The organism is Brachybacterium equifaecis, from assembly GCF_023509525.1.
Taxonomy (GTDB): domain Bacteria; phylum Actinomycetota; class Actinomycetes; order Actinomycetales; family Dermabacteraceae; genus Brachybacterium; species Brachybacterium equifaecis.
Window position 1 is genome coordinate 1 of the sequence record NZ_JAKNCJ010000004.1, and the last position, 114,365, is coordinate 114,365.

Below are 114,365 nucleotides of genomic sequence, written 5' to 3' on the forward strand. Positions count from 1 at the left end.
CGACCTGCTCAGGCGTGTGCCGCTTCCTCGTGTTCGTCATGATGAGACCAGTCTTCCTGCCCGCAGCAGCGAGCATCAAGACGACTCACACAACGACTGGACCTACATCACGGGGTCAGCCCACCCTCGGCATCGCGGATGTGTCAGTGCGCCCGGACCCTCAATGCGTGCCCCCACTCCGCACGTGGACCGGGCGCCTGTGCAAGCAGTGGACGTTCGCCGGACCCTTCGTCGGCGCGGGTGGACTTCATGGCACTTTCGATGCGCTCGAAAGCTGGGCCGCCTCCCGCGCGCAGGGAGCTGCGGGGCGAAGACCTTTCGGGTGGATGGATGACCGGGACTGGTACTGGCACAATGGCGGAACCCTGGACCATGGTGCTTTTGTCGCGATCTCCCACGATGGGCTTCGCGTCATGACAGTGCACACGCTGGGGCATAACCCTGAAAGAGCTGACGCGATCGCCGCGCGCCTCCAGGGAAACTGATGCCGGCGCGGCGAGGGCTGTGCAGTCCCTCCAGTTCGAGTCGGAGCGCTTTTCCGACGCGCTGCGAATTCTTGATCAGCGGGCAGTCGATGCACTCGACTGCCGCCGCAGCGACCTTCTCGGGGAAGCGGATGAGCGAGCGCTTCGCCGACGGGGTCCACGCGATGCCGTAGGGGTGAGCCCTCATGGCCGGAGCGCCGCCAGGATGTCGTCCTTGCTCAGCACCTCAGCGCGGCCTGCCCGCTGCTCGTCGAGACTCTTCCGGATCTCGCCGACGAGAGCGGGCCGGCTGACGATCTCCAGAGTCTCCTCGAGGGAGGCGAGATCGTCCGTGCTGAGGACGACGGCAGCGGGCTTGTCGTGCCGGGTGATGACCACGCGGCAGTGCTCGCGCTCCACCTGATCCACGACCTCGAGAGGCGGCTCCTCAGGTCGCGCAGGGCCATAGGGGAATCGATGTTCATGGCCATAAAGGCAACCACATCGGTGCTCTGGGAGGAATGGCGTCCCGGCTCTGGAAGACTCGGCGCATGACAGCTGACGCGCCTCTCGACGAGTCGGGCATCCTCGCTCGGATCACTCCCGCCCTGCCCCAGGGAAGGGACGTCGAGCTCGGGCCGGGAGATGACGCCGCCGTGGTACGGCTGGTCTCCCCCCGGCTCGTGATCACCACCGACACCCTCACGGAGGGCCATGACTTCCTGCTCGCGCGCACGACGCCGGAGCAGATCGGGGCGAAGGCGGCCGTGCAGAACCTCGCCGATGTCGCGGCGATGGGCGCGCGCCCCCAGGCCGTGGTCAGCGCCGTCTCGGCGCCCCGCGGCACGGACCCGTCGGTCCTCAAGGGCATCGCACGCGGTCTCGCGCAGCGATGCGCCCGGTACGGGGCGAGCGTCGTCGGCGGGGATCTCGGTGCGGCTGACGCCCTCTCGATCACCATCACTGCCGTCGGCGCGCTTCCCGAAGGGCAGGAGCCGAGCGTCCGCAGCGGCGCGCGCCCGGGGGACGTCCTCGCCGTCGGCAGCGATCAGCTCGGCCGCTCCGCCGCCGGTCTCGCGCTGATCCTCAAAGGGGATCCCACGCGCCTCGAGGCGGACGAGGAGGCTCGTGCACTGATGACCTGGCAGAACAGCCCCGACCCGGACCTCACTCTCGGCTGGACCGCTGCCATCGGCGAAGCTGCGCCCGCGCCTGGATCGGGGGAAGCGGAAGGCGCCGCCCCGGCCACCGCGATGATGGACCTCTCCGACGGGCTCGTGCGCGACGGGGGCCGCATCGCGCGGGCGAGCGGAGTCGTACTGGATGTCGATCCCACCGCGCTCGAGGGTGACGTGGAAGCGCTCCTGTCCGCGGCGGCGCTGCTGGGCGCAGGGAGCGAGGCGGCCTGGGAATGGGTGCTGCACTGCGCGGAGGAGCACGCGATGCTTGCGACTTTCCCCGGGCCGGGCGTCCCCTCCGGCTTCCGGGCGATCGGGAGCGTGCGCGCCCGGCGCGACGGGGAGGAGCCGGCGATCATGCTCGGCGGCCGGCCGGTCGCCGGAGAGGGCTTCGACCACTTCGGCTGAGCGCCGCTCGCGCCGCCCAACCTGCAGCAGCAGGAGCGGCGGGCCGACGGTCTCAGACGAGCGACTCCGCTCCCATCACCACCGTGCGCTCGGGCGGGAGGTGGAGGACCTGGGTGCGGTTCGCCGACAGCTTCTCCAGCGCGCGGAACAGGCGCTTCTGCCACCCGGGCATGAAGCGGTCTGATCCGCCCGCTTCGAGACGGAAGACGGAGAGGAAGTAGACGGCCTCGGCGGGGTCGATCTCGAGCTCCGGGGTGCGCCCGGCGGCCAGGCGCAGCGCTGCGGGGATGTCCTGCGAGTCGTTGAAGCCGACCCGGTAGCTGACGTGCACGATGCCGTCATCCGGATCGCCGAGATCCGAGACCTCCACGCGGGCGTCGTGGCGCACGTGCGGGACCCCCATGTGCGCGATCGTGATGATCACGATGCTCTCGTGGACCACGTGGTTGAAGCGGAGGTTCGAGCCGAGAGCGAGCGGCACCGTGGCGGGATCGCCGTGGGGATAGACCGCGACTCCCGGGACTCTCTGCACGCAGCCGGCCCCGACGCTGCGCACGAACTCGTCGATCGGCCCCTCCATCTCGCGCCGCCGCCCGAAGACGATCCGGGCGCCCTTGCGCCAGGTGAGCATCACCAGGAGCACCACGAGGGCGATGACGATCGGCAGCCAGCCGCCTGAGGCGATCTTCACGACGTTCGCGCCGAACAGGGCGAGCTCCAGCCCGCCGGCGACGACCGCGAGCGCAGCGACCTTCCACCAGGCCCAGTGCCACACGCGCAGCGCGAGCAGCAGGAACAGGGAGAGCTCGAGCAGGAGCGTGCCGGTGACGGAGAGCCCGTAGGCGGAGGCCAGCGACTCCGAGGAGCGGAAGGCGATCACCAGCACGAGCACTCCGGCGAACAGGATGCCGTTGATGAGCGGCAGGTAGATCTGGCCTCCGTGCTCCTTGGAGGTCTGGCGCACCTTCAGGCGCGGCAGCAGCTTCAGGCGCGTGGCCTGGCGCGAGACGGAGAACGCGCCGGAGATGACTGCCTGGGAGGCGATGACTGTGGCCATCGCGGCGAGGGCGATGAGCGGGATGCGCGCCCACGCCGGTGCCATGTGGAAGAACGGGTTGTCGATCGCGGCGGGGTTCGCGAGGATCATCGCTCCCTGGCCGAAGTAGTTCAGCAGCAGGGAGGGCAGGATCAGGCACAGCCAGGCGAGCGCGATCGGCCGGCGCCCGAAGTGGCCCATATCGGCGTAGAGCGCCTCGGCACCGGTGATCGCGAGGACCACCGCGCCCATCGCGATGTAGGCGACCATGGGGCGGTCCATGGCGAAGGCGATCGCATAGCTGGGGGAGACGGCGCGCAGGATCGAGGGGTTCGCGATCACCTGGGGAAGGCCCATCACGGCGAGGACGAGGAACCAGACCACCATGATCGGGCCGAAGGCGGCACCGATCGCGCCCGTGCCCCAGCGCTGGACGAGGAAGAGCGCGCTCAGCACGACGACCGCCGCGGGGACCACCCAGGTATGGAGAGCGGGATTGACGACCTCGAGGCCCTCGAAGGCGCTCAGGACCGAGATCGCGGGGGTGATGAGCGAATCGCCGTAGAACAGCGCCGCGCCGATCATCGCCAGCAGGAGCGCCGCGGAGGCCTGGGCCGAGCGCATCCCGAGCTTGCGCTGGATCAGGTTCGCGAGCGAGAGGATGCCGCCCTCGCCCTGGTTGTCGGCGCGCAGGATGATGCCGACGTACGTGACCGTCACGATCACGATCAGGCACCACAGGACCATCGAGATGACGCCGAGGACGTCCTGCTCGGTGGGCGCGACGGCGTTGTGGTGGACGCTGAACACCGTCTGCAGGGAGTAGAGGGGGCTCGTGCCGATGTCGCCGAAGACGACGCCGGTCGCGCCGAGCATGAGGGCGAGGACGGGCTCGCGCCGACGGGGTCGGCCGTCGGGGCCGAGGACCTTCGCCCGGCGGGGGCGCAGACCGCGGAGCGCGCGCCCGGTGTGCGACGGAGCGGCGGGGGCGTCGTCAGCTCCAGGTGCCGGAGCCGGGCCCGGGGGCGCTGCGGTCCCGTGCGGATCTGCTGCGGGGGAGGAGGGGGCTCCCAGCTCGCTCGGAGCCGGGGTGTGCGCGGGTTCATCTGCCACGAGCGCACATCCTGCCACCGCTGGACCGCGTCGCACTCTGCGAGGGTCCCCGGTGGACTGATCCGTGCGTCACAGCGGATGATCCGGGATCTCTCCGAGGCGCGGATCTGTATGACTGTGCGCGGCACCCTTGGGCGTGCGATAGTTTCTGGGTAACCGATTGCGGGGGAACCTCTTGGGATCACTCGCCTATGGAATCCGAGGTGCTGCCATGTCCGTCCGCCACGCCCTGCTCGCGCTGCTCAGCGCGGGCCCCGCGACCACCTACCAGCTGCGCAAGGACTTCGATCTCGCGACGGGCGCGGTGTGGCCGCTGAACATCGGCCAGGCCTCTGCGACTCTGGCGCGACTGGAGCGCGACGGGATGATCCGGCGCGAGGACAACCCGGGCGCGTCGGCCGACGGCGGCACCGCGACCGCGGGCGACTGGCATCTGAGCGCTGCAGGCCGCGAGGAGCTCGCCGCCTGGTGGGGGAGCGCGGTCCCGCGCTCAGAGCCCGAGCGGCACGAGCTCGTCATGAAGCTCGCCCTCGCGGTGACCGTCCCGGGCGTGGATGTCCCCTCCCTGCTGCAGACGCAGCGCTCGGCGAGCCTCTCGGCGCTGCACGAGGTCACCCGCGCCCGGCGATCGGTGCCGCCGGAGGATCTCGCGGCAGCGCTGGTCCTGGACCACCACATTTTCGCGATCGAGGCGGAGATCCGGTGGATCGACGACGTGGAGGGCACTCTCGCCCGCGCAGGCCGCCCCGCCGCGAGCCGGGCCGCCTCGGAAGTGTCGCCGACCGCTGCTCGCGCAGGAGCGCAGCGATGAGCGCGGCCCTCCTGGAGCTGCGCCAGGTCACGCGCACCCACGGCGAGGGCGCTCGGCAGGTCATCGCCCTGGACAGCGTGGACCTCGAGGTCCGGCCCGGCGAGTTCCTCGCCGTCATGGGCGCCTCCGGGTCGGGCAAGTCCACGCTCCTGCACCTCGCCGGCGGTCTCGCCCTGCCGACGCGGGGTGATGTGCTCGTCGAGGGTCGGTCTCTCCCAGCGCTTTCCGTCGCCGACCGCGCGGCCATGCGGCGGCGGACCGTCGGCTACGTCTTCCAGGACTTCAACCTCCTGCCCTCGCTCACGGCCGCCGAGAACGTCGCCTTCCCCCGCGAGCTCGACGGCGCCTCGGTACGGGACGCGCGCGCCGAGGCGATGGAGGCGCTCGCGAGCGTCGGGATCGCGGACCTCGCGGACCGGCGCCCTCACGAGATGTCCGGCGGGCAAGCGCAGCGGGTGGCGATCGCGCGCGCGGTCGTCGGCCCCCGCCGCCTCCTGCTCGCCGACGAGGCGACCGGCGCCCTGGACTCCCGCACAGGTCAGGACGTCGTCGCCCTGCTGCGGGAGCGCGCTGACGCGGGCGTCGCCGTCGTGCTGGTGACCCACGAGCCGCGCTTCGCCGCCTGGGCGGATCGCACCGTGCACCTGCGCGACGGGCGTCTGGTGGGCGTCTCCGCCCCCGGGAGCGTCGAGGCCCTCCTCCCAGCCGTGGGAGGAGGGCGATGAGCACGGAAGCCGTCACGGCACCGCTCGGCACGCCCGCGGTGCCTCGCCCCCTGCGCGGGGCTCTGCGGCCGATGCTGCGCCTGGCGCTGCGCGATGCTCGCGTGAACCTTCTCCGCACGCTGCTGGCCGTTGCGATCATCGCCGCGCCCGTCGCGGGCGCCCTGCTCGGCATGGCGTTCCTGGCGTCCGGCAGCACGAGTGTCGAACGAGCGCTCGTCTCGATACCGGAAGGCGCTGAGGCCCGCATCACCGCGACCGCCGCCGGCGATGCCGGAGAGTCCGCACCCCTTCAGCAGCTCCCGGAGGGGACGCTGTGGAACGATGACGCCGAGGTGACCCCCGCTGCACCAGAGCAGCTGATGCCGCTTCTCCCCAGAAGCGCGGTGCTCCATGAGCACTGGAACTCGCCCGAGCTCATCGCGACAACCGCGATCGACCTCGCTCCGGGCCAGGAGGCCCAGGCGAGCGCCGACCTCTCCGTGCAGGGACTGGATGCCTCGCAGCTCTCCGTCCTCCAGCTCCAGGAGGGCGATGCGGCGACTCTCGATCTGCTCACCCCGCCGCTGACCGCCGGGCGCGTGCCTGCCGCGCCGCAGGAGATCCTCCTCAGCCGCACGGCGTCGGCGCAGACCGGTGCGGGCATCGGGGAGAGTGTGCAGCTGATCGCCCCGCCCGACACCGGATGGATGTCGAACGACGGCCGCGTCCAGGCGGTCGTCGAGGACTCCGCGCGCGGCTACGTCGTCGTCGGCATCACGGAGGATCCGGACGAGCGGGCCGGCACGGGGTCGACGGCGGCGGCCTGGGCGCTGCCCGAGTGGCTCGCGCCGCGCATCGCCGCCGATCAGGCGGGCGTGGATCGCCACTTCCTCGTCACCGGAGAGGAGCCGGTCACCTGGGAGCAGGTGAAGGCCATGAACGCCCTCGGGGTGGTCACCGTTTCGCGCGGGGCTCTGGATCCCTACCCGTCCCGAGCCGACCTGTATCCGGAGAGCATCGATCTGGAGAGGCTCGTGATGACGGCGATCCTCGGCATACTCGCCGTGCTCCTGTCCGGCGGAGCGCTCATCCTGCTCATCACGCCTGCGTTCACCATGGGAGCTCAGCGGCTGCGGCGCTCGATCGGCGCGGCTGCCGCGCAGGGCGCCGATCCGCGCGCGCTCGGCGCCCTGTTCGTCCTCCAGGGAGCGGTGCTCGGCATCATCGGCGCGGGGATCGGCATTCTCACCGGCGTCGTGCTGCGGATGCTGCTGGCGCCCTGGCACCTCTCCCTGACCGGCACGGAGCTCGGTGCGATCCCTTGGTGGGCGCCGCTGCTCCTCCTGGCGGCCGCCGCTCTCCTCGGAGCGACGGCGACCGCTCCCGCGGCGATCAGCGCCGCGCGCTCGGACCCCGTCGATGCCATTGCAGGGCGTCCGGCGCGCGCCGAGAGCACACAGCACACGTGGCTGAGGGACGCGATCCTGCTGGTCCCAGCCTGTCTGCGGATAGTCAGCCTGCTGGTGGTGCGGCTGCCAGGGCGCGCGCTCGCCGTACCCCGAGCCGCCACGCGGGATGCAGCCCGCTCGCGTGCCAGGACCGCCCCCGCAGCCGCCGGCATCTTTGCGAGCACCCTCTTGCTCACTGTCCTGGCCATCCACCTCGGCACGATCGACACGAGCACTCGTGACGAGGTACCAGCCCCGGTGGCTCCCGGCGGCGCCGTGATGAGCATCCGCACGCCGATCTCGGATACCGCCGACCAGGCGATCATCGCCTCTGTCGTGGCTCACCTCGAGGACGAGGCGATCGCCACCGGCAGTGCGCCGGTGTACAGCGCGGCCTGGGAGGGATTCATGCTCGAGGCCCTGCCTCAGCCGGGCATGACCTGCGATCTGAATGAAGCCCCGAACTTCAGGGCGGCGCTGGAACCGGGTGCTCCGTTCTACTGCGAGCCGTTCCCCCACGGCTTCAGGCCCGGAGTCGGGTTCCCCAGCTGGATCGGCAACCAGATCTACGTGATCACGCCGGAGGCCATGCGCGCGACCGGGCTGCCCGGAGCGGACGAGGCCGCCGCGGTGCTCTCGCGCGGCGGGGCAGTCGTCAACGACGCCACGCGTCTGCAGACCGACGGGACCGTCGACCTCCAGCTCTCGGACTGGGAGAACGACGGCGCCGCCGACCACCGCCTGCCTCCGCGCCCGGGATACTTCCTGCGCGGCTTCGACGGATACGTGACGATCACCCCCGAGACCGCCGCGGAGCTCGGCATCCAGACGCTCTACATCGGCGAGATCCTCACCCTCCCGGCGCCGCTGACCGCCGCCTCCGAGGAGGAGCTGCGCGACGCCGCTGCCGCGGTGACCCCGCTCGCATCGCCCGGCACCTGGCCGGTGTCGACGATCTTCGGCGGGCCGGGGCCGGGATTCGCGATCCCCTTCGCGCTTGTGACCGCGCTCGGGATGCTGACCGCCGTGCTGACGGTGCTGCTCGGACGCCAGGAGGCGCGTCGCGAGATGGAGACGATGGCCGCGGTCGGAGCCAGTCCGGGCCGGTTGCGCACGTGGGGGCTCGCTCAGCAAGCGGTCATCCTCCTCTCTGGCTCCGTTCCCGGTCTGATCCTCGGCGGCGCCGCGGGCTGGGGCTTGATGCTCCTGCTGCGGGCTTCGGGAGACGCCGGGCCGATCCTCGCGATCACGCCGCTATGGAGCGCGCTCGCTCTATGCCTGGGGATCCTCGCCCTGACCGCACTGGCCGCGTCGCTGCTGCTCGTGCGCCCCGCGGGGCGCGGTCAGAACGCGCCGAGGTCCCGGGACTAGGCTCGGACCAGCACACCGACTCACGAGGAGGCCCCCATGCCGATCACCGTCAAGGCACTGCAGAAGACCGCTCCGGACCAGCCGTTCCGCGTCGTCGAAATCGAGCGCCGCGACCCGCGCGAGAACGACGTCGTCATCGACATCAAGGCCGCGGGCATCTGCCACAGCGACATCCACACCATCCGCAATGAATGGGGCGAGGCGCACTTCCCCCTGACCGTCGGCCACGAGATCGCGGGCATCGTCGAGGCCGTCGGCGAGAACGTCACGAAGTTCTCCGTCGGCGACCGCGTGGGCGTGGGCTGCATGGTGAACTCCTGCGGCCAGTGCGAGCAGTGCGAGGCCGGCCAGGAGCAGGACTGCCTGAAGGGCAACGTCGGCACCTACAACTCCAAGGACGTCGACGGCACGATCACCCAGGGCGGCTACGCCCAGAAGGTCGTGGTCGATGCGGACTTCGTCCTCACGATCCCCGACTCCATCGACTTCGACGTCGCCGCCCCGCTGCTGTGCGCGGGCATCACCACCTACTCGCCGCTCGCCCGCTGGGACAGCGGCGAGGGCAAGAAGGTGGCCGTTCTCGGCCTCGGCGGCCTCGGCCACATGGGCGTGCAGATCGCGAAGGCCCAGGGGGCCGACGTCACGGTCCTCTCCCGCTCGACCCGCAAGGCCGACGAGGCCGCGAAGCTCGGCGCCGACCGCCTCCTCGCGACCGAGGACGACGGCTTCTTCTCCGAGCACCGCGGCGAATTCGACCTGATCCTCAACACCATCAGCGCCGACATCCCCGTCGACAAGTACCTCTCGCTCCTGAAGCCGCACGGGGTGATGGCCGTCGTCGGCCTCCCGCCCGAGGCGCAGCCCCTGCACTTCGGCGCGCTCATCGGCGGCGGCAAGGTGCTGACCGGCTCGAACATCGGCGGCATCGCCGAGACCCAGGAGATGCTCGACTTCTGCGCCGAGCACGGCATCGCCGCGGTCATCGAGACCATCGGAGTGGACGAGGTCGACGAGGCCTACGAGCGCGTGGTCGACGGGAAGGTCCACTTCCGCGTGGTGATCGACACCGCGACTTTCGAGGACGCCGAGGTGCAGGCCTGAGCAGGACCGCCGCACCCGGCGCGGAGCAGATCAGCGCGCTCGCCGCGGAGCACCCCGAGTGGTTCTCCGCGGCGGGCGCGCCGCTCGTCGCCGCCCGCACGGCTCCCGAGGCGACCCTGCTGGGAGCCGGGGAGTCCTACCGCGCCTGGCTGGTGCGCCGCGGCGCAGGCGGTGAGGCGGGGGAGATCGTGGTGCGCGTGCCCCATAAGAGCCTCGTGGAGATCCCGCTCCCGCCCGCCGAGGAGCTCGCACTGCTGGATCGGGTGCCGGCGGGCCTCGGCGCGCAGCCGATCACCGCGCTCGACGGGCCGCCCGGAAGCGCCATCCCGGCGATCATCACCACACGCGTGCCCGGACGGCAGCTGCCTGCTCGCGAGTGGGAAGGGCGGCCCGATCTGCTCGAGGCGCTCGCCCGGCAGCTCGCGCGGCTCCACCACGGGGGCGTGTGCACGGGCCTCGCCGCTCCGACGAGCATCGACCCCCTGGGCGAGGCTGAAGCGGCGATGGACTGGTGGCAGGAGAACGAGCCCGCCTCCGCCTCCGCCGGGCAGCACCTCTGGCCCGCGGTGCGCGCGCATCAGGAAGCCGCACGCCCCGCCTTCGCCCAGATCGACGTGCGCTTCCTCCACGGCGACCCCGTCGCGGCGAACATCCTCGTGGATGCAGACGGCATTCCTCGCTTCGTGGACTGGGAGTGGGCGCAGCTCGGAGACGTCGCGCGCGACCTCGCGTTCATCGGGGGCGCGCTCCGGCTCGAGCCCTGGTACGCGCGTCTCAGCGCGGGCGAGTTCCGCGACCAGGCGCTCGCCTACGTAGCCGAGCGCGAGGCGCTCGATCCTGGCGTCGCACAGCACCCGGCGCTCCAGATCGATGCGCTGCTCGCCCGGCGCGCGGCGTTCCTGATCCACGAAGCGTTCTTCACCGGGCTGCATCTGCACCGGGTGGGGGAGCAGGGGGACAGCGGCGCCGCTCAGCGCCACCTCGCGATCATGGCGCAGCTGGAGCAGGCGTTGGCCTGAGCCGGCGGGCGATGCGGTCTCTCAGGCCTCCCCGTCCTCCCCATCCTCCAGCAGGATCGCCTGCCAGCTGAACGCGATGGCGCCCTGGACGTGGCGCGGGGAATCATCGAGGAATGCCACGGCGCTGCGCTGCACCGCCGCTCCGAGGATCTCCTCGATCCGGGTGTGGGCGCGGGAGAAGGCCTCGCGGTCCGGCTTCGCGGCGCCGAGCTCCGCGGAGTTCAGCAGGAAGCGGCCGTCCGGTCCGAGCGGTGCCAGCAGGCCCAGCGCGTCGAGCTCCTCGCGCACGCGATCGGTGCCGTTGGTGAAGACGAACACGCGCTTGTCCTCGTAGCGGGCATCCTCCAGGATGTCCTCCACCTCGGGGTCCACCTGCGCGGGAGTCCCTGACCAGTGCGCGACCGCGGCGCGCGCCGAATCCGGATCGCTCCCCCTGGCGATGAGATCGGCGACGGCGCGCTCGCGCCACTGCGCGTGGCTCGCGCGGCCGCGCACGACCTCCTGCAGGAAGGGGCTCCCGAGCACCGCCCGGTACGCGGTCCCGCGCTCTGCGCCGAGGTGCGCATCGAGGTCTCGCCACAGCTGCGGGTCGAAGCGCCGCAGCACGCCGTCCAGATCGCTCACCACCACGTCGATCGCGGGGCTGAGGGCGAGATCGCGGAAGGCACGGAGAGAGGAGCGCATCCTCCCAGCGTAGAGGCACGCTGGAGCAGGGTCCGGATGCATAGGAGCCAGGGAAGCATGCGGGAGCAGGGCCTGGATGCACGAGAGCCCCCGCCATGGGGCGGGGGCTCTCGTGAGAATGCTGGTGGTCGGGCCGAAGCCCGAGCGCGGCGCGAGATCAGGCGCTGAGCTTCTCCACCTTGCCGGCCTTGAGGCACGAGGTGCAGACGTTCACTCGCGTGGGGGTGCCCTTGATCACCGTGCGCACGGACTGGATGTTCGGGTTCCAGCGGCGCGAGGTGCGGCGGTGCGAGTGAGACACGCTCTTGCCGAAGCTCGGGCTCTTGGCGCAGATTTCACACGTGGAAGCCACAGTCGTCTCCTGAAGATCGAATCGTTTCGGGTGCCCCGCCCGCGAGCACGAGACGCTCTGCCGAGGCTCGGCAGGGAATCCGCGTGCCGGGTAGACCACCGCGCCAAGACCATCGATCTCGAGCGTGCGGCCGCGCAAGGCAACCCCAGAACCATACCTCACGTGCCATTCTTCCCCAAGGAGGGTGGGCGCGCGGACCCTGTGGACTCAGACACAGCATCCGGAGGATGGCACCATGTGCACATGCCCTCTCTGGCCTCCGTGCTCACGCCCGCTGAGCTGAAGGGCGTGCGCGCTCTCGGTGCGGAGGACCTCGAAGGCCTCCTGCGCATCGTCCCGAACCGCTACGTCATCCCCGGTGCGCTCCGCGCGCTCCAGGATGTGCACGAGGGCGAGGACGTCAGCGCTGTGGTGCACGTGGTGAGCGCCCGCGACCGCCGGATGCGCTCCCGCGCCGGGTCGATCCTCGAGGTCACCGTGACCGACGGCACCGACCGGCTCGTGCTCACGTTCTTCCTCCAGCGCGACCACCTCGTCCAGTGGCATCGCTCCCGGCTGCGGCCGGGAGAGCGGATCGTCGTGTTCGGCACCGTGAAGCACGCCCCCGGTCCCGCGAGAGCTGAGCGGGGCGAGCTCCCGCAGATCGCCCACCCCCGCTACGAGATCGTGGGGGAGGACGACGCCCTCCTGCGCGAGGCCATGCGGCCGATCCCCGTCTACCCTCTGCGCCGCTCCACGAAGCAGTCGACCATGCGCTCCGCCCTCGCCTCCGCGCTCCCGCATGCGAGCGAAGCGGTCTCGGCGATCCCGGCCGCTGTGCTCGCCGCGCAGGGGCTCCCCGCGCTGGAGCAGGCGCTGCACCTGATCCATGCCCCGCGCACGGCGGATGACATCCCCGCGGGGCTCTCCCACCTCGTCTTCGAAGAGGCCTTCGTGCTGCAGGCGATCTTCGCCCAGCGGCGCGCGCTCGATGCCCGCACCCCGGCCCCCGCGCTCGAGGGCGCCGGACCCCTGCAGCCGATGCTCGAGGAGCGCCTTCCCTTCACCCTCACCGGGGCGCAGCGCACCGTGCGGGAGGCGATCCTCGAGCGCATCGGCCGCGATCACCCCGCGAACCTGCTCCTGCAGGGGGACGTCGGCTCCGGCAAGACGATCGTCGCGCTGCTCGCGATGATCCGCGCAGTGGACTCCGGCCATCAGGCGGCGCTGCTCGCCCCCACGGAGGTCCTCGCCGAGCAGCACTTCCGCACCATCACCGCGCTCATGGGCGACCTCTCCCGCGCCGGCCGACTCGACGGCCACCCGCAGGCCACGGCCGTGCGCCTGCTCACGGGCTCCCAGCGCACAGCGCAGCGGCGCGAGACCCTGCTGGACGTCACGAGCGGGACGGCCGGGATCGTCGTCGGCACGCACGCCCTGCTCAGCGATCCGGTGGAGTTCGCAGCCCTCGGCCTCGTGGTCATCGACGAGCAGCACCGGTTCGGAGTCGACCACCGCCGCCGACTGCGCTCGAAGGGCCCTGCCGGCGGCAGCCCGCACGTGATCGTGATGTCCGCGACGCCGATCCCGCGCACCGCGGCCCTCGCCACGCTCGGCGACCTCGACATCCTCACTCTGGACGAGTCGCCGTCGGGCCGCACCCCGATCACCTCGTTCGCGGTGCCGGAGGAGAACCAGGCCTGGGAGCAGCGCATGTGGTCGCGAGTGGGGGAGGAGATCGCCGAGGGCCGCCAGGCCTTCGTCGTGTGCGCACGCATCGAGGAGAGCGAGGAGGCACCGCCCAGCACCCTCGAACTGGACGGCCTCAGCCCCCCGGAGACTGCCGGTGCTGGGGACGCGGCAGGGGAGATCGCCCCGCGCGGGGTCGAGGAGACCGCCCGGCGCCTCGCCGCCCGCCCCGAGCTCGCCGGCGCCCGCATCGGCGTCCTGCACGGGAGAATGAGCAGCGAGGACAAGCAGCAGGTCATGGGGGAGATGGTCGAGGGCCGCCTCGACCTCCTGGTCGCCACCACCGTGATCGAAGTGGGCGTCGACGTCCCGAACGCGACCGCGATGGTGGTGCTGGACGCCGAGCGCTTCGGCGTCTCGCAGCTGCATCAGCTGCGAGGGCGCGTCGGCCGCGGCGAGCACCCGGGCATCGCCTTCTTCGCGACCCGTGCTCCGCGCGGTTCCGCCGTGCTCCCGCACCTCCAGGAGATCGCAGGCACGACCGACGGCTTCGCCCTCGCCGAGCTCGACCTGCGACGCCGCGGCTCGGGCGACCTCGTGGGCGAGGTGCAGTCCGGACTCGGCCGCACGCTGCGCTTCCTCGACGTGCTGCGCGACGCCGAGGCGATCGCGCGCGCACGGGAGGCCGCCTTCGCCGTGGTCGCCGCAGACCCAGAGCTGGAGCGCGAGCCCGCGCTGCGCGAGGCCATCGCGCACCGGCTGCGCGACGCCGACCCCCGAGTGGAGAGGAGCTGAGATGCCCCGCATCATCGCGGGCACCCTGGGAGGGCGCCCCATCCCCGGCCCGCCCGGAAAGGGCACGCGGCCGACGTCCGACCGCGTGCGCGAGGCGCTGTTCTCGCGGCTCGAGGGCTGGGACGCGATCGCCGGCGCCCACGTGCTCGACCTGTTCGCCGGCACCGGCGCCCTCGCCTTCGAGTCGCTCTCGCGCGGTGCGGCCTCAGCCGTGCTGGTCGAGGCGCACCAGGCGACGGCCCGACAGCTGCGCGCGACCGCCGCAAGCCTCGGCCTCGACGAGCGCTGCGAGATCCGCGCGGCGCGCGCCGAGCAGGTCGCGCAGCAGCTCGCCGGGGGGAGCGCCGGCACGTCGGCGCCCTCCGCGGAGCCCTCGCGGGCCCCGACGCACGTGAAGCCCTTCTCCCTCGTGTTCCTCGACCCGCCCTACGACCTGCCGACCGAGGCGCTCGAGTCGATGCTGGTGCAGCTGCGCCCGGTGCTCGCCGACGACGCGCTGGTCGTCATCGAGCGCTCGAGTCGCAGCCGCGCGATCGACTGGCCTGACGGATGGCAGGACGACGGCACGAAGACCTACGGCGAGACCGTGCTGCAGTACGGCGGCCCCGCTACCCTCGCCCCATGAGCACCCTCGTCCTGCCCGGCTCCTTCGATCCCTTCACGCTGGGGCACCTCGACCTCGCCCGCCGCGCCTGCGCGCTGACGGACTCCCTCGTGATCGCTGTCAGCCACAATCCCTCGAAGAAAGGTCTGCTCGACTCCGCGCAGCGCCGCGCAGTGATCGACGAGGTCCTGCGCGATGAGGGCCTCGCGGACCGGGCGCGCACCGCCCTCCTGCCCGCCGGACTGCTCGTGGACTTCTGCCGGGAGCAGGGCGCGAGCGCCGTGGTGCGCGGTCTGCGCTCCCAGCTCGATCTCGCCTACGAGGAGCCCATGGCGCGGATGAACAGCCACCTGGCGGGCGTGGACACCGTCTTCCTGCTGACGGATTCCCGGTTCAGCCACATCTCCTCGAGCCTCGTGCGGGAGGTCGCCGCCCTCGGCGGGGACGTGGCCGACATGCTCCCCCACCCCGCCCAGCGGGCGCTGCGCGAGGCCCTGGCCACCTCCTGAGCGCCGGGAGCGGCAGGGCCTCGTATCCTGGAGCCGTGAAGAACAACGCCCCCGCCCCCGGACCGGATGACCTCGGACTGCGCTTCGACGTCGTCGACCTGATCGGCCGCGTCGGCAGCCACCGCCACGTCGAGCAGAGCGTCGTCGTCGGCGAGCAGCGTATCGGTAACCTCGCGATGACCGTCCCCGCCGGGGAGAGCATCGAGGTGGAAGCCGAGCTCGAGTCCGTGGTGGAGGGCATCTACGCCGGCGGCACGGTGCGCGCACACCTCACCGGCGAGTGCTCCCGCTGCCTGGACCCGGTCGAGCAGGACGTGATCGCCCGGATCGACGAGCTGTTCAGCTACCCCGAGAAGGTGAAGAAGGACGAGGAGGACGACGTCGTCATGCTCAGCGGCGACGAGGTCGACCTCGGGGTCCTCGCGCATGACGCCCTCGCGCTGGAGGCCGAGGACCGCCCCCTGTGCTCGCCGGACTGCATGGGCCTGTGCCCGCAGTGCGGCAAGCACCTCGAGGAGGATCCCGACCACTCGCACGACCTGATCGACACCCGGTGGGCCGCGCTGACCGCACTGCTGGGCGAGGACGCGACGGATGAGCAGACCGGAACCGACGCGGCGAGCACCGGCGAGCAGGCCGAGCGAGACTGATGGCGCGCGCCCGTTCCGTCCCCCCGGCCGCTGATCCCTCCGAGCTCCTCGCGATCCTGCCGCTGTTCCCCGAGCACGCGGACGCGCTGCGCGATTCGGGACTGCTCGATCTGGCGCTCACCCACCGGTCCTTCTCCTACGAGAACGGGGCGGTGCCCCACAACGAGCGCCTCGAGTTCCTGGGGGATGCGGTTCTCCAGCTCGCCATCACCGAGGAGCTGTACACGATCCACGCAGGCCTCACCGAGGGCGACCTCGCGCGCCGCCGCGCTGCCACGGTCAACACGCGCGCTCTCGCGCTGATCGGCCGGAGGATCGAGCTGGGCCGCTTCGTGAAGCTGGGCCGCGGGGAGACCCTCTCCGGCGGCCGGGAGAAGGCATCGATCCTCGCCGACACCATGGAGGCGCTCATCGGCGCGGTGCATCTCGCCTGCGGGCAGGACGTCTCGCGCCGCTACGTGCTGGATCTGATGCGGCCGCTGCTGGACTCCGACGAGGTGCTCGAGGCCGGCTACGACTTCAAGACGCGGCTGCAGGAGATCGCCGCCGAGACCGGCGCCGTCCCCGTGTACGTCCTCACCGGCACCGGCCCCGAGCATGCGAAGACGTACACCGCGACCGTGACCATCGAAGGCGTCGTCAGCGCGAGCGGCGAAGGGGCCTCGAAGAAGGACGCTGAGCTTGCCGCCGCCCAGCATGCGGTGCGCAGCCTCCTTCCCGCTCGCAACGAGACCCTCCTCCCGCGAGGTTGAGCCGTGCCCGAGCTGCCTGAGGTCGAGGTGGTGCGGCGCGGTCTCGCGCCGCGCACCGTCGGGCGCACCATCGAGCGCGCCGAGATCCTCGAGCCGAGGTCCCTGCGGCGCCAGATCGGCGGTCCGGCCGCGTTCCTCGCAGGCATCGAGGGGGCGCGCGTGGCCGCAGTAGAGCGCCGGGGCAAGTTCCTGTGGTGGCGGCTCGAGGACCCGGATGGCGCGGAGGCCGACGAGGCGCTGATGACGCACCTCGGGATGAGCGGGCAGCTGCGGGTGCGCGACGCGGGCGTCGCTGCGTCAGCGCCGGTCGACCGCGGCGAGGGCCCGGCGAGCGACCCGCTGCGCCACCGCCGCCTCACCCTCCACCTCGATGACGGCGCGCGCGTGGACTTCGTGGACCAGCGCATCTTCGGCGGGCTCTGGCTGAGCCCGCTTGTGCCTGATCAGGCCGAGGGCGCCGCGTCTGGCGCCCGGATCCCTGCTGCCGTGGGAGCGATCGCCCTCGACCTGCTCGATCCTCGATTCGACGTCGCGGCCGCCGCGCGCGCCCTGCGCTCCCGCCGCGCGCCCATCAAGTCTCTGCTGCTGCAGCAGGGGATCGTCAGCGGGATCGGCAACATCTATGCCGACGAGGGCCTCTGGGAGGCGCGCATCCGCTACGACACCCCCGGTTCCGCGCTCACCCAGCGCCGCGCCGTGGCCCTCCTGCAGGCGACTGCTGAGGTGATGCGCCGGGCGCTGGAGGTCGGCGGGACCAGCTTCGATGCCCTCTACGTGAACGTCGACGGGCGCAGCGGCTACTTCGCGCGGTCGCTCGCGGTGTACGGACGCGAGGGCCATCCGTGCAGGCGGTGCGGTACCGTGATCAGGCGATCCGTGCTCCAGCAGCGGTCCTGTTTCCACTGCCCGCGATGCCAGCGGCCCGCGACCATGAGACGTCCCTGAGCTGATGAAGGACCCATCGTGAACGAAGCCCCTCTCCGCGTGATGCTTGTCGACGATCATGAGGTCGTCCGCCGCGGGATCTCCGCCGTGATCGCAGCGACCCCCGGTCTCTCGATCGCCGGCGAGGCCTCGAGCGTCGCCGAGGCGAAGCGCCGGATCCCCGCCGTGCGGCCCGACGTGCTCGTGGTCGATCTGCAGCTGCCCGACGGCACCGGGATCGACGTCATGCGCGCGGCCCGGGAGACCGATCCCGAGCAGCGGATGCTCGTGCTCACCAGCTTCGATGACGATCCCGCGCTGCGCGAGTCGCGCGCGGTCGGTGCCCAGGGCCTGATGCTGAAGTCCGCGCGCTCCCAGGACATCGTCGACGCGATCATGAAGATCCAGGCCGGCCAGAGCGTGTGGCCGGCCGATCGCCAGGAGGAGGAGCCGGATCTCTCCCAGAGCGACCAGCGGATCGTGGAGCTCATCGGGGACGGCCACTCCAACCGCGAGATCGCCGAGGCCCTCGGCCTCGCGGAGAAGACCGTGAAGAACCGCGTCACGATCATCCTGCACGCGCTCGGCCTGCAGCGCCGCACGCAGGTCGCCGCCATGGAGGCGGCACGCCGGCGCGCAGGCTGGAAGCCCTGAGCGGGCTCAGTCGGTCGGGGGGAGCGTCACCCGCCAGGAGATCATCGTCCCGGGCTCGAGGCTGATCGCATCCACCCAGCCCTGGTGGCGGCGCGCGCGGCTGGACATGTTCGCCAGTCCGCTGCGTCGCGTGATGCTCGGATCGATGCCGCGACCGTTGTCGGAGACGGCCACCTGCACCACGCGGTCCACGCCTTCGGAGAACACGGCGACAGCCACGGCGACCGCGGTGGCGTGCGCGTGACGGGCGGCGTTCGCGAGGGACTCGCGCACCACGGCGACGACGTCCTCCGCGATCTCGTCGGGGATCTCCGCATCCATCGCCGCCGGATCGGGCGGCAGGCGCAGAGCGGGGACGAAGCCGAGCCCGGCGGTGGCGAGCCCCGCTTCGTGCCGCAGGCGCTCGCTGAGCGTGGCCGCGGACCGATCGCGGCGGAGGGACTGCACGACCTGCCGGATCTGGGCGACAGCGCGCTCGACGCCCTGGACTGAGGACTCCACCGAACGCCGGATGCCGGCATCCGTGGCGGTGCTGCCCGGCATCTGGAGCGCCGCCGTCAGCGCCTCGAGCTCCATGCCGACGGCGAAGAGCTCCTGGATCGCCAGATCGTGGAGGTCGCGCGCGATGCGGGTGCGCTCGTCCTGGAGCTCCCGCTCCCCATCGCTCTCGCCCTCGCGCAGGACGAGGGCGATCAGCACGGCGAGCGCCTCGAGCCGCGCGCGGTCCTCGGCGTAATGGGGGTGCTCGGCGGCCGGGATCACCTGCCCCGGCTCCTGCGCGATGAGCGCGATGAGCGCCCCGTGGAAGCCCTCGCCCACCTGGATCGGCTCGCAGATCGCGGCGAAGGCCGTTCCCTCGAGCTCGATCGCGCTGATCGCGTCGATCGCATGCGGATCCTGGTGCGCGAGGGCGGCAGCCAGGGGGGATGCGGCAGGGAGGGCGATGCCCAGGAGCGCCGCCGCGTGCTCGCCGCGCACGAGCTCGAGGATCCAGCCGCCCTCGGCGCCGGGCAGCACGATCGCGACGGTCTGCGCGTGCGCGAGGGAGAGGGCGCCCTCGATCAGGAGCTCGAGCAGGTCGTCGACCTCCCCGTCGGCGAGGACGGCGGTGGCGAGGTCGAGGTAGGTGGTGCGGCAGGGGGCCGGGGTGCCGAGGGCGCGCAGGGGGCTCATGCGGTCTCCATCCTCCAGTCGGGTCGGGCGGAGGGAAGGATCCGCAGCACGGGAGTGCCCGCGAGGATCGCCTCCTCGCGGTGGGTGACGATCACGGCGCTCGCGCCGACGGGCAGCACCGATCCGTCCTCGGGGTCGAGCAGCCGCCGCAGGAGGTCATCGCCGTGCGCCGCGCCGAGATGCTCCGTGGGCTCGTCGAGCACGGTGATCGGGGCGCGCCGGGCGATCGCGCGCGCGAGCAGCAGGCGGCGCCGCTCCCCGCCGGACACGGTGGTCCCGTCGGCCCCGAGGCGCGTCTCCAGGCCCTGGGGGAGGGCCCTCACCCAGGAGTCCAGGCCCGCCGCGCTGAGCGCCGCGCGCATCTCCTCCTCGCTCAGATCTCCGCGCACGACGCGGAGGTTCTCGGCGAGCGTGGTCGCGAAGACGTGGGCGTCCTCGGCGAACAGCACCACGCGCGCGCGGATCTCCGCCTCCGGCAGATCCTCGATCCGATCCCCGTCGAGGGAGACCGATCCGGAGAGCGGGTCGAGGAGGCCGGCGAGGGTGAGCAGGAGGGTCGACTTCCCCGCTCCCGAGGGGCCGACGACGGCGAGCCGCGCGCCGGGGGCGAGGTCGAGGTCGAGATCGGTGACGCGGGGCCGGTGCGCATCCCATCCCGCGCTGAGGCCGTGCACGGCGAGGGCAGGGACGGCTGTCGGGGCGGCGGATGGCTGCGCGTGCGGCGCCGCGGGCGCAGGTGCATCCGCTGACGTGAAGGGCGCAGGGGAATTCGGGGCGGGCTCGCCGATCGCATCGGCCAGTCGGGCGGCCGCTGCGCGGGAGCGGGCGAGCTGGGAAGCCGCGGCCGGCAGCGCCGTCGCGGCCTCGAAGGAGCTCAGGGGCAGGAGCAGCAGGATGCCGATCACTCCGGCGCTCGCACCACCCGCGGTCCACGCGGCGCCGGCGGCGAGCACGGAGCCCAGCACAGCCAGGATCATCGCGAGCGGCACCGCGGCGGCGGCGATCGCGGAGGGGAGAGCGGCGCGGTCGATCGCGGCGTCGTGCGCGCGCTGATCGCTCTCCAGCTGTGCGAGGCGGGAGTCGAGGGCGCCCTGGATCCGCAGCGCGGTCGCGTCATCGAGGATCTCCAGCGCGTCGGCGCTCACCAGCGATCGAGTGCGGATCACGGCGTGCTCGGTGAGCACGGCAGCGCGGTGCGCGGCGAGCGGGGCCAGCAGCCCGGCCAGGAGCAGGGCCAGGACCATCGCCGCAGCTGCGCCGAGACTGAGCGGCGCGATCGTGAGCACGACCGCGGCGCCCATCACGATCGCGACGAGAACGGGGACGACGGCGCGGATCACCACATCTCCCATCTCCTGGGCGTCATCGCCGAGACGGGTGAGGAGGTCGCCGCGGCGGAGCCGGCTGAGGGCATCGCCTCGCCGCGCTGCCAGCGCCGTGAACAGGTTCGTGCGCAGCGACACCACACCGCGCAGGGCGACGTCATGGGTGAGCATGCGATCCAGCCAGCGGAACACTCCGCGGCTCACGCCGAGCGCGCGCACGGAGACCACCGCGACCGTCAGATCCAGCACCGGGGGCCTGGTCCATGAGGTCGTGATCAGCCAGCCGGAGACGGCCGCGAGGGCGAACGCCGCCGCGAGCGTGGCAGCGGCCGTCAGCGCCGCAGCGAGCAGCCGGCCCCTCGGGATCTCGAGCAGCGGCCAGATCCGGCCCAGCGCCGATGCGGATCCGGGCGCTCCAGAGCGCGGCGCTCCCGCCGCAGGGGCGCTCCGCTGCGTCGGCGCGCCGGAGAGGGTGCTCCTGCTCATCGGTCCTCCTCCTGATCGCTGACGCCGGGGCGCAGCTCGATGATCGCGTCGGCCGCCTCCAGCAGCCGGGAGCGGTGCGCGATGAGCACGACGGTGCGGCCCTGCGCCCGGAGGGAGCGCAGGAGCGCGAGGACGCGGTCCTCGCTCGCGCCGTCCAGATGGGCGGTCGGCTCGTCGAGGATCACCACGGGAGCGGGATCCAGGAGCGCGCGGGTGAGCGCGAGGCGCTGGCGCTCACCGAGCGAGAGCCCGGTGCCGGCGCGGCCGAGGTCCGCATCCCAGCCCCGCTGGGCGATCACCTGGTCGAGCCCGGTGACCGCCGCCGCGCTCTCGAGCGCCTCGAGCCCGGTCCCGTCCGGGGCGGCGGAGGTGAGGACCTCGCGCAGCGTTCCGGGCGGGAGCACGGGCCGCTGGGGGAGGTAGGAGATCTGCTCCCAGAAGCTCGCGCGCTCGAGGTCGCTCACATCGATGGCGGGAGCGCCGCCGGCGGGGGCGAGGGCGGCGCGTCCGCGGGTCGGCGCGAGGACGCCGAGCAGCACCTGCACCGCGGTCGTCTTCCCGGCCCCGCTCGCGCCGGCGAGCGCGGTGATGCGGCCGGGTAGGATCTCGGCGTCGGTCTCGTGGGGCGCCCAGCCGTCGCGAGAGAGCACGCTGACGCCCTGCAGGAGGAGCGTCGCGCCTTCGAGCGGGGGGCACGGGATGCGGCCGTCGGAATCGGCCGGCTCCTCGAGGATCTCGAAGGCGGCGGTCGTCGCCGCGAGCCCGTCGGCCGACGCATGGAACTGCGCTCCGACCTGCCGCAGCGGCAGGTACACCTCCGGCACGAGGACGAGCACGGCGATCGCCGGGGCGAGCTCCATGTGCCCGTAGACCAGTCGCATGCCGATGCTCACCGCCACGAGCGCGACGCACAGCGTTCCCAGCAGCTCGAGGACCATCGAGGAGAGGAACGCGTACCGCAGGGTGCCCATGGTGGAGGCGCGGTGGCGCTCCCCGAGGCTGCGGATCATGCCCTCGGGGCCCTTCTCGCGCCCCAGCGCGCGCAGGGTCGGGAGGCCCTCCACGAGATCCAGCATCTGCGACCACAGCGTGCGCGTGTCGGCGAGGAGGCGTTCGGAGCGGCCGACGGTCAGGCGGCCGATGAGGATCATGAAGATCGGCACCAGGGGGAGCGTGATCGCCGCGATGATCGCGCTGGGGAGGTCGAGCGCGGCGATCGTGAGCAGGCACAGCGGGGTCACGGTCGCGGTCAGCAGGAGCTGGGGGACGTAGCCGACGAGGTAGGGGCGGAGCTTCTCGATGCCGGTGGTCGCGAGCGCGGTGAGGTCCGCTCCGCGCCCGGCGGCCGCGCGCGGACCGAGGCGGGCGGCATGGGAGACGAGACGGCTGCGCAGGTCGGCGATGGCGTCGGTCGCTGCACGGTGGGCTGTGCGCTGCTCGAGGAGCACGGCGAGCGCGCGGACGGCGAGAGCGCCTGCCAGCAGGGCGAGCGCCCCGGGGTGCGCGGTCGGCAGCGCCCCTGAGGTCAGGAGGTCGGCGCCGATCCGAGCGAGCACGAGCGCCGTGACGATGATGGCGGCCGCCTGCACGAGGCCGAGAGCGGTGGTGCGCAGGATGTGGCGACGGGCGGCGCCGACCTCGCGCACGAGCCGCGCATCCAGGGGGCCCTGCCGGCGGCGCCCTGGCGCAGAGGCGCCCGGCACCTCCTGGCCAGCAGGAGGGACCGGGCGCACAGGAGCGATGGTCATGCGGGCGGGTTCCCCCTCAGTCCTGCTCGAACGCGCGGCGGTAGCCTCCGCGCGCCTTCTCCAGGAGCTCCGCGCCGGGCGCGGGAGAGTCGCCCCCGGTGACGCGGTGGCGGAACACCCAGTACGCCCAGATCTGGTAGGCGATGACGATCGGCAGCAGGACGACGCCGGCGATCGTCATCACCAGCAGCGTGTGCTCGCTGGAGGACGCGTTCGCGACGGTGAGGGAGTTCGCCGCGTCGGTGCTCGAGGGCAGGACGTAGGGGAACAGGCCCAGGAACAGGTGCACGGCCGCCGCGCCGATGCCGACGGTCGTCGCGACGAACGCGGCGCCCTCGCGGCCCATCCGGTTCAGCGGCACGACCGCGACCAGTGCGACCGCGGCGATCAGCAGCGGCAGCCAGGCCAGCCAGGTGTGCGAGTGAGCGAGCTGGTTCCAGATCAGGTACACCGCGCCGAGCACGATCGTCGGCCAGGCGAGCCAGGTGATCTGGCGGTTCGCATCCGCGCGCAGGGCGCCCGTGGTGCGGATCGCGAGGTAGGCGGTGCCGTGCAGCCAGAACAGCAGCACGAACACGATCCCGCCGAGCAGCGCGAAGGGGTTCAGCAGGCCGAGCAGCGAGGTGGTCACCCAGCTGTTCTCATCGATGCCGACCCCGGCGACGATGTTCGAGAAGGCCACGCCCCACAGCAGCGCCGGCAGGAACCCGGTGATGATGTGCACGGCGTCCCAGCTGTTCTCCCACCGTGCATCGCTGCGCTTGGAACGCCACTTGAAGGCGCACACGCGCAGGATGAGCGCGACGAGGATCAGCAGGAGGGCCAGGTAGAAGCCGGAGAACAGCGTCGCGTACCACTCGGGGAAGGCGGCGAACATGGCGCCGCCGCCTACGAGCAGCCACACCTCGTTGCCGTCCCACACGGGGCCGATGGTCTTCAGCATCGTGCCGCGGCGCTCGCGCGAGCCCTTGCCGAGGGAGGCGAGGTTCATCTGCACGCCGAAGTCGAAGCCCTCGAGCACGAAGTAGCCGAGGAACAGCACGGCGATGAGGATGAACCAGATGGTCTGCAGGGCAGTGGGGTCGATGGGTCCCATGGTGCGTCTCTCCTCAGTACCCGAAGCTCAGGACGGGCGTGTCGATCTCGTCGGTCTGCTGGTCGCGCTTCGGCGCGGGGATGCCCTTCAGGGCGGCCTTGCGCATGAGCTCGAACCAGACGACGGCGAGGGCGCCGTAGACGAGGGTGAAGACGACCAGCGAGGTCACGACCATCCACGACGGGTGGCTCGAGACTCCCTGCATGGTCATGAGGCGGATCGTCGGATCGTCGGGATTGGGGTAAACGACCCAGGGCTGGCGCCCCATCTCGGTGAAGACCCAGCCCGCGGAGTTCGCGAGGAAGGGCATCGGCATCGCGAGCAGCGCGAACCACTTGAACGCGCCGGAGCCCGTGGTGCGGGCGCTCTCGCCCTTGCCGCGCGTCACCCACAGCGCCCAGAACGCGAGGATCGCGCTGAAGACGGCCAGGCCGATCATGAGGCGGAACGACCAGTAGGTGACGAACAGGTTCGGGCGGTAGTCGGCCTCGTGCTCGACGCCGTGGATGTCGGTGACGGTCTCGCCGAACTGCTCCTTGTACTGCGCGTTCACGTCGTCGACGCCCTGCAGGGTCGCGTCGAAGGTGTGGGTGGCGAGGAAGGAGGTGAGGTTCGGCAGCTCGATGAGGTGGGTGACGCTGCTGCAGTCCTGGGAGAACGCGTCGGGCCCGCCGACGGTGAGGATCGAGAACGGCGCTCCGGCCTGCGTCTCGCAGAGCGCTTCGGCCGATGCCATCTTCATGGGCTGCTGGCGGAACAAGATCTGCGCCTGGAAGTCGCCGGAGATCACGAGCACGATGCCGGCCACGAACATGCCGATCGTGCCGAAGCGGACCGCCGGGCGGAAGACGCGCTGGGCGAGGTGGGCGTGATCGGCGGCCTCGCGGCTGCCGGCCTCGGCGGCGCGGGCCCTGTTGTGGTGGTTCACCATGTGCCAGGCGGCGATGCCCGTGACGAAGGCGGCCGCGACCAGCCACGCGCCCGCGATGACGTGGGGGAAGGCGGCGAGGGTGGTGACGTTGGTGAGGACCGAGAGGATCGAGCCCTTCTCCGGGTCGAGCTCCGCGCGGCCGGTCGCCTCGTTGAGCGTCGCGCCGACGGGGTGCTGCATGAACGAGTTGGCGGCGATGATGAAGTAGCCCGAGGCCATGGTGCCGATCGCCACGCACCAGATGGTCAGCAGGTGGATCTTCGCCGGCAGCCTGTCCCAGCCGAAGATCCACAGGCCCAGGAACACAGACTCGAGGAAGAACGCGACCAGGCCTTCGAGCGCGAGCGGGGCGCCGAAGATGTCGCCCACGTAGCGCGAGTACTCCGACCAGTTCATCCCGAACTGGAACTCCTGCACGATGCCCGTGGCGATGCCGATGCCGAAGTTGATGATGAGCATCGACCCGAAGAACCTCGTCAGCCGGATCCAGGCGTCGCGCGCGATCTCGTCCTTCGCGCGCATGGCGACCGTCTGCATGATCGCGACCAGCAGGCTGAGCCCGATCGTGAGCGGGACGAAAATGAAGTGGTAGACGGTCGTGATGCCGAACTGCCACCGGGCGAGGTCAAGGGCTTCCAACGGGGGCCTCCTGGGAGGAAGGGATGCTGCGCCGCCTGCGGACGGCATGCTGCCCACCACCGTAGGTGTCGGGCCGCCCGGCCCGCGGGACGATGGTCCCCTTCTCGGCCCGTGTCGCACCCCCAGCGCGCTCCCCGCCTCCCGGTGAGCGCTGTGCCATACTTCTGGCAGCGCTCCTGCGCCCCGTACCGGGCGGAGGAACCTCTCGGCCCCGACACGCCCGAGCACCGATACCGCGCCCGCCGCGATCGAGCTGCTCTGCGGCGCCCGGCATCGCAGCGCTCCTCCTGGGAGCTGCGCGAGAGAGGGCGAATGACTTCCGTCCCCAGGGACGATGACACGAGAGGGCCCGGGGTGCGACGGGTCCGATAAGGAGCAGCCGATGGCTGAGAACAGCAGCACCCACCCGCAGTCCTCCACTGGCTCAGAGGGCTTCGCTCCCGCCTCCGCGGGCCGCGCGAAGCGGCCCCGCCGCCGGGCGGGCGCCCCCGCCGGTGCGCCTGCGCCCCTCGAGCAGGCGTCTGCATCGCAGAGCGTCGCGGCAGGCGGGCAGTCCACCTGTGAGAGCCCCGTCGCGGAGCACAGCGCCGCTCCCCGCACCGTCGTGCCCGAGCAGTCCGCGCAGCCCGCCGCCGCGGCGGAGCGCCCCGCCAAGAAGGCGCCGCGGCGCCGCGCGGGCGCACCCGCGGGCCCGCCCGCTGCCGTGACGGAGGAGCCCGCCGCCGCCGCGGTCGAGAGCGCCGAGCCGGTCGACGAGATCGTGGAGGCTGTCGGCACCGCGGAGCCCGACGAGGCGGTGGAGACTGTCGAGGCCGTGGAGACAGCCGAAGCCGATGGGCCCGGCGAAGCCGACGAGGCCGACGTGCCCGGCGAAGCCGACGAGGCCGACGAGGACGAGGATCAGCCCGCCGCGGATTCCGGTATCGCCGGGGACCTCCGCGCGCTGGCGACCCGTCGCGGAGATCGCGGCGGCCGTGCGCCCCGCGCCGAGGAGTCCGCGCGTCGCGAGCAGGCGCAGTTCGACTTCGCCTCCCTCATCTTCCAGGCGCCCGGCGCCGCTCCTGCTGCTGTCTCGCAGGACGAGGACGAGGACGAGGTCGCACAGCAGTCCGGCGCCGCGCAGGACGACGAGGCGCCGACCGCTCGCCGCTCCCGCCGCCGCGCCTCCTCAGGCCGCGGCCGCGGCGCCGGCGCCGAGGGCGCAAGGGACTCCGAGGAGCAGGGCGACGAGGTCCTCGCCCGCGACCCGCGCTTCCGCCAGTCCGGCGGCCCCGCGGCCCCGGCCCGCCGAGAGCCCGTGGCGGAGGAGCCCGTCGTCGAGGAGCCCGCAGCGCGCGGCGCCGGCGATGAGCAGTCCGAAGAGGATGATGCCGATTCGAACGCGCGGCGGCGTCGCCGTCGCGGCGGCCGGGGCCGTCGCGGCCGCGGCCGTGGCGAGGACGAGGAGAACACCAGCGGGGAGACCAGCAACGAGGAGACCGGCGCCGAGGGCGAGCGCCCGCGCTCCGAGCGCGGTGCCGACGACTCCGAGGCCTCCGTCGAGGAGCCGAGCGAGGGCGTGGAGCCCGACGAGTCCGAGGAGCGCGAGGAGCGGGGCAGCCGCCGCTCGCGCAGCCGCGGGCGCTCCCGCTCCCGCGGCCGCTCCGGCCAGGATGACGAGGGCGCGGGCGAGGCGGCGGATGCCGACTCCGATGCCGAGTCCCGCAGCGGGGAGAGCGAGGAGGAGGACGAGGAGCTGAGCAGCGGCTCGAGCTCGCGCCGCCGTCGCCGCCGCCGTCGCAGCGGCACGTCCTCGACCGACGCGTCGCCGGATGATCCGCCGAACACGGTCGTGCGCGTGCGCGAGGGCCGGGACGAGGTCAAGGGCGTCAAGGGCTCCACCCGCCTCGAGGCGAAGAAGCAGCGCCGCCGCGAAGGCCGCGACGCCGGCCGCCGCCGCACCGTGATCACCGAGGCCGAGTTCCTCGCGCGCCGCGAGGCCGTCAAGCGCTCGATGATCGTGCGCGAGCGCCCCGGGCGCACCCAGATCGCCGTGCTCGAGGACGACATCCTCGTGGAGCACTACGTCGCGCAGAAGACGCAGACCTCCATGGCCGGGAACGTGTACCTCGGCAAGGTCCAGAACGTGCTGCCCTCGATGGAGGCGGCGTTCGTGGACATCGGCAAGGGCCGCAACGCCGTGCTGTACGCGGGCGAGGTCAACTGGGATGCGGCGGGCCTGGAGGGCCAGCCGCGTCGGATCGAGCTCGCGCTCAAGAGCGGCGACCCCGTGCTCGTGCAGGTCACCAAGGATCCGATCGGGCACAAGGGAGCCCGGCTGACCAGCCAGATCTCCCTCCCGGGCCGATACGTCGTGCTCGTGCCCGGCGGATCGATGACCGGCATCTCCCGCAAGCTCCCCGAGGGCGAGCGCGCGCGCCTGAAGAAGATCATGAAGCAGGTCATCCCCGAGGGCGCGGGCGTCATCGTGCGCACCGCCGCGGAGGGCGCGAGCGAGGAGGAGCTGACGCGCGACGTCGAGCGCCTGCGCGCGCAGTGGGAGAAGATCCAGAAGGCGCAGAAGGGCAAGTCGGCCCCGGCCGCACTGTCCCAGGAGCCCGATATCGCGATCAAGGTCGTGCGCGACGTGTTCAACGAGGACTTCACCTCGTTGATCGTCGAGGGCGAGAACACCTACAACGAGGTGCACGAGTACATCGCCTCGGTCGCACCGGACCTGCTGGAGCGCCTCACCCGTCACGTGGGGGAGAAGGACTCCTTCGCCAAGCACCGCGTGGACGAGCAGCTGATGAAGGCGATGGACCGCAAGGTCTACCTGCCCTCCGGCGGCTCTCTGGTCATCGACCGCACCGAGGCCATGACGGTGATCGACGTCAACACCGGCAAGTTCACCGGCTCCGGCGGCTCCCTCGAGGAGACGGTCACCCGCAACAACCTCGAGGCCGCCGAGGAGATCGTCAACCAGCTGCGGCTGCGCGACATCGGCGGCATCATCGTGGTCGACTTCATCGACATGGTGCTCGAGGCCAACCGCGATCTCGTGCTGCGCCGCATGATCGAGTGCCTGGGCCGCGACCGCACCAAGCACCAGGTCGCCGAGGTGACCTCGCTCGGGCTCGTGCAGATGACTCGCAAGCGCGTGGGCGCGGGGCTCGTGGAGACCTTCTCGACGACCTGCGAGCACTGCAACGGGCGCGGCCTCGTGCTCGACTTCGACGAGCACGGCGAGGTGCAGCCCCATGCCGAGCAGCAGCACGCGCACGAGGAGGAGCCCTCCAAGGGCTCCCGCCGCCGCGGCGGGCGCACGAAGTCGGGCCGCTCCGGCGGCGCGGCATCCGTCGAGGACGCGCCGGAGGAGAGCGGCTCCGTGAGCGGCGACATCCACCGCCTCGAGGAGGACGAGAGCTCCCGGGCGCTCGCCCGCGCGACCATCGCCTCGATCGCGGCGGCCGCCGGCGCCAAGGGCGCTCCCGAGGTCACGGTCGACGGCGAGGTCGTCACGGTGCCCGAGGCCGAGTCGCCTGCCGAGGACGCATCCGACCCGGCGTGATGCGTTCCACAGCCGATATCCTGCATTTCCGCTGGTCGCGGGCCCGTTGATCCTTGACCTGCGGGGGTGCGGATCGTAAGCTGATCCCTGGCGCATTGAGCGCCGCAGTCTTTCCTGTCTGCTCGTCCGGAGCAGTCGCCGCCCCAGGGCAGCGCCTTCGGAGCGGCGAGGCCCCCAGGGTCGTCGGCCGAGCGCAGGCAGTCCCGATCAACAAGATGGAGCAGTGACGTGGTGTACGCAATCGTCCGCGCAGGCGGTCGTCAGGAGAAGGTGTCGGTCGGTGACACCATCGTGATCAACCGTGTTGCAGGCAGCGCGGGCGACAGCGTCGACTTCACCCCCGTTCTTCTCGTCGACGGTGACACGATCACCTCGGAGAAGTCCGACCTCGACAAGGTGAAGGTCTCCGCGGAGAAGATCGAGGACCTCCGCGGTCCGAAGATCCGCATCCTCAAGTACAAGAACAAGACCGGCTACAAGAAGCGTCAGGGCCACCGCCAGGAGCTCACGCGTCTGAAGATCACGGGCATCGCCTGAGCGGCGCCCTCACCGGCTGAACGAGAGAAGGCAGCGACATGGCACATAAGAAGGGCGCAAGCTCCTCCAAGAACGGCCGCGACTCGAACGCGCAGCGCCTCGGCGTGAAGCGCTTCGGCGGTCAGGAAGTCGGCGCGGGCGAGATCATCATCCGCCAGCGCGGCACCCGCATCCACCCCGGCGCCGGCGTCGGCCGCGGCAACGACGACACGCTGTTCGCGCTCGTCCCGGGCACCGTAGAGTTCGGTCGCAAGCGCGACCGCCGCGTGGTGAACATCGTCGCCAGCGCCTGAGCGCTGCGGCGCCCCGGCGCCGACGATCCTCGTGAAGGGGCGGAGCTTCAGCTCCGCCCCTTCACGCATCCCCGGTCCGCTGCGACCGGCGCAGCAGCATCACCCCGAAAGCCCAGGAGGCACCCATGGCCACGTTCGTCGATCGCGTCGTCCTGCACGTCGCAGGCGGTGACGGCGGCAACGGCGCCGCATCCATCCGCCGCGAGAAGTTCAAGCCGCTCGCCGGCCCCGACGGGGCCGACGGCGGCCGCGGCGGCGATGTGATCCTGGAGGTCGATCCTTCGACCACCACGCTCCTGAGCTATCACCACAAGCCGCACCAGAGCGCCTCCTCGGGCGATTTCGGCAAGGGCGACTACCGCCACGGCGCGATCGGCGAAGACCTCGTGCTCCCCGTGCCCGAGGGCACGGTCGTCTCCGACAAGGACGGCAACGTGCTGGTCGACATGGTCGGCGCGGGCACCCGCTTCGTCGCCGCCCGCGGCGGCCAGGGCGGCCTCGGCAACATGTCCCTCGCCTCCCCGAAGCGCAAGGCCCCCGGCTTCGCCCTGCTGGGCGAGCCGGGCGAGGAGCGCACGCTCGTCCTCGAGCTCAAGTCCGTGGCCGACGTGGCGCTCGTCGGCTACCCCAGCGCCGGGAAGAGCTCGCTGATCGCAGCGATGAGCGCCGCGCGGCCCAAGATCGCCGACTACCCCTTCACCACGCTCGTGCCGAATCTCGGCGTCGTGCAGGCGGGCGACTACCGGTACACGATCGCGGACGTCCCCGGCCTGATCCCCGGGGCCTCCGAGGGCAAGGGCCTGGGCCTGGACTTCCTGCGCCACATCGAGCGCTGCCACGTGATCGTCCACGTTCTCGATGCGGCGGCGATGGAGTCCGACCGCGACCCCGTCGGCGATCTCGCCACGATCGAGGCGGAGCTGGCCGCATACGCCGCCCGGCTCGATGAGGAGGCCGACGGCCGCACCCCGCTCATGGAGCGGCCCACCGTGATCGTCCTGAACAAGACCGATCTGCCCGACGGCGATGACATGGCCGGGATCGTGCGCGAGCAGCTCGCCGAGCGCGGCCTGCCGATCTTCGAGGTCAGCGCGGTCTCCCACAAGGGCCTGCGCGAGCTGTCCTTCCAGCTCGGCGCTCTCGTGGAGGAGGCGCGGGCCGCGATCCCCGCGCCGGTGGCCAAGCCCGTCGTCCTCACCCCGCGCAGCCGCGACGCGGCCGAGTTCCAGATCGTGCCCGAGCAGTTCGACGGCGCGACCGCCTACCGCATCATCGGCGACAAGCCCGAGCGCTGGGTGCGCCAGACGAACTTCACCAACGACGAGGCCGTCGGCTATCTCGCCGACCGCCTCGCGGCCATCGGCATCGAGGAGAGGCTCTACAAGTCCGGGGCCGTCGCCGGCAGCACCGTGCTGATCGGGCCCGGGGAGGATGCGGTCGTCTTCGACTGGGAGCCGACGATGCTGGGCGGCGCCGAGCACCTCGGCCCCCGCGGCACCGACATGCGCCTGGAGGGCACCGAGCGCGCGACGCGCGAGGAGAAGCGCGAGGAGCAGCGCAAGAAGACCGCCGAGCGCCTCGGCCGCATGGCCGCGATGGACGAGGAGCGCCGCGCAGGCCACTGGGCCGATCCCTCCGTCGTGCAGGATCCGGCGCCGCTGGAGGGCGGCGCGGACTCCGCCTCGGACCGCTGATCCCGTGCGCCCTGCTGCGGAGGAGCCGCGCCAGCCTGCGCGGGTGACCTCGAGGGAGCAGATCGCCGGCGCACGCCGCGTGGTGGTGAAGATCGGCTCCTCGAGCCTGACCGACGCGCAGGGCCGCCTCGATGCGGCCGCGGTGCGGGCGATCGCCGATCAGGCCGCTGCCCTCGGCTCCCGCGGCGCCGAGGTCGTGATCGTCTCCTCCGGCGCGATCGCCGCCGCGATCGGCCCGCTGGGCCTTCCGGAGCGGCCCGCCGACGTCGCCACGCAGCAGGCTGCGGCGGCCGTCGGGCAGAGCCTGCTGGCGGGTGCGTGGTCCGAGGCGTTCGCGGCGCACGGCACCATCACCGGCCAGGTGCTGCTCACGGAGTCCGACGTGATCCGCTCGGAGACGTACCTCAACGTGCGCACCGCCCTCGAGGCGATGATCGCTCTCGGCGTCATGCCGATCATCAACGAGAACGACACCACCGCCACGCACGAGATCCGCTTCGGGGACAACGACCGCCTGGCCGCACTGGTCGCGCAGCTCGTCGGCGCGGACCTCCTCGTCCTCCTGACCGACGTGGACGCCCTGTACACCGCTCCTCCGTCGGAGCCGGGGGCCCGGCGCATCGGCGTGGTCGAGGATCCGGATGCGCTCGAGGGCGTCAGTGTGGGATCGGTCGGGTCCAAGGTGGGCACCGGCGGCATGGTCACCAAGCTCGCCGCCGCCCAGCACGCCGCGACAACCGGCACCGCGACGATCCTCACGGCCGCTTCGCGCTTCGCCGAGGCCGCCTCCGGCGACGACGTCGGCACGTTCTTCCCCGCCCACCACGGCCGCCGCCGCTCGCGGCTCGTGTGGCTGCGCTTCGCGACGCGAGGCGCCGGCACGCTGGTCGTCGATGAGGGCGCGGCGGAGGCCCTGCGCATCCGTCGGCGCTCCCTGCTCCCCGTGGGCCTCGTGCGTGTGGAGGGCTCCTTCGGAGCGGGGGTGCCGGTGGACGTCGCGGGGCCCGACGGCGCCGTGATTGCGCGCGGGCTCGTCGCCTACGGGAGCGATGACCTGCGGCGCATGGCCGGACTGCCGACGGGCGTGCTGCGCACGGAGCTCGGGGAGCGGTTCGGCCGCCCCGCGATCCACCGCGACGAGCTCGTGCTGCTGCCCGCGGTCTGAGGGGCGTCCCTCAGGCTGCGGCAGCCGCGCCGCCCACCAGCCGCGCGAAGACGTCGAGGTCCACGTTCCCGCCCGAGAGGATCACCCCCACCCGGCGGCCGCTCCACGCGCCCGGTTCGGCGCGGAGGCCGGCGAGGCCCAGGGCGCCGGTGGGCTCGACCACGGTCTTCAGCCGGGTCGCCAGGAGCGCCATCGCCTCGGCGAGCTGCGCATCGCTCACCGTGCGGATCCCGGCGCAGTGCTCCTGGATCAACGGGAAGGGGATCGCGCCGACCTGACGGGTCTGCGCGCCGTCCGCGATCGTGCGCGGCACGTCGATGAGCACGCGGGTGCCGGTGGCCAGCGAGCGCTGGACGTCATCCCCCGCTTCTGGCTCCACCCCGAGCACGGCGCAGCCCGGGGCGAGCTCTGCTGCGGCGAGCAGGCTGCCGCCGAGGAGGCCGCCCCCGCCGCAGGGCACGAACAGGGCATCGAGCTGCCCGGCCTCCTCGAAGAGCTCGAGAGCAGCAGTGCCCTGGCCCGCGACGATGTCGGGGTGGTCGAAGGGCGGGATCAGCGTGCCCCCGTGCTCGCTCGCGAGCGCAGCGGCGATCTCCTCGCGGCTCTCGGTGTACCTGTCGTACAGCACGACCTGTGCGCCGTATCCGGCGGTCGCCTCCCTCTTGGCGCGCGGGGCGTCGGCCGGCATCACGATGATCGCGGTGCGGCCCTGCTCCCTCGCAGCGAGCGCGACGGCCTGGGCATGGTTGCCCGCGGAGTAGGCGACCACAGGCGTCCCCGCAGGGAGCCGCGACAGCGCCCAGTACGCGCCGCGCAGCTTGAACGCGCCGGTGCGCTGGAGGTTCTCGGCCTTCAGATGCACCTCGCAGCCGAGCATCTCGTCGAGCTGCCGCGAGCGCATGACGGGGGTGCGGTGGGCGACGCCGTCGAGGGCGCGGGCGGCGGCACGGACGTCGGCCGGCGTCACGGTCGTTCGAGCGCTCATGAGGCTCCTCGGATCGGGTGGGGGAGGGCGGCAGCAGCGGGAGGCAGGGCGCGGCTCTCGCGGCGCATCCCAATCCTAGGAGCGGACAGGCTCCGCCGGTCGCTCGCCCGCTAGCCTTCTGGCATGGATCGCCCCCGCGCAACGACCTCTCCCGCTCCCGACCTCGAGGCGCCCGACGCCCCCGCGCCCACGCCCACGAGCGTCGAAGCGGCGGTGCTCGCAGCGGCGCGCGCCGCGAAGGAAGCGCAGCCCGCGATCGCGACGATGCACCGCGGAGCGAAGGACGCGGTCCTGCTCGCGATGGCGGACTCCCTGGTGGAGCGCACCGAGGAGATCCTCGAGGCGAACGCCCGCGATCTCGCCGCTGCCGACGCCGCCGGAATGGATCCCGGCCTGCGCGATCGCCTCGCCCTGACCGCGGCGCGAGTGGCTGCCATCGCCCAGCAGTTGCGCGCGGCCGCCGCCCTGCCCGATCCGGTGGGGGAGGTCGTGCGCGGATCGATCCTCGCCAACGGGCTCGAGCTGCGCCAGGTGCGGGTGGCCCTCGGCGTGGTGGGCATGGTCTACGAGGCCCGCCCGAACGTGACCGTCGATGCCGCCGGGCTCTGCCTGAAGGCCGGCAGCGCGGTGGTGCTGCGCGGCGGATCCGCCGCCCTGCACTCCAACACCGCGCTGATCGCGGTGCTGAGGGATGTGCTGGTGGCGAGCGATCTTCCGGCCGATCTCATCGTCGGCATCGATGAGCACGGGCGCGAGGGCGTCGACGTGCTGATGCGCGCCCGCGGGCTCATCGACGTGCTGATCCCGCGCGGAGGCGCCGGGCTGATCCAGGCCGTCGTGCGCGGCTCCCAGGTGCCGGTGATCGAGACCGGCACCGGCAACACGCACGTGCTCATCGACGAGACCGCCGATCTGGAGCTCGCCGCGCAGATCGTCGAGAACGCGAAGACGCAGCGCATCGGCGTGTGCAACTCCCTCGAGACCCTCCTCGTGCACCGGGGCATCGCCGAGCGCGCCCTCCCGGTGATCGCCGCCGTGCTCGCCCCGCATGGGGTCACCCTGCACGCGGATGACGCTGCGCGCGCGATCCTCGAGACCGCCGGCTCCGAGGGCCAGGGCCTGCGCGTCGTCCCCGCGACCGCGGCCGACTGGGACACCGAGTACCTCGCGCTCGACCTCGCAGTGCGCGTGGTGCCTGACCTCGACGCCGCGATCGCTCACATCCGCGCGCACTCCAGCGGCCACACCGAGTCGATCCTCACCGCCGACCGCAGCGCCGAGCGGCGCTTCCTCGCCGAGGTCGACTCGGCGGTGGTGATGGCGAACGCCTCCACCCGCTTCTCCGACGGCGGGGAGTTCGGCTTCGGCGCGGAGATCGGCATCAGCACCCAGAAGCTCCACGCCCGCGGGCCGATGGGGCTGATCGAGCTCACCTCCACGAAGTGGCTGGTGATCGGGGACGGGCAGATCCGCCCCTGAGTGCGCCCTGCCGTGAAGCACGGCCCGGCTGTGGGATGATGGAGGGGTCTACGTCATCGAAAGGTGAACCCATGCTCGAGCATGTCCTGATCCTCGCCGAGGGTGCTGCGCACTCCGAAGGCGTCCCCCCGTGGCTCGTCGGCCTGGCGATGTTCGCCGGCCTCATGCTGCTGCTGCTGATCACCTACCTGTTCAGCGGGATGAACCAGCGCGGCCGCGAGCGCGATCTGTCGACCGGCCATGCCGCCGCCGGGCATCGCACGGCGACTGCGACCGGTCACGGCGTGCGCACCCACGCGCCCGGCTCGCACGACGCCGCGCACTGACCTGATGGAGGGGCAGCGCCGCCGACTGGGCGTGATGGGCGGAACGTTCGATCCGATCCACCACGGCCACCTCGTCGCCGCGAGCGAGGTCCAGAGCGTGTTCGGTCTGGACGAGGTGATCTTCGTGCCGACGGGCCGCCCCTGGCAGAAGGAGGGGCGGGAGATCTCCGACCCCGAGCACCGCTATCTGATGACGGTCATCGCGACCGCCGCGAACCCGGTGTTCACCGTATCCCGCGTGGATATCGACCGCCCCGGTGCGACGTACACGATCGACACCCTGCGCGATCTCACGGCTCAGCACCCCGATGCGGATCTGTTCTTCATCACCGGCGCCGACGCCCTGCAGTCCATCCTCACCTGGAAGGACAACCAGGAGATCTTCGAGCTCGCGCACTTCGTCGGCGTGACGCGGCCCGAGCACGTGCTCGAGACCGAGGGGCTGCCCGGGGATCGCGTCACCCTGATCGAAGTGCCCGCCATGTCCATCAGCTCCACGGACTGCCGAGTGCGGGTCGCCGCCGGTCAGCCGGTCTGGTACCTCGTGCCCGACGGAGTCGTGCAGTACATCAACAAGTACGCCCTCTACACAGGAGGTGACGGCGATGTCTGAGAAGACCGCCCCTGAGGACAGCACGACGCCCGAGGATGCGGATCTCGCAGCCCGCGGGATCGAGAGCGCGCGCGACGAGAGCGACACCGCCGAGCTGCCCGCTGTCCTCGACGACGACTCCTCGCAGGAGAGCGTGAGCCCGGAGGCGGAGACGCCCGCGGCCCTCGACGCGCCCGCGATCCGCTCCTTCGACCGGACTCTCGGCACTGCCCCGGCTGCGGCGGCGCCCGCCCCGCGTCGCCACGGCCGCCGCGCCCGCCGCCTCGCCGAGCCGGACTCCGCCCAGGGCGCTGCCGCGCCCGCCGCGCTGAACCCTGCCGACAGCGCCCAGCCGCTCGTCTTCGGCTCCCACCCCCCGCTCACCGGATCGGACGCCGCGGACAGCTCCACGCCGGACGCGGCGAAGGACGCCACCGCGGATGCGGCGACCGTCGCCGCTGCACCCGACACGGCACCCTCGGCGCAGGCGGATGCGACCGCCGCGGGCGCTCCCGCTGTCGATGCACCTGCTGTCGAGGATCCCGCGGCCGACGCCCCCGCTGCCGACGGTGAGCGCGCTGACGGTTCCGCCGAGGGCATCGCTGACGAGAGCGCTGCCGGTACCGATGCGGCGGAGACCGGCTCCGAGAGCGACTCCTCCGCTGCGGATGATCCGCAGACCGCATCGCCCACGACCGCAGAGCCGGCCGTCCCGTCCGCAGACGCTGCCGCATCTGCCAGCGGCGCAGAGGGCGCACCGGCAGTGCGAGGCGCTCTTGCACCGCCGACCGCCGATGCTCCGCTGCCGAAGGTGCGCCGCTTCGGCAAGCGGGCCCGGGTCATCGAGATCGATCCTGAGGCCGATGCAGCGCTCGGCGCCGCGGGCCAGGCGGGCGAGATCCCGCGCGATGCGGCCGCCGGCCCGTCGGACGCCCAGGGAGCTGCGCAGAGCACCGATGCTGCGGTGCTGGCGGCCGAGGGCGCGGCGAGGAGCGCCCGTGCCCCCGAGGCCGGAGTCGATCGCGACTCCGATGGCGTGGAGCTCGGTGAGATGGGCGTTGTGGACGCCCCGAATCCGCGTCCCGCACCCCGCTTCGACGGGCGCGTCCTGAACCGACCCGAGCAGACCCGCGGCCGCCCGCTCGTGTGGATCGTCTGGGCAGTGATCGCTCTCGCGGTCATCGCTCTCGTGGTCCTGCTCCTCACCGGTCAGCTGGGAGGTAGCGCGAACGCTGCCTCCGCAGCTGCCGGGCCGGTGGGGGAGATCCTCTCCTCCATCGCTGAACCCACTTCGCTCCAGACCTCGGAGGTCACCCTCGCGTGAGCATTCCTGACGACATCCTCGCCCTCGCCCGCACTGCCGCCCAGGCGGCGTCCGACAAGCTCGCCGGCGAGGTGATCGGCCTCGATGTCTCGGAGCTGGTCGTGATCACCGACGTGTTCCTGGTGTGCTCGGGCAGCTCCGAGCGCCAGGTCTCGGCGATCGTGGACGGCATCGAGGAGCAGCTCCTCAAGGAGCACCGCCGCAAGCCCCTGCGCCGCGAGGGCCAGATGGACGCCCGCTGGGTGCTCCTGGACTACGGCGACATCGTGATCCACGTGCAGCACGCGGAGGATCGCGCGTTCTATGCGCTCGAGCGCCTGTGGCGCGAGGCGCCCGTGCTCGACCTGCAGATCGATGAGGGCGGCCCCGCTGCCCCGGCCGGATCGGACAGCAGCTCGGCGGCATGAGCGCCGCTCCCTCTTCGCGGCTGATCCTGGTGCGCCACGGCCAGACCGACTACAACGCCGAAGGCCGCCTCCAGGGGCAGGTCGACATCCCCCTGAACACGACCGGTCGCGTGCAGGCCGAGGGCGTTGCGCGCGCCCTGCGGAACGAGCCGATCGACGTGATCGTGTCCTCGCCGCTGGTGCGTGCGCTCGACACAGCGCAGGAGATCTCGCGATCGCTCGGCGGCCTGGAGGTCGTGGTCGACGACGCAGTCATCGAGCAGGGCTTCGGCCAGTGGGAGGGCCTCATCGGCTCCGAGATCGAGTCGCAGTGGCCTGATCTCTACCGCGACTGGCGCACCTCGAAAGCTGTGCCGGGGATCGGCATGGAGGAGCGCGCGGTCGTGGGGGAGCGGTTCGCCGGCGCCGCCCGGCGACTGCTCGCCCAGCACGCGGGTCGCACTGTTCTCGTGGTCTCCCACGGCGCTGCGATCCGCTCGGGCATCACCGCGCTGATCGGTCAGAATCCGGCCGCGTTCTTCGGCATCGGCGGCCTCGGCAACTGCCACCGCAGCGTGCTCGAACCCCTGCGCTCGGACCCGCAGGGGCAGGCTATGAGGCTGCTGTCACACAACGTCCCACCCGATTTCGCATGAGCCGGGGCGGGCTGTAAGATTGTCGAGTCGCTGCAGCGCAGGCAGGTCTTCGGACCGAGGCTGAGCAGCAGGGACTCCCTTCGGGGCTATGGCGCAGTTGGTAGCGCGCTTCCATGGCATGGAAGAGGTCAGGGGTTCGATTCCCCTTAGCTCCACCCAATGTGTCTTACGGGAACACGCGACATCGAAAGATGTGGTGTGTTCCCGTAAGTCGTTTCTGCCCTCGTGCTCATGCTTCGCGTCGTCATCGTCGGCGTTGGTGCTTTCGCGGATGATGGTGGCGAACGGTTCGGCGAGCCTGGGGCGTAGTTGTTCGTCGTCGGTGATGTCGAGGCGGGTGTAGAAGGCCTGGTTCGCGAGCCGCCGGTCCGCGTCGCCGGAGCGGGCGTACGCGTGGTGCGCGTCGGTGAGCAGCCGCAGCGAGTCATGCAGGAACGCCCGCCCTCCGGTGTGGTGCTCGTCGTGCTCGGTGAGTTTCTGGTTCACGTCGGCGAGGCCTGCGCGGATGCGCTCTTGGTGCCGTTTCAGGGTGGGGAGGTCGATGGCGTCGGCGAAGTGCGCGGCGAGCAGCTTGTCGCTCTCCGACTCCAACTTCGCTCGGTTTGCCATGAGGTCGGCGATCTCTTGGTCGCGGCCTGCCATGCGCTTGTCGAACGCCGCATCCACCTTCGCAGCGAGGTCGCGGTAGGTCTGGTCGCTGATCGTGATCGAGGCGTAGGAGTCCGCCACGATGCGCTCGGCGACTGCGACCGGCACCGCACGCCTCGTGCAGGTCGTCTTCTTGGCGGCACGACCGGAGCAGACGAAGTAGGCGTAGGTCGTGCCGCGCGGGTTGGTGGCGAAGTCGAGCAGCATCCTCGACCCGCAGCTGCCGCAGTGCAGGAGTCCTTTCAGGTGGTGCGCGTGCTGGACGTGCCGCGTCTGCTTCGCCGTCCGCGCTTTCAGGAGCGACTGCACCTGGTCGAACAGAGCTGGTTCCACGATGGGGTCGTGCGCGCCGGGATACAGGGCGCCCTTGTAGCGGATCACCCCGGCGTAGTAGGGGTTCGTGAGGAGCTTGTAGAGCGTGTTCTTCCCCAACGGCCTCGACGGGCGCTTCGGCGTCGGCACCGTCACCAAGCCCCGTGCGGTGAGGTCGCGCAGCAGGCCGGTCACAGAGGTCTCGCCCTCGGCGTAGTGCTCGAACGCCCACCGGATCAACGGGGCACGCTCGGCATCGACCTCGACCGTGCGAATCTCCCGGCCCGCGTCGGTGCGGCGCACGTTCAAGTATCCGATGGGGGCGCGCATCGGGGTACCGCCCTGGGCGACTTTCTGCGTGAGTCCTTTGGTGACTTCGGTGGCGAGGTTCCGGGAGTAGAACTCGGCGATGGAGGACATGATGCCGTGTACGAGCATCCCCGAGGGTGTCTGGTCGATGGACTCGGTGGCCGAGACGAGGGTGACTCCGGCGTTGATGAGGGCTTCGTGGATGGCCACGTCGTCGGCGCGGTTGCGGGCGAGCCGGTCGAGCTTGTGCACGATGCGGAATGTGACGCGGGTCGCGGCGATGAACGCCAGCATCTCTTGCAGCCCGTCACGATCCGCCGAACGTGCTGATTCGCCCGCGTCGACGAATTCGCGCACGATCCTCGCGCCCAGCTCGTCGGCTTTGCGCTGGTTGGCTTCGCGTTGGGCGGGGATCGAGAAGCCTTCGTCGGTGCCGCCACGTTCGGCTTGCTCCCGCGTCGAGACCCGCAGGTAGGAGACCGCGAGGAGCACCGGCTTGTCGCCCGCGTGATCGTCGCTGACGCCTGCCGAGGTGAGGGTGAGGGTGGGAGCGGTGGTGGTGTTCATGCGGTGCTCCTTCGTTGGTGCGCGGGTTCTTCCTCTACTCTGCCTCGCACATCTGACATGCGGCTCAGATTCTCCGGAGCCGGGAGGCCGTACGGGTCGGGCCGGCCGTCTCGGTGCGCGTCGTGGCGGGCCTGAGTGATGTTCAGCACCCACTCCACGAGCTTGCGCATGTCCGGCTCCGCCCGCCGCACCGCCCGCAACCGCAACTGCCCCGAATCGACCCCCGTTCCGAGCGCACCCCTGCCCCGCGCCGCGCGTCGCGGCGACTCGTCGGGTGTGTGTCGAGGTCGGTCACTCATCTCTAACTCGCGTCATGGCAGATACGTGAGTTTAGGGTAGCACACATATGGCGTAGCGGCCATTGCGTGAGGTCATGTAGGCTGGGTGGCATGGTCGAGGAGTTGGAGAGCGTGCCGTTGCTGGTGCCGGAGGACTTGCCTGCGGGCTGGCAGATGCCCGAGCCCTCGCCCTTCGACCCCGACCATGACAGCTCCGAGATTGACGCGGCGCTCAGGTATGAGCGGTGGGTCGATCCCGCGCCGGGGCTGGATCGGAAGTTGAATTCCAGCCACAACAACAACGATTCCGGACGCTGGTTCCTCATCCAGCACACCGAGTCGAGCGCCCGTGTGCTGTTGCGGTTGCAACGGCAGTACCTGTTGGATGAGGAGCCCAAGGGTGAGGTGCGGATCACCGGGATCGTGTATCTGCCCGAGTGGGCGGGTGATCCCGTGGCGAGTCCGATGCTGCGCAACCTCCCCACGTCGCGGATCGAGGCGGCGATCAATCGCCGCCAGTTCGCCGTCACCGGGGCCACCCGCTTCGAGGGCGGCACCATGACCATGCCGTCGGGTCGTGTCCTGCGCTCGGCGGACGTGATGCAGCCGCTCGGGAATCCGAAGCGCACCCCGGACTTCTACGAGGTCGTCGCCCTCCAGCACACCCGCCTCGTGGACGACGGCGAACCGAACCCGACCGCGCGGATGGCGGAGATCAGCCGCGTGCCGCTGTCGACGGCGCAGGGCTGGGTCGCCCGCGCCCGCCGCAAAGGACTCCTCCCGCCCGGACGCCGAGGACGCGCCGGATAGCCGGACGAGACGCACAGCATGACTCTTGACTCCGTGAGGGATACGACGGCGGCAGACCGCGTGCTGCTCGCGCGGGCTACGCTCGACAACTTGAACTGGAACGGCCCGCGCTTCACCATGCCCGAGGTCGAGGGCACCCCGCAGTTTCGCCACTACTACGACGGCTGGCCGAGCGGCGAAGACTTCGGCCTCGTTGCCGAGGACGCCGAGAGCGTGGCCATCGCGGTGGTCTGGCTGCGCTACTTCACCGCAGAAGACCCCGGCTACGGGTTCGTCGCGGAGACCATTCCGGAGCTGAGCATCTGGGTCAGCGCCGAGCATCGAGGCCAAGGTGTCGGTGGACTGCTCCTGCGTCGAGCCACCAAGGTGGCCCGATCCCGCGGCGTCACCGCGATCAGCCTCTCGGTCGAGGACGGCAACCCCGCCGCAAAGCTCTACGCCCGGCACGGCTTCCGCCCCGCCCCGAACGGCGCGCCGGGCTGCCTACTCATGGAACTGTGACCCGCGCCGCCGTCACCCGGCTGCTGTCAGAGGTGGGCGAGTAGAATAGAGACTCAGACCGAGAGGAGCGGGCTATGAGCAACACGATGCTGACTGCCGATGCTCCGGTGGCGCGAACGCGACCGGACTTCACGCACGTCTCGGACGTCATGCTCTACGACATCGCCCGGCACACCGCCTCGCTGCTGATCGCGGAACTGATCGCCCGCGCCGACGCCGCCACCGACGAGTCCGACCAGGAGCAGTGGGAGGCGAGACTGCGGCTGGTCGATGAACAGGTCTCGGCACTGAACCCGGATGATCGTGCGGGCCTGATCGCGCAGAACGAGGCCTGGGACGACGAGAGCCACGCCCTGCGCGACCGCGCATAGTCGATCGCTCGCGTATGGATGATCAGGTCGAGCATCCCGTCGGCTCCGACGAATGGCTGACCCGCGTCTTTCAGGCGCGGGCGCGACAGCGGCTATTCGGCTCCCATTCGCCGCATCCTGACGGACCGGTGCTGGTACTGTTGGGCGGGCAGCCCGCGGCGGGCAAGACCCAGGCGCAGCGGACAATCCTGGCCGAGCACCCCGACGACGATCTGGTCGAGGTCACCGGCGACGACCTGCGCGTGTTCCACCCCGACTACCGCAACCTCTCACGCGACGCGCCGTTCCTGATGCCGAACACGACCGCCCCGGTCTCGGGAGGACTGGTCAGGCTCGCGGTCGAGCACGCCCACGCGCATCGGTACTCGCTGCTGCTGGAGGGCACCTTCCGCGACCCGGCGATGGTGACGGGCACCGCGGGCCGGTTCGCCGATGCCGGGTACCGGGTCGAGGTCGCCGCCGTCGCCACCCCCGCGGTCGTGTCGCGCCTGTCGGCGGAGATGCGCTCCCTCGCGGGCGGACTCCCCGCGGTAGGCCGGTGGACACCGCCCAGTGCGCACGAATCCGCGTTGGAGCACTCGCCAGGCGTGCTGGCCGCGCTCGAAACCCTCCCGCACGTCGCCCGAGTACAAGTGTTCTCCCGCGAACGACTCCTCTACGCCAACACCCGCACCAGCACCGGGGCGTGGCAGCGCCCGGCGGAAGCCGCCAGGGTGCTGCATACCGAGCAGCACCGCGCACTCGGGGAGGTGGAGGCGGTCGGCTGGCTGCGCGACTACGCCGCCGTGTTCGCCCAGGCCGCGGCCCGGCCCGGCTACCTCGGCCCCGAGACCGCCCCGACCTACCTGCGCCTGCAAGCCAACGCCGAGGGCATGATCCGCTCCCTGATGTTCACGCCCGGCGCGCCAGCGGGCGAGCTGCAACGCCAACAGCGGGAACGGCACGCCCACCTGCGCCGGGTACTCCCGCCCGACCTGATCCCGACACGACGAACAGCCCGACCGGCGCCGTTCTCCGAGCCCCCGGCGCATGCCCCGGACCGGGAACCCCCGACACGCGGACTCTGACACCCGACGCAAGACCACCGGCACCGACCGCCCCTGCGAAGACCGCCGCCGCGTCCCTCCGCCTCGACGCCAGCATCACCGCCCGCACCTCTGCCCGGACACGCCCCACACCCCTCTGTCTGCCCTCGGCCTCTCCTCACGTTCTCGCCCCTTTCTCAGCGAATAAATTGAATGAACGTATCCTAAGTGCCGTAGTTGCTGATACGCTAGTTGAGCGAAGCGACGGATTGAAGGTGGTCGAGATGCATGGCGGCGTGATCCCGTTCCGGGGCACCGGGGCCGATGCGCTGCGCTATGTCGAGTCCGACCGTTCACGCGCTGACGACTACTACCTGGGCGCGGAGACGACCGTTTCGCAGTTCGCGGCGCTGGACGGGGCGGGCGCGGTGACTGCTGAGCTGGCCCTTGACCCTGTGGCGTATGCGGGGTGGGTGGACTGGACGAACCCGCTCACGGGCGAGTCGATGGGCAAGCCGCGCCGGGCGGGGTTGGATCGGCAGGCCTCGCCCCGGTTCATGGAGATGGTCATCAACACGCCCAAGTCGCTGTCGATCGCCGCTGCGCTGCACCCGGAGGTCTCCGAAGCCCTCGACGCGGCCCAGCAGGACGCGCTCTCGGAGATTCGGCGCTGGCTCGCCCAGCACTCCGTGACCCGCGTGGGGTCGCTGGGGGCGCAGGAGGTCGTACCCATGGAGCAGATGCACGTCGTCGGGATCACGCACCGCACGAGTCGGGCGGGTGATCCGCACCGGCACATTCACATGCAGATCGGCACCCGCGTGTTCGCGGCGGGGAAGTGGCGTGGTCTGTTCACCGCTGCGCTGTTCCGGCAGCAAGGCGCGATCCGTGCCCTCGGTACTGCCGTGATTGCTGCCAGCCCGGAGCTTGCCGATGTGCTCGACCGGCACGGCCTGACCCTCGACCCCGCAACCGGCGAAGTCACCGAATTGCAGCCCTACAACGGCGTGATGAGCAAGCGTGGCGTACAGGTGCGCCGGAACCTCGACCGCCTCGAAGCCGCATGGAACGAAGCGCACCCCGGCGAGAGCATCGGGCCAGTCGTCGCCTCGCGCCTGCGAGCCGAGGCGTGGGCGTATGAGCGGCCCGCGAAGAAGCCCACCACTCTGGGCGACGAAGCCGCATGGGTGACAGAGCTACGCGAGGCCGGATACGCCCCCGACACCTGGCAGCGGCCCGAGCCTATCGCCTCGGTGTCGCTCGATGATCTGTCCGTGCAGGAGGTTGCATCGCGCACGCTGGATCGTTGCGCCGCTGCCGAGTCCGCATGGTCGGCCCACACTGTGACCGAGCACGCGACCCGGATCATGACCGAGCACGGCGTGCAAGCGACACCCGCCGAGATACGCGACTTCATCACGGCCGCGTCGCGGTTGGCGTTGGAGGACTGCTTCACGATCCTGCCACCAGACGCACCGGCGCTTGAGCATGTGGCGCATCTGACGAGTGTGCGCGTCATGCAGGCCGAAACCGAGCTCCGCGACCTCATCGCCGCACGAGTACCCGAGACTGAGCCGGCGGTGCCGAATGTGCAGGGGGTGGCGCAGGCCGCCTGCCTCGACGCGGGCCAGGCCGGGGCCGCCGCAGCCCTTGCCTCCACCGACCCGCTGGTAATCGTGGAGGGTGCAGCGGGCAGCGGGAAGACGACGATGCTGGGTGTTGCTATCGAGGCCGCGGCCGATCAGGGCAGGGCGTCGCGGGTGGTGACGCCGACGAAGAAAGCCGCTGATGTTGCGCAACAAGAACTCGGCACCCCCACCGCGAGCGTTGCGGCACTCGTCCACGCCCACGGCTGGCGCTGGAACCGCGACGGCGTATGGACGCGCCTCGCACCCGGCGACACCGACTCCGAGACCGGGCGCCCCTATGCCGGAGTGCCGAAAGCCTCGCAGCTCGCACCAGGTGAGCGGGTGATCGTGGACGAGGCGGGGATGCTTGACCAAGACACCGCGCTCGCCCTGTTCGCCGTCGCTGCCGAGCACGGCGCGACCCTCGCGCTCGTCGGCGACCGGGCGCAACTCCCCGCAGTCGGCAGGGGCGGGGGGCTCGACATGGCCGCAACGATCCGGGGCCGCACCATCGACATGGCAGAAGTCCACCGCTTCACCGACCCCGCCTACGCGGAACTATCGGTGCGGTTGCGCGACCGGGCCGATCCCGGCGCGATCTTCGATCAGCTCACGGCACTCGGACTGATCCGGCTGCACACCGATGCCGATGGTCTGCGCGAGCACATTGCCCAGCGCAGGGAGGAGGGGGAGACGGTCACAGTCGCCACCAACGACGAGGCCGCCCGCCTGAACGAGCGCATCCGCGACCACCGCACCCACACCGCAGCCGTAGACGATCAGGTGACCGCCACGGGATCGGATGGGCTTCCCATCGGGCGCGGTGACCTGATCCAAACGCGGAAGAACGACACCGGCCTGGGTGTGGCGAACCGGCAACTGTGGATCGTGCAACACGTTGCAGACGATGGGGCGATATGGGCGGTTGAGGCACGCAACGACCGGAAGCGCGAGCACACCGTCCACCTGCCTGCCGCCTACGTCATCGAGCACGCTCACCTTGCCTATGCCTCGACCGCTTACGGGGTGCAGGGCGTCACCGCCAAGGGGTCGCACACGATCCTCAGCGACGCGATGAGCGGCGCCGCCGTGTACGTCGGTATGACCCGAGGCAAGCAGGAGAGCCAGTTACACGTCATCGCCGAGAATACGGCCGATGCGCGGCAGCAGTTCATCGACGCCGTAGAGCGCGACCGCGCCGATCGAGGCCTGGCCGACGCCACCCAGCGCGCAGCAGAAGCGGTGCGGGGTCTGGTCGACGATGGCCCCGTCAAGCTCGTCAGCACCGAGATAGCTGCCCGCACCCAGCAGGCCGAACGAGCGGAACGACGAGCGGCACTGTGGCGGCGGGCCGCCGATGCGCTCACCGACCTGGACGCGCAGCAGCGCGACGAACGCGACCACGCACGCCAGGCCAGGGACACCGCAACCCAGCAGCTCGAACGGGTGCGCGCCGAAGTCGCCGCCCCGCTCACCAAGCAGGCATCGGCGGCGTTGGCCGAATGGCAGGAGGCCGACACCGCACAGCAGATCGCGCGCGATTGTCTGGGCACGGTCGGCAGGTTCGGCAAGCGCCGCGCCACCAGAGAACACCGCACCGCGCAGACCCTTGCCCGCCACGCCGAGCAGCGGCTGACAAGGGCGTGGGGTGAGCCGCCCCGCTGGAACGAGGACAGCGCATCGTGGGTCGAGCGCGTCACCCGACCCCGGATCGACACCGATCCCCGCGTGACTGAAGCCGCCGGGCAGCAGGAGACAGCGGCGAAAGCCGTGCGCAAGACGTTGGAACCGGACGACCTGCCGCGCTTGCGCATCTACGCCCGCATCATCGGCACCGACACAGTGGTGAAGAACCGCGCCGCGTACCTCGACGCCCGACCCCGCACCAACGCTGAGAACCAGGCCCGCACCGCGCAGCAGGCCCGCGCCGAAATCGAGGCACTACGCGCCCTCACCCTCGCTGAGGCCGTCGCGCGGATCAAGCAGATCCGCGCCAACGAGCAAGCACAGCGTGAGGCCGCCGACTTTGCTCTGAAAGAGCGCCGACGACAGGTCGATGTCCACCGTCACACACTTGACAGTGGCCCGCGCTCTGACGGCCCGTCCCTGGGCTGGTGACCGCACCTACAGCCAGGCAGTGGGCCCGGCCGTCGGCGGCACACGTCTACTCGGCGTGGGTGGATACGGGGCAAAGCCATGAGGGGACTGTCCAACCTTATGGCGATAGTCGAATCTCAAACGCTTCGATGGCGGCGCGCGCCTCCTGCGCGTCGGTGCCCTCAGCAATAGCCGCCAGGGCAGCTCTCCAGGCGGCGGCGAGCACTCGCCCGAGCACAGGAGAGTCAGTGGCCGAGCCGAGCACTTCAGCGAGGCGATCGCCGTCTGATCCGGCCGGAGGCGCTCCCAGAATGCGTAGGAATCGCTCGCCGACGGCGAAGTCGAACCCGACCAGGAGCGCCGCCCGCACGGCGGTCGCGTGATCCGCCCCGCTGGCCGCGGCAGCGCCTTCCATTCGATCCAGCAATCGGCGCTCTACATCGGCTCGGACGAACTCGTACAGCCCGAGCTTGCTGCCGAAGTGGTGATAGAGCGCGCCAGTAGTCACCTCGGCCGCTGCCGACAGTTCGCCGACTGTGACCTCATCAAAGGCGCGTGCTCCGAAGGCAGTCACCGCCGCGAGGACGAGTCGGCCCTTCGGGGACGACGACACCGGAACCCACTCGCGCATGGCACCATAATACTGTTACGCTATAAAGAAATCTTGTTATGACACCGAAAGGCCCGCCATGAAACTCGAGTTCCTGTTCATCCCGACCTCGGACCTCAACGCCTCGCTTGCGCTCTACCGCGACGGACTCGGTTTCACCGAGCTATGGCGCGAGGGTGACGCCACCGTCGCGCTGACCCTGCCCGGGAGTGAGGTGCAGGTTATGCTCGACGCGAACGACCCCCAGGCGCCCGCTGGCCCGATCTTCGTAGTCGAGAGCGTCACCGACTTCCACGCGAAGCGGCCTGAGGCGCTGAGCGTGATCGAGGAGCCCGCGGACATCCCAGGTGGTGCAATGGCTACCTATCAGGAGCCGGGCGGTGCCGTTCTCTACATCCTCGACCAGTCCACGGACGCCGAAGCAGGCTGAGCGACACCGTCCACCTCTGCCGCTGCGAACGCGAGTGGTGTTGTGTACGAGTTAGGGTCCACCAAAGGCTCGCGCAGGTCCATGGGTGCCGCATCCTGATCCTGTGCGCGAGGGGTCGAGGTGTACGGCTGGACTCCCTCCTTGTCGGCTGGCGCGATCACCGCGTCTTTGCCCACACCGTGCCCCGGTGAACCTCGAACCGCCGCGCCAACGCGTTCACGCTGACACCTTGCGCGCGGGCTGTTCGCATAGCGTCCACTTCCTTGTCGCTGAGGCGTGTTCGAGGTCGTTTACTTGGTTCCGCCGCCGCCGCGATCAGCGGGTCGTCCGGCTCTCCGGTAGGGTCGGCATCCCCACGGATGCCTTGATTCCACGCGGAGACCAGCCTCTCAACCCGTGGTCGTCTGTTCCCGCAGCGTTCCATTGCGTCCACCAGTAGGACCGAGAGGCCCTCTGATCGACGGACATGTTGATCAGAGGGCCTCTTCCCATGTCGGAGCGATCGGTCTCCCGGGTGAGCGTGGACAAAGCCCGATTCCAGTGGGGACGGGGGTTCCGTGTCCCGTGGGCCCGCCTGGGGCGCCCCTCACCTCCCGTAGTGGTAACGGCAGCTGGCGATGCGGGTCTCGCCGTCGACGATCCTGTAGACCAGGCGATGCTCGTCGGTGATGCGCCGGGACCAGTAGCCCGACAAGCCGTGCTTGAGAGCTTCAGGCTTTCCGATGCCCTCGTTGCCGTTCCTCGAAATGTCCTGGATGAGCAGGTTGATCCGCGTGAGAGTACGGCGGTCTTCCGCCTGCCACCACAGATAGTCCGACCAGGCACTCTCGTCCCAGATCAGGAGCACGGTTCAGCTCTCGATGAGCTCGTGCGAGGTGCCGCCCCGGTTCTCCAGCCGTTCGATCGAATCCAGGAGGCGGCGAGCGTTGGCCGGCGAGCGCATGAGGTACGCGGCCTCGCGCAGGGACTCGTATTCCGCCAGGGACACGATGACGACGGGCTCGTGACCTGCACGCGTGATGATGGCTTCTTCACGGTTGTCGACCACGTCATCGAGCACCTGGGCGTAGTTCGCGCGGGACTCGGTGTAGCTGAGCGTCTTCATGGGGCACCTCCTGTACGGAAAAATGTACGTGCAAGGAAGCGGGCCGTCAACAGCCGCGCTGCAGTACGCTCGATGCAGGTGCGTGACCGCCTGGTGTCTGACGCTGCGCGGGTGCCGGCCAGCGCCTACAGGAACGGCCGCAGCGGCACCAGCGCCTGCTCGGTGAGGCGGGCGATCGGGTGGCGTTCGCGCCATCTCGGGGACTGCAGGGTCTCGCAGTGCTCAGAGTCCGCGGCGAAGACCTTCTCCATCTCGGCGGCGAAGTCGCGGTCGATGATCTCCACGTTCGTCTCGTAGTTGAAGGAGAGCGAGAGGCGGTCGATGTTGGCGGTGCCGATGGTCGACCAGATCCCGTCGATCGTGGCGGTCTTCGCGTGGATCATCGCCGCTTCGTACAGCAGGATCGTCACACCCGCATCGAGCAGCTGGCCGTAGGAGCCTCGCGCCGCGAAATCGGCCACGATGTGGTTGGACTTCTTCGGGATCATCACCCGCACGTCCACGCCGCGCTGCGCGGCGTCGACCAGGGCGTGGAGGACCTGCTGGTCGGGGATGAAGTACGGGGTGTTGAGGTAGATGTGATCCTGGGCGCGCTCGATCGCCTCGAGGTAGGTCTGGCGGATCGGGTAGACGAGCTGCAGCGGCAGGTTCGCCGAGACCCGCATCGCGGGATCCCATTCGTCCGGCGGGATCCAGGCGACCTCGGCCTGGGAGTCCTTCGCGACCTCGTTCCACACGCGTCGCATGGAGTTGCGCAGCCCCCACACCACCGGGCCCTCGGCGCGAAGATGCGTGTCGCGCCACTGTCGGGAGTAGAGGGAGCCGATGTTGTAGCCGCCCACGAAGCCCGTCTCGTCGTCGACGATGAGGATCTTGGAGTGGTTGAAGCCGGTGTGGCGCAGGATGCCCTGCCAATAGGGCCGGGCGAAGCCGGGCAGGCGTCGCACGTGCACCTTCGGGGAGATGGTCCGGTAGAACTTCCGGTCCACCACGAGATTCCCGAAGCCGTCGTAGAGCACGTGCACGTCGACTCCGCGCTCCGCGGCACGGTTGAAGGCGTCCACGAAGCGCGCCCCCATCTCGTCGCCCTTCCAGATGAAGGTCTCCATCAGCACGGTGTGCTCGGCACCGTCGATCGCGGCGAGCATGTCCGCGTAGACGTCCGATCCCGAGGTGTAGATCGTCAGCCGCGAGTCGCGCACCGACGCCTCGAAGGTGCCGGGCCGCGGCGCCTCGCGCTCCTTGCGGTCGTTCTTCTTCACCGCGTCCAGCGTCATCAGCGCGGCCGCCGCCGTGATCGGCGGCACCGCGAACGTCGCGGTGCCGAGCAGCGCGAGTCGGCGCAGCGGGCGGGGTCCGAGGAGGGCAGATGCGGCACGCAGGAGAGGCATCATCCCAGCCTAGGCCCGCTTCCTCCGAGGACCCCCGGAGCGCCGATCGGATCGCGAAGTGCTGCCCCGAGGTCCGGGCAGTGCGCAGATCGGGCGTTCCGTGCACGGTCGATGGAAGAATGGGGCCACGTGCCGATGGCACCCCGCGAGCAGTCATCCCCCGGAACCCGGGCCTGCGAGAGCACCCGAGGAGGGGATGCACCCATGGATCCGACCGCCGTCGCCGGTTTCGCGGTGATCGCCTTCGCCCTCATCGCCGTGCCCGGCCCGGACTGGGCCTTCGTGCTCGCGGCGGGCGCCCGCGACCACGTCGTCTGGCCCGCAGTGGGCGGACTGATGGTCGGGTACCTCGTGCTCACCGCCGTGGTCGCCGTGGGGATCGGGCCGCTGATCGCCGCCATCCCTCTCGCCATGACGCTGCTGACGGTGGGCGGCGCCCTCTACCTGCTGCACATCGGCGTGCGGACCCTGCGCTCCAGCTCCCACGCCGCCGACGCCGTCCGCCCGGCGGGGCCGCTCGCCGCCTCGGCCGCCGGGTACATGCGGCGCGGTGCGATGGTGAGCGGGCTGAACCCCAAGTCCATGCTGCTGTTCCTCGCGATCCTCCCTCAGTTCGCCCACCCGGGGCAGTCGCTGCCCCTGCCGGCGCAGCTCGCCGTGCTCGGCTGCGTATATGTGGTGCTGACAGGACTGTTCTGCGTGCCCCTCGGCTTCGCCTCGCACCAGGTGCTCGGCGCGCGGCCCACCGTCGCTCGCGTGACCACCATCGTCTCCGGTATCGCGATGGTGCTCGCGGGGATCGCGCTGCTCGCGGAGCGGATCATCCAGCTCGCAGGTGCGCGCTGATGGGGGAGCGCCGTCCGATGCGCGAGGCCGACGTCGTCGTGATCGGGGGAGGGCAGGCCGGGATCTCCGCCGCCCACCAGCTCCAGCGCGTCCCCGAGCTGCGCGCGATCCTGCTGGACGCCGCGGAAGGACCGGGCGGCGCCTGGAGGCATCGCTGGGACAGCCTCACGATGGCGACGGTCAACCGGATCGCCGACCTGCCCGGCATGCCCCTGGAGCGCATCGATCCGCGCACGCCCTCGCGCACCGCCGTCCCGGACTACTTCGGCCGCTTCGAGCAGTCGCATGGCATCGCGTTCGAGCGGCCCGTGCGCGTCGTCCGGGTGCGCAGCGAGCATCCCGAGGCCGGCACGGACTCCGCGCTGCTGCTCGACTCCGTCGATCCGCGTGACGGCGCGCCGCTGCCCGCGATCCGCACCCGCGCGCTCATCAACGCCACCGGCACCTGGGACCGCCCGTTCGTCCCCTCCGTTCCGGGGCGCGAGAGCTTCACCGGGCGCCAGCTGCGCACCGTCGACTACACGCGCGCCGAGGACTTCGCGGGCGCGCGCATCGCGATCGTCGGCGGGGGGATCAGCGCCGCCGGCTTCCTCGCGGAGCTCTCCGCGGTGGCGACCACCTTCTGGTACACGCGCCGCGAGCCGGTCTTCCGCGAGGGCGGATTCGGGGAGGTGGAGGGGCGTGAGGCAGTCGCGATGGTCGAGGAGCGCGTCGCCGCCGGGCTGGCGCCGCTCAGCGTCGTCTCGGTGACGGGGCTCGTGTGGACCCCCGCGCTGCGCGCCGCGGCAGAGCGCGGGGTTCTCGAGCGCCGACCGATGTTCCGCCGCGTGACGCCCGAGGGCGTCATCGAGCACGACGGCACCGCCCGGCGGCTCGATGCGATCCTCTGGGCGACCGGCTTCCGCGCCTCCCTCGGTCACCTCGCTCCGCTGCATCTGCGCTCCGCAGGCGGAGGGATCCGCATGGACGGCACGAAGGTCGCCGGGGATCCGCGCATCCACCTGATCGGCTATGGACCGAGCTCCTCGACCGTCGGCGCGCGCCAGGCCGGGCGCGAGGCCGTGCGGCGGCTGCGGAGGCGCCAGGCGATGGGATGATCTGCTGGTGCTCCCTGCATCCGCTCCCGCCGCGAGCCCTGCCCGCGACCAGAACCTCGCCTCAGCCCGGATCCTCGCGGTGGACTGGGCTCGCGCCCTCGCCTATGTGCTCATGATCATCGCCCACACCGCTCCGAGCGATGGGCCCGCCCGCCTCTTCATGATCAGCGAATTCGTCACGGCCCCGCTGTTCGCCCTGCTCGCCTCCGGCGCCGCACTGCTCGCCATGGCAGGACTTCTCATCGCCCCGAACCTGCTCGGTCTCTTCCCGGTCCACGCCTACGACGGCACCCCCGCCGAGCAGATCGGCGGCATCCTCGGCGCCGCGGGATTCCTGCTGCTGTGCCGGTCTCTGGAGCGTTCGGCCTTCGGGCGCGCGCTGCCTCCCGCCCTGGCCCGCGCCGCTGCCGTGCCAGGTCAGATGACCCTCAGCCTCTACGTCCTCCAGATCGCAGTCCTCCACGTCTTCCAGACCCGCAACCCCCTTGAGCGGGACGACTCGTGGGGGATGCTCGCCCTGCTCCTCGTGCTCGGCATCGGGGGCGCGCTCGCCTGGCGGGCCGCGCTGCAGCGGGCTGCGATCCGATGGCCGGCAGCAGCGCGCTGGCAGCGCGGACCCCTGGAGGGCGCGATCCGCCTGCTCGAGGATGCGATCGCACCGCTGCCCGCCCGCCCCACCGGGCTCCGCCCCGGAGCGAGTCCGGAGATCTCCTCTCCGTGACGATTCCCGGGTCCCTCACGGTCGCACCGGCATAGGGTCGGGGGCATGACGACCTCTGATGCTCCCCGTCCGAAGGCTCCGCGGCCCCAGGTGGTGCTGGAGGTGATCGAGAAGCAGCGCATCACCCCCACGATGCTCCGCGTGATCCTCGGCGGCGAGCAGTTCGAGAAGCTGAACCGCAACGACTTCACCGATAAGTACGTGAAGCTCCTGCTGCCGGACCCCGCGAGCGACCTCGTCCCTCCCTACGATCTCGAGCAGCTGCGCGCGGAGGATCCCGCCGCGCTGCCCGCCAAACGCACCTACACGGTGCGCCGCTGGATGGAGGCGAAGCAGCAGATCGCACTGGACTTCGTGCTCCACGGCCAGGGCGGGGCCGACGGCATCGCCGCGGCCTGGGCCGATTCCGCGGTTCCGGGCGATGCGGTCGCCCTGCACGGCGCGGGCGGCGGATACGCGCCGGATCCGGACGCCGGATTCCACCTCCTCCTCGGCGACCAGTCGGCGCTGCCCGCGATCTCCGCAGCGCTCGAGGCGATGGCAGAGGGCGCCGCGGGACTCGCCCTCATCCAGCTCGAGCACTCGGAGGACCGCCAGGTGCTCGCGCACCCCGATGGCGTCGAGGTGCGCTGGCTCATCGGCGAGCCCGAGGACCTCCATGCCGCGCTCCTGGACCTCGAGCTGCCGGGCGGCGACGTGCAGGTCTTCGCCCATGGCGAGCGGGGCGTCATCAAGGACATCCGCCGGAACCTCGTGCGCGAGCGCGGGATCCCCAAGGACCGCATCTCGATCTCCGCCTACTGGGCGCGGGGCCGCATCGAGGACCAGTTCCAGGCCGAGAAGCGCGAACCCATCGGCCGCATCGACGAGGACTGAGCGCCGCGATGAGCATCGATCCCGCCGCCCTCTCCCCGGACCTCGTCCTCGGCGAGGACGGTCTCGCGCGCCCGATCTGGGCGAGCCGCCACGACGACCTGCGCGAGTACTACGACTCCGAGTGGGGTGTGCCCGTGCGCACCGAGCAGGGCGTCTTCGAGCGCCTCGCCCTGGAGGGATTCCAGTCCGGTCTCTCCTGGGCGACGATCCTGCGCCGCCGCGAGGGATTCCGCGCCGCTTTCGCGGGCTTCGATCCTGCGCGCGTCGCGGCGTTCACCCCTGCCGACGTGGATCGCCTGCTCGAGGATGCGCGAATCATCCGCCATCGCGGCAAGATCGAGGCGACGATCGGCAATGCCCGGGCGACGCTCGCGCTGCGCGAGAAAGAAGGGCTCGGGAGGGGCGGGGACCTGCCGCAGGGCTCGACCCTCGCCGACCTGGTGTGGAGCTACCGGCCGCAGCGCACGCCCCGGCCCGCTTCCTTCGCCGAGGTGCCCACGACCTCGGAGCTCTCTGCCGCTCTCGCCAAGGAGCTCAAGCGGCACGGGTTCCGCTTCGTCGGCCCGACGACGATGTTCGCGCTGATGGAGGCGATCGGCGTGATCGACACGCATCTGCTGGGGTCGCACCGCCGGTGCAGCTCGGGGCTGTGGCGCGAGGACGGCACCTGGGCGTAGAGCCTCCAGACACCTGAGTGGAGGGCCTCCAGCAGGGAGGGGCGTGAGCGGCCGCCACAGGCCGTCACATTTCTGAGCTCCCGGGAGCCGCGCAGTTCACAGTGGAATCGGCCGCCGACCGGAAGGTTCCCCCCATGTCCACTGCTTCGATCCACGCCGGCTGGGACGCCCAGGATCCGCACGGGTCCGTCGTCCCGCCGATCTACTCCACCAGCGCATACGCGCACTCGAGCCACGCCTCGCTCAGAGCGCTGTTCGCGCGGCGCAGCGAGGGCTTCGCCTACTCGCGATCGGGCAACCCCACCACCCAGGTGCTCGAAGCGCGCAGCACCGCGCTCGAGGGCGGCATCGGCGCGATCGCCGTGGCGAGCGGACAGGCCGCCATGACCATCGCCCTGTGCGCGCTGCTGGCGCCCGGCACCCACGTGGTGGCCTCCGAGCGGATCTACGGCGGCACCACCGAGCTGCTGGGCGACACCCTGGAGGACATGGGCGTCGCCGCCACCGCAGTGGATCCCTGGGACCTGCAGGCCTGGGAGGCGGCGATCAGGCCCCAGACGCGCGTCTTCCTGCTCGAATCGATCGCGAACCCCGGAGCGCAGCTCGCAGACCTCCCGGCGATCGCCGCGATCGCCCACGCGCACGACATCGCCGTGGTCGTCGACTCGACCCTCGCGAGCCCGGCCCTGTACCGCCCGGGCGACCACGGGGCCGACATCGTCGTGCACTCCGCGACGAAGTACCTCGCCGGCCACGGCACTACGATCGCCGGACTCATCGTCGATGCGGGATCCTTCGATCCGCGGCGATGTCCGCAGCGGTGGGAGCGCCTCACCACCGAGAACCGCCGCTTCGCCACGACCTTCGCCGACGACTACGCCCGCGGCTGCTCGGGACTGCTCGCCTACGCCCGTGCGAAATACATGACGGACTTCGGCGCGACGCTGCCCGCCGCGAGCGCCCACGCCGTGCTCGTCGGCATCGAGACCCTCGAGCTGCGCATGGAGCGCATCAGCGCCGTCACCGCTCAGCTCGCGCAGCACCTCCACGGACAGGACGGCGTGGCCAGCGTCCAGCACCCTTCGATCCCGGGGCGGCCCGACGCGGAGATCGCTCGCCGCGACTTCCCGCGGGGAACGGCCGGAGTGTTCTCGATCGACCTGGACGGGGGAGAGCCGGCCGTCGAGGCATTCTGCGACGCGCTGGAGCTGTTCACGATCGCGGTCAACATCGGGGACGTGCGCTCGCTCGTCTGCCACCCGGCGAGCACCACCCACTCGCATCTCACGCCCGCTCAGCGCGAGGCCTGCGGAGTCCTCGAGGGAACGGTGCGGCTCAGCATCGGACTGGAGGACGAGGAGGACCTGCGGGCAGATCTGGAGCGCGCGCTCGCTGCCGCACAGCGGGTCAGGGCTGCAGATCCGGCAGCTGCCTGATCCCGAAGACGTCCCGCAGGGCCCGGCGCGCAGCGAGCAGACCGCCCATGCCGTGGACTCCCGGTCCCGGCGGGGCAGCGGCAGAGCACAGGTACGCGGCGCCCCCACGGGCATCCGCGCCGAGGAGCCGGTAGGGATCCGGGGCGGCCGTGGGCCGCGCGACCATGCGCAGAAGGCTCGTGCTGCCCATCGAGATGTCCCCGCCGAGCAGCGCGCGGTCATGATCGGCCATGCGGGACGCGCTGATGCCCCGAGCGGCGACCACGGTGTCGCGGAAGCCGGGCGCGAAGCGCTCGATCTGGGCGGTGACCATCTCGACCGGGTCGCGCGGGTCTCTGAGGGGCACATGCGCGTAGGCCCAGATCGGCCGCAGACCCCCGTGGATGCGCGAAGGATCCACCGCACCGGGGTCGCTCACGAGCGTGACCGGTCGCCGCGGCATGCGCCCCGAGGCCGCCTCCGCCTCGGCCGCAGCCATCTCCTCGCGCGTGCCGCCCAGGTGCACGGTGCCCGCGCGCCCTACCCGCGGATCGCGCCACGGCACCGGGGCGCTCGTCACGAAGTCGACCTTCGCCGCCGCGCCCAGCGCGGGCGGGAACGTGCGCAGGGCCCGCTCGCGCCCCTGCGGGAGGCGGTGGACGAGGACGTCGGCCGCGGTGCGCGCGGAGGTGTCGAAGAGGGTGAGAGCCGCGGGAGGGAGATCGCGCCACGTGCGCACGGGAGCCCCGGTGCGAATCGCTCCGCCGTGCGCGCGGAGGTCGGCGATGAGCGCGTCGGCGATCGCCTGCGAGCCGCCGACCGGGATCGGCCAGCCTCCCGCGTGGCCGAGCGCCGCCAGGAGCATCGAGACGCCGCCCGCAGAGAGCGAGGGCAGCGGGGCGAAGACATGCGCGGCCACGCCCGTCAGCAGCGCCCGCGCGTGCGGCGTGCGCAGCGCCGCGCCCCACGCGGGGGTGCCCTGCAGAAGAGCGCCGACGCCGAGGCCCCCGATCCCGGGCCAGGCCGCAGGGGAGAGCGCGCTGCGGGGGAGGGAGCGCTTGTCGCCGAGGGCGAGGTCGGCGAGGACGTCGGCCCGCTCAGCGAGCGGTCCGAGCAGTCGCGACCACGAGGGCCCGTCGGCCCCGAGCTCCGCGGCGGTGCGCTCGAGGTCGCGCCAGGCGATCGCGGCAGGCATCCCGTCGAGCGGCTGCGCGTAGGAGGCCTCGGGCACGCGCATCTCGACGCCGCGAGCGGCGAGGTCGAAGGCGCGGAAGAAGGGGCTCGCGAGCGCCATCGGATGCACCGCCGAGCAGATGTCATGCACGATGCCGGGGGCGAGGCCGAGGTCGAGGGTGCGGGCGCCCCCGCCCGCCGTCTCCTCCGCTTCGAGCACCTCCACGGCGAGGCCCGCGCGGGCCAGCACCACGGCGGCCGCGAGGCCGTTCGCGCCCGAACCGATGACGATCGCATCGGGACCGGATCCGGACGGCCTCGCGGCGCTCATCGACGCCTCAGTCGGCGTCGGCGGTGATGCCGAGGCGATCGAGCTCGTCCTGGATGATCGTCGGATCGAGCTTCGCGAAGATGGGGGAGGGCTTCTGGACGCTCTGGCCGACGCCCACCGGGCGGTGCGCCCACGGTAGGGTGTCCGCGTAGTCGCCCGTGATGATCGGGTAGCCGGGGCCGCCGTCGAGATCCTCGACCTCTTCGATGCGCGGCAGGGGTGCGATCTCGCGGGTGCCGCCGAGCGCCTTCTCCACCTCGTTCGCGGAGAACGGCAGGAAGGGAGCGAGCATCGTGTTGAGGTCGGTGACCGCCTGCGCGAGCACGTGCAGCACGGTGAGCAGGCGAGGCCGCTGCTCCTCGGCCTTCATCTTGAACGGCTCGGTCTCGGAGACGTAGCGGTTCGCCTCGCCCACGAGCTTCATGATCTCGGCGATCGCGGCGCGCTGGCGGTGGGCGGCCAGGTGCGCGCCGACGGTCTCGAACCCGTTCTCGATCTCCGACAGCAGAGCCCGGTCGATCTCCTCGAGCTCTCCCGCCGCCGGGATCTCGCCGACGCTCTTCGCGATCATCGCGGCGGTGCGGTTGACGAGGTTGCCCCAGCCGGCGACGAGCTCGTTGTTCGTGCGCGCGACGAACTCGGACCACGTGAAGTCGGCGTCCTGGCTCTCGGGCCCGGCGGCGCTGATGAAGTAGCGCAGCGCATCGGGCTGGTAGCGCTCGATCACGTCGCGCACATAGATCACCACGCCCTTGGACGAGGAGAACTTCTTGCCCTCCATCGTGAGGAACTCGCTGGAGACCACCGCGGTGGGCAGCGACAGCTCGCCGAGGGCCCCGGGCTCTCCGCCCTTGTCGCCCTTCCCGTTCTGGGCGAGCATCTCCGCGGGCCAGATCTGGGCGTGGAAGACGATGTTGTCCTTGCCCATGAAGTAGTACGAGAGCGCCTCGGGATCGTTCCACCACTTGCGCCACAGCTCGGGATCGCCCTGGCGGCGTGCCCACTCGATCGTCGCCGAGAGGTAGCCGATGACGGCGTCGAACCACACGTACAGGCGCTTGGTCGGCTGATCCTCCCAGCCCGGCACCGGGATGCCCCAGTCGATGTCGCGGGTCATCGCGCGCGGGCGGATGTCCTTGAGGATGTTCTGGCTGAAGCGGATCACGTTGGGGCGCCACTGCCCGGTCGCCTCCCGGCCGTCGAGCCAGCGGCCGAGCTCGGCCGCGAGCGCCGGCAGGTCCAGGAACCAGTGCGTGGTCTCGATGAAGTCAGGGGTCTCGCCGTTGATCCGCGAGACGGGGTCGATCAGATCCGTGGGGTCGAGCTGGTTGCCGCAGTTGTCGCACTGGTCGCCGCGCGCACCGCCCGCGCCGCAGATCGGGCACGTGCCCTCGATGTAGCGGTCGGGCAGCGTGCGGCCGGTGGACGGCGAGATCGCGCCGGAGGTGACCTGCTCGATCATGTAGCCGTTGTCGCGCACCGTCTCGAACATCTGCTGGACCACGGCGTAGTGGTTGCGCGTGGTGGTGCGCGTGAACAGGTCGTAGCTCAGACCCATCGCCACGAGGTCCTCGACGATGATGCGATTGTTGCGATCGGCGAGCTCGCGGGCGGTGATCCCCTCGGCGTCGGCAGCCACGAGGATGGGCGTGCCGTGCTCGTCCGTGCCGGAGACCATCACCACGTCGTGGCCGGCCATGCGCATGTACCGGGCGAACACATCGCCGGGGACGAAAGCGGCGACGTGGCCGATGTGCCGGGGCCCGTTCGCGTAGGGCCAGGCGAGAGAGGTCAGGACTGTGCTCATGGTGGACAAGTCTACGGGCGTCCGGGGAGCCCACGCCCCCGCCGTCGCCCGCAGTCGGTTGCCCGCAGTCGCCCGGACCGGCCGCGCCGCCGCACCCTCCCGCACTAGGGTGGTCCCATGACCGCAGACGGACTGACAGCCGCCCAGCAGAAGATGCGCGAGGAGGGGGTCGCCCAGACCGCCATCGACGTCTTCTCCGACTTCTACACCCAGCTCGAGCAGGGCGTCACGGGGACTATCCCCGAGGACACGATCTCCCCGTACCTCGATCCGCCCTCGCTGGCCGACGTCACCGTCGACCCGCAGGTCGCGAAGGACGCCTTCGACAAGCTCGTCGTCATCGACCTGAACGGCGGGCTCGGCACCTCGATGGGCCTGGACCGCGCGAAGTCGCTCCTGACCGTGCGCGACGGCAAGAGCTTCCTGCAGATCCTCGCCGAGCAGGTCCTCGCCGCCCGGAAGGCCACCGGCGCGCGACTGCCGCTCGTGCTGATGAACTCGTTCCGCACCCGCGAGGACACCCTCGCCGTGCTCGAGCAGTACCCCGACCTGGCGGTCGACGGCCTGCCGCTGGACTTCCTGCAGAACAAGGAGCCCAAGCTCCGCGCCGACGACCTCTCGCCCGTCACCTGGGACGCGGATCCGAGCCTGGAGTGGTGCCCGCCCGGTCACGGCGACATCTACACGGCGCTGCTCACCTCGGGACTGCTCCAGCAGCTGCTCGACGCCGGTTTCCGCTACGCCTCGGTCTCGAACTCCGACAACCTCGGCACCGTCCCGGATCCCCAGCTCGCCGGCTGGTTCGCCGCCTCCGGCGCGCCCTACGCGGCGGAGCTGTGCCGGCGCACGGCCGCCGATCGCAAGGGCGGCCACCTCGCCGTGCGGAAGTCCGACGGCCGCCTCATCCTGCGCGACACCGCGCAGACGCCCGCGGAGGAGATGGACTTCTTCACCGATGAGCACCGCCACCCGTTCTTCCACACGAACAACCTCTGGTGGGACCTCGAGAAGCTCGCCGAGATCCTCGAGCGGCGCGGCGGCGTGATGGGCCTGCCCCTGATCCGCAACGAGAAGACCGTCGATCCGGCCGACAAGACCAGCACCCCCGTGCTCCAGATCGAGTCCGCGATGGGCGCGGCCATCGAGATCTTCGAGGGCGCGACCGCGATCGTGGTCGACCGCTCGCGCTTCCTGCCGGTGAAGGCCACGAGCGACCTGCTGCTCATCCGCTCGGATGCCTACGCGCTCGACGAGCGCATGGCGCTCGTCAAGCAGGTGGAGAACGCGCCCCTGGTGACCCTGGACGCGGACCACTACAAGCTGGTGGACGACTTCGAGGAGCGGTTCGCGAAGGGTGCTCCCTCGCTGAAGGACGCAGCGTCCTTCACCGTGGAGGGCGACCACCGCTTCGGTGCGGGCGTCATCGCACGCGGCGAGGCCGTCGTCACCGCGCAGGACCCCGCCGAGATCCCTGCCGGGACCGTCATCGAGGGCTGACGCTGCCAGCAGCGAGGGGGGCGGAGCCGAAGCTCCGCCCCCCTCGCCATGCCCCCCGGGGGCGGAGGATCAGGCCTCCCCGCGGGCGATCCCGCGCCCGCCGTTCACATCGAGGGCGTGGGGCAGGGCGTTGCCGTAGCGGTGGTTCGTGACGGTGACGGCCTGCTCGCGCAGGAAGCTCAGCAGCTCGACGCGGCCGCTCGCCACCACGCTCTCGCGCAGCAGCGCGATCTCCACCCGCTTCGAGACGGCCTCCAGCAGCGCGGGGTCGGCCTCGCCCAGCAGTCTCACCCGGGTGATCGTCAGATCCGGGATGCGCTGCGCGAACTGCGCCGCGGTCTCGGTGCGCACGGGCGCGCCTCCCGCGCCGTCCTCGGCCGGCGCAGTCGCCTCTGCGACGAGCTCCGCGAGAGCGGGATCGGCCACGGACACCTCGATCCTCGCGCCGACGGTCTGCGCGGCGTGCAGGACCCGCCGCAGCTCCACGGGCGAAGCGCCCTCCGCCGCGCGGATCAGCGTCGGCACCGGGAGGTGGCGCAGCAGGTTGATCTCGCCGTGCAGGTCCTGGCGGTCCCGGGCCGCGAAGACCCCGTTCCAGTGCTCCCGGTCCGAGTGGCGGGCCGCGGCCAGCCAGGCGTCCTCGTCGGCCCCGCGCAGCTGCGCCAGGTGCGGGGTGTCGGAGGGATCCATGAGATGCACGAGGTAGTTCGGGCCGCCGGCCTTCGCCGTCTGGCCGATCGCCGAGCGCTTCCACCCGCCGAAGGCCTGACGCTCCACGATCGCCCCGGTGATCCCGCGGTTCACGTAGAGATTGCCGGCTTCGACGTGCTGGATCCACCAGGCGATCTCGGCCGGATCCAGGGAGTGCAGGCCCGCCGTGAGACCGAAGTCGGTGCCGTTCTGCATGCGCAGGGCGTCCTCGAGGGTGTCGGCCTGCATGATGCCGAGGATCGGCCCGAAGTACTCGGTGCGGTGGAACTCGCTGCCCTCGGCCACGCCCTCGCGCACGCCCGGGCTCCACAGGCGGCCCGTCCCGTCGAGCTGCTGAGGGCGTGCCAGCCACGCCTCGCCCTCGCCGAGCCGGGTGAGGCCGTCGCGCAGCTTGCCGCTGGGCTCCTCGATGACCGGGCCCACCTGGGCCGTGGGATCCTCGGGCCAGCCGACGTGCAGGCTGAGGACGGCGTCTGCGAGCTGCGAGGCGAAGCGCCGCGAGCGGGAGACGGAGCCGACGGTGATGACGAGGCTCGCAGCGGAGCACTTCTGCCCCGCGTGGCCGAAGGCGCTCGCGGCGACATCCTTCGCCGCGAGATCGAGATCGGCGTGCGGGGTCACGATGATCGCGTTCTTCCCGGAGGTCTCCGCCTTGATGCGCAGATCCGGTCGCCACGAGGCGAAGAGCGCCGCGGTGTCGTACGCGCCGGTGAGGATCAGCTGGTCCACGCGCGGGTCTGTGATCAGAGCCCGGCCGACCTCGTCCTCCGGCACGTCGATGACCTGCATGAGCCCCTCGGGCACTCCCGCCTCGGCGAGCAGCGCACCGATCATGGCCCCGCAGCGCCGGGCCTGGGGTGCGGGCTTCATGATGACGGCGCTGCCGGTCACCAGGGGTGCGAGCACGCCGCCGGTCGGGATCGCGATGGGGAAGTTCCACGGGGGAGTGACGAGGGTCAGGGAGCGAGGTGTGAGCTGCACATCCGGGATCTGCGCCAGGCGCTCGGCCTGCTCGGCGTAGTAGAGGGCGAAGTCGATCGCTTCGCTGACCTCGGGATCGCCCTGCTCGAGCGTCTTGCCGGTCTCGGAGGCCATGACCTCCAGCAGCTCGGCGCGGTGCGCGGCATAGACCTGCGCGACGCGGCGCAGCACCTCGGCGCGCGCGGTCGGAGTGCGCCCTGCCCACTCGCTCTGCGCTGCCAGGGCGCGCTCGATCGCGGATTCGACGCCCTCGCGTGTGCTCACACGCATCTGCTCGGCCTCCGCCTCGCCGATGCGGGATCCGCGCAGGCGGTGCGTGATCCGCTCGGCCCAGGCCTGGTTCGCCGTCGTCGACATGTCCGTGTCAGGGGTGTTGCGGAACGATCCGGGGACGGCCGGAAGGGCGGGGCTGCCGAGCTCGGGCAGGTCGCCCCGAGCCTCGGCTGCGCGGTCCTGGGTGCGCTGGGTGGGCTCGGACTCCTCGCGCAGTGCGCGCTCCAGGGAGCGGCGGAACCGCTCCTGCTCGCGCTCGAACAGCTGCGCGCTGCGGTCCAGCTCGAACACGGCCGACATGAAGTTCTCGCTGGAGGCGTTCTCCTCGAGGCGCCGGATGAGATAGGAGACCGCGACGTCGAACTCCTTGGGGGAGACGACCGGGACGTACAGGCGCATCGAGCCGACGCTCTCGCGCACGACCTCCTGCTGTCCCGGGGCCATGCCGGCGAGCATCTCGAACTCGACCTCGCCCGTCGTCCCCGAGATCCCGCGCTCCTGCATCACGAGGTGCGCGAAGGCCACGTCGAAGAGGTTGTGGCCCGCGATGCCGAGGTGCACCGCGCGGAGGTGCTCGGGATGCAGGGAGTCGAGCAGCACGCGCTTGTACTGGGCATCCGCCTCCTCCTTCGTGCGGAAGGGCGCCTGCTCGAGGCCGTGCACGGAGGCGTCCACGCGCTCGAGAGCGAGGTTCGCACCCTTGACCACGCGCACCTTGATGGGCGCTCCGCCGCGCTGCACGCGGTCGGTCGCGAAGGCGCGCAGGCGGTGCATGGCGCGCATGGCGTCGGGGAGGTAGGCCTGGAGGACGATGCCGGCGCGGAGCCCCATCAGCTCCGGGCGGTCCAGCAGGCGCTCGAACACGTCGAGGGTCAGCTCGAGGTCCCGGAACTCCTCCATGTCCATGTTGAGGAACGTGGGCGTGCTCTGGCGGGCGGCGCTGAGGTACAGGGGCAGCAGCGTCTCGACGACGTGCTCGACGGTCTCCTCCTTCCCCCACATCGAGAGGTGGTCGACGATCGAGGAGACCTTGATCGAGACGTAGTCGACGTCGGGGCGGGCGACCATGTCCTGCACGCCCTGGAGGCGCCTGCCTGCCTCCCGGGCCCCGAGCACCGCTTCGCCCAGCAGGTTGATGTTCAGGTCGGTGCCTGCCGCGCGCATGCGGGCCACGGAGCGGGCGAAGTGCGGGTCGCGCGAGTCGAGGATGAGATGGGAGACCATCCGGCGCATGACGGCCTGGGCGGTGGGGACGACGGCCTGCGGGAGCAGGGGCGCCGCTGCTCCGCCGAAGCCGATCACCCGGCGCAGCGGCGCGGGGAGGAACGCGGGCGGATCCTGGGCGAGGCGACGCAGCTCCTTCGCAGCGGCGGCCGGATCCTCGGGGCGGATGACGCGGTCCACGAAGGCGACCGTGAAGTCCAGGCCCTTGGGGTCCTTCAGCAGGTCGGCGAGCAGGGATGCCGCACGGGGAGCGGGGCGCTGCGCCGCCTCGCGCACCCATTCGCGAACCTGAGCGGAGACCTGCTCGGCGGTCACGGAGGTCGAGAGGGGCCGCTCCTGACCGGCGGAGGGGGCGGCTGCGGGGTGCTGCGGGGTGGCGGGCACGGTGGGCTCCTGGGGTGCTCGATGCTGCGGCGGGACGCCGACGAGGGGTGGCGCGAGCGGCGGGGAGGGCGACGGCGGCGTCGCAGGGCCCGGCCCGGGGCTCGCCGCTCCACGGTCCCACATCCCTCCAGGGCCTGGAAATCCGGGGCTGTCCGAGTGTCCGGGCGGGCGGAGCGATCAGACCGCGTCCAGGGGACTCCCAAGTTCTCACGCGGATCGCGTGCCAGGATGCCCCCATCCCGCAGCACTCCACGCTGCCCCCGATCCGATGTGTATGAGAGAGGTCAACCGCCATGAAGAAGGTCATTTTCCTGCTCGGCGCGACGCTGGGCTTCTTCCTCGGCTCCCGCATGGGCCGCGGCCCCTACGAGCAGCTCGAGGCGAAGGCCCGTGAGCTCGCGGACGATCCGAAGGTGCAGGAGACGGCGAAGCAGGCGCAGCAGACCGCCGCGAAGCTCGCCCAGGACGCCGCCGAGACCGTGAAGGACAAGGCCCCTGAGGTCGCCGACAAGGCCAAGGCCGTGGCGGCGGACGCCGCCGCCGCTGCCAAGGACGCGGCAGGCGCGGCCAAGGACAAGGTCGCCGGCGCCTCTGACGCAGCCTCCGCGAAGGCCGACGAGGCCTCCGAGAAGGTCGCCGATGCCGCCGACTCCGCGAAGGCGAAGGCGAAGGACGCGGCCGACTCCGCGAAGGCCAAGGCGAAGGACGCGGCCGACGAGAAGGGCACCGCCCCTGCGGCCGACACCGACTCCCGCGCCGCCACCCACCTGGGTGAGGACGAGGACGCCGATCGCTCCGCGAAGGACGCGAAGACGGGCGGGCGCCACGCCTCCTCGGATCGCGCGGGCTCCGACCACGCAGGCGACGCAGAGGTCAGCGACGGGAAGCCGCTGAGCTCCTGACGCCGGCTCGATCACGAAGAGCCCCGGCCTCCTGTCCCGCTCGCCAGCGGGACAGGAGGCCGGGGCTCTTCGCACGCAGGCGAGGCCGGACCCTAGGATCCGCCTCGCAGCCCATCCGGGGACTCAGCCGAGGACGCGCACCCCGGCCTTCTCCTGCTCCCGCAGGAAGCAGGCGGCGCACAGCGATTCGTACAGGACCTCCGCGCCGTCCTCGATGGCGACCTGGTCGCCGTGGAAGACGGGTGCGCCGTCCACCGTGCGGCAGTTGAACTCCGCCTGCGATCCGCAGCGGCACATCGTCGGCAGCTTCTCGAAGTTGTCCGCGAGCTCGAACAGCCGGCGGCTGCCGGGGAACTCGTGGGTGAGGAAATCCGTGCGCAGGCCGTAGCAGATCACGGAGATGCCGTCGACCTTCGCGACGAGCAGGAGCTGATCGATCTGGGCGGGCTCCAGGAACTGGGACTCGTCCACCAGGATGCAGGCCACGCGCGCCGGGGCCGCGGCCTCGACCGCCTGGAGGATCCGTCGGCGCAGATCCTCCCCGGGGGCGACCATGACATCCACGCGGCGGCGGGCGCCGCCGCGGGCGACCACCCAGTCCTCGCCCTTGGTGTCGATCGACGGCTTCACGGTCAGCGTCGCGAGCCCCCGCTCCGCGTAGTTGAACGCGGTCTTGATGAGGGTGTCGGACTTCCCCGAGTTCATCGCCCCGTACTTGAAATGCAGCTTGGCCATCGTGCCTCTCCGTGGATCGCTCCGGGGAAGTCTACGGTCGCCCCGCGCTGCGGCCAGGTTTCCAGCAGGAGCCCGGCGGATACTGGCGCGGTCCGATCCGTCCCCGTCCGAGAGGTCGTCAGCCCGCCATGAGCACAGAGAGCACCCCCAGCCCCGCCCGCCGCGCCGGCGCCGCGCAGCGCGTGCCGCTCACCCGCGCGAACCAGGCCAAGCGCACCGGGCGCCTGAGCCTGTCCGAGCGGCTCAGCGCGGGCGATCCCCTCAGCGAGCAGGCCCCCGCGCGGCGCATCCCCGTGGGCCTCTCCACCTCGTCGGTCTTCCCCCTCGGGGTCGAGGACTGCTTCCGCCTGGCCTCCCACATCGGCTACGACGGCGTGGAGGTGATGGTCTCGGTCGACACCTCGAGCCGCGATCCGAAGCTGCTGAGCGACTTCGCGCGCGAGTACGGGCAGCCGATCCTGTCGCTGCACGCCCCCACGCTCTTCTTCCTCCAGTTCGTGTGGGGGAGGGACCCGTGGACCAAGCTCGAGCGCACCGTGCAGATGGCGATCGACGTCGGCTGCCCGACGGTCGTGGCCCACCCGCCGTTCCGCTGGCAGGGCGCCTATGCCCGCGAGTTCGTCGAGGGCGTGGCGGCGCTCGAGGCGCAGTACGGCGTGGCGATCGCGGTGGAGAACATGTACCCGTGGCGCCTCGGCGTGCGCGAGGCGATGATCTATCTGCCCGATCACGATCCGACCGACGAGGAATACGCGCACGTCACCGTGGATCTGTCGCACGCGGCGACCGCGGGCGACGATGCGCTCGCGATGATCGATCGTCTCGGCGATCGCCTGGCCCACCTCCACCTGGCCGACGGGCGCGGGCGCTCCACCAAGGACGAGCATCTGCCGCCGGGAGAGGGGAGCCAGCCCTGCGCCGAGGCGCTCCGGCGCCTGGCGAACCGCGGCTGGACCGGCTCCGTGCTGCTGGAGATCTCCACTCGGGGCGGCGGTCGCGGGCGCCCCACCTACCGGGAGGATGTGCTGCGCCAGAGCCTCCTCTTCGCGCGTCATAACCTCGGCCATCACCTCGATGAGGATCTCCTGCGCAGCGGCACCGGAGCGGTGCCTGCCTCGGAGCTCGACGCCGAGGTCGACTCCGACGCGCTCTGAGCGGATCCGACGGCTCGACGAGCCCGCCCGCGCGGACCGGGCCCGTGGTGCGCGCCACGGGCCGAGCGTCCCCCCAGGCGAGGGGTGGGACAATGAGGGATCGCGCCCCCGCCCGCGCCGGGGCGCGCATCATCGCCGCGGCCCGCTGAGGCAGGCGGACCAGGCGGGAGAGACCACGACTTGCGAGGTTCAGCAGTTTGAACGAGAACACATCCATCGTCCACGCGAACGCCGCGCTGCTCGCGGTGGAGGCGACCGAGGCGCAGGTGCCCGTCTCCTCCGACGAGATCGACGACATGCTCTCGCCGGCGCGCCGGCGGCTGCGCCTGCCCCAGGGCGTGCTGCAGCGCGTGGCGGGCGTCTACGAGCGGCGCTGGTGGCGCGACCCCGAGAACGGATGGCGCCAGGGCATCGTGCTCGCCGCCGAGCGCGCGATGGCGCGCGCCGGCATCACCCGTGACCAGGTGGGACTGCTGATCAACGCCTCGGTGAGCCGCCAGCACCTCGAGCCCGCGGTCTCGACCTCCGTGCACCACGCCCTCGGGCTGCCGCGCTCCTGCATGAACTTCGACATCACCAACGCATGCCTCGGATTCGTCAACGCGATGACCGTGGCCGCGGGCATGATCGACTCCGGCCAGGTGAAGTACGCGCTGATCGTCGGCGCGGAGGACATCGAGGAGGTGCAGCGGCGCACCATCGACCGCCTGAACTCGAAGGACGCCACGCGCGCCGACTTCAACAACCAGTTCGCCGCGCTCACCCTCGGCTCCGGCGCGGCCGCCGCGGTGCTCGGCCCGGCCGATCTCCACCCCTTGGGCCACCGCATCACGAACACCCAGGCGCGCGCCGGCACCGAGCACCACGAGCTGTGCATCGGCGACATGGACGACATGCGCACCGACAGCCAGGGACTCCTGGAGAACGGCATCTCGCTGATCCTGGACACCTGGCGGGGCGCGAACGCCGCCGGCCGCGACTACCGCAGCATCGAGCACGTGATCCCGCATCAGGTCTCGATGGTCTACACGCAGAACTTCTCGAAGATCACGGGCGTGGGCATGGAGCGCATCCCGGTGACCTTCCCCGACTGGGGGAACGTCGCCGCGGAGGCCGTGCCCATGACCCTCGCCAAGCACCAGGAAAACGTGAAGCCCGGGGAGCGCGTGCTCCTCATGGGCGTCGGCTCCGGACTCAACACCGCAATGATGGAGGTGCTCTGGTGAGCCCTGTGAAGAGCTACCGCGGCGCGGCCGCCCAGATCCCCGATCTGCCCGGGGTCGACCCGCGGCTCTCCCGCCTCGTCGAGGCGCGGGACCACACGGGGGAGACCCGCACCTGGCACCTGCTGGACTCCGGTCCGCTGCTGGCCGAGCGCGGGATCACCCCGCGCGGGACCCTGCTGGCCGTCCACGGCAACCCGACTTTCTCGTTCCTCTACCGATCTCTTGTGCGGGGCGACATCCCCTGGCGCGTGATCGCAGTCGATCAGCTCGAGATGGGCTGGTCCGAGCGCACGGGCGTCACCCGCCACCTGCAGGACCGGATCACGGATCTCTCCCTCCTCACCGATGCCCTGTCGCTGCGGGGCCCCGTGGTGACGGTCGGCCACGACTGGGGCGGCATCGTCTCGGTGGGCTGGGCGCTCGACAACCGCCATGACGTGATCGGCATGGTGCTGACGAACACCGGCATCCACCAGGAGCTCACCGAGTCCCTCCCGCGCGCGCTGCAGTTCGCGACGACGCCCGCCGTGCTGCCGCTGACGACGTCCCTCACGGACGCCTTCATCCGCACGACGCTCGCGATCTCCGATCCGGCGCCGCCCGCCGAGGTCCAGGCCGCGTACCTCGCGCCCTACCGCACGGTCGGCCGGCGCAAGGGAGTCGAGGCCTTCGTCGCCGACATCCCCGCGAACGCCGGCCATCCGAGCCGCAGCACCCTGGAGCGTCTCGCCGACGGCATCACCGGGCTCTCGGTGCCGACGCTGTTCGCCTGGGGCCCGAAGGACATCACCTTCTCGGACAGGTTCCTGCGAGACCTCATCGCGCGCGTCCCGCACGCCGACGTCCACCGCTTCGAGGGCGCCTCGCACCTGGTCTGGGAGGACGCCGACACCGCCGGTCTCGTCGCCGACTGGCTCGAGGACACCTTCGGCGAGGATCCGTCCTCCGCACCGCGGGCGACCGACGCGGCCGCCCCGCCGCAGGCGCGCCCCTCGGTCTCCTCCTTCGCGCAGCAGGCGCCGCAGATGCACCTCGCGCAGGCGATCCTCGATCGCGCTGCTGACCCCGCGACCCGTCGGCGCAGCGCCGTGGTCGAGATGGGCAAGGGCGCCGATGGCGCGCCGCGGGAGATCAGCTGGGAGCTGCTCGCCGCTCGGGTCGAGGACCTCGCCGCCGGCATGCTCGCCCACGGCATCATGCCCGGGGACCGGGTCAGCATCCTCGTCACCCCCGGCGCCGACCTCACCGCCGTGCTGTACGCGTGCCTGCGCATCGGCGCGGTCGCGGTGATCGCGGACGCCGGGCTCGGGGTCGACGGTCTCACGCGCGCCGTGATCGGCTCGCATGCCGACTGGATCATCGGCCTGGAGAAGGCGCTGCTCGCCGCGCGCGCCCTGGGCTGGCCCGGCACCCGCATCAGCGTCCAGCAGCTTCCGACCCTGGATCGCGCCGCCCTCGGGGTCGACACCTCGATCGCCGAGCTCGCCGCCCAGGGCCGCCAGATGCGCACCCTCGGCGCGCCGCTCGACGCCCCCTGGCCCGACCCGGACGCCGACGCCGCGGTGCTGTTCACCTCCGGCTCCACCGGCCCCGCGAAGGGCGCCGTGCTCACCCACCGCCAAATGGGTGCGATGTTCAGCGCGGTGGGGGAGACCCTCGAGCTGCAGGCCGATCGCGGTCTCGTCGCCGGGTTCGCGCCGTTCGCGCTGCTCGGCCCCGCTCTCGGCGCGCCCTCGGTCGTCCCCGATATGGACATCACGCGCCCCGGAGAGCTCACCGCCCGGGCGCTGGCCGACGCGGTCGACGCGCTGGGCTCGCCCGCCGTGTTCACCGCTCCCGCGGCGCTGCGCAACATCATCGACACCGCCGGAGACCTCGACGATCGCCAGCGCGCCGCGCTCGCGCGCGTTCCGAGCTTCTTCTCCGCCGGCGCGCCGATCCCGGCGCCGCTGCTGCGAGGGCTCGCCCCGGTGATGCCGTCGGCGCGCGCCCTCACCCCGTACGGGATGACCGAGTGCCTGGTCGTCGCCGCGATCGACCTCGAGGGCATCGAGGCCGCAGGGGAGGGCCCCGGGGTCTGCGTCGGCCGCCCCGTCGCGCGCACCGAAGTCGCCATCGCCGCGATGGACGCCGACGGCACCACGAGCGGGGACATCACCACCGAGCCGGGTGTCACGGGAGAGATCCTCGTGCGCGCCCCGCAGGTCCGGGACCGCTACCTCATGCTCTGGGCGACGACCCGCACCGCGAGCCGCTTCGAGGGCTGGCATGCCACGGGCGATGTCGGCCATCTCGATTCCGAGGGCCGCCTGTGGGTGGAGGGCCGCTCCGCGCACGTCCTCGCCACCGCGCAGGGCCTCCTCACTCCGGTGCAGGTCGAGAGCGCCGCGGAGTCCGTGCCGTCCGTGCGCCGCTCCGGCGCCGCGGCCGTCGGCCCGCGGGGGACGCAGCAGGTCGTCGTCTTCGTCGAGCTGACCGACACCTACCGCCCCGGCCCGGCAGGCACCCCGCGCGCAGCGGACGTGCCCCTGACGGAGGCTGTGCGGCGCGCCGTGCGCGACCAGACGGGAGCCGATGTCGCGGCGGTCTTCACCACCACCGCGCTGCCCACCGACATCCGCCACAACTCGAAGATCGACCGCGCTGCGCTGTCGGCCTGGGCGGAGGAGACCCTGCAGGGACGGAAGGCGCGCGCGCTGTGAGCACCGTCCTGGTCACCGGTGCCTCGGGCATGCTCGGCGGCGCCGTGGCGACTGCCCTGCGCGATCGCGGCGACGAGGTGCGCGCCTTCCAGCGCCGCCCGGCGGGCATCCCCGGGGTGCGCGATGTCACCGGCTCGCTCACCGATGCGGCGGACGTCAGGGGCGCCCTCGAGGGTGTGGACGCGGTGATCCACCTGGCCGCGAAGGTCGGGATCTCCGGCTCCGAGGCGGACTTCCGCGCGGTGAACATCGGCGGCACCACGCACCTGATCGACGCGATGCGCGCCGCTGGCGGCGGCCGCCTGGTGAACATCTCCTCGCCGTCGGTCGCGCACCTGGGCACCTCGATCGTCGGTCTCGATGCGACGCCTGCCGACCCGCAGCGCGCCCGGGGGCCCTACGCCCGCACCAAGGCCGCCGCCGAGCTCGTCGCCATGGCCGCCGATGGCCAGGACGGCATGCTCGTCACCTCGATCCGGCCGCACGTGGTCTGGGGCCCGGGGGACACCCAGCTCGTCGGGCGCATCGTCGACCGCGCCCGCAGCGGGCGGATGCCGCAGCTCGACGACGGCATGGCTCTCATCGACACGACCTACGTCGACAACGCCTCCGCCGCGATCGTGGCGGCGCTCGACGGCCTGGATCGCATCCACGGCCAGAGCTACGTCGTCACCAACGGGGAGCCCCGCACGGTGCGCGACGTGATCGGCGGGTTCTGCGACGCAGCGGGCGTCGCGCGGCCGTCGCTGCGCGTGCCCGGGGCCGTCGCCCGTCTCGCCGGCCGCGCGATCGAACGGATCTGGGAGGCGCGTCCGGGGGAGCACGAGCCGCCGATGACGGAGTTCCTCGCGGAGCAGCTCTCCACCGCGCACTGGTTCGATCAGCGCCGCACGCAGCGCGATCTGCAGTGGACGCCGACCGTCAGCATCGAAGAGGGCTTCGAGCGCCTCGCCCGCTGGTTCCGCGAGCACGAGGGCGGCGCCGGGCGATGAGTAAGGCCGACGAGGCGGCGCTGCGCGACGCGGATGACGCGGCGCTGCGCGAGGCGGATCAAGCGGCGCTGCGCGACGCGGATCAAGCGGCGCTGCGCGCCGAGGTCGACGCGGAGCTCGCGGCGGAGCGGGCCGCGAGGCGGCGCGCCCCCTCGGGGGTGACGGGCCTCGTGCTCCTGCTCGGAGGTGCCGTGGCGTGGATCGCCGCGCTCGCCCTCACGATCGACAAGCTCCACCTGCTCGCGAACCCCGGAGCGAAGCTCGGCTGCGATGTGAACCCGTTCATCTCCTGCGGCACCGTGATGATGACCTGGCAGGCGAGCGCCTTCGGCATCCCGAACATGGCGATCGGACTGGCCGGATTCGCCGTCATGGCGCAGGCCGGGGCGCTCCTGCTGGGAGGCGCCCGCCTGCCCCGATGGCACAGCTGGGCCGTGCTCGGCGGCCTCGGTTTCGCCTTCGCCTTCGTGCACTTCCTCGCGTACTCCGCGATCTTCGTGATCCGCGCGCTGTGCCCGTGGTGCATGGTCGTGTGGGCGATGACGGCGCCGATGTTCTTCGCGGCTCTCGCGCACGCGATCGAGACCGGGCTGCTCCCGATCAGGGGTGCTCTCGCCTCGGTGCTGCGGCGCTGGGTGCTGCTGAGCGTGCTCTGGTACCTGCTGGTCATCGCGGTCATCGCCGTCGCGTTCTGGGATCAGTGGCTCACGACCTTCGGACTCGCCTGAGCCCCTCTCCAGTCCTCCCCATCGAGCCTTTCTCCCCAGTGCCGCTCCCGGCGCTCTGAGCGGGAGGCCGCGCCTCTAGCGTCGCTGCCATGCGCAGCAGACACCGCACCCGCAACGCGTCCCCGGAGCCTGGGCGCCATCGGCGCTCCCTCCTGCAGGAAGAGCATGAGCGTGAGCGTGAGGGCGATCCTTCGGACTCGGTGGGGGATGACCTCCTGGCATGGAGCGGGCCCGAGGATCCGCTCGTCGAGCTGCGCAGCGCGCAGGAGGAGTTGCCGCGGCGGCGCTGGTGGCAGGACATCCCGCGGCCCGCCCCCGCGTCCCTCGTCGGCATCGCCGTGCTCGTGCTCATCGGGGTCGGCGCGGTGCATCTCTCCACCCAGGGCGCCGCCGTCCCGTCCACGGTCGCCGCCGGCACCTCGGCTCCGCTCATCGCCGACGGCCCGACCAGCGGAGCGCCCGGAGCGGGGATCGAGAGCGGTGCGAGCGGCTCGGCGGGCACGGGCGGCTCAGCGCCGGCGTCTGCCGGTCGCGACGCGGCAGGCAGCAGCGCCGGGGCGGCCGGGTCCGCCGCGACACCCGCTGCCGCGCCCTCCGCCCCAGCGGTCGTCTACGTCTCCGGAGCGGTGATCGCGCCCGACGTCGTGGAGCTGCCGGCGGGAGCGCGCGTGGCCGATGCCCTCGACGCGGTCGGAGGCCCCGCGGAGGATGCGGACCTCTCGCTCCTGAATCTCGCCCGGCTCGTGGTCGACGGGGAGCAGATCCATGTCCCGGCACAGGGCGAGGCTCCCCGCGATCCGGCTTCCGCAGGCAGCGCCGGATCCGCTCCTGGATCACCCGGGACCACTGGCAGTGCGACCGCGAGCGCGGCGGCGGGATCGGCTCCCGCGTCGGGGGGCCTGATCGACATCAACAGCGCGAGCGCCCAGGAGCTGCAGGAGCTGCCCGGTGTGGGGCCGGCGATCGCGGAGCGGATCGTCCGCCACCGGGAGACCAACGGCCCGTTCGCCTCGGTGGACGGGCTCGACGAGGTCTCCGGCATCGGCCCGGCGACCCTGGAGAAGATCCGGGAGAAGGCCACCGTGTGAGCACGAAGCCGCCCGTGGTGCGCAGGACCGACCTCCGCCTGCTCCCGGCAGCCGCGATGCTGTGGGCTGCTGCCGTCCTCGGCATCCACGCGGGAGCGGCCAGCGCCCTGACCGCCATCGCCGGGGTGCTCACCTGCGTGCTGGCCGCCGCGCTGCTCGCGAGATCCCAGGGCACCCGCGATGCGCTGCTCGCGCACCTCGGACTCCTCGTGCTCGGTGCGATGCTCCTGGTCCCTGCTCTTCATCGGGAGGACGCCACCCGGGAGGCGCTCACGGACGCTGTCGAGTCCGGCGCCCGCGTCGAGGTGCTCGCCCGCGCATCCGCTGATGCCCGCCCGCGCGAGGGTGGCGCCGCGTGGCAGGCCGGGGGTCACGCGGTGATGGTGCGTACCCAGCCGGGCCCCGCGCGGGTCGGCACCCGCACGCTCGACCTGCCGGCTGGCTCCCGGATGCTCGCCACGGGCGGGCCCGGGAGCGTTCTCGGCGCGGTGCGGGCCGGCGCGACCGTGCGCCTGCGGGGGACGGTCGCCGCCAGCGGCGGGCTGCTCATCCTGCGCGTGGACCGCGCGCAGCTCGTCGAGAACCCGGAGGGCCCCGCCGCGGAGCTGCGTGCCGCCTCTCGCACCCTCACCGCCGCGCTCCCGGCCGATGAGGCCGCGATGGCGCGCGGCATGACCACCGGCGACACGAACGGGATGAGCGAGCACACCCTCGAGATCATGCGCCAGGCGGGGATCTCCCACCTCGTGGCCGTCTCCGGCTCGAACCTGTGGCTCGTGCTGGGCGCCGTGATGGCACCGTGCCTCCTGCTCGGGGTCCGGCGCAGGTCCCGCATCGCGCTCGGGGCCCTCGCAGCCGGCGGGTACGTGGTGCTCGTCGGTCCGGAGCCCAGCGTGCTGCGGGCCGCGACGATGGCGGCGCCGATCCTGGCGGCGCGCTTCGTCGGAGTGAGGGCTTCGCCCCTCGCGGCGCTGTGCGCGGCCGCGGCGGTGTGGTCGGCCCTGGATCCCGCGACGAGCGCCTCGATCGGCTTCCTGCTGTCGGCACTGGCCACGGCCGCGATCCTCATCCTCGCTCCGCTGCTCGCCCAGGCGCTGCATGCGGCGAGCGGCGGGCGGATCCCCACTGCATGGTGGCTCGTGATCACCGTCCCGCTGGCCGCGCAGCTCGCCTGCGCCCCGGTCCTGGTGCTGCTCTCCCCGGAGGTCTCGCTCTGGTCGGTGCCGGTGAACATCCTGGTCGCCCCGATCGTCGGCCCGGCGACGGTGATCGGCATGCTGGCCCTGCTCCTCGGCCCGTTCTTCCCGGGGCTCGCGTCGGTGCTCTGGCAGCTGTGCGCGGGCGGGGCGCATCTGGTCATCGCGCTCGCCACGGCAGCGCAGGGCCTTCCGGGCGCGCATCTCGCGGTCCCGGAGGGCGCGGCCGGGTGCATGGCGATGATCGGCGTGCTGGTGGTCGTGCTCTGCTGCGCCCGCTGGCAGCATCTGGCCATCGTGCGATGGTCGCTCGCAGCGGCGCTGGTCGTGCTGCTCGCCCCGCCGCTGTTCGCTCGCGGGCCGACGGGAGCGGCAGCGCAGTGGCGGATCGCCGCGTGCGCCGTGGGCCAAGGGGACGCGGTGCTGCTGCGCGCGAGCACCACGATCCTCATCGACACCGGCCCCGATCCGGCGGCTCTGACCCAGTGCCTGGATCGACTGGGGGTGGAGCAGATCGATCTGCTCGTGCTCACCCATCCGCACGCCGATCACGTGGGCGGCCGGGACGCGCTCACCGGCGAGCGTGCTCCTCGTGCGCAGTGGATCTGTCCCCTGGAGACGGCCCCCGCCCAGAGCCTCCCCGCCCCCGCAGCGCAGCCCGTGTCCACCGGCGCGCGCTGGAGCGGAGGCGGTCTCTCCCTGGAGGTGCTCTGGCCGCCCTCGGCCGAGGCGGCCCGCAGCGCGGATGCGCGCGAGAGCGGGGGAGGGGAGGATGACGGCGCGAACGACTGCTCCCTCGTCATCGCCGCCGCGTGGGAGGACGGCACCACGTATGTCGGCCTCGGCGATCTCGAACCGGTCGCGCAGGGCGAGCTCGCCGCACTGCCGCTGCCCCGGGCGACGGTGCTGAAGGCCGCCCACCACGGCTCCAGGCGGCAGGATCCCGGGCTCTACGCGAGGCTGCAGCCGCGTCTCGTGCTCTTCACCGTCGGCGCCGACAACTCCTTCGGGCACCCTGCGCAGGAGACGGTGGATCTCGCCACCCGGCTCGGTGCGTCCAGCGCGCGCACCGACCGCGACGGAACGATCGTGCTGCCGGCGAGCGACGTGCTGAGCCCGAGATCTGTCGGACCGGGCCGATAGGATCGGCACTGCTCGCTCGCCGAGCCGCATCGAGGAGGGAGCACCATGACGGACGTCGCGTGGCACTCCGTGGACCCGGCACCCATCGTGCTCATCCACGGCAGCGAGGCGCTGGTCGCAGCCCGCGCGGTGGAGCGCCTGCGCGCTCTGGCGCGGCAGCAGGATCCCGATGTGAGCATCCACGAGATCACCGCCGAGAAGGCTGTTCCGGGTGCGCTGTCCCAGGTGGCGAGCCCGTCCTTGTTCGGGGAGGCGCGACTGGTGCTGGTGCCCGACCTGCAGTCGGCGCCGGAGAGCCTGATCGCAGAGATCTCGGACTACCTCCCGGCTCCGGAGGCCGGGGTATCCCTCGTCCTCGTGCACCGCGGGGGAGCTCGCGGCAAGAAGCTCCTGGATGCGCTGAAGAAGGCGGGCGTGCCGCGTGTCGCTGCGGATCCACTGAAGCGCCCCGCCGACAAGCAGACCTTCGTCACCGCGGAGTTCATCCGCGCCGGTCGTCGCATCCAGCCCGATGCCGCCGCCGCGCTCGTCGACGCGTTCGGCACCGACCTCTCCGAGCTCGCCGCCATCTCCCGCCAGCTGCTGGAGGATACGACCCCCGAGGAGGGCGAGGCGCCCGAGGCCGTTACGCTGGCCCAGGTGCGGGAGCTCACCGCCGGGCGCGTGGAGACCACCGCCTTCGCGGTCGCCGACGCCGCGATCGCGGGCCGCGAAGCCGGGGCGCTCGTGCTCCTGCAGCAGGCTCAGCTCGCCGGAGCCGATCCCGTTCCCCTGGTCGCCGCCATCGCCTCGAAGATGCGCAGCCTCGCGAAGGTCAGCGCGCCGGGCGCGTCGGCCCGCACTCTCGGGATGCCCGACTGGATGCTCCGGAACCTGTCCCGCGAGGCAAGAGGCTGGAACGACCGCGCCCTGGCCCGCGCGATCAACGCGGTCGCCCAGGCCGATCACGAGGTCAAGGGCGCCGGCCGCGATCCCCAGTGGGCCGTGCAGCGGATGATCACCGAGATCTGCCGGGCCCGCAACGGCCGCTGAGCCCGCAACGGACGCTGAGCCCCCGACGGCCGCTGAGAGCGCCGCGCCCGGCCTCGCAGGCGGTCCGTGCGCCGCTCAATGCAGCAGGATCCGCCCGACATGCAGCGAGCCCCGCACGGTGTTCCGTGCGGGGCTCGCTGGTGAAGCGGGGGGCGCTGCGATCAGGCTGCGACGCCTGCGACCAGCTTCGCCAGACCCGACTTGCGGTTGGCGGCCTGGTTCTTGTGGATGACGCCCTTGGAGACGGCCTTGTCGAGCTTGCGCGACGCCTCGGTGAGGGCGGTCTGCGCAGCTGCGGCGTCACCGGCAGCGGCGGCGGTGCGCACCTTGCGGGTGTACGTCTTCAGCTCGCTCTTGTACGCCTTGTTGCGCTGGCGCGCCTTCTCGTTGGTCTTGATGCGCTTGATCTGCGACTTGATGTTTGCCACGGGTGCTCTTCTCTAGATCTTGTGGTGGAACGTCCGCAACTGCTGAGGCACGGTTCAGGCGGGGACGGGCGGTGGGGATTCGCCTGGAGACGCCTGCGCCGGATCGCTGTCGCGGTCACGCACCCGATGACTCACCTCGACCGGCCCTGACACGGCGGGCGGTCGCGTGCACACACCGGGCGGTATGTCACACATACGGAAACAACCGTAGCAGAGGCGCGGCCCGCAGAGGGGATGACGGGGACGTGTCGTGGCTCCCACCTGCGGATGAAGGGGAGGTGGCGAGCCTCAGCGCACGGGCCAGCCGTGGAGCGCGCCCGCACGCCGCGCGACCTCGTCGAAGCGCCGCTGATCCAGCCGTGCGCCTTCGCGCCGCACCGATGCGGCGGGGATCCGCAGCAGGCGATCCGCGCGCACTTCGGAAGCACGGCCCTGGCTGTCCCAGCTGCCGGTTCCGATGTCGATCCAGGTGGCTCCGTGCGAGTCGGTGTGGGTTCCCGTGCCCCGGTCGCGGGAGGTGAGCATGAGGGCGACCACCACGTCGCCGGTGCCGTCGGACCCGCCGGTGCGCGCCGCCTCGAGAGCGAGCGCGAGCACCGGGCGGTCCTTGCCGCGGGTGATGTCCTCCTCGTACGGGACCCAGGCCCACACGATCTCCCCGGGATCGGCGTCGCCGTCGGCGTTCGGGGAGTAGCTGAGGTTCAGTGGCGGCATGCTCGGCCGGTCGCGAAGCGCGGCATGGTCCGACGGGAGGGGCGAGCGCGCCTCGCCCTGGTGTGCCGGGCGGTCATCGTCGCGGCGTGAGCTCTTCGGCCCCGTCTGCTCCTGGACGGCCTCGATCGCGCTGCGGCCGAGGTCGCGGGCGATCCGCCGTGCGGCAGGGGAGCGCAGGACGCCGCGCAGGAACGAGCTGAGCTGGGTGCCGAGGGACATGGGTCCTCCATGAGAAGAGCGGTGAGAACGATCCCAGTGGACCACGGTGCGGGCGGCCGCGGGGTCGCTCGAGGCGACAGGCGAACAGAGGGTGCACTCCGCGCGCCCGGCAGGCGCACCGGACCATGAGACCATGAGGGTTGCACATGGGCGCCCTGCGCCACCACCTGAGAGGACGGATGCCCGTGACCCCGAGGATCTCCCACGACGAGGCGAGCGATATCCAGCCCGCGTCGACTCCCTCGGAGCGCATCCGCAACTTCTGCATCATCGCGCACATCGACCACGGGAAGTCGACCCTGGCCGATCGCATGCTGCAGCTCACCGGCGTCGTCGACGAGCGGGCGATGCGCGCGCAGTACCTCGACCGCATGGACATCGAGCGCGAGCGCGGCATCACCGTGAAGAGCCAGGCCGTGCGCATGCCCTGGCAGGTCGACGGCGTGAACTACGCCTTGAACATGATCGACACCCCCGGCCACGTCGACTTCACCTACGAGGTCTCCCGCTCGCTCGCCGCCTGCGAGGGCGCGATCCTGCTGGTCGACGCCGCCCAGGGCATCGAGGCGCAGACGCTCGCGAACCTGTACCTGGCGATGGAGAACGACCTCACCATCATCCCGGTGCTCAACAAGATCGATCTGCCCGGCGCGGACCCCGAGAAGTACGCGGCCGAGATCGGCTCGCTGGTCGGCGTCGCCCCCGAGGACGTCCTGCGCGTCTCCGGCAAGACGGGAGTCGGCGTGCCGGAGCTGCTGGACCACGTGGTGCGCACACTCCCGGCGCCCGTCGGGAATGCCGACGGCCCCTGCCGCGCGATGATCTTCGACTCCGTCTACGACACCTACCGCGGCGTGGTCACCTACGTGCGCGTGTTCGACGGCGAGCTCAGCCCCCGCGAGCGCATCGAGATGATGTCGACCGGTGCGGTGCACGACCTGCTCGAGATCGGCGTGATCTCCCCGGAGCCGGTGCCGACGAAGGGCCTCGGCCCGGGTGAGGTCGGCTACCTGATCACCGGCGTGAAGGACGTGCGCCAGTCGAAGGTCGGCGACACCGTCACGTCCGCTCGCCGCGGCGCGACCGAGGCGCTGGCCGGCTACTCCGACCCGAAGCCCATGGTGTTCTCCGGCCTCTTCCCGATCGACGGCTCGGACTACCCGGCCCTGCGCGACGCGCTGGACAAGCTGAAGCTCAACGACGCGGCCCTGAACTACGAGCCGGAGACCTCCACGGCCCTCGGCTTCGGATTCCGCGTCGGCTTCCTCGGCCTGCTGCACCTGGAGATCATCCGCGAGCGCCTCGAGCGCGAGTTCGACCTCGACCTCATCGCGACCGCGCCGTCGGTGATCTACCACGTGACGATGGAGGACGGCACCGAGGTCGGCGTCTACAACCCCTCCGACTTCCCCGAGGGGAAGGTGCGGGAGATCCGCGAGCCCGTCACCCGCGCCACGATCCTCGCCCCGGCCGAGTACATCGGCGCGATCATGGAGCTGTGCCAGAGCAAGCGCGGTCAGCTCCAGGGCATGGACTACCTCTCCGAGGATCGCGTGGAGCTGCGCTACATCCTGCCGCTGGCGGAGATCGTCTTCGACTTCTTCGACCAGTTGAAGTCCCGCACCAAGGGCTACGCGTCCCTGGACTACGAGGTCGAGGGCGAGCAGGCCGCGGATCTGGTGAAGGTCGACATGCTGCTGCAGGGCGAGCCGGTCGACGCGTTCAGCGCAGTCGTCCACCGCGACCGCGCCTACGGCTACGGCGTCGAGATGGCCGGCAAGCTCAAGAACCTCATCCCGCGCCAGCAGTTCGAGGTGCCGATCCAGGCGGCTATCGGCGCCCGCATCATCGCCCGCGAGAACATCCGCGCCATGCGCAAGGACGTGCTGTCCAAGTGCTACGGCGGCGACATCTCCCGTAAGCGCAAGCTGCTGGAGAAGCAGAAGGAGGGCAAGAAGCGCATGAAGAACATCGGCTCGGTCGAGGTTCCGCAGGAGGCGTTCATCGCCGCGCTCTCCTCCGACGGCGCCGACGCGGGCAAGGACGCGAAGAAGAAGTGACCTCCCCGCGGGAGCTCTCGGTCTACATCCACGTCCCGTTCTGCGCGGTGCGCTGCGGATACTGCGACTTCAACACGTACACCGCCACGGAGCTCGGCGGCGGCGGATCCCAGGCTGAGTACCCCCAGAACGCTATGCGCGAGATGGATCTGACTCTCGCGGATGACCTCGCGGCCGGGTACGAGTACGACGCGGTCTCTACGGTGTTCTTCGGGGGCGGAACCCCGACGCTGCTTCCGGCCGATGATCTCGTGGCGATGCTCGCGCACCTGCGCTCGCTGATCCCGCTCACGCCGGATGCGGAGGTCACCTCTGAGGCGAACCCGGACTCGGTGACCCGAGAGTCCCTGCAGGCGATGCGGGAGGGCGGCATCACGCGCGTGTCCTTCGGCATGCAGTCCGCGGTCCGCTCCGTGCTCGCGACGCTCGATCGCACGCACAACCCCGAGCGCGTCCCGCAAGCCGTCGCATGGGCGCGGGAGGCGGGCCTCGACGTCAGCCTCGACCTCATCTACGGCACGCCGGGGGAGACCCTCGCCGACGTGGAGACCTCCGTGCGAGCGGCGCTCGCGTGCGGGGTCGACCACCTCTCGGCGTACTCCCTGATCATCGAGGGCAATACGGCGATGGCCCGGCGCCTGCGGCGGGGCGAGATCGAGGCCCCCGATCCGGACGACATGGCCGACAAGTACGAGCTGATCGATGATCTCACCAGCGCCGACGGGCTCTCCTGGTACGAGGTCTCGAACTTCGCGCGCACCCCCGCGCACCGCTCCCGCCACAACCTCGCGTACTGGCGCGGGAGCGACTGGTGGGGGATCGGCCCCGGGGCCCACCGCCATCGCGACGGCATGCGCTCCTGGAACGTGAAGCACCCCAGCCGCTACGCGGGGGTCCTCTCCACCGGCGCGCTGCCGGTGCAGGAGAGCGAGCAGCTGAGCGCCGAGGATCGCGCGCTCGAGCGGATCATGCTCGAGCTGCGGATCGTGGACGGACTGCCGGTCCAGGCGATTCCCGAGCAGGCGCGCGATCAGATCGCGGTGCATGCCGGTCGCGGGCACCTGGAGGCCGGCGCGGCCGCCGAGGGCCGGCTGGTGCTGACCCGGAACGGCCGCCTGCTCGCCGACGCCGTCATCCGCGACCTGACGGTCTGAGGCACTTCGCACGCCCGACGGGGCGCCGGGTCTCCCGGCGCCCCGTCGGGCGTGCTGCGCTGATCAGCGCGTCCGCGGATCAGCGGATGAAGCGGATGTTCAGCGGGTAGTTCCACCAGGTGCCCTGGTTGGCCCGCACCGCACCGATGATGGCGAAGACGAAGTGCAGGATCGCGGGGACCACGATCACCGGGAACGCGATGGAACCGAGCCCCAGGGTGACGATGGCGAAGATGGTGACCGCGATGGACAGGACGATCTCGGCGATCACGGTGGCGATGGCGGCGTTCAGCGACTCCGCCGCGTTGAAACGCACGAAGCGGCTGCGGTCCTTGTACATCAGGAAGATGATCAGCGGACCGACCCAGCCGAGGAAGCCGGCGCCGACGATGTAGCCGATGACCGCGGACAGGTGCGCGAGCATGCCCCAGAGCTTCTCGTCGCTGTCGCTGAGCGGGGTGCCGTTCAGCGGGCCCTCGTAGACGCCGTTCATGCCGGGAGGCGGGGTCTGCGCCCAGTTCGGTGCCCCGTAGCCCGCGGGAGCGGCGTGCGGGGCGCCGTAGGGGGCGCCGTTCGGATCCTGGGCGGGGGGAATCTGGCTCATCGGAGCTCCTCTCCTCGGCACTGCGCTGCGCGCGAGGGTGCCGGTGGTGTTCGTGGACTCCTCGAGCCTATCGACTCCTGCGGAACGGGCCCAGGGAGGCACCCCTGATCTTCGACCGGGGGAAAACCCGCAATCCGGGATGCGACACCGGGCAGCCGCGCCCGAAGGTCACTCGCCCTCGACGGTCACCCAGTCGATGAGCTCCTCGATGCGGCCCGAGAGGGTCGGCTCGACGTCGGCGTAGGAGCGGACGGTCGCGAGGATCCGCTGCCAGCCCTCGGCGATGTCGATCTGCGTGGCGTGCGGCCAGCCGAGGGCCTTCAGCGTCCCCACCTTGATGTCGGTGCCGCGCGGCACGTGCGGCCATGCCCTCAGCCCCACGCGCGCCGGGCGGACCGCCTGCCAGACGTCCACGTATGGATGCCCGAGGATCAGCACGTTCCCGCGCGCTCCGGGCATGCGCATGACCTGCTCGGCGATCCGCGACTCCTTCGATCCGGGCACCAGGTGGTCCACGAGCACGCCGATGCGGCGGCGCGGACCGGGCTGGAACGCCTGGACGCGCTCTGCGAGGTTGTCGGCGCCGTCGAGCATCTCGACGACCACGCCCTCGATCCGCAGGTCATGGCCCCAGACCTTCTGCACGAGCTCCGCATCGTGCTTGCCCTCGACCCAGATCCGCGAGGCGCGAGCGGTGCGGGCACGGGCCCCCTCGACGTACACGGAGCCCGAGGCGGAGCGCTGACGGGCAGGCGTGGCGGCGGCGGGCTTCGGCCGTGTGATCTCGACGGGCTGCCCGTCGATCAGGAAGCCGGGTCCGAGCGGGAAGGAGCGCCTGCGGCCGCGGCCGTCCTCGAGCTCCACGAGGAGCTCGCCGGCGATCTTCTCCAGGCGCATGATCGCTCCGGTGAATCCGGTCGCAGCGTCCTCGACCACGAGCCCCTTCGCGGCGGCGACGGGGCGTGAGGTCGGCGCGCGGCGGTGATGGGCTGGCGGGGCGGAGCTCAGCACGTCGGCGCTGTAGCGGTCGGGGAAGGATCCGGAAGGCACGATCGGCACGGTACACCGGTAGCGAACACGGCTTCGGGAGGCGAGCCCGGGCCGCGTAGCATTGGCACTCGGACCGGGGAAGTGCCAGCGCGCGCGGCGCGCACGCGCCCGTCGGCCCGAAGACCGCATCGCACGATCACAGGAGGTGGGAGCAGTGGAGGACCGCAAGCTGCAGATCCTCGGCGCGATCGTCGAGGACTACGTCGCCACCCGCGAGCCCGTCGGCTCCCGTTCGCTGCTGGAGCGCCACGACCTCGGCGTGTCGGCAGCGACCGTGCGCAGCGACATGTCGGCGCTCGAGGAGGAGGGGCTGATCCATCAGCCCCACACGTCAGCAGGCCGCGTCCCGACCGACAAGGGGTACCGCGCCTTCGTGGACCAGGTCGCCGCGATCAAGCCCCTCTCGGCGCCCGAGAAGCGCGCGATCCGCACGTTCCTCGGGGACGCCGGCGATGTCGATGAGCTGCTCGGGCGCACGGTGCGCCTGCTCGCGCAGCTCACCCAGCAGGTCGCGATGGCGCAGTACCCCGCCGCGCGGCAGGCCCGCGTGCGCCACATCGAGCTGGTGAAGGTCGCCGAGTCCCTGCTGCTGGTGGTGCTGATCACCGAGGCCGGGCAGGTCGACCAGCGCACGATCCCGCTGCTCGCCGGGCGCGAGGCGCCCTTCGGCACCGAGTTCTACGCGGATCTGCGCGACCAGGTGAACGCGGCCGCCGTCGGCCGGGAGGTCACCGACCTCGAGGTGCCCCTGCGCGAGCTCCAGTGGCTGCGACCTCTTCCCGAGCAGGGCGCGACCGCCGAGGTGGTCGAAGCGCTGCTCGCCCTCGCGTCCAGCCGCACCGACGAGCGCATCATCATGGCGGGCACCGCGAACCTCGCGCGCTCGGCCTCCGACTTCCCGCTGCGGATCGAGCCGATGCTCGACGTCCTCGAGGAGCAGCTGGTGCTCCTGCGCCTGCTCGGCGATCTCCACGCCGAGCCCGGCACGGTGCAGGTGCGCATCGGCCAGGAGATCCGCGACGGCGCCCTCGCGCAGGCTGCGGTCGTCGGCGCCGGATACCGTCAGGGCTCGCACCTGGCGATCCTCGGCCCCACCCGCATGGACTACGTCACCGGCATCTCCACCGTGCAGGCGCTCGCCCATTACGTCTCCCGCTTCCTGGGCTGAGCGCCGCCCCAGCGGCCGCTCGCCCCGCCCCGAAACCGCCCCAGAAGAAAGCATGCTGTGAACGAGGACTACTACGAACTGCTCGGCGTCTCCCGCGATGCCTCCGTCGAGGACATCAAGAAGGCGTACAAGAAGCTGGCGCGCTCCCTGCATCCCGATGTGAACCCCGATCCGGAGGCGCAGGAGAAGTTCAAGCACGTCTCCCAGGCGTACCAGACCCTCTCGAACCCCGATAAGCGCCGTCAGTACGACATGGGCGGCCGCACGGGCGGCGGATTCCCGGGCGGCTTCCCCGGCGGCGGCCAGGCGTTCGACTTCGGCGACATCTTCGAGATGTTCACCGGCGGCGGCATGCGCGGCCGTGCGCAGGGCCCCGTCCCGCGCCAGCGCCGCGGCGGGGACATCCTGCGGCGCACGCAGATCGACCTGCGCGACGTCGTCTTCGGCGCCGAGCGCGAGATCTCCTTCCGCACCGCGGCGCTGTGCGAGCGCTGCCACGGCGCCTGTGCCGAGCCCGGCACCTCGCCCGTGACCTGCACGCAGTGCTCCGGCTCGGGCCATGTGCAGCGCGTCCAGCAGAGCCTGCTCGGCCAGATGATGACGGTCGCCCCCTGCCCGGCCTGCGGCGGCCACGGCGACATCATCGAGACTCCCTGCACGGGCTGCTCCGGCCAGGGCCGCGTGCCCACCGAGCGCACCGTGACGGTGAAGATCCCCTCGGGCGTCGAGAACGGCACCCGCATCCAGCTGCGCGGCGAGGGCGAGGTCGGCCAGGCCGGCGGGCCCTCGGGCGATCTGTTCGTCGAGCTCTCCGTCGCCCCGCACCACGTGTTCGTGCGCGAGGGCGATGACCTCGTGACGCGCCTGGAGATCCCGATGACGGCTGCCGCACTCGGCGCGAGCATCCCGCTGGAGACCTTCGACGGGATGCAGTCCGTGGACATCCCCGCGGGCTCGCAGCCGGAGGACGAGATCGTCCTCGCAGGCCTCGGCGTCACTCCGCTGCGCCGAGAGCGCCGTGGAGCGATCCGCGTCGAGCTCGACGTAGAGGTGCCCACGAAGCTGTCCGATGAGGAGCGCGATCTGCTCGAGCAGCTCGCCCGGATCCGCGGCGAGGAGAAGCCTGCCGCGCAGCGCGCCCGCCGCGCGGGCAAGGGCGTGTTCGGCAAGCTCCGCGATCGCCTGCGGGATCTCTGAGCCGGCCATGCCCGAGACGCCGTCCTCTTTCCTCGTCCTCGACGACACTCTCGCCCGACTCGCTGCGGGCGACGCCTGCACCCTGGCGGGGGACGAGGGCCAACATGCGGCGAAGGTCGCCCGCATCGCCGCCGGCGAGACGATCCTGCTGACGGATGCCGAGGGCCGGCAGGCTCGCGCCCTCGTCACCGCCGCCCGCAAGGAGGCGCTGGATCTCGAGCTGCTCGAGGATCCCGGCGAGCCGATCGTGCGCGTGCCTCGCCTCGCGCTCGTGCAGGCGCTCGCGACCGGCGGGCGCGACGAGCAGGCCGTCGAGATGGCCACGGAGCTCGGGGTGGACCGCGTGACCCCGTGGATCGCCGACCGGTCCGTGTCCGTGTGGCGCGGCGAGAAGCGCGGGAAGGGCCGCGCGAAGTGGGAAGCGACCGCGCGCGCCGCCGTGAAGCAGTCCCGGCGCCCCGGGATCCCGCAGATCGACGCCCCGCTCGACTCGAAGGGCCTTGCGGCCGACGTCGCCGAGCGGGTCGCTGCGGGCGGCCTCGTCCTCGTGCTGCACGAGCAGGAGAGCGCGGGACTGCTGGCTCTGGCCGAGGAGCTGCGTGCTGCAGCGGCCAGCGGCGAGGTGCCCGAGATCTCCCTGATCGTCGGCCCCGAGGGCGGGATCAGCGAGAGCGAGCTCACGGCGCTGCGCGAAGCGGGCGCGCGAACAGTGCTGCTCGGCCCCGAGGTGCTGCGCAGCTCGACCGCCGGGCCCGCCGGGATCGCGGTGCTGAGCGCGCTGATCGGGCGCTGGGGGAGCTGAGAGCACAGCCCCGCGGCGCGGATCCAGCGCGAGAAGGGCTGTCTGCTGTACGGGTGGTTGATGGCGGCACGCGCATGCGGCAAGGCCGTCCAGATCAGCTATCGGGTTGCAGGATGCAGAACTCGTTGCCCTCGGGGTCCTGCAAGACGGCCCAACCGAGGTCGTGCCGACGGTCGTCGACGACGGTCGCGCCCAGGCGAAGAGCTCGGTCGACCTCTTCGTCCCGGGTGGTGTCCTCGGGGACGAGATCCATATGTGCGCGGTTCTTGACCTGCTTGGCGTCGGGCACCTTGTAGAACAGGACCGTGTATCCGTGGGGGCTGACGAGGTAACACTCGTCAGAACCAGGGTGATAGCTGGCTGCATCCGTGATCTCCCACTTCAGGAGGACGCGCCAGAATTCCGCGATGGTATGCGGGTCGAGGGCGTCCCAGGTGGTATGGGACAGGCGTAGTGACATGCGATCTTCTCCTTGGTGTGAGTCAGGCGGTGCCGGGAGCGGGTGTGGTCAGGGAGCGGATGGCTCGGGTGAGCATCGGCAGGATGGAGCAGGCCAGTAGCAGCGCACCGGCGGCGGCGGCGCTCCTGGTGCCCAACCATTCACCGAATAGGCCGGCCAAGATCCCACCTAGGGGAATCGAGCCATACATGACCTGGCTGTAGGCGCCGGCGGATCGGGTGAGCTGTTCGCGGGGGATCACGGCTTGGCGCAGGGTGAGTGAGTAGACGTTGGCGTTGCCCAGCCCGAAGCCGGAGACGAGCATCACGGCTGCGAGGACGGCGGCGAGTGCCCAGCCTTGCGCGGGCCACAGGACCGCGAGCAGGGGGATGCCGCATGACAGTGCGAGAGAAGCGATGAATGCCCTGCCGAGTCCTAGGCGGTCGGAAAGGCGCAGAGCAGTCATGGTGCCGATCAGCCCGCCCACGCCGCTGGCGCCGATGGCAAGTCCGTAGACCGTGGTGGAAAGGTGCTGCTCTTTGACGGCCCACAGGACGAGGTTGAGGGTGAAGACCTCGCTGGCGAGGTTGTAGAGAGCGGCATGCACGGTCAGTGGCCGCAGGTGCGGATTGTTGAACAGGACGCCGAGGCCGTCGAGGATTCGGGGCCTTTCCAACAGATCCGGAGAGGCGGCACGTGGGGTGCCCTCTTCGGGGGCGCCTCGGCGTGCGGGGCGGGCCACGGCGACACCGACCGCAGAGGCCAGGTAGCTGACAGCATCGACGGTGATGGCCACCGGTGCTCCCAGGGCACCGACGAGTAACCCCGCCAGCCCCGGTCCTGCGACCTCGGTGACGGTTCTACTGCCTTGGATGGCGCGGTTGGCTGCGGGCAGTTCCTTGTCCGAGACCAGATCGGGCACGTAGGAGAACCCCACGACTCCGAAGCACAAGGCGGCGGTCCCGCACAAGAAGGCGATCACCGCCAGGATCGGGACGGTGAGGGCCCCGGACCACCACGCAAGGGGAATGAGGGCTAGCAGCACGGCCTGGGCAATGTTGGCCGAGATCATGACAACCCGCTTCGGTCGCGGCTCGAGGAGATGGCCGGCGAGGAGGGAGAACAGCAGGTAAGGGGCCATCGCCGCGGTGGCGACGAGTCCGACGTCCGCGGGACTTCCCCCCAGCGCCAGAGCCGTCACCAAGGGCAGCGCCATGGAGGTGACCTGGCTGCCGGCACTGCTGATCGACTGGCCCGCCCAGTACCACCGGAACGAGGGGTGGAAGCGCAGGAGCCTGAGGCTCGGATCCATGACGATCTCTTCTCACGGGTGATTGGACGGGTGCTTGTGAGAGTCAACCCCATGCGGCCTTCACATGCAACACTTTGATCACTTGTGAGGAGGGGTTGATGGCGACGTTCAGTCACATCTCGGGAGACCGGATGCTCGACCTGATCAACACGGTCGAGTGGAGACTCGGAGGCACCGAGCGAGAGGAGGACCTCGCTTCCTACGGCCATGTGCTCACGTGGTGTCTGGAATCCGGTCTCATCGACGTGTCAGAGCAGAAGCTGCTGGTGGCCTTGGCTGAGAATGACTCTCGCACCGCATTCAGCGAGCTCGACAAGGTGATCGCGCTCCGTGAGAACGCCTACGGGGCCCTGTTCCACGGCGACAAGAGCGCCGCTGCCGCCCTTGCTGCCGCCTTCCGCGAGGCACTCGACGCTGCCACGCTCGCCCGAGGCGCGGGTGGCGCGAGCTGGTCGTGGACGGACCTGTCGGCAGCCTTGGACACGCCACGACATCGCATCGCGCGTGGCCTGATCGGCCTCCTCACGCGTGACGATCTCGACCGTCTGCACCAGTGCGAAGACGCCATCTGCGGCTGGGTCTACCTCGACACCTCTCCCCGTCGCAATCGACGCTGGTGTGTCACCCGCGACTGCGGCGACCGCAATCGCTCTCGCGCCTACTACGCACGCCAGCAAGCGCGGAAACAGGCATCTCCGCCGGCCGACATGTAACTCGCGCACCAAGTGTTTCGTGCGCGTCGGCCGCGCCGTCGATCAGCATGCCCGGTCAGTTCAGCCATCGTTGCTGCCGGGGAATGCTGCGCAGTCGGCAGCAGCGGAGGGCGGGTGTCATCGCACTGTGCTCGGGCCACGGGCAGACCCGCCGCATCCCGCGCCGCCGCCACGGCGAACACCAGGCCCTGGCCGATCGTGGCGCCTGCGCCCGGGTAGACGTGACCGAACACGTTCGCCGAAGTGTTGCCGGCGGCGTAGAGCCCGGCAATCGGCGAGCCGTCGGGGCGCAGCACGCGAGCGCGCTCGTCGGTGACGAGTCCGCCGCAGGTGCCGAGATCGCTGAGGACCACCTGCACCGCGAAGAGCCGCCCTGCGAGCGGCCGCAGATTCGGGTTCGGCGATTGTGTGGGGTCGCCGTAGTACCTGTCGTAGGCACTCGCGCCGCGACCGAAATCGTGGTCGGTGCCCATCCCCGCGAGATGGTTGAAGCGCGCGAGGCTCTCCTCAAAGGCGCCGGCACGCACTCCCATCGCCGCGGCGAGCTCCGCGGGCGTCTCGCCGAGCGCCGCGACCCCGCCCTCGATCCACGCCGCAGGCAGCGGGAGCCCCGGCATCACGGTGCCGCCGAGCAGGTAGTTGCGGCGATAGCGCTGGTCGAACACCAGCCACATCGTGCCGACGGGATCGCCGTCCGCGAACCGGCGCAGCACCTCTTGGCCGAAGCTCATGTAGTCCCGGGATTCGTTGATGAACCGCTTCCCGTGGCGATCGATCATGAAACTGCCTGGCAGGGAGCGCTCGGCGAGGAGGGGAAGCGGCGCTGCAGCGCCCGGCTGTGCGAGGGCCGGGAACCACCAGGACTCCTCCAGCAGCGCAGTTCCGGCGCCGACGGATTCGCCGATCCGGAGCCCGTCGCCCGTGCTCCCTGTCGCCCCGAGGCTCACGTCGGCCGTGAGCACCTCGGACTGCACCTGCCGCCGCAGCGCCAGGTCATGGTCGAACCCGCCGGCGGCGAGCAGCACCCCGCGCCGGGCGCGCACCTGCACCCGTCGGCCCTCGCGGATCACGACGGCGCCGACGACCCGGTCACCCTCGACCAGCAGCTCGCTCGCCTCGGAGTTCGTCCACACGGGGATCCCTGCAGCGCGCAGCCCCGCGAACAGGCCCCCGGCGATGGCCTGACCGCCCGCAGCGAGCTCCTTGCCGAGCGTCTTCCCTCCGACTCCTTGGATGACGCGCCGCAGTGCGCTCGGCAGGGATCGCGCCGGGGTGCGGGCGATGAGGTTCAGCCACTTGTAGTCGGCGCCGGTGACGGGCATCGGAACCGGGGCCTCCATCACGGCCTCACGCAGCAGCGGCCGATCCTCGCCGAGCGCGGCGAGATCGAAAGGCGCGCATTCGACCGTCCGGCCCTCAGCGGATCCTCCCGGCAGCTCCGGGTGGTAGTCCGAATAGCCCTTCGCCCAGAAGAACTCCATGAGGGTCGTGCGCTCCATGAGGGCGACCGTCTCCGGACCGAGAGCGAGGTAGGCCTCGAGGATGTCGTCGGGGATGCCGGCATCGGCCGTGAGAGTGCGCAGGTAGGCGAGAGCATCGGCGGCAGTGTCGCTCGCTCCCTCGCGCTCCAGCACCTCGTTCCCGGGGATCCAGAACGCCCCACCGGAGCGGGCGAGGGAGCCGCCGACGCGATCCGTCTTCTCGAGCACGAGGGCGGTGAGCCCTGCTTCGTGGGCAGCGAGGGCGCCGAGCATCCCGGTGCCGGAGCCGATCACGAGGAAGTCGACCTCGGTGTCGAAACCCTGCGCAGCTGCGCCCTGGCTGAGGGCCGGTGCGGGGGACGCGGGAGTCGTCGGGGTCATGAGCAGGCCTTTCTGCTGGAGTGCTCCCATGTTGCCCGCTGCTGCCGCCGCGCACTCCGAGAATGGTGGTTCTCCCGCCGGAGAGCCGCGGGCAGGCATATCCTCCAGCGAAAGCAGGCAGAACGCCGGCCGGAATCGAGGGCACCCCATGGAGATCGCACCACTCCCGCCCATTGGCGTCGATCGGGCCCGCGGCCGTCTCCGCGGCGCCGTGCGCACGGGATCGCTCGTGGCTGTCTGTGCTCTTCTCCTGGGTGGCTGTGCAGGTGAGCCCGCGAGCCTGCAGGGCCTCGACGAGCTGGGCGTGGGAGTCTGCATCCCGACTGATCGAGCTGGGGACTGGGTCGCAGGAGTCATCCCTCTGTCAGTGCCGGAAGGCGCGCGTGCGCTCACGATCACTGCGGTCGATGGCGATGAGGGGATGCCCCCGGGGGTCTCCGATGCGCGCAGTGAAGCTGAGGCGATGGGGGACGCCGTCATTGTGAAGGGTGAGACCTTCGAGCCAGGACCCGCAGGCTGGGCGCTCGAGTCGCTCATCGACGCTGAACCGGAGGGCTGGAAGGCGCGCGTCCAGGCTCCCGGCTACACCATCGAACCGGGAGAGACTGTCCACCTTGTCGTGCCGCACTCCATTCGGCCCGGGGGGCTCGAGCCCGGGGAGACCGAGGAAGACTCCCACGGAGCGGTGCAGACCTGGCACGGGATCGCTCTGACCTACCGGCAGGGTCTGTACCTCACGAAGACCACGAACGTCGATCTCTCGATCGCGCAGGCCGTCGGCGTGAACTGCAGTGCCGATCCGCTGAACCCCGGTGGCTTCGTCGCCGGAGATCTCCTGACTTCCGACGGCGGCTGAGCCGCGAGGCCCGTGCGCCAGGTGCTCAGCCCTGCGCGCCCTCCATCAGCTCGACATGGCGCTGCGCGACGGCGGTCTCGAGCGCACCGATCAGGTCGGTGAGCTCGAGCTCGACCTGCTCGCGGACGGAGACCGCGCCTTCGACGGTGAGATCCTCGCGGAAGTGCAGGCCGACGCTGCCGACGACGTTCGCGCCGACGCGCGCGAAGAGCCGCTCGAGCAGCTCGATGGAGCCCGCAGCGCCGCCCCAGCCGTAGCCCACCAGCACGATCGGCAGCCCCGACCACTCCTCGTAGAGGAAGTCGATCGCGTTCTTGAGGATCGCGGGGTACGCGCCGTTGTACTCGGGAGTCGCGATCACCACGGCGTCGAGGGCCGCGACGCGCTCGGCCCAGTCGATCGCGTGCTGCTCGGTGCGGGGGAGACCCTGCTTGGGGGAGGAGGCGCCGTCGAAGAAGGGGAGGCCCTGCGCGGCCAGATCGATCTCGTCGACCTCCCAGCTCTCGCCGACGTGCTCGCGCACCCAGCTCCCCACGTGCTCGCCGACGCGGTTGGGGCGGTTGCTGGAGACGATGATTCCGAGCTTCGGCATGAGGGGGGTCCTCCGGGGTAGTTGAGGTTTGGATGATCTGACGCTCCAGTATTGCGCCGACCGGAGCCGCGCGACCAGATCGCGAACCCGGGGTGTGGGGCTCCTCGCAGGCTCGGAGGGAGCACGGCCCGTAGAATCGGGGTCATGACCGAGACTTCGCTCGAGAACCCCGCCGTCGACCCCGACTGCATCTTCTGCCAGATCGTCGCAGGTCGGATCCCCGCCGAGATCGTCCACGAGAGCGACAAGCTGATCGCCTTCCGCGACACCTCTCCGAAGGCTCCCGTCCACGTCCTGGTCGTGCCCCGCCAGCACTACCGCGACGTGCGCGAGCTCGCCTTCGAGCCGCAGCTGATGTCGGAAGTCGTCCGCGCCGCCGAGGAGATCGCTCTCCAGGAGGCGAACGGTGACTTCCGCCTCGTGTTCAACACCGGTGCGAGCGCCGGTCAGTCCGTCTTCCACGTGCACGCGCACGTCCTTGCGGGCGAGGAGCTCGCAGAAGGAGCACTGTGACCCATTCCGTCACCCCCGCGCCCGGCACCCCCGCCGAGCCGATCGAGCGCCTCCTGGCGATCCCCGATCATCTGAACCCCGTGCAGGTCCTCGGCGAGAACGACGCCGCTCTCGCCGCGCTCGACGCAGCGGTGCCTGCCGTCGACGTCGTCATCCGCGGCCGCCAGGTCACCCTGCGCGGCATCGAGAGCGAGGTGCGCCGCGCCGAGCACATCGTGCGCACGCTGATCCAGGTCGCCGCGACCGGTCAGGGCGTCACGGCCGACGCCGTGCAGCGCGCCGTCGAGCTCTACGGGGACGAGCGCGCTCGCGGCGCGCAGATCGACCAGGTGCTCTCCCAGACGATCCTGTCGGCCCGCGGTCGCACCATCCGCCCGAAGACTCTCGGCCAGAAGCAGTATGTGGACGCCGTCCAGTCGCACACGATCACCTTCGGCATCGGTCCCGCCGGCACCGGCAAGACCTACCTCGCGGTCGCGATGGCGGTCCAGCAGCTGCTGAGCAAGCAGATCAACCGGATCATCCTCACCCGGCCCGCCGTGGAGGCGGGGGAGCGGCTCGGCTTCCTGCCGGGCACGCTGAACGAGAAGATCGATCCTTACCTGCGCCCGCTCTACGACGCGCTGCACGACATGCTCGACCCCGATTCGATACCGCGCCTCATGGGCGCCGGCACGATCGAGGTCGCCCCGCTCGCGTACATGCGCGGCCGCACCCTGAACGACGCCTTCATCATCCTCGACGAGGCGCAGAACACGACGCCCGAGCAGATGAAGATGTTCCTCACCCGCCTCGGCTTCAACTCCACCATGGTCATCACCGGCGACGTCACCCAGGTCGACCTGCCCGGCGGCCAGGCCAGCGGCCTGCGCGTGGTGGAGCAGGTGCTCGGCGACGTCGACGACATCTCCTTCTGCCACCTCGGCGCGCGCGACGTCGTGCGCCACCGTCTCGTCTCCGACATCGTCGAGGCCTACGGCAAGTGGGAGGTGGGCTCAGGCGGCCCGAACGCTGCGCGCGCTCCGCACGCGCGCACCGGCAACCGCGAGGCGCGCCGGGCCGGAGCGCCGCGCCAGTCGAAGACCGATCTGACCACCGAGGGGGATCCGCGATGAGCATCGAAGTGCGCAACGAGACCACGGCGAAGATCGACGAGCGGGAGTTCGTCGATCTCGCCCGCTACGTCTTCGACGCGATGCACCTGCATCCCGCGACCGAGCTGTCCGTGCTGTTCGTCGACGAGCCGGCCATGGAGCAGCTGCACATCCGCTGGATGGACGAGCCCGGACCCACCGACGTGCTGTCCTTCCCGATGGACGAGCTGATCCCCGGCACGCCGGAGCGCCCCGCGCCCGAGGGGCTGCTCGGCGACATCGTCATCTGCCCCACGATTGCGGCGCAGCAGGCGGCCACGGCAGGGCACAGCGCCGCCGAGGAGATGCTCCTGCTCGCCACCCACGGCATGCTCCACCTGATGGGCTACGACCACGCCGAGGAGGACGAGCGCACCGTCATGTTCGACCTCCAGCGCACGCTCCTGCTCACCTTCCTCGCCTCGCGCGGGCGTGAGGCGAAGTGACCCTCTTCCTCGTCCTCATCCCGCTGGCGGTCCTCGGTCTCGTCGTCGGCGCCCTGCTCTCCGCCGCCGACGCGGCGCTGCTGGGCACCTCGCGCGCCGCGCTCGAGCGCGCGCTCGAGGAGTCGCCCGAGCGCACCCGCCGCCGCGTCCTGCATCAGCACGACGACGCCCCGCATTCGCTGGCAGCGATCAGCCTGGGGCGCGTGATCGCCGAATCCGTGATGGTCGTCGCGATCACCGCGCTCGTCTTCGAGACGATGGAGGGCTGGGTCCTCCCCGGCCTGCTGGCCACCGCGATCTCCGTGATCGCCTCGTTCCTCGTCGTCTCCGTCTCCCCGCGCACCATCGGTCGCCGCCGGCCCGAGGCCACCTCGATCCGCCTCTCCGGGCTGATCACGATCATCCGGGGCCTCCTCGGTCCCCCCGCCCGGCTGATGATCCACATCGGCTCCGCATTCACCCCCGGCGGGAAGATCTCCGGAGGTCCCTACGCCACCGAGGCGGAGCTGCGGCAGTTCGTGGACCGCGCCATGGAGAACGAGGAGCTCCAGAACACCGAGCGCGACATGATCCAGGGCGTCTTCGACCTCGGCGACACCCACGTGCGCGAGATCATGCTGCCCCGCACCGACATCATCGCCCTCGAGGGCGACACCACCGCCGAGAAGGCGATGCGCCTGTTCGTGCGCTCGGGCTTCTCCCGCATCCCCGTGATCGGGGAGGGGATGGACGACGTCCTCGGCGTGCTGTACGTCAAGGACCTCATGCGCACGATCCACTCGCCGTGGGATCCGCGCCCCGACCGCCCCGTCACCGAGATCATGCGCCCGGCGATGTTCATCCCCGAGTTCCTCGGGGCCGATGAAGTCCTCCACCACATGCAGACGACCCGCGTGCACATCGCGATCGTCGTGGACGAGTACGGCGGAGTCTCCGGAATGGTCACCATCGAGGACGTCCTCGAGGAGATCGTGGGAGAGATCGCCGACGAGCACGACCGCCGCGAGGTCAGCATCGAGGACCTCGGCGACGGCGTCTTCCGCGTCCCCGCGCGCGAGACCATCTCCACCACCGGCGAGCTGTTCGGCCTGGACATCGAGGAGGAGGACGTCGACACTATCGGCGGCCTGCTCGCAAAGGCCATCGGCCGCATCCCGATCGTCGGCTCCGAGGGGGAGGCGCTCGGACTGCGCATCGTCGGCGACCGCACGGGCGGCCGCCGCAAGCAGCTCGCGAGCGTGCTCGTCGCCCGCGCCCCGCGCGAGAGCGAGGAGGAGCGCGAGGAGCGCGAGAGCACCCGCGAAGAGCGGCGTGAAGAGCGCCGGGAGGAGCGCGAGGAGCGCCGAGAGGCCGAGCGCGAGAGGCGCCGGGCCGACGCCCCCGGCAGCAGCGCCGACCCGCACCCCACCCCGCACACCGAGGAGAACCATGCCTGAGCAGGACCAGCACCACCGCACTGCCGAGCCCGCTCACCGCACTGAAGAGCCCGCTCTCCGAACTGCCGAGCCCGCTCACCGCTCGGGGTTCGTCGCGATCGTGGGCCGGCCGAACGTCGGCAAGTCCACCCTCACCAACGCACTCGTCGGCGAGAAGGTCGCGATCACCTCCTCGAAGCCGCAGACGACCCGCCGCGCGATCCGCGGCATCGTGACCCGGCCCGGAGCGCAGATCGTGCTGGTGGACACCCCCGGGGTGCACCGCCCGCGCACCCTGCTCGGAGAGCGCCTGAACGACCTCGTGCGAGAGACCCTCGCGGGTGTGGACGTCGTCGGCTTCTGCCTCCCCGCCGACCAGAAGATCGGACCGGGCGACCGGCACATCGCCGAGGATCTGCGCGAGCTGCGAAGCGGTCGCCGAGGGCCGAAGCTCATCGCGATCATCACCAAGTGCGACCTCGTGAAGCCCGATGCGATCGCCGAGCACCTGCTCAGCGTCAGCGAACTGCTGGAGTTCGACGAGATCATCCCGATCAGCGCGGTCGCCGGGCGCCAGGTCGACACGCTCGTGGACGTCATCGCCGGAGTCCTCCCCGCCGGGCCGGTCCTCTACCCGGAGGATCAGCTCACCGAGGAGGACGACGCCGACCGCATCGCCGAGCTCATCCGCGAGGCCGCGCTCGAGGGCGTGCGGGACGAGCTGCCCCACTCCATCGCCGTCGTGGTCGAGGAGATCGTCGAGGAGGACCTCGACGGCGACCCCTTCGTCACTCCCGAGCCCGGCACCGGACGCCTCGTGGTGCGCGCGAGCCTCTTCGTCGAGCGCGACAGCCAGAAGGGCATCATCATCGGCCGCGCGGGATCACGACTGAAGGAGGTCGGCTCCGAGGCGCGCAAGAGCATCAACCAGCTCCTCGGCCGGCGCGTCCACCTCGACCTGCGCGTGAAGATCGCCAAGGACTGGCAGCGCGACCCCAAGCAGCTCGGCCGCCTCGGGTTCTGAGGGGACGTGCGCCGCGACCCTCCGCGAGCGTGCGGAACCGCCCCATTCGCCGCCGCGGACGATGTGCTGTGGGGCACTGCTGCGGTGATACCGTGGCCGCATGCGTGGTCAGCTCCTCCTTCTTAGCCGCCGCGTCGAGGCCTGAACCGCCGGGTCCCCGACGCGGCGCTCGTTCCTGCCCCGGCGACCCCACCTGACCTGAAGGAATCGCAGTGACCACCACGCCCCAGAGCCCATCGGCCTCCCCGGCGCCCTCCGCAGTCGCCCCCCGCGCCGCCACCGCCGATCCCGCGCAGCCGGTCGTCGGCTCCAGCGGAGACGCTCCCCAGAAGCCCTCAGGGATGCCGGCGCACAAGTACCTCCCGTTCGAGGAGCAGATCCGCGTGGATCTGCCCGACCGCACCTGGCCCGATGCGCGCATCACCCGAGCGCCGCGCTGGTGCGCGGTCGACCTGCGCGACGGGAACCAGGCGCTCATCGACCCGATGAACTCCGAGCGCAAGCTGCGGATGTTCGAGCTGCTGGTGCGGATGGGCTACAAGGAGATCGAGGTCGGATTCCCCTCGGCCTCGCAGACCGACTTCGACTTCGTGCGCACCCTCATCGAAGAGGATCGCATTCCCGAAGATGTCTCCATCCAGGTGCTCACCCAGTCCCGCGAGCACCTCATCGAGCGCACCTACGAGGCGATCCGCGGCGCGAAGCGCGCCGTCGTGCACCTGTACAACTCGACCTCGATCGTGCAGCGCGACGTCGTCTTCCGCTCCGACGAGGACGGCGTGCTCGACATCGCGGTGCAGGGCGCGCTCCTGTGCAAGAAGTACGAGGAGACCATCGAGGGCACCGACATCACCTACGAGTACTCGCCCGAGTCCTACACGGGCACGGAGCTCGAGTACGCCGTGCGCGTGTGCAACGCGGTCGCCGAGATCTTCAAGCCGACGCCCGAGCACAAGATGATCGTGAACCTGCCCGCGACCGTCGAGATGGCGACCCCCAACGTGTACGCCGACTCGATCGAGTGGATGCACCGCCACCTCGAGCCGCGCGATTCGATCGTGCTGTCCCTGCACCCCCACAACGACCGGGGCACGGGCGTCGCCGCCGCGGAGCTCGGCTATCTGGCCGGGGCCGACCGCATCGAGGGCTGCCTGTTCGGCAACGGCGAGCGCACCGGCAACGTCGACTTGGTGACGCTGGGCCTGAACCTGTTCAGCCAGGGCATCGACCCGCAGATCGACTTCAGCGACATGGACGAGATCCGCCGCACTGTCGAGCACTGCAACCAGATGCGCGTGCCCGAGCGCTCCCCGTACGGCGGCGACCTCGTCTTCACGGCCTTCTCCGGCTCCCACCAGGACGCCATCAAGAAGGGCCTGGAGCGGATGGAGTCCGACGCCGCCGCGGCGGGGAAGGACGTCGACGACCTCGTCTGGCGCGTGCCGTACCTGCCGATCGATCCTCGCGACATCGGCCGCTCCTACGAGGCCGTGATCCGCGTGAACAGCCAGTCCGGCAAGGGCGGAATGGCCTATCTGCTGCGCACGGAGCACGGCCTGGATCTGCCGCGCCGCCTGCAGATCGAGTTCTCCGGAATCGTCCAGGGCCTCACCGACACCGGGGGCGGCGAGGTCTCGCCGGCGGCGCTGTGGGAGTGCTTCCAGGACGAGTACCTGCCCTCGGCCGACCGCGCGAAGGCCTGGGGCCGCTACGGCTTCCGCGGCGTGCACCAGGAGTCCGCGGGCGACGGCGCCGACAGGATCGCCGTCGAGCTGCGCGTGGGAGAGACCGAGCAGACGATCTCGGGCATCGGCAACGGTCCCCTCGACGCGTTCGTGCGGGCGCTGGAGTCCAAGGGCGTGCAGCTGCGCATCCTGGACTACGCCGAGCACGCGCTCACCGAGGGCGAGCACTCTCTGGCCGCCTCGTACGTGGAGTGCGAGATCGGCGACGCGATCTACTGGGGCGTCGGCATCGACGGCTCCACCACGCGCGCTGCCCTGCAGGCGATCGTCTCGGCCCTGAACCGGGCGGAGCGGGTGCGCAGCGCCGCCTGAGCGCAGCGTCCCGCCATGAGGGCCCCCGGTCGCGCAGCAGTGCACGCGGCCGGGGGCCCTCGGCGTGCCCGCGGCCCCGGCGGTACGATCCCGGCATGGCCTACGAGGTGAAGACCCATCCGACCGACGTCGATCCCGCGCAGTACTGCGCCGAGCTTCCCACCGCGCGCCGGCGCGAGGAGGGAGCGCGCCTGCTGGAGCTGTTCGGCGAGGTGACCGGGGAGAGCGCCGTGATGTGGGGCCCGAGCATGATCGGCTACGGCGCGATGGAGTACCGCCGGCGCGTCTCCGAGGGCACGTGGTTCCGCCTCGGGTTCAGCCCGCGCAAGGCCGCGCTCTCGCTCTACGGGCTGCAGGACTTCGACGGTGCGAGCGAGATGCTGGACCGTCTCGGCAAGCACCGGCGCGGGGCCGGCTGCGTGTACGTCAACGGGCTGAAGGACATCGACGAGTCGGTGCTGCGGGAGCTGCTCGAGGCGTCCTGGGCGAGCACCGAGGGCGGGGTCGTCGCCGAGGGCTGCTGAGCGCCCAGAGCGGGCGAGACCGCTCAGACCCGATCGGCCTCCCGCAGCGCATCCGTCTCGAGCACCTCGGCCACGTATTCCGCGGAGACGACGGCCGCACCGCCCGCTTCCGCGAATCGGTCCTCTGTGCGCCCCCGCTGCCGTCGGCGCTCGGCGAGGGTGGTGCCGATCGAGGCGGCGATGACGAATGCGACTGCTGCGAGGCCGAACGCGCTGATGGGCTGCGCGAGCAGGACGAGGCCGGCGAGCATCGCGATCGCAGGCTCGAGGCTCAGGAGGATGCTGAAGACGTGCCGCGGCAGCCGGCGCAGCGCCGAGAGCTCCAGGGTGTAGGGGATCACGGAGGCCAGCAGCGCCGTGCCGAGGGCCAGCAGCAGAAATCGGGGCTCCTCGAGCGCGCCGATGACGCCGTGCGCGCCGAGGGGCATGAGGAGCAGCGCGCCGATCGCCACGGACACCGCGAGGCCTCCCTGCCCCGGCACCTTCGTGCCCACGTGCGCGCTCGCGAGCACGTAGCAGGCCCAGAAGACGCCCGCGGCGAGGGCCCACATGACGCCGATCGGGTCGAGAGCGGAGAGGCCGAGCGAGCTCTCCACGCCGAAGAGGCTGACTCCCGCGAGCGCGAGAGCGACGCAGGCGAGGTCGGCGAGCCTGCGGGACAGGATCGCCGAGAGGACCAGCGGCCCCAGGAACTCGATCGCGACCGCGGTGCCCAGCGGGATCCGGGAGATCGAGGCGTAGAAGCTGCCGTTCATGGCCCCGAGGGAGAGACCGAAGAGCAGCACCGCGCTCCATTGCGATCGGTGCCAGCGGTGCACGGCAGGGCGCACGAGCAGCAGCAGGACGATTCCCGCGAGGCCGAGGCGCAGGGCGGTCACGCCCCAGGAGCCGAGGGCGGGGAAGAGCTGCGCGGCGAGGGCCGCGCCGAACTGGAGGGAGACGCACGAGCCGAGGATCATCGCCACGGCAGGCGTCATGGAGCCGGAGGAGGGGGAGAGGAGACGAGCCACCTGGACAGTCTGCGGTGCGGGCCGACGGAAGGACAGTCCATCATGTCGCGAGTCTGCGAAGATGATCGTGAAGCAGATGCGGATGATCCGACGGTGCGCGAGGACGCCGCGGAAAGGTCCGCAGATCGCCGCCTCGCATCACTCCTGGAAGGAGAGCGCCATGCTGAACCTGCAGCGCCTGCGCGTCCTGCATGAGCTCGAGCGGCTGGGGACTCTGACCGAGGTGGCGCGGGCGCTGAACTACTCGACGTCCGCCGTCTCCCAGCAGCTCGCGCAGCTCGAGAAGGAGGCCGACGTCGCCCTGGTGGAGAAGGTCGGCCGGCACGTGGTGCTCACCGACGCGGGAGTGCTGCTCGCCGGGCATGCGCGCACCCTGCTGGAGGCCGTGGAGCGGGCGCAGGCCGAGCTGGCCGCCGTGCGGCCCGCGCTCTCGGGCGTGCTTCGCGTCGCGTCCTTCCAGTCCGTGATGCTGCAGCTGGTGCCGCCGGCGCTCTCGATCCTCTACGAGCGCTTCCCCGACCTGCAGCTCGAGGTCGCGCAGCGGGAGGTGGAGCCGGCGTACGCGGGCCTGCTCGCCCACGAGTTCGACGTGATCCTGGGGGAGGAGTACCCAGGAATGGACGAGCCGATGCGGCCCGGGGAGCAGCGCGAAGAGCTGCTGCGCGATCCGCTGCTGCTGGCGGTCCCCGCCCTCGGCCCCTGGGCCGGAGCGGGCAGCATCACGGAACTGGCCGCAGCGAACTGGACCGCCGATCCGGAATGGGCGATGCCCGGCCGATGGCTGCGCGGCGCCGCCCGCGAGCGCGGCTTCGAGCCTCGCATCCGCTTCGAGACCATCGACCTGCTGCTGCAGGCGCACCTGGTCCGCTCCGGACACGCCGTCGGCATCCTTCCCCAGCTCATCGCGACCCAGCACCTCGCCGGAGCGCATCTGCACGCGCTGCCGGGAGCACCGGTGCGGCGGATCTACACCGCAGTGCGCTCCGGCGGCGCGGCGCATCCGGCGGTCGCAGCGTTCCGATCGGCGCTGACGGAGGCCGCGCAGGGGCTGCCTCCGCTGCCGCTCAGCCCTTCGCCGGGAAGCTCGTGAGCGCAGCCTCGGCGATCTTCGCGAGCTGACGGCGATCGGAGATCGCGCCGACCACAGCGCCGAGCCCGGGGATGGCCTTGCCGAACAGGCGTGTGGAGCGCAGAGCGAAGCGGCGCATGATCCGCGATCCGATCGCCTGCGCGATCTGCGAGCTCGAGCCGCGGCGCATGCGCGAGGCGACTCCGCGGGCGGCGACTCCGGCGATCGGACCGAGACCGAGGCTGCCGAGCACGTCCCCGGCCTCCTCGCCGGTGAGCGCTGCGAGCACGCGCACGCGCACCTCCTCGTCGTTCAGGTCATAGCCGCGCACGGCGGCGATCCCTCCGACGAGCCGGGTGGCCTGGACGTAGAACTCGAAGATGTTCGCCGGCAGCAGCACGGGCAGCGTGATAAACCCGCCGAGCCCCGTCGCGAAGCCCGCGACTCCCACGCCGCGGCGGTGCTGGCGGATGAGGCGCTTGATCGCCTTCTCGGGCCGTCCCTTGCCTGCGGCCTTCTGCGCGCGTCGCGCGACGTCCGCGGCGGAGGCGTAGCCGAAGCGCCCGTCCAGACCGATGTCGCGGAAGGACTCCACGAGGCTCTGCAGGGCGCCGCCGTCGGACTGCGCAGCTGCGCCGTCCCCGCGCCGGGCCTCCTTCATGGCGGCGCGGGTGCTGCGCCGGGCTCGCTTCTTCTCGGCGGGGCTGAACAGGTTCAGGATGCCCATGGCGGTTCCTCGTCTCGCGTGCTGTGGGGGTGGGGAGTCGTGGAATCAATCCACCATGCCGCCCTGGGAGCACGCGCAGAACCGGAGTGCGGCGAGTCGGTCCTCGAGCCGTGCGCCCGCCGGAGCGGAGGGTTCACCAGGTGCCGAGAGGGACCATCCCCACGATCTCGTGCAGGGGGCCACCGGAGCGCCCTTCGCCGAGGCGCGAGGCCACCAGCTCCACCTCGCGCGCGGTCCACTCGGGACCGCGGTACACCGAGAGCGCGTGCACGGCCTCCTGGAGGAGGATATGGGCGGGCGCGCTCTCGCGCGGCTGCCCCTTCTGCCGGGGCGCGCGCCGGGCCTGCGGCGCCCGGGCGGAGACGCGCGCGACCGTGAGATGCGCGCGCCGGCGCTCGCGGGGGCTCTCGCCGAGCCAGGGCTGGGCGAGCAGCCGCTCCATCCCGGCCGCGTCTCCGCCCGCCCCGATCCACAGGGTGCGGCCGGAGAACTCGCCGGCGCCCGCGAGATGCAGGGTGAGGGGGTCGAACCCAGCGGCGAGCTGCGCCATCTCGTCGAGGGCGTCCTCGAGGGCCCCGTCGGGGATATCCGGGTGGAATGCGAGCGTGAGGTGCTGCTGCTCCATGTCCGTGAAGCGCAGGGCGCGGCCCGCGCGTGCGCGCACGTCCTCCAGAGCCGAGTCCAGATGCTCGAGGATGTCCTGCGGGGGCCTGATCGCTGCGAAGAGCCTCATGCGAGGAGCCTGCCACAGCGCGCCGACATGCGGGCGGCGACGGGCGGCCCTCGGCCCGTTCGTCGGCCGCCGGCGGTAGATTCGGCTGCATCATGCAGAAGCTCTACCGCGACCATGCGATCGTCCTGCGCACCCACCCTCTGGGCGAGGCGGACCGCATCATCACCCTCCTGTCCCGTCGGCATGGGAAAGTGCGCGCGGTCGCGAAGGGAGTGCGCCGCACCGGGAGCCGGTTCGGCGCGCGACTGGAGCCCTTCGGCCTCATCGACATCCAGCTCCACGCGGGGAAGAGCCTGCACACCGTCAACCAGGTCGAGAGCATCGAGTCCTTCGCCCAGGCCATCACCGCCGACTACACGCGCTTCACCGCGGCGACCGCGATGCTCGAGACGATGGACCGGCTCAGCGACGACGTCATCGACTCTTCGCCTCGCAGCTTCCTGCTGCTGGTCGGCGCGATGCGCACCGTCGCCGCGGGAAGGATCCCCCCGGCGCTCGCGCTCGATGCGTTCCTGCTGCGCACGCTTGCGCTCTCGGGATGGGCGCCGGAGCTGCGGGTGTGCGCGAGCTGCGGAGCAGAAGGTCCGCACCACGCGCTCGACGTCTCCGCGGGCGGGCTCGTCTGCTCCGCGTGCCGCAAGCCCGGTGCGATCGCGTTGCGCGCCGCCGCGGTGGAGCACATGATCTTCCTGCTGGCAGGCGACTGGGACAGCGTCCTCGCAGCCGATCCCACGGTCCAGCTCGAGGCGAGCCGCATCATCGCCGACACGATCACCTGGCACCTGGAGCGGTCCGTCCGCTCGCTGGGGTACGTCGAGCGCTGAGCCGCGCGGGCCTGCAGCGGCGCCGCGCGACCGGCCGGGCCTCCATCTGCCATCCTGTGGTGCATGAGCCCAGCTGCACCCGTCTACGACGAGCCCTACGACCACCCCAGCGGCGCGCGGCCCCCGCAGCTCCCGCGCCCCACGATCCCGCGCCACGTCGCAGTGGTCATGGACGGCAACGGCCGCTGGGCGAACCAGCGCGGCCTGCCGCGCACGGCCGGCCACGAGGCGGGGGAGGCGGCCCTGCTCGACGTCGTCGCGGGAGCGCTGCAGATCGGCGTCACGCACCTCTCCGCCTATGCGTTCTCCACCGAGAACTGGAAGCGCTCCCCGGAGGAGGTGCGCTTCCTGATGGGCTTCTCGCGCTCCGTGCTGCGCCGCCAGCGCGACACCCTGAACGCCTGGGGCGTGCGGATCGTGTGGATCGGCCGCGAGCAGCGCCTGTGGTCCTCGGTGATCAAGGAGCTCAAGGAGGCCGAGGAGCTCACGCGCAGCAACACGCGCATGACCCTCTACATGTGCGTGAACCACGGCGGCCGCGCGGAGATCGTCGACGGCGTGCGCGAGATCGTCGCGGCCGCGCGCGCCGGTCGCGTGAGCCCGCGCTCCATCACGGAGTCCTCGTTCCGGGGGTGGCTGAATGATCCCGATATGCCCGACGTCGATCTGTTCCTGCGCACGAGCGGCGAGCAGCGCACCTCGAACTTCCTGCTGTGGGAGGCGGCCTACGCGGAGCTCGTGTTCGTGCCGGAGCTGTGGCCCGACGTCGACCGGGTCGTGCTGTGGAGGGCGATCACCGAGTACGCGCGTCGAGATCGTCGCTACGGCGGGGCGGTGGACGCGCCGCAGGATCCCGCAGCCGGGAGCTGAGCGGGCGTCAGCGGAACGTGCCGTCGGCCCCCGGCTCACGGGAGGAGTCGGCGGCGCTCACCTCCGCGGTATCGGCGGCAGCCTCCGCGAGCACGGTGGAGCGCCGGCGCCGGCTGCGGACCAGCACGATCACCACAGCAGAGACGATCGCGAGGACCGCGACGGCCGCCCACGGGCTGCGCAGGAACAGCTCCACCCACAGCGCCACGGCGGCGAGGCCGACAGTCGCATAGATGACCGCCCAGGCGAAGCCGCCGATGATCAGCGCCGGAACGTAGCGCACCGCGGGCATGCGGATCAGCCCGGCGGAGAAGTTGGCGGCGGTCTGGAAGCCGACGGTCAGGAAGCTGAGCGCGACCACCGGCGCTCCCCAGCGGCTCACGACATCGATCGCGTTGACCACCCGCGGGCTCTCGACCAGCTCGGCGATGCGCCCGCGGCGCGCGAGGCGATGCGCCCCGCGGCCGACGAGGTACGTGGCGCCGGCGCGGCAGAGCACCACGAACCAGAGGAACGCGACGGCGGGAACGATGGGGAGGGACCGGATCCACTCGAGCACGGCTCAGCGGCCCCCGTCCGCGTCGGCACTGGGATCGGCTGCACCGGGTCCGGCGGCATCCGCCTGCGCCGCGTGCTCAGGGCACAGCCCGAACAGCTCCATCGTGTGGTCGACCGCGGCGAAGCCGTGCTCGCTCGCGACCTTCTGGGTCCACTCCTCGAGGGCCTGAGGCGCCTGGAACTCGACGGTCCGCCCGCACTGCCGGCACACCAGATGGTGGTGATGGGCGGACTGCGCGCACTGGCGGTAGATCGACTCGCCGTCGTCGGTGACCAGCACGTCGACCTGGCCGGACTGCGCCATCGCCTGCAGCGCCCGGTACACGGTCGCCAGGCCCACGCTCGCGCCGCCCGCGCGCATGTCCTCGTGGATCTGCTGGGCGCTGCGGAAATCGTCCTGGCGGCCGAGCGCCTCCAGGATCGCGGTGCGCTGCTTGGTGGTGCGCTGCTTCGTGGTCCCCTCCATCGCTCCAGTCTCCCCGATCAGGCCGCGGCCTGGCGGCGGCGACGGGCCTGGATCACAGGGCGCGCGATCTGTCCGAGCACGTAGACCCCGATCGTCAGCAGCACGATCACCCCGCCCGGGGGCAGATCCACATACGCCGTGAGGATCAGCCCGCCGAGGCTGCACAGCACGGCGATCACCATGGCCGTGCGCATCGTGCGGCTGAATCCGACCACGAGCGACTGCGCCGCGGCGACCGGCACGATCATCAGCGCCGAGACCATCAGCGCGCCGACGATCCGCATCGCGAGCGTGACCGTGAGGGCTGCGATGATGGCGATGAGGATGTTCATCGCCCGCACCGGCAGTCCTGAGGCCCGCGCGAACTCCTCGTCGGCCGTGACGGTGAACAGCACCTTCCCGAGCGCGAGGCCGACGGCCATCACGATCAGCGCGAGCACGATCGTGATCACGAGGTCGGAGCCGGTCACGGTCGACAGGGAGCCGAAGAGGTAGCCCATGAGGTTCTGCGAGCCGCCGCCGGCGAGCTGGATGATCACGACCCCGCCCGCGATCCCGCCGTAGAAGAGGATCGCGAGCGCGACGTCGCGGCTCGTGTGGCTGAGCTCGCGGACGATCTCGATGACGACCGCGCCGAGGATCGAGGCGATCAGCGCGCCGGGGATCGCCAGCAGATCCACGGGCGTCGCGGAGATCCACGCGCCGACGAGCCAGCCGACGGCCACACCGGTGAGGGCGACATGCCCGAGCCCGTCGCCCAGCAGCGAGAGCCGCTTCTGCACGAGGTAGGTGCCGACGATCGGCGCGGTGAGTCCGATCAGGACGGCGATGATCAGCGGGTATCGCATGATGTCGCTGGTGAGGAGGTCCCAGGGGGAGATGATCACGGGTGGATCTCCTGTCCGAGGCAGGCGGCGGCGTCGAGCGCGTGGTCGTGGCCGGGGTCGATCAGCGGGCGGGAGCTCGGATCCCCGTCATGGATGATCCGCCCCTGGTCCAGGACCACCGCGCGGGAGATGTCGCCGGCGAGCACGCCCAGCTCGTGGAGCACCACGACGATCGTGGTGCCGCGCGAGACGAGCCGGCGCAGCAGGATCGCGAGCTGATCCTGGGTCGCGACGTCGACGCCGGAGAACGGCTCGTCGAGCACGAGCAGCTCGGGGGAGCGCACGAGTGCGCGGGCGATCATGACGCGCTGGCGCTGCCCGCCCGACATCTGGTTCACGGGCCGATCCGCGAGCGCGCTGAGGCCGAGATCCGCGAGCAGCGCATCGATCCGGGGGTCTTTCGCGCGGGAGAACCAGCGCCTCGGCCCGAGCAGACCCGTGGCGACCATCTCTCGCGCGGTCGCAGGGATCGTGCCGGGCTCCGCGGCGTACTGCGGCACGTACCCGAGCCGCGCGTGGACGGATCGCTCCGCCACGGCGCTGCCGAACAGCTCGATCCGGCCCTCGTCCAGCGGAAGGATCCCCACCAGCGAGCGCAGCAGCGTGGATTTGCCCGAGCCGTTCGCCCCGAGCAGGGCGACGAGCTCCCCGCGCTGCACCGTGAGGTCGACGTCGTGCAGCACGGAGGTGCCGCCTAGGTGCACGTGGACGTCTCGGGCGGCGATGACGGGGGCCGGCGCCGCCCCGGACGGGGCAGGGGCCGACCCGGATGGGGCAGGGGACGCGCTCATGTCCAGCTCTCCACGATCCTGCGGGCGTTCTCGCGCATCACTGCAGGGTAGTCGGCATCTTCGCTCGTGCGGCTCTCGAGGTTGTCGAGCTCGTCGGTGCGCACGCCGATGTTCGCCGCGAGCGACTCGGCGACCTTCGGCGATGCCGTGGTCTCGAAGAACACTGTGGTCAGCCCCTTGTCCGCGATGATCTGCTCGAGCTGCAGGAGCCGGTTCGGGGAGGGCTCGACCTCCGGGTCGATCCCGGAGATCCCGATCTGCTCCAGGCCGTAGCGCTGGGCGAGGTAGCCGAAGGCGGCGTGGCTGGTGACGAAGGCGCGCTCTCCATCGGGCAAGCTGGAGGCGCCGTACTGCGCGGCGAGCTCGGCGTCCAGCGCCTCGAGCTCTGCGCGGGCGGCGTCGGCTGCGGCAGCCAGCGCGCTGCCGTCGGCTCCCTCGATCGCTGCGCCGAGCCGGTCGGCAATCGCATCGCCGACGGTCGCCAGGCGCAGCGGATCATGCCAGAAGTGGGGATCGAGGGCTCCGTGGTCGTGGCCCTCGTGACCCTCGTGGCCCGATTCCTCCTCGTGCCCCGATTCCTCCTCGTGACCCGCCCCCTCCTCATGCGCATCCTCCGCGTGCTCATCGCCGTGCGCCTCCTCCCCGGTGCTCGTGAGCAGCGGGATGACGGTCGAGACGTCGAGAGAGCGATCGCTGAGACCGCGGGAGGCGATCGTGTCGTCGAGCGCGGCGATCATCCCGGGCACCTGCAGGATCAGCGTCGCCTTCTCCAGCAGGGCGACCTGCGCGAGCGAGAGCTCGAGGTCATGGGAGTTCGATCCCGGGGGGATGAGGCTCTGCACCTCGGCGACGTCCGCGCCGACGTGCTGCGCGATGTATTCGAGCGGGTAGCAGGGGACGATCACCAGGGGAGCGTCCGATGCGGCGCCGGATCCGGTGCCGCACGCGCTCACCGTGCCGGTGATGGCAAGCGCACCTGCGCCGGCACCGAGGGTCCGCAGCAGGCGTCGGCGGGAGAGCGGCGTCGAACGAGGCGAGGCCAGAGCGGGGGGCGGGCCGAACAAGAACATGACAATCATTCTCATTCACACGGGGTCTGCGCGCAACTCGACGCGCCCGGTGCCGTCTGCCCGTGCGCGCACGGGCGCGCCGGTCGTGGCGCGAGCGGTCACCCCTGGTGCGAATCGCGTCAGGAGAGACGAGAAGCGCGCGTCTCGTCTGTGCTGACGCGATTCACCCCGGGCTGCGCTGGCGGCGCGGAGAATCGGGGTTGCGCTGGCCGCGCGGGGAATCGGGGCCGCGCGGACGGCGCGGAGAGTCTGCGAGCCTCTGCCCCGGCTATCCTGGCGGGGCGTGCCCGTGACGTGCCCGCAGCCAGCGATCGCACGTCGGCCCGCACCATCGCACCCGAGCATCGCAGGAGTTCCCCGTGGCCAAGGCCCCCGCCAGCACCCTGGACAACGTCATCGCCCTCGCCAAGCGGCGCGGATTCGTCTTCCCCGCGGGAGACATCTACGGCGGCACCCGCTCCGCGTGGGACTACGGCCCCCTCGGCGTCGAGCTCAAGGAGAACATCCGACAGCAGTGGTGGCGCACCTTCGTGCGCAGCCGCGAGGACATGGTGGGCCTGGACTCCTCGATCGTGCTCCCCAAGCGCGTGTGGGAGGCCTCCGGCCACGTGAAGACCTTCACCGACCCGCTGGTCGAGTGCCGCTCCTGCCACTCCCGCTTCCGCGAGGACCACCTGATCGAGGCGTTCGAGGAGAAGAAGGGCCGCGCTCCCGAGAACGGCCTCGCGGACATCGCCTGCCCGAACTGCGGCACGCGCGGCGAGTTCACCGACCCCCAGCAGTTCTCGGGGCTGATGAAGACCTACCTCGGCGCCGTGGACAACGAGTCCGGGCTGCACTACCTGCGCCCCGAGACCGCCCAGGGCATCTTCGTGAACTTCCTCAACGTCGTCACGGCCTCGCGCCAGAAGCCCCCCTTCGGCATCGGCCAGGTCGGCAAGGCGTTCCGCAACGAGATCACGCCGGGCAACTTCATCTTCCGCACCCGCGAGTTCGAGCAGATGGAGATCGAGTTCTTCACTCCTCCCGCCGAGGCCGGCGAGTGGTTCGAGAAGTGGGTCGAGGACTGCTGGAACTGGTTCGTGGATCTCGGCATCGACCCCGCGAACATGCGGAAGTTCGAGGTCCCCGAGGACAAGCGCGCCCACTACTCCGACGGCACCATCGACATCGAGTACCGCTTCGGCTTCCAGGGCAGCGAGTGGGGCGAGCTCATGGGCATCGCCAACCGCACCGACTTCGACCTCACCAGCCACACCGAGGCATCCGGCACGAAGATGCAGTACTTCGACCAGGCCGCGAACGAGCGCTACACCCCGTACGTCATCGAGCCGTCCTTCGGCCTCACCCGCTCGATGATGGCGTTCCTCGTCGACGCCTACGTCGAGGACGAGGCGCCGAACACGAAGGGCGGAGTGGACGTGCGCACCGTGCTGAAGCTCGACCCGCGCCTGGCGCCGGTGAAGGCGGCCGTGCTGCCGCTGTCCAAGAGCGAGGATCTGGTGCCCCGCGCGGAGGCCCTCGCCAGCGAGCTGCGCGAGCAGTGGAACGTGGAGATGGACGTCTCCCAGGCGATCGGGCGCCGCTACCGCCGCCAGGACGAGATCGGCACCCCGTTCTGCATCACCGTCGACTTCGAGACGGCGGGCGACCAGGCGGTGACGATCCGCGACCGCGACACCATGTCCCAGGAGCGCGTGGCGCTGGACCAGGTGCGCGGCTACCTCGCGGAGCGCCTGCGCGGCGCCTGAGCCCGCAGTTTAGAGCGGCCCTCCCGGGATCGATCCCGGGAGGGCCGCCCAGCACCCGGCACCCGCTGCACCCAGCACCTCCTGCACCCGGCACCCCCTGCCGAGCGCGATCTCAGGATGCCGGTGCGAGGGCCGGCACCACCTCTTCAGCGAACAGCTCGAGCACTCGCTGGTGCTCGGCCGGACCGCCCGCGAAAGGGAGCACGAGCATGAGCTCGTCGGCCTCCCGCAGCACGGCGTCCGCGCTGAGCACCTCCGAGACGACATCCGGGGAGTCCAGCACGACCCTGCTGAACACGGCGCTGCCGCCGCCTATCTCCTTCGCCCGGTGCTCGCTGATCACTCCGGCCGCGGCCCCGCGCTCCCGAGGGATGAGGGTCTGGAACATCTCCAGCTCGCGCTCCGAGGCGACCGGGATCGCCTGCCGGGAGACGGCGACCGTGCCGTCCCCGAAACCGGCGTCACGGCTCGCCTCGCGATAGGCGCGCAGGGCCTCGAGCTGCAGCTCCTCGAAGGTCCGCCCCGTCCCGTCGTCGGGGGCGAGGGTCGCGAGCTGCAGGCCCAGACCCCTCTCGCCGACCCAGCGCGCGCGCTCGACGCTGGCCGCTCCGTACGCGAGACGGCTGCGGAGGCCGGGCGACTGCGGCTGGATACGCAGGGCCGTGCCGGCCTCGATGTCCTCGACGTGGTGGTCCGCGTTCGCGACGATCTCGCCGTCCACGAAGCGCAGCAGCTCCGCGAGGATCCGGTCGACGCGATCGCGGGGCGACTCCTTCGAAGCGCCGTACGCGCCGAGGTAGGGGGCGACCTTCGCCGAGTATCCCGAGGACAGCCCCGCGCGCACGCGGCCGTTCGAGAGCACGTCGAGCGTCGCGAGATCCTCTGCCAGCCGTGCAGGCTTCTCGAACCACAGCGGGATGACTCCCGTGCCGAGCTCGATCCGCTCGGTGCGCTGGGACGCGGCGGCGAGGAACGTCAGAGGGGAGGAGATCGTCGGCTGCAGATGCCGCACGCGCACGTAGCCGGCGTCGTAGCCGAAGAGGTCCGCCGCTGTGAACAGGTCCAGGCCCCGGTGCATGGAATAGGGGTCGTTCTCGATGCCGGCGAGGAAGGAGATGCGCAGAGCGCCGGGGGCGGTCTGGTGGACGGGCTCGGCCATGGGGACCTCCTGGAGGGCGGGGGCGTGCGTCGGCGCCGGGGCGGCGGAGGCATCGGCCCAGGGTCCCACTTCCGCGAGCCCTGCTGCCGGGACGTCGGTCCTGCCCTACCGCTGCACCTCACACCGCGCGATCGCGCGGAGGGTGGGACAATCGGTTGCGATGACCACTCCTGCCGCTCCCGCCCCCGCAGCCGACGCTCCCGGCGCCGACGGTCCTGCCGCCGCGCTGCGCCGCTCCCTCACCATCGGCCCCCACACCGTCGACACCCCGGTCGTGCTCGCCCCGATGGCCGGGATCACGAACATGGCGTTCCGGCTGCTGTGCCGCGAGTTCGGCGCTCGCCACAGCGAGGACGCCGGCGGGCTGTACGTCGGCGAGATGGTGACGACCCGGGCGCTGGTGGAGGACCACAAGGAGTCCTGGCGCCTGGTGACGATGGGGGAGAAGGAGACGCCCCGCTCGATCCAGCTGTACGGGGTGGATCCGGCGACCGTCGGCCGTGCCGTGTCGATGGTGCTCGAGCGCGACAAGGCCGACCACATCGACCTGAACTTCGGCTGCCCCGTCCCGAAGGTGACGCGGCGCGGCGGAGGCGGAGTCCTGCCCTGGAAGACCGAGCTGTTCACGATGATCGTGCGGGCCGCGGTGAAGGCTGCCGGCGACGTCCCCGTGACGGTCAAGACGCGCATGGGCGTGGACGAGGACCACCTGACCTACCGCGATGCGGGACTGATCGCCCAAGAGGTCGGCGCCGCGGCGATCGCGCTGCACGGGCGCACCGTGAAGCAGCACTACAGCGGCCAGGCGGACTGGGAGGCGATCGCGGATCTGAAGCAGACCGTGACCGGCATCCCGGTGCTCGGCAACGGCGACATCTGGTCGGCCGAGGACGCCCTGCGGATGATCGAGCAGACCGGCGCGGACGGCGTCGTCGTCGGCCGCGGCTGCCAGGGGCGTCCGTGGCTGTTCGCCGATCTCGCCGCCGCCTTCTCGGGGTCCGACGAGCGCGTCCAGCCGACCCTCGGCGACGTCGCCCGCACCCTGCGCCGCCACGCCGAGCTGCTCACCGAGTTCTACGAGGACGAGGGCCGGGGCCTGCGCGACCTGCGCAAGCACGTCGCCTGGTACTTCAAGGGCTACCCCGTCGGCGGGGAGGCGCGCCAGGGCCTCGCGGCGATGGAGTCCCTCGAGGATCTCGACGCGAAGCTCGCCGCGCTCGACTGGGACGCCCCCTACCCGGGCGCTCCTGCCGAAGGGCCGCGCGGTCGCTCCGGGCACTCGCGCAGGGCCGCCGTGCCCGACGGGTGGATGGACTCGCGGGAGCTCTCGCCCGAGCATCGCGAGCGCCTCCACGAGGCCGAGCTCGACACCTCGGGAGGATGAGATGAGCGCGCCGCACAGCTACAGCGCTGCCGATATGGAGCGCTGGGCCCCCGAGGCCCCGAAGTCCCAGTCCCGCACGCCGTTCCAGCGCGACCGGGCCCGGGTCCTGCACTCCTCGGCCCTGCGACGGCTCGGGGCGAAGACCCAGGTCCTCGGCGCCGGCTCCAACGACTTCGTGCGCACGCGCCTGACGCACTCCCTGGAGGTCGCGCAGGTGGGTCGCGACATCGCGCTCGCCATCGGCTGCGACCCCGACGTCGTCGATGCCGCCTGCCTCGCCCATGACCTCGGGCACCCGCCGTTCGGCCACAACGGCGAGCTCGTGCTGGATGATCTCGCACGAGACATCGGCGGCTTCGAGGGCAATGCGCAGACCCTGCGCCTGCTGACCCGCCTCGAGCCGAAGCTCATCGGCGAGGACCGCCCGTACGGCCTGAACCTCACCCGCGCGAGCGTGGACGCCTCGATCAAGTACCCGTGGTCCCGCGGCGAGGGACCGGATCCGGCCTCGAGCAAGTTCGGCGCCTACGAGGACGACCGCGACGTGTTCGACTGGGCGCGAGCGGGAGCACAGGGACAGCGCAAGTGCGTCGAGGCGCAGGTCATGGACATCTCCGACGACATCGCCTACTCGGTCCACGACATCGAGGACGCGATCACCGGCGGCTCCCTGGACCTCGGGCGTCTCGCCGACCCGCTGGAGCGGGCCGCGGCGCTCTACGTCGTGCAAGACTGGTACTGCCCCCGCGACGAGATCGAGGTGCTCGACGCGGCCCTGACCCGCCTCGAGCGCGAGCCGTGGTGGGTCGCGGACTTCACCGGCTCGATGCGGTCGGCCGCGGCGCTGAAGGACATGGCCAGCCAGCTCATCGGCCGCTTCACCGGGGCGGTCGTCGAGGCCACGCGCAGCGCCCACGGGCCCGGTCCGATCGCCCGGTACACGGGCGAGGTGATCGTGCCGGATGCGACCGCGCTGGAGATCTCGGTCCTCAAGGGCCTCGCCGCCGCGTACGTGATGAGCTCGGCCGAGCAGCAGCCGATCTACGAGGAGCAGGAGCGGATCATCCGCGATCTGCACGCCCATCTCTCCAACACGGGGGCCGCGCACCTCAGCCCTCTGTTCGCCGAGCTGTGGAGCGCAGCGCCCGACGAGGCCGGACG

General features: G+C 71.4%; 101 protein-coding genes, 1 tRNA gene and 1 pseudogene (1 of these 103 running past the window's edge). 67 read left to right on the top strand and 36 right to left on the bottom strand.

What is annotated here, in order from left to right; all coding sequences use genetic code 11:
• Nucleotides 1–668: 668 nt before the first annotated feature.
• Nucleotides 669–893 (bottom strand): type II toxin-antitoxin system Phd/YefM family antitoxin, encoded by a 225-nt coding sequence (locus tag Bequi_RS14390; RefSeq protein ID WP_249737623.1) that lies wholly within the window; start codon nt 891–893, stop codon nt 669–671.
• 122 nt (nt 894–1,015) lie between these two features.
• Here Bequi_RS14390 and thiL point away from each other — a divergent pair, with 122 nt between their 5' ends.
• Nucleotides 1,016–2,050: a thiamine-phosphate kinase gene (thiL, locus tag Bequi_RS09085; RefSeq protein WP_249737624.1), complete on the top strand. Its 1,035-nt coding sequence runs from the start codon at nt 1,016–1,018 to the stop codon at nt 2,048–2,050.
• Nucleotides 2,051–2,102: 52 nt separating this feature from the next.
• Here thiL and Bequi_RS09090 read toward each other — a convergent pair whose 3' ends face one another.
• The gene (locus Bequi_RS09090) at nt 2,103–4,199 is read right to left on the bottom strand and encodes a potassium transporter Kup (RefSeq protein WP_249737625.1); all 2,097 of its coding nucleotides are present in this window, start codon (nt 4,197–4,199) and stop codon (nt 2,103–2,105) included.
• A gap of 211 nt (nt 4,200–4,410) precedes the next feature.
• Between Bequi_RS09090 and Bequi_RS09095 the strand changes: the two genes are divergently transcribed.
• The 5 genes from Bequi_RS09095 (at nt 4,411) to Bequi_RS09115 (ending at nt 10,653) form a co-directional block, all read left to right on the top strand.
• Nucleotides 4,411–5,010, top strand: a complete 600-nt coding sequence (locus Bequi_RS09095) for a PadR family transcriptional regulator (RefSeq protein WP_249737626.1) — start codon at nt 4,411–4,413, stop codon at nt 5,008–5,010.
• Entirely contained in the window at nt 5,007–5,735 is a 729-nt protein-coding gene (locus Bequi_RS09100; protein ID WP_249737627.1) for an ABC transporter ATP-binding protein, read from the top strand. Before Bequi_RS09095 ends, Bequi_RS09100 begins: the two co-directional genes overlap by 4 nt.
• Nucleotides 5,732–8,533: an ABC transporter permease gene (locus tag Bequi_RS09105; RefSeq protein ID WP_249737628.1), complete on the top strand. Its 2,802-nt coding sequence runs from the start codon at nt 5,732–5,734 to the stop codon at nt 8,531–8,533. Before Bequi_RS09100 ends, Bequi_RS09105 begins: the two co-directional genes overlap by 4 nt.
• A 36-nt stretch (nt 8,534–8,569) precedes the next feature.
• A complete protein-coding gene (locus Bequi_RS09110) occupies nt 8,570–9,634 on the top strand; it encodes an NAD(P)-dependent alcohol dehydrogenase (protein WP_249737629.1) in 1,065 nt (354 codons plus the stop codon).
• Between the two features lie 197 nt (nt 9,635–9,831).
• A complete protein-coding gene (locus Bequi_RS09115) occupies nt 9,832–10,653 on the top strand; it encodes a phosphotransferase (protein ID WP_249737630.1) in 822 nt (273 codons plus the stop codon).
• Between the two features lie 21 nt (nt 10,654–10,674).
• On the opposite strand, the gene Bequi_RS09120 is transcribed toward Bequi_RS09115, so the two are convergent.
• Both Bequi_RS09120 and rpmB read right to left on the bottom strand, forming a co-directional pair.
• Complete coding sequence (locus Bequi_RS09120) at nt 10,675–11,337, bottom strand: HAD family hydrolase (protein WP_249737631.1); 663 nt, start codon at nt 11,335–11,337, stop codon at nt 10,675–10,677.
• Nucleotides 11,338–11,494: 157 nt separating this feature from the next.
• Entirely contained in the window at nt 11,495–11,689 is a 195-nt protein-coding gene (rpmB, locus tag Bequi_RS09125; protein ID WP_249737632.1) for a 50S ribosomal protein L28, read from the bottom strand.
• A 243-nt stretch (nt 11,690–11,932) separates the two neighbouring features.
• Between rpmB and Bequi_RS09130 the strand changes: the two genes are divergently transcribed.
• The 7 genes from Bequi_RS09130 to Bequi_RS09160 are packed head-to-tail and all read left to right on the top strand — an operon-like array spanning nt 11,933 to nt 18,245.
• The gene (locus tag Bequi_RS09130) at nt 11,933–14,152 is read left to right on the top strand and encodes an ATP-dependent DNA helicase RecG (protein WP_249737633.1); all 2,220 of its coding nucleotides are present in this window, start codon (nt 11,933–11,935) and stop codon (nt 14,150–14,152) included.
• A 1-nt stretch (nt 14,153) separates the two neighbouring features.
• Nucleotides 14,154–14,777: an RsmD family RNA methyltransferase gene (locus Bequi_RS09135; protein ID WP_249737634.1), complete on the top strand. Its 624-nt coding sequence runs from the start codon at nt 14,154–14,156 to the stop codon at nt 14,775–14,777.
• On the top strand, nt 14,774–15,265 hold the full coding sequence (coaD, locus tag Bequi_RS09140; protein WP_249737635.1) for a pantetheine-phosphate adenylyltransferase: 492 nt from the start codon (nt 14,774–14,776) through the stop codon (nt 15,263–15,265). The genes Bequi_RS09135 and coaD overlap by 4 nt, the downstream gene beginning before the upstream one ends.
• A 35-nt stretch (nt 15,266–15,300) precedes the next feature.
• Nucleotides 15,301–15,915 carry a YceD family protein gene (locus tag Bequi_RS09145; protein ID WP_249737636.1) on the top strand — a complete coding sequence of 205 codons (615 nt, stop codon included), beginning with the start codon at nt 15,301–15,303 and terminating at the stop codon, nt 15,913–15,915.
• Complete coding sequence (gene rnc, locus Bequi_RS09150) at nt 15,915–16,667, top strand: ribonuclease III (protein ID WP_249737637.1); 753 nt, start codon at nt 15,915–15,917, stop codon at nt 16,665–16,667. Before Bequi_RS09145 ends, rnc begins: the two co-directional genes overlap by 1 nt.
• A gap of 3 nt (nt 16,668–16,670) precedes the next feature.
• Nucleotides 16,671–17,612, top strand: a complete 942-nt coding sequence (gene mutM, locus Bequi_RS09155; protein ID WP_249737638.1) for a bifunctional DNA-formamidopyrimidine glycosylase/DNA-(apurinic or apyrimidinic site) lyase — start codon at nt 16,671–16,673, stop codon at nt 17,610–17,612.
• Nucleotides 17,613–17,654: 42 nt separating this feature from the next.
• Complete coding sequence (locus tag Bequi_RS09160; protein ID WP_249737787.1) at nt 17,655–18,245, top strand: response regulator transcription factor; 591 nt, start codon at nt 17,655–17,657, stop codon at nt 18,243–18,245.
• A 6-nt stretch (nt 18,246–18,251) separates the two neighbouring features.
• Here the strand turns inward: Bequi_RS09160 and Bequi_RS09165 are convergent, their stop codons facing one another.
• Genes Bequi_RS09165 through Bequi_RS09185 form a run of 5 tightly spaced genes read right to left on the bottom strand, consistent with a single transcriptional unit; the run spans nt 18,252 to nt 25,643 of the window.
• Nucleotides 18,252–19,418 carry a sensor histidine kinase gene (locus Bequi_RS09165; protein ID WP_249737639.1) on the bottom strand — a complete coding sequence of 389 codons (1,167 nt, stop codon included), beginning with the start codon at nt 19,416–19,418 and terminating at the stop codon, nt 18,252–18,254.
• Nucleotides 19,415–21,229: a thiol reductant ABC exporter subunit CydC gene (cydC, locus tag Bequi_RS09170; protein ID WP_249737640.1), complete on the bottom strand. Its 1,815-nt coding sequence runs from the start codon at nt 21,227–21,229 to the stop codon at nt 19,415–19,417. Before cydC ends, Bequi_RS09165 begins: the two co-directional genes overlap by 4 nt.
• Nucleotides 21,226–22,977, bottom strand: a complete 1,752-nt coding sequence (gene cydD / locus Bequi_RS09175) for a thiol reductant ABC exporter subunit CydD (protein ID WP_249737641.1) — start codon at nt 22,975–22,977, stop codon at nt 21,226–21,228. Before cydD ends, cydC begins: the two co-directional genes overlap by 4 nt.
• A gap of 16 nt (nt 22,978–22,993) precedes the next feature.
• On the bottom strand, nt 22,994–24,073 hold the full coding sequence (cydB, locus tag Bequi_RS09180; protein ID WP_249737642.1) for a cytochrome d ubiquinol oxidase subunit II: 1,080 nt from the start codon (nt 24,071–24,073) through the stop codon (nt 22,994–22,996).
• A gap of 13 nt (nt 24,074–24,086) precedes the next feature.
• Entirely contained in the window at nt 24,087–25,643 is a 1,557-nt protein-coding gene (locus Bequi_RS09185) for a cytochrome ubiquinol oxidase subunit I (protein WP_249737643.1), read from the bottom strand.
• A gap of 382 nt (nt 25,644–26,025) precedes the next feature.
• On the opposite strand from Bequi_RS09185, the gene Bequi_RS09190 reads away from it, so the two are divergent.
• From Bequi_RS09190 to proB, 5 genes are all read left to right on the top strand, one after another.
• A complete protein-coding gene (locus Bequi_RS09190) occupies nt 26,026–29,193 on the top strand; it encodes an Rne/Rng family ribonuclease (protein WP_249737644.1) in 3,168 nt (1,055 codons plus the stop codon).
• Between the two features lie 228 nt (nt 29,194–29,421).
• Nucleotides 29,422–29,730, top strand: a complete 309-nt coding sequence (rplU, locus tag Bequi_RS09195) for a 50S ribosomal protein L21 (RefSeq protein WP_249737645.1) — start codon at nt 29,422–29,424, stop codon at nt 29,728–29,730.
• Nucleotides 29,731–29,768: 38 nt separating this feature from the next.
• Nucleotides 29,769–30,023, top strand: a complete 255-nt coding sequence (gene rpmA / locus Bequi_RS09200) for a 50S ribosomal protein L27 (RefSeq protein WP_249737646.1) — start codon at nt 29,769–29,771, stop codon at nt 30,021–30,023.
• 125 nt (nt 30,024–30,148) lie between these two features.
• Nucleotides 30,149–31,717: a GTPase ObgE gene (gene obgE / locus Bequi_RS09205; protein ID WP_249737647.1), complete on the top strand. Its 1,569-nt coding sequence runs from the start codon at nt 30,149–30,151 to the stop codon at nt 31,715–31,717.
• Nucleotides 31,718–31,760: 43 nt separating this feature from the next.
• Nucleotides 31,761–32,882, top strand: coding sequence for a glutamate 5-kinase (proB, locus tag Bequi_RS09210; RefSeq protein WP_249737648.1), 1,122 nt, complete (start codon nt 31,761–31,763; stop codon nt 32,880–32,882).
• 10 nt (nt 32,883–32,892) lie between these two features.
• Here the strand turns inward: proB and Bequi_RS09215 are convergent, their stop codons facing one another.
• The gene (locus Bequi_RS09215) at nt 32,893–33,867 is read right to left on the bottom strand and encodes a pyridoxal-phosphate dependent enzyme (protein WP_249737649.1); all 975 of its coding nucleotides are present in this window, start codon (nt 33,865–33,867) and stop codon (nt 32,893–32,895) included.
• 123 nt (nt 33,868–33,990) lie between these two features.
• On the opposite strand from Bequi_RS09215, the gene Bequi_RS09220 reads away from it, so the two are divergent.
• From Bequi_RS09220 to Bequi_RS09250, 7 genes are all read left to right on the top strand, one after another.
• Entirely contained in the window at nt 33,991–35,346 is a 1,356-nt protein-coding gene (locus tag Bequi_RS09220; RefSeq protein WP_249737650.1) for a glutamate-5-semialdehyde dehydrogenase, read from the top strand.
• A 71-nt stretch (nt 35,347–35,417) separates the two neighbouring features.
• The gene (locus Bequi_RS09225; protein WP_249737651.1) at nt 35,418–35,672 is read left to right on the top strand and encodes a hypothetical protein; all 255 of its coding nucleotides are present in this window, start codon (nt 35,418–35,420) and stop codon (nt 35,670–35,672) included.
• A gap of 4 nt (nt 35,673–35,676) precedes the next feature.
• Nucleotides 35,677–36,285, top strand: a complete 609-nt coding sequence (gene nadD, locus Bequi_RS09230; RefSeq protein WP_283774880.1) for a nicotinate-nucleotide adenylyltransferase — start codon at nt 35,677–35,679, stop codon at nt 36,283–36,285.
• Nucleotides 36,278–37,588 (top strand): hypothetical protein, encoded by a 1,311-nt coding sequence (locus tag Bequi_RS09235; RefSeq protein WP_249737652.1) that lies wholly within the window; start codon nt 36,278–36,280, stop codon nt 37,586–37,588. Before nadD ends, Bequi_RS09235 begins: the two co-directional genes overlap by 8 nt.
• Nucleotides 37,585–37,995 carry a ribosome silencing factor gene (rsfS, locus tag Bequi_RS09240; protein WP_249737653.1) on the top strand — a complete coding sequence of 137 codons (411 nt, stop codon included), beginning with the start codon at nt 37,585–37,587 and terminating at the stop codon, nt 37,993–37,995. The genes Bequi_RS09235 and rsfS overlap by 4 nt, the downstream gene beginning before the upstream one ends.
• Nucleotides 37,992–38,630: a histidine phosphatase family protein gene (locus tag Bequi_RS09245; protein ID WP_249737654.1), complete on the top strand. Its 639-nt coding sequence runs from the start codon at nt 37,992–37,994 to the stop codon at nt 38,628–38,630. Before rsfS ends, Bequi_RS09245 begins: the two co-directional genes overlap by 4 nt.
• Nucleotides 38,631–38,712: 82 nt before the next feature.
• Nucleotides 38,713–38,785 (top strand) — tRNA-Ala (locus Bequi_RS09250).
• Nucleotides 38,786–39,410: 625 nt separating this feature from the next.
• Here the strand turns inward: Bequi_RS09250 and Bequi_RS09255 are convergent.
• Nucleotides 39,411–40,466: pseudogene (locus tag Bequi_RS09255) on the bottom strand (recombinase family protein); the annotation flags it as partial.
• Between the two features lie 389 nt (nt 40,467–40,855).
• Here Bequi_RS09255 and Bequi_RS09260 point away from each other — a divergent pair.
• From Bequi_RS09260 to mobF, 5 genes are all read left to right on the top strand, one after another.
• Nucleotides 40,856–41,554 (top strand): hypothetical protein, encoded by a 699-nt coding sequence (locus Bequi_RS09260; protein WP_249737655.1) that lies wholly within the window; start codon nt 40,856–40,858, stop codon nt 41,552–41,554.
• A gap of 18 nt (nt 41,555–41,572) precedes the next feature.
• The gene (locus Bequi_RS09265; RefSeq protein ID WP_249737656.1) at nt 41,573–42,055 is read left to right on the top strand and encodes a GNAT family N-acetyltransferase; all 483 of its coding nucleotides are present in this window, start codon (nt 41,573–41,575) and stop codon (nt 42,053–42,055) included.
• A 74-nt stretch (nt 42,056–42,129) separates the two neighbouring features.
• Complete coding sequence (locus Bequi_RS09270; protein WP_249737657.1) at nt 42,130–42,426, top strand: hypothetical protein; 297 nt, start codon at nt 42,130–42,132, stop codon at nt 42,424–42,426.
• A 14-nt stretch (nt 42,427–42,440) separates the two neighbouring features.
• Nucleotides 42,441–43,493, top strand: a complete 1,053-nt coding sequence (locus Bequi_RS09275; protein WP_249737658.1) for a zeta toxin family protein — start codon at nt 42,441–42,443, stop codon at nt 43,491–43,493.
• A gap of 242 nt (nt 43,494–43,735) precedes the next feature.
• On the top strand, nt 43,736–47,197 hold the full coding sequence (mobF, locus tag Bequi_RS09280; protein WP_249737789.1) for a MobF family relaxase: 3,462 nt from the start codon (nt 43,736–43,738) through the stop codon (nt 47,195–47,197).
• A gap of 97 nt (nt 47,198–47,294) precedes the next feature.
• Here the strand turns inward: mobF and Bequi_RS09285 are convergent, their stop codons facing one another.
• The gene (locus Bequi_RS09285; RefSeq protein WP_130455678.1) at nt 47,295–47,807 is read right to left on the bottom strand and encodes a TetR/AcrR family transcriptional regulator; all 513 of its coding nucleotides are present in this window, start codon (nt 47,805–47,807) and stop codon (nt 47,295–47,297) included.
• Between the two features lie 58 nt (nt 47,808–47,865).
• Here Bequi_RS09285 and Bequi_RS09290 point away from each other — a divergent pair, with 58 nt between their 5' ends.
• Complete coding sequence (locus tag Bequi_RS09290; RefSeq protein WP_130455676.1) at nt 47,866–48,216, top strand: VOC family protein; 351 nt, start codon at nt 47,866–47,868, stop codon at nt 48,214–48,216.
• A gap of 586 nt (nt 48,217–48,802) precedes the next feature.
• On the opposite strand, the gene Bequi_RS09295 is transcribed toward Bequi_RS09290, so the two are convergent.
• The 3 genes from Bequi_RS09295 to Bequi_RS09305 form a co-directional block, all read right to left on the bottom strand.
• Nucleotides 48,803–49,063: a Txe/YoeB family addiction module toxin gene (locus Bequi_RS09295; protein WP_249737659.1), complete on the bottom strand. Its 261-nt coding sequence runs from the start codon at nt 49,061–49,063 to the stop codon at nt 48,803–48,805.
• A 3-nt stretch (nt 49,064–49,066) separates the two neighbouring features.
• Entirely contained in the window at nt 49,067–49,321 is a 255-nt protein-coding gene (locus tag Bequi_RS09300) for a type II toxin-antitoxin system Phd/YefM family antitoxin (RefSeq protein ID WP_249737660.1), read from the bottom strand.
• 125 nt (nt 49,322–49,446) lie between these two features.
• A complete protein-coding gene (locus Bequi_RS09305) occupies nt 49,447–50,712 on the bottom strand; it encodes a phospholipase D-like domain-containing protein (protein WP_249737661.1) in 1,266 nt (421 codons plus the stop codon).
• 204 nt (nt 50,713–50,916) lie between these two features.
• Between Bequi_RS09305 and Bequi_RS09310 the strand changes: the two genes are divergently transcribed.
• The 6 genes from Bequi_RS09310 (at nt 50,917) to Bequi_RS09335 (ending at nt 56,365) form a co-directional block, all read left to right on the top strand.
• Complete coding sequence (locus Bequi_RS09310; protein WP_249737662.1) at nt 50,917–51,558, top strand: LysE family translocator; 642 nt, start codon at nt 50,917–50,919, stop codon at nt 51,556–51,558.
• Nucleotides 51,558–52,655, top strand: coding sequence for an FAD-dependent oxidoreductase (locus Bequi_RS09315; protein ID WP_249737663.1), 1,098 nt, complete (start codon nt 51,558–51,560; stop codon nt 52,653–52,655). Before Bequi_RS09310 ends, Bequi_RS09315 begins: the two co-directional genes overlap by 1 nt.
• A gap of 7 nt (nt 52,656–52,662) precedes the next feature.
• Nucleotides 52,663–53,376 (top strand): hypothetical protein, encoded by a 714-nt coding sequence (locus Bequi_RS09320; protein WP_249737664.1) that lies wholly within the window; start codon nt 52,663–52,665, stop codon nt 53,374–53,376.
• A 45-nt stretch (nt 53,377–53,421) separates the two neighbouring features.
• Nucleotides 53,422–54,252, top strand: a complete 831-nt coding sequence (locus Bequi_RS09325) for a siderophore-interacting protein (protein WP_249737665.1) — start codon at nt 53,422–53,424, stop codon at nt 54,250–54,252.
• 8 nt (nt 54,253–54,260) lie between these two features.
• Nucleotides 54,261–54,929, top strand: coding sequence for a DNA-3-methyladenine glycosylase I (locus tag Bequi_RS09330; protein ID WP_249737666.1), 669 nt, complete (start codon nt 54,261–54,263; stop codon nt 54,927–54,929).
• A 134-nt stretch (nt 54,930–55,063) separates the two neighbouring features.
• Complete coding sequence (locus tag Bequi_RS09335; RefSeq protein ID WP_249737667.1) at nt 55,064–56,365, top strand: O-acetylhomoserine aminocarboxypropyltransferase/cysteine synthase family protein; 1,302 nt, start codon at nt 55,064–55,066, stop codon at nt 56,363–56,365.
• Here the strand turns inward: Bequi_RS09335 and Bequi_RS09340 are convergent.
• On the bottom strand, nt 56,337–57,848 hold the full coding sequence (locus Bequi_RS09340) for a phytoene desaturase family protein (protein ID WP_249737668.1): 1,512 nt from the start codon (nt 57,846–57,848) through the stop codon (nt 56,337–56,339). The two genes, Bequi_RS09335 and Bequi_RS09340, sit on opposite strands and share 29 nt — an antisense overlap.
• A 7-nt stretch (nt 57,849–57,855) precedes the next feature.
• Complete coding sequence (gene metG, locus Bequi_RS09345; protein WP_249737669.1) at nt 57,856–59,655, bottom strand: methionine--tRNA ligase; 1,800 nt, start codon at nt 59,653–59,655, stop codon at nt 57,856–57,858.
• Between the two features lie 117 nt (nt 59,656–59,772).
• Between metG and Bequi_RS09350 the strand changes: the two genes are divergently transcribed.
• Complete coding sequence (locus tag Bequi_RS09350; protein ID WP_249737670.1) at nt 59,773–61,152, top strand: UTP--glucose-1-phosphate uridylyltransferase; 1,380 nt, start codon at nt 59,773–59,775, stop codon at nt 61,150–61,152.
• Nucleotides 61,153–61,221: 69 nt separating this feature from the next.
• On the opposite strand, the gene Bequi_RS09355 is transcribed toward Bequi_RS09350, so the two are convergent.
• On the bottom strand, nt 61,222–64,848 hold the full coding sequence (locus Bequi_RS09355; protein ID WP_430623110.1) for a bifunctional proline dehydrogenase/L-glutamate gamma-semialdehyde dehydrogenase: 3,627 nt from the start codon (nt 64,846–64,848) through the stop codon (nt 61,222–61,224).
• A gap of 170 nt (nt 64,849–65,018) precedes the next feature.
• On the opposite strand from Bequi_RS09355, the gene Bequi_RS09360 reads away from it, so the two are divergent.
• A complete protein-coding gene (locus tag Bequi_RS09360; RefSeq protein WP_249737672.1) occupies nt 65,019–65,627 on the top strand; it encodes a hypothetical protein in 609 nt (202 codons plus the stop codon).
• 123 nt (nt 65,628–65,750) lie between these two features.
• Here Bequi_RS09360 and Bequi_RS09365 read toward each other — a convergent pair whose 3' ends face one another.
• Nucleotides 65,751–66,362 carry a thymidine kinase gene (locus Bequi_RS09365; RefSeq protein WP_249737673.1) on the bottom strand — a complete coding sequence of 204 codons (612 nt, stop codon included), beginning with the start codon at nt 66,360–66,362 and terminating at the stop codon, nt 65,751–65,753.
• Nucleotides 66,363–66,490: 128 nt separating this feature from the next.
• Here Bequi_RS09365 and Bequi_RS09370 point away from each other — a divergent pair, with 128 nt between their 5' ends.
• The 8 genes from Bequi_RS09370 (at nt 66,491) to holA (ending at nt 77,623) form a co-directional block, all read left to right on the top strand.
• Nucleotides 66,491–67,516 (top strand): sugar phosphate isomerase/epimerase family protein, encoded by a 1,026-nt coding sequence (locus Bequi_RS09370; protein WP_249737674.1) that lies wholly within the window; start codon nt 66,491–66,493, stop codon nt 67,514–67,516.
• Nucleotides 67,517–67,713: 197 nt separating this feature from the next.
• Nucleotides 67,714–68,742 carry a 3-oxoacyl-ACP synthase III gene (locus tag Bequi_RS09375; protein WP_249737675.1) on the top strand — a complete coding sequence of 343 codons (1,029 nt, stop codon included), beginning with the start codon at nt 67,714–67,716 and terminating at the stop codon, nt 68,740–68,742.
• Nucleotides 68,739–71,444, top strand: coding sequence for an alpha/beta fold hydrolase (locus Bequi_RS09380; RefSeq protein ID WP_430623111.1), 2,706 nt, complete (start codon nt 68,739–68,741; stop codon nt 71,442–71,444). The genes Bequi_RS09375 and Bequi_RS09380 overlap by 4 nt, the downstream gene beginning before the upstream one ends.
• Nucleotides 71,441–72,436, top strand: coding sequence for an NAD-dependent epimerase/dehydratase family protein (locus tag Bequi_RS09385; RefSeq protein WP_347271986.1), 996 nt, complete (start codon nt 71,441–71,443; stop codon nt 72,434–72,436). The genes Bequi_RS09380 and Bequi_RS09385 overlap by 4 nt, the downstream gene beginning before the upstream one ends.
• Nucleotides 72,433–73,164, top strand: coding sequence for a vitamin K epoxide reductase family protein (locus Bequi_RS09390; RefSeq protein ID WP_249737676.1), 732 nt, complete (start codon nt 72,433–72,435; stop codon nt 73,162–73,164). Before Bequi_RS09385 ends, Bequi_RS09390 begins: the two co-directional genes overlap by 4 nt.
• Nucleotides 73,165–73,253: 89 nt before the next feature.
• On the top strand, nt 73,254–74,252 hold the full coding sequence (locus tag Bequi_RS09395; protein WP_249737677.1) for a helix-hairpin-helix domain-containing protein: 999 nt from the start codon (nt 73,254–73,256) through the stop codon (nt 74,250–74,252).
• Nucleotides 74,249–76,591 carry a ComEC/Rec2 family competence protein gene (locus Bequi_RS09400; RefSeq protein WP_249737678.1) on the top strand — a complete coding sequence of 781 codons (2,343 nt, stop codon included), beginning with the start codon at nt 74,249–74,251 and terminating at the stop codon, nt 76,589–76,591. The genes Bequi_RS09395 and Bequi_RS09400 overlap by 4 nt, the downstream gene beginning before the upstream one ends.
• Nucleotides 76,592–76,636: 45 nt before the next feature.
• Nucleotides 76,637–77,623 (top strand): DNA polymerase III subunit delta, encoded by a 987-nt coding sequence (gene holA, locus Bequi_RS09405; protein ID WP_249737679.1) that lies wholly within the window; start codon nt 76,637–76,639, stop codon nt 77,621–77,623.
• A 161-nt stretch (nt 77,624–77,784) separates the two neighbouring features.
• Here the strand turns inward: holA and rpsT are convergent, their stop codons facing one another.
• Complete coding sequence (gene rpsT / locus Bequi_RS09410) at nt 77,785–78,051, bottom strand: 30S ribosomal protein S20 (protein ID WP_249737680.1); 267 nt, start codon at nt 78,049–78,051, stop codon at nt 77,785–77,787.
• Between the two features lie 288 nt (nt 78,052–78,339).
• Nucleotides 78,340–78,984: a type II toxin-antitoxin system PemK/MazF family toxin gene (locus Bequi_RS09415; protein WP_249737681.1), complete on the bottom strand. Its 645-nt coding sequence runs from the start codon at nt 78,982–78,984 to the stop codon at nt 78,340–78,342.
• Between the two features lie 179 nt (nt 78,985–79,163).
• Here Bequi_RS09415 and lepA point away from each other — a divergent pair, with 179 nt between their 5' ends.
• Together lepA and hemW are read left to right on the top strand one after the other, a co-directional pair.
• Nucleotides 79,164–81,044: a translation elongation factor 4 gene (lepA, locus tag Bequi_RS09420; RefSeq protein WP_249737682.1), complete on the top strand. Its 1,881-nt coding sequence runs from the start codon at nt 79,164–79,166 to the stop codon at nt 81,042–81,044.
• Complete coding sequence (gene hemW / locus Bequi_RS09425; protein ID WP_249737683.1) at nt 81,041–82,198, top strand: radical SAM family heme chaperone HemW; 1,158 nt, start codon at nt 81,041–81,043, stop codon at nt 82,196–82,198. Before lepA ends, hemW begins: the two co-directional genes overlap by 4 nt.
• Before the next feature lie 79 nt (nt 82,199–82,277).
• Here hemW and Bequi_RS09430 read toward each other — a convergent pair whose 3' ends face one another.
• Together Bequi_RS09430 and Bequi_RS09435 are read right to left on the bottom strand one after the other, a co-directional pair.
• Entirely contained in the window at nt 82,278–82,802 is a 525-nt protein-coding gene (locus Bequi_RS09430; RefSeq protein ID WP_249737684.1) for a DUF4870 domain-containing protein, read from the bottom strand.
• Nucleotides 82,803–82,970: 168 nt separating this feature from the next.
• On the bottom strand, nt 82,971–83,852 hold the full coding sequence (locus tag Bequi_RS09435) for a DUF3097 domain-containing protein (RefSeq protein ID WP_249737685.1): 882 nt from the start codon (nt 83,850–83,852) through the stop codon (nt 82,971–82,973).
• Nucleotides 83,853–84,006: 154 nt separating this feature from the next.
• On the opposite strand from Bequi_RS09435, the gene hrcA reads away from it, so the two are divergent.
• Genes hrcA through Bequi_RS09450 form a run of 3 tightly spaced genes read left to right on the top strand, consistent with a single transcriptional unit; the run spans nt 84,007 to nt 87,019 of the window.
• Nucleotides 84,007–85,020, top strand: a complete 1,014-nt coding sequence (gene hrcA, locus Bequi_RS09440) for a heat-inducible transcriptional repressor HrcA (protein ID WP_249737792.1) — start codon at nt 84,007–84,009, stop codon at nt 85,018–85,020.
• Nucleotides 85,021–85,077: 57 nt separating this feature from the next.
• Nucleotides 85,078–86,217, top strand: coding sequence for a molecular chaperone DnaJ (gene dnaJ, locus Bequi_RS09445; RefSeq protein WP_249737686.1), 1,140 nt, complete (start codon nt 85,078–85,080; stop codon nt 86,215–86,217).
• Between the two features lie 7 nt (nt 86,218–86,224).
• The gene (locus Bequi_RS09450; protein ID WP_249737687.1) at nt 86,225–87,019 is read left to right on the top strand and encodes a 16S rRNA (uracil(1498)-N(3))-methyltransferase; all 795 of its coding nucleotides are present in this window, start codon (nt 86,225–86,227) and stop codon (nt 87,017–87,019) included.
• Nucleotides 87,020–87,113: 94 nt separating this feature from the next.
• Here Bequi_RS09450 and Bequi_RS09455 read toward each other — a convergent pair whose 3' ends face one another.
• On the bottom strand, nt 87,114–87,479 hold the full coding sequence (locus Bequi_RS09455) for a VOC family protein (protein WP_249737688.1): 366 nt from the start codon (nt 87,477–87,479) through the stop codon (nt 87,114–87,116).
• 22 nt (nt 87,480–87,501) lie between these two features.
• Entirely contained in the window at nt 87,502–88,770 is a 1,269-nt protein-coding gene (locus tag Bequi_RS09460; RefSeq protein ID WP_249737689.1) for an MFS transporter, read from the bottom strand.
• Nucleotides 88,771–88,868: 98 nt separating this feature from the next.
• On the opposite strand from Bequi_RS09460, the gene Bequi_RS09465 reads away from it, so the two are divergent.
• Nucleotides 88,869–89,483 (top strand): CGNR zinc finger domain-containing protein, encoded by a 615-nt coding sequence (locus Bequi_RS09465; protein WP_249737690.1) that lies wholly within the window; start codon nt 88,869–88,871, stop codon nt 89,481–89,483.
• Here the strand turns inward: Bequi_RS09465 and Bequi_RS09470 are convergent.
• On the bottom strand, nt 89,432–91,375 hold the full coding sequence (locus tag Bequi_RS09470) for a 3-ketosteroid-delta-1-dehydrogenase (protein WP_249737691.1): 1,944 nt from the start codon (nt 91,373–91,375) through the stop codon (nt 89,432–89,434). The genes Bequi_RS09465 and Bequi_RS09470 overlap by 52 nt on opposite strands.
• 433 nt (nt 91,376–91,808) lie before the next feature.
• Here Bequi_RS09470 and Bequi_RS09475 point away from each other — a divergent pair, with 433 nt between their 5' ends.
• The gene (locus Bequi_RS09475) at nt 91,809–92,201 is read left to right on the top strand and encodes a hypothetical protein (RefSeq protein WP_249737692.1); all 393 of its coding nucleotides are present in this window, start codon (nt 91,809–91,811) and stop codon (nt 92,199–92,201) included.
• 25 nt (nt 92,202–92,226) lie between these two features.
• Here Bequi_RS09475 and Bequi_RS09480 read toward each other — a convergent pair whose 3' ends face one another.
• A complete protein-coding gene (locus tag Bequi_RS09480; protein ID WP_249737693.1) occupies nt 92,227–92,793 on the bottom strand; it encodes an NADPH-dependent FMN reductase in 567 nt (188 codons plus the stop codon).
• A gap of 144 nt (nt 92,794–92,937) precedes the next feature.
• Between Bequi_RS09480 and Bequi_RS09485 the strand changes: the two genes are divergently transcribed.
• From Bequi_RS09485 to Bequi_RS09515, 7 genes are all read left to right on the top strand, one after another.
• Nucleotides 92,938–93,306, top strand: a complete 369-nt coding sequence (locus tag Bequi_RS09485; RefSeq protein WP_249737694.1) for a histidine triad nucleotide-binding protein — start codon at nt 92,938–92,940, stop codon at nt 93,304–93,306.
• Nucleotides 93,303–94,421: a PhoH family protein gene (locus Bequi_RS09490; protein WP_249737695.1), complete on the top strand. Its 1,119-nt coding sequence runs from the start codon at nt 93,303–93,305 to the stop codon at nt 94,419–94,421. The genes Bequi_RS09485 and Bequi_RS09490 overlap by 4 nt, the downstream gene beginning before the upstream one ends.
• A complete protein-coding gene (gene ybeY / locus Bequi_RS09495) occupies nt 94,418–94,885 on the top strand; it encodes an rRNA maturation RNase YbeY (protein ID WP_249737696.1) in 468 nt (155 codons plus the stop codon). The genes Bequi_RS09490 and ybeY overlap by 4 nt, the downstream gene beginning before the upstream one ends.
• Complete coding sequence (locus Bequi_RS09500; protein WP_249737697.1) at nt 94,882–96,321, top strand: hemolysin family protein; 1,440 nt, start codon at nt 94,882–94,884, stop codon at nt 96,319–96,321. Before ybeY ends, Bequi_RS09500 begins: the two co-directional genes overlap by 4 nt.
• Nucleotides 96,314–97,324, top strand: coding sequence for a GTPase Era (gene era, locus Bequi_RS09505; protein WP_249737698.1), 1,011 nt, complete (start codon nt 96,314–96,316; stop codon nt 97,322–97,324). Before Bequi_RS09500 ends, era begins: the two co-directional genes overlap by 8 nt.
• Before the next feature lie 341 nt (nt 97,325–97,665).
• Nucleotides 97,666–99,381, top strand: a complete 1,716-nt coding sequence (gene leuA, locus Bequi_RS09510; protein WP_249737793.1) for a 2-isopropylmalate synthase — start codon at nt 97,666–97,668, stop codon at nt 99,379–99,381.
• 95 nt (nt 99,382–99,476) lie between these two features.
• Nucleotides 99,477–99,905 (top strand): DUF1801 domain-containing protein, encoded by a 429-nt coding sequence (locus Bequi_RS09515; protein WP_249737699.1) that lies wholly within the window; start codon nt 99,477–99,479, stop codon nt 99,903–99,905.
• Nucleotides 99,906–99,928: 23 nt separating this feature from the next.
• Here the strand turns inward: Bequi_RS09515 and Bequi_RS09520 are convergent, their stop codons facing one another.
• Entirely contained in the window at nt 99,929–100,915 is a 987-nt protein-coding gene (locus Bequi_RS09520; protein WP_347271987.1) for an EamA family transporter, read from the bottom strand.
• Between the two features lie 160 nt (nt 100,916–101,075).
• On the opposite strand from Bequi_RS09520, the gene Bequi_RS09525 reads away from it, so the two are divergent.
• A complete protein-coding gene (locus Bequi_RS09525; RefSeq protein ID WP_249737700.1) occupies nt 101,076–102,005 on the top strand; it encodes a LysR family transcriptional regulator in 930 nt (309 codons plus the stop codon).
• Here Bequi_RS09525 and Bequi_RS09530 read toward each other — a convergent pair.
• The gene (locus tag Bequi_RS09530) at nt 101,980–102,711 is read right to left on the bottom strand and encodes an EcsC family protein (protein WP_249737701.1); all 732 of its coding nucleotides are present in this window, start codon (nt 102,709–102,711) and stop codon (nt 101,980–101,982) included. The genes Bequi_RS09525 and Bequi_RS09530 overlap by 26 nt on opposite strands.
• Nucleotides 102,712–102,844: 133 nt before the next feature.
• The gene (locus tag Bequi_RS09535) at nt 102,845–103,444 is read right to left on the bottom strand and encodes a 2'-5' RNA ligase family protein (RefSeq protein ID WP_249737702.1); all 600 of its coding nucleotides are present in this window, start codon (nt 103,442–103,444) and stop codon (nt 102,845–102,847) included.
• Nucleotides 103,445–103,536: 92 nt separating this feature from the next.
• Between Bequi_RS09535 and recO the strand changes: the two genes are divergently transcribed.
• Both recO and Bequi_RS09545 read left to right on the top strand, forming a co-directional pair.
• Complete coding sequence (gene recO, locus Bequi_RS09540) at nt 103,537–104,268, top strand: DNA repair protein RecO (protein ID WP_249737703.1); 732 nt, start codon at nt 103,537–103,539, stop codon at nt 104,266–104,268.
• Between the two features lie 63 nt (nt 104,269–104,331).
• Nucleotides 104,332–105,138, top strand: coding sequence for an isoprenyl transferase (locus Bequi_RS09545; protein ID WP_249737704.1), 807 nt, complete (start codon nt 104,332–104,334; stop codon nt 105,136–105,138).
• Nucleotides 105,139–105,145: 7 nt separating this feature from the next.
• Here the strand turns inward: Bequi_RS09545 and Bequi_RS09550 are convergent, their stop codons facing one another.
• From Bequi_RS09550 to Bequi_RS09570, 5 genes are read right to left on the bottom strand one after another with little or no spacing between them, the layout of a single operon-like run.
• Nucleotides 105,146–105,697 carry a DedA family protein gene (locus Bequi_RS09550; protein ID WP_249737705.1) on the bottom strand — a complete coding sequence of 184 codons (552 nt, stop codon included), beginning with the start codon at nt 105,695–105,697 and terminating at the stop codon, nt 105,146–105,148.
• Between the two features lie 3 nt (nt 105,698–105,700).
• Nucleotides 105,701–106,162: a Fur family transcriptional regulator gene (locus Bequi_RS09555; protein WP_249737706.1), complete on the bottom strand. Its 462-nt coding sequence runs from the start codon at nt 106,160–106,162 to the stop codon at nt 105,701–105,703.
• 17 nt (nt 106,163–106,179) lie between these two features.
• Nucleotides 106,180–107,046 (bottom strand): metal ABC transporter permease, encoded by an 867-nt coding sequence (locus Bequi_RS09560; protein WP_249737795.1) that lies wholly within the window; start codon nt 107,044–107,046, stop codon nt 106,180–106,182.
• Entirely contained in the window at nt 107,046–107,840 is a 795-nt protein-coding gene (locus Bequi_RS09565) for a metal ABC transporter ATP-binding protein (protein WP_249737707.1), read from the bottom strand. Before Bequi_RS09565 ends, Bequi_RS09560 begins: the two co-directional genes overlap by 1 nt.
• Nucleotides 107,837–108,910, bottom strand: coding sequence for a metal ABC transporter substrate-binding protein (locus Bequi_RS09570; RefSeq protein WP_249737708.1), 1,074 nt, complete (start codon nt 108,908–108,910; stop codon nt 107,837–107,839). Before Bequi_RS09570 ends, Bequi_RS09565 begins: the two co-directional genes overlap by 4 nt.
• A 359-nt stretch (nt 108,911–109,269) precedes the next feature.
• Here Bequi_RS09570 and Bequi_RS09575 point away from each other — a divergent pair, with 359 nt between their 5' ends.
• A complete protein-coding gene (locus Bequi_RS09575) occupies nt 109,270–110,661 on the top strand; it encodes a glycine--tRNA ligase (RefSeq protein WP_249737709.1) in 1,392 nt (463 codons plus the stop codon).
• A 112-nt stretch (nt 110,662–110,773) separates the two neighbouring features.
• Here the strand turns inward: Bequi_RS09575 and Bequi_RS09580 are convergent, their stop codons facing one another.
• Nucleotides 110,774–111,820, bottom strand: coding sequence for an LLM class flavin-dependent oxidoreductase (locus Bequi_RS09580; protein ID WP_249737710.1), 1,047 nt, complete (start codon nt 111,818–111,820; stop codon nt 110,774–110,776).
• Nucleotides 111,821–111,980: 160 nt separating this feature from the next.
• Between Bequi_RS09580 and dusB the strand changes: the two genes are divergently transcribed.
• Nucleotides 111,981–113,204, top strand: coding sequence for a tRNA dihydrouridine synthase DusB (gene dusB, locus Bequi_RS09585; protein WP_283774882.1), 1,224 nt, complete (start codon nt 111,981–111,983; stop codon nt 113,202–113,204).
• A gap of 1 nt (nt 113,205) precedes the next feature.
• On the top strand, nt 113,206–114,365 hold the 5' portion of the coding sequence (locus Bequi_RS09590) for a deoxyguanosinetriphosphate triphosphohydrolase (RefSeq protein WP_249737711.1). 139 nt of this gene lie beyond the right edge of the window; only the first 1,160 of its 1,299 coding nucleotides appear in the window; its start codon is at nt 113,206–113,208; its stop codon lies beyond the right edge, outside the window.

Bases quoted from the DNA above. Each gene is read 5' to 3' on its own strand.
- Bequi_RS09160 (WP_249737787.1), top strand. From the start codon at position 17,655: ATGCTTGTCGACGATCATGAGGTCGTCCGCCGCGGGATCTCCGCCGTG.
- lepA (WP_249737682.1), top strand. From the start codon at position 79,164: ATGCCCGTGACCCCGAGGATCTCCCACGACGAGGCGAGCGATATCCAG.
- Bequi_RS09350 (WP_249737670.1), top strand. From the start codon at position 59,773: ATGACCGCAGACGGACTGACAGCCGCCCAGCAGAAGATGCGCGAGGAG.
- Bequi_RS09270 (WP_249737657.1), top strand. From the start codon at position 42,130: ATGAGCAACACGATGCTGACTGCCGATGCTCCGGTGGCGCGAACGCGA.
- Bequi_RS09215 (WP_249737649.1), bottom strand. From the start codon at position 33,867: ATGAGCGCTCGAACGACCGTGACGCCGGCCGACGTCCGTGCCGCCGCC.
- Bequi_RS09335 (WP_249737667.1), top strand. From the start codon at position 55,064: ATGTCCACTGCTTCGATCCACGCCGGCTGGGACGCCCAGGATCCGCAC.
- Bequi_RS09235 (WP_249737652.1), top strand. From the start codon at position 36,278: ATGTCTGAGAAGACCGCCCCTGAGGACAGCACGACGCCCGAGGATGCG.
- cydD (WP_249737641.1), bottom strand. From the start codon at position 22,977: ATGACCATCGCTCCTGTGCGCCCGGTCCCTCCTGCTGGCCAGGAGGTG.
- Bequi_RS09130 (WP_249737633.1), top strand. From the start codon at position 11,933: ATGCCCTCTCTGGCCTCCGTGCTCACGCCCGCTGAGCTGAAGGGCGTG.
- Bequi_RS09370 (WP_249737674.1), top strand. From the start codon at position 66,491: ATGAGCACAGAGAGCACCCCCAGCCCCGCCCGCCGCGCCGGCGCCGCG.
- Bequi_RS09555 (WP_249737706.1), bottom strand. From the start codon at position 106,162: ATGGAGGGGACCACGAAGCAGCGCACCACCAAGCAGCGCACCGCGATC.
- Bequi_RS09285 (WP_130455678.1), bottom strand. From the start codon at position 47,807: ATGCGCGAGTGGGTTCCGGTGTCGTCGTCCCCGAAGGGCCGACTCGTC.
- Bequi_RS09395 (WP_249737677.1), top strand. From the start codon at position 73,254: ATGCGCAGCAGACACCGCACCCGCAACGCGTCCCCGGAGCCTGGGCGC.
- recO (WP_249737703.1), top strand. From the start codon at position 103,537: ATGCAGAAGCTCTACCGCGACCATGCGATCGTCCTGCGCACCCACCCT.
- Bequi_RS09415 (WP_249737681.1), bottom strand. From the start codon at position 78,984: ATGTCCCTCGGCACCCAGCTCAGCTCGTTCCTGCGCGGCGTCCTGCGC.
- Bequi_RS09450 (WP_249737687.1), top strand. From the start codon at position 86,225: ATGCCCGAGACGCCGTCCTCTTTCCTCGTCCTCGACGACACTCTCGCC.
- Bequi_RS09460 (WP_249737689.1), bottom strand. From the start codon at position 88,770: ATGGATCCGAGCCTCAGGCTCCTGCGCTTCCACCCCTCGTTCCGGTGG.
- Bequi_RS09245 (WP_249737654.1), top strand. From the start codon at position 37,992: ATGAGCGCCGCTCCCTCTTCGCGGCTGATCCTGGTGCGCCACGGCCAG.
- Bequi_RS09260 (WP_249737655.1), top strand. From the start codon at position 40,856: ATGGTCGAGGAGTTGGAGAGCGTGCCGTTGCTGGTGCCGGAGGACTTG.
- dusB (WP_283774882.1), top strand. From the start codon at position 111,981: ATGACCACTCCTGCCGCTCCCGCCCCCGCAGCCGACGCTCCCGGCGCC.
- holA (WP_249737679.1), top strand. From the start codon at position 76,637: ATGACGGACGTCGCGTGGCACTCCGTGGACCCGGCACCCATCGTGCTC.
- Bequi_RS09485 (WP_249737694.1), top strand. From the start codon at position 92,938: ATGACCGAGACTTCGCTCGAGAACCCCGCCGTCGACCCCGACTGCATC.
- Bequi_RS09465 (WP_249737690.1), top strand. From the start codon at position 88,869: ATGGCGACGTTCAGTCACATCTCGGGAGACCGGATGCTCGACCTGATC.
- Bequi_RS09570 (WP_249737708.1), bottom strand. From the start codon at position 108,910: ATGTTCTTGTTCGGCCCGCCCCCCGCTCTGGCCTCGCCTCGTTCGACG.
- Bequi_RS09535 (WP_249737702.1), bottom strand. From the start codon at position 103,444: ATGAGGCTCTTCGCAGCGATCAGGCCCCCGCAGGACATCCTCGAGCAT.
- Bequi_RS09580 (WP_249737710.1), bottom strand. From the start codon at position 111,820: ATGGCCGAGCCCGTCCACCAGACCGCCCCCGGCGCTCTGCGCATCTCC.
- Bequi_RS09120 (WP_249737631.1), bottom strand. From the start codon at position 11,337: ATGCGCTCCTCTCTCCGTGCCTTCCGCGATCTCGCCCTCAGCCCCGCG.
- Bequi_RS09275 (WP_249737658.1), top strand. From the start codon at position 42,441: ATGGATGATCAGGTCGAGCATCCCGTCGGCTCCGACGAATGGCTGACC.
- ybeY (WP_249737696.1), top strand. From the start codon at position 94,418: ATGAGCATCGAAGTGCGCAACGAGACCACGGCGAAGATCGACGAGCGG.
- Bequi_RS09355 (WP_430623110.1), bottom strand. From the start codon at position 64,848: ATGTGGGACCGTGGAGCGGCGAGCCCCGGGCCGGGCCCTGCGACGCCG.
- coaD (WP_249737635.1), top strand. From the start codon at position 14,774: ATGAGCACCCTCGTCCTGCCCGGCTCCTTCGATCCCTTCACGCTGGGG.
- metG (WP_249737669.1), bottom strand. From the start codon at position 59,655: ATGAGCACAGTCCTGACCTCTCTCGCCTGGCCCTACGCGAACGGGCCC.
- Bequi_RS09475 (WP_249737692.1), top strand. From the start codon at position 91,809: ATGGGGGACGCCGTCATTGTGAAGGGTGAGACCTTCGAGCCAGGACCC.
- Bequi_RS09340 (WP_249737668.1), bottom strand. From the start codon at position 57,848: ATGAGCGCCGCGAGGCCGTCCGGATCCGGTCCCGATGCGATCGTCATC.
- Bequi_RS09480 (WP_249737693.1), bottom strand. From the start codon at position 92,793: ATGCCGAAGCTCGGAATCATCGTCTCCAGCAACCGCCCCAACCGCGTC.
- rpmA (WP_249737646.1), top strand. From the start codon at position 29,769: ATGGCACATAAGAAGGGCGCAAGCTCCTCCAAGAACGGCCGCGACTCG.
- Bequi_RS09530 (WP_249737701.1), bottom strand. From the start codon at position 102,711: ATGGGCATCCTGAACCTGTTCAGCCCCGCCGAGAAGAAGCGAGCCCGG.
- Bequi_RS09190 (WP_249737644.1), top strand. From the start codon at position 26,026: ATGGCTGAGAACAGCAGCACCCACCCGCAGTCCTCCACTGGCTCAGAG.
- Bequi_RS09365 (WP_249737673.1), bottom strand. From the start codon at position 66,362: ATGGCCAAGCTGCATTTCAAGTACGGGGCGATGAACTCGGGGAAGTCC.
- Bequi_RS09165 (WP_249737639.1), bottom strand. From the start codon at position 19,418: ATGAGCCCCCTGCGCGCCCTCGGCACCCCGGCCCCCTGCCGCACCACC.
- Bequi_RS09430 (WP_249737684.1), bottom strand. From the start codon at position 82,802: ATGAGCCAGATTCCCCCCGCCCAGGATCCGAACGGCGCCCCCTACGGC.
- Bequi_RS09455 (WP_249737688.1), bottom strand. From the start codon at position 87,479: ATGTCACTACGCCTGTCCCATACCACCTGGGACGCCCTCGACCCGCAT.
- Bequi_RS09325 (WP_249737665.1), top strand. From the start codon at position 53,422: ATGACGACCTCTGATGCTCCCCGTCCGAAGGCTCCGCGGCCCCAGGTG.
- Bequi_RS09390 (WP_249737676.1), top strand. From the start codon at position 72,433: ATGAGTAAGGCCGACGAGGCGGCGCTGCGCGACGCGGATGACGCGGCG.
- cydC (WP_249737640.1), bottom strand. From the start codon at position 21,229: ATGAGCAGGAGCACCCTCTCCGGCGCGCCGACGCAGCGGAGCGCCCCT.
- Bequi_RS09095 (WP_249737626.1), top strand. From the start codon at position 4,411: ATGTCCGTCCGCCACGCCCTGCTCGCGCTGCTCAGCGCGGGCCCCGCG.
- cydB (WP_249737642.1), bottom strand. From the start codon at position 24,073: ATGGGACCCATCGACCCCACTGCCCTGCAGACCATCTGGTTCATCCTC.
- obgE (WP_249737647.1), top strand. From the start codon at position 30,149: ATGGCCACGTTCGTCGATCGCGTCGTCCTGCACGTCGCAGGCGGTGAC.
- Bequi_RS09545 (WP_249737704.1), top strand. From the start codon at position 104,332: ATGAGCCCAGCTGCACCCGTCTACGACGAGCCCTACGACCACCCCAGC.
- Bequi_RS09360 (WP_249737672.1), top strand. From the start codon at position 65,019: ATGAAGAAGGTCATTTTCCTGCTCGGCGCGACGCTGGGCTTCTTCCTC.
- Bequi_RS09225 (WP_249737651.1), top strand. From the start codon at position 35,418: ATGCTCGAGCATGTCCTGATCCTCGCCGAGGGTGCTGCGCACTCCGAA.
- Bequi_RS09135 (WP_249737634.1), top strand. From the start codon at position 14,154: ATGCCCCGCATCATCGCGGGCACCCTGGGAGGGCGCCCCATCCCCGGC.
- Bequi_RS09105 (WP_249737628.1), top strand. From the start codon at position 5,732: ATGAGCACGGAAGCCGTCACGGCACCGCTCGGCACGCCCGCGGTGCCT.
- Bequi_RS09305 (WP_249737661.1), bottom strand. From the start codon at position 50,712: ATGCCTCTCCTGCGTGCCGCATCTGCCCTCCTCGGACCCCGCCCGCTG.
- mobF (WP_249737789.1), top strand. From the start codon at position 43,736: ATGCATGGCGGCGTGATCCCGTTCCGGGGCACCGGGGCCGATGCGCTG.
- nadD (WP_283774880.1), top strand. From the start codon at position 35,677: ATGGAGGGGCAGCGCCGCCGACTGGGCGTGATGGGCGGAACGTTCGAT.
- Bequi_RS09515 (WP_249737699.1), top strand. From the start codon at position 99,477: ATGGCCTACGAGGTGAAGACCCATCCGACCGACGTCGATCCCGCGCAG.
- Bequi_RS09290 (WP_130455676.1), top strand. From the start codon at position 47,866: ATGAAACTCGAGTTCCTGTTCATCCCGACCTCGGACCTCAACGCCTCG.
- Bequi_RS09525 (WP_249737700.1), top strand. From the start codon at position 101,076: ATGCTGAACCTGCAGCGCCTGCGCGTCCTGCATGAGCTCGAGCGGCTG.
- Bequi_RS09300 (WP_249737660.1), bottom strand. From the start codon at position 49,321: ATGAAGACGCTCAGCTACACCGAGTCCCGCGCGAACTACGCCCAGGTG.
- Bequi_RS09100 (WP_249737627.1), top strand. From the start codon at position 5,007: ATGAGCGCGGCCCTCCTGGAGCTGCGCCAGGTCACGCGCACCCACGGC.
- rnc (WP_249737637.1), top strand. From the start codon at position 15,915: ATGGCGCGCGCCCGTTCCGTCCCCCCGGCCGCTGATCCCTCCGAGCTC.
- Bequi_RS09220 (WP_249737650.1), top strand. From the start codon at position 33,991: ATGGATCGCCCCCGCGCAACGACCTCTCCCGCTCCCGACCTCGAGGCG.
- era (WP_249737698.1), top strand. From the start codon at position 96,314: ATGCCTGAGCAGGACCAGCACCACCGCACTGCCGAGCCCGCTCACCGC.
- Bequi_RS09330 (WP_249737666.1), top strand. From the start codon at position 54,261: ATGAGCATCGATCCCGCCGCCCTCTCCCCGGACCTCGTCCTCGGCGAG.
- Bequi_RS09315 (WP_249737663.1), top strand. From the start codon at position 51,558: ATGGGGGAGCGCCGTCCGATGCGCGAGGCCGACGTCGTCGTGATCGGG.
- thiL (WP_249737624.1), top strand. From the start codon at position 1,016: ATGACAGCTGACGCGCCTCTCGACGAGTCGGGCATCCTCGCTCGGATC.
- Bequi_RS09470 (WP_249737691.1), bottom strand. From the start codon at position 91,375: ATGGGAGCACTCCAGCAGAAAGGCCTGCTCATGACCCCGACGACTCCC.
- leuA (WP_249737793.1), top strand. From the start codon at position 97,666: ATGCCGGCGCACAAGTACCTCCCGTTCGAGGAGCAGATCCGCGTGGAT.
- Bequi_RS09110 (WP_249737629.1), top strand. From the start codon at position 8,570: ATGCCGATCACCGTCAAGGCACTGCAGAAGACCGCTCCGGACCAGCCG.
- Bequi_RS09565 (WP_249737707.1), bottom strand. From the start codon at position 107,840: ATGAGCGCGTCCCCTGCCCCATCCGGGTCGGCCCCTGCCCCGTCCGGG.
- Bequi_RS09310 (WP_249737662.1), top strand. From the start codon at position 50,917: ATGGATCCGACCGCCGTCGCCGGTTTCGCGGTGATCGCCTTCGCCCTC.
- Bequi_RS09265 (WP_249737656.1), top strand. From the start codon at position 41,573: ATGACTCTTGACTCCGTGAGGGATACGACGGCGGCAGACCGCGTGCTG.